The sequence below is a fragment of the Gemmatimonadota bacterium genome (genome assembly GCA_039715185.1).
In the GTDB taxonomy this organism is placed as follows: domain Bacteria; phylum Gemmatimonadota; class Gemmatimonadetes; order Longimicrobiales; family RSA9; genus DATHRK01.
Genome location: JBDLIA010000005.1, coordinates 1 through 87,740 on the forward strand (window position 1 = coordinate 1; position 87,740 = coordinate 87,740).

At 69.3% G+C, this 87,740-nt stretch carries 67 protein-coding genes; 32 read left to right on the top strand and 35 right to left on the bottom strand.

Annotation, left to right across the window (positions count from 1 at the left end; genetic code table 11):
• Both ABFS34_01770 and ABFS34_01775 read right to left on the bottom strand, forming a co-directional pair.
• The coding region (locus tag ABFS34_01770; GenBank protein MEN8374155.1) for a chromate transporter at positions 1-582 on the bottom strand (582 nt) is incomplete at its 3' end.
• Positions 579-1,496, bottom strand: a complete 918-nt coding sequence (locus ABFS34_01775; GenBank protein MEN8374156.1) for a chromate resistance protein ChrB domain-containing protein — start codon at positions 1,494-1,496, stop codon at positions 579-581. The genes ABFS34_01775 and ABFS34_01770, both read right to left, overlap by 4 nt.
• A gap of 122 nt (positions 1,497-1,618) precedes the next feature.
• Here ABFS34_01775 and ABFS34_01780 point away from each other — a divergent pair, with 122 nt between their 5' ends.
• From ABFS34_01780 to ABFS34_01815, 8 genes are all read left to right on the top strand, one after another.
• Positions 1,619-2,665: an ornithine cyclodeaminase family protein gene (locus tag ABFS34_01780; GenBank protein MEN8374157.1), complete on the top strand. Its 1,047-nt coding sequence runs from the start codon at positions 1,619-1,621 to the stop codon at positions 2,663-2,665.
• 59 nt (positions 2,666-2,724) lie between these two features.
• Complete coding sequence (locus ABFS34_01785; GenBank protein MEN8374158.1) at positions 2,725-3,024, top strand: DUF1330 domain-containing protein; 300 nt, start codon at positions 2,725-2,727, stop codon at positions 3,022-3,024.
• 79 nt (positions 3,025-3,103) lie between these two features.
• On the top strand, positions 3,104-3,964 hold the full coding sequence (locus ABFS34_01790) for a succinate dehydrogenase (GenBank protein ID MEN8374159.1): 861 nt from the start codon (positions 3,104-3,106) through the stop codon (positions 3,962-3,964).
• A 31-nt stretch (positions 3,965-3,995) separates the two neighbouring features.
• On the top strand, positions 3,996-5,816 hold the full coding sequence (locus ABFS34_01795) for a fumarate reductase/succinate dehydrogenase flavoprotein subunit (protein MEN8374160.1): 1,821 nt from the start codon (positions 3,996-3,998) through the stop codon (positions 5,814-5,816).
• On the top strand, positions 5,816-6,571 hold the full coding sequence (locus tag ABFS34_01800) for a succinate dehydrogenase/fumarate reductase iron-sulfur subunit (GenBank protein ID MEN8374161.1): 756 nt from the start codon (positions 5,816-5,818) through the stop codon (positions 6,569-6,571). Before ABFS34_01795 ends, ABFS34_01800 begins: the two co-directional genes overlap by 1 nt.
• A gap of 2 nt (positions 6,572-6,573) precedes the next feature.
• The gene (locus ABFS34_01805) at positions 6,574-7,071 is read left to right on the top strand and encodes a hypothetical protein (GenBank protein ID MEN8374162.1); all 498 of its coding nucleotides are present in this window, start codon (positions 6,574-6,576) and stop codon (positions 7,069-7,071) included.
• Positions 7,072-7,192: 121 nt separating this feature from the next.
• The gene (locus tag ABFS34_01810; GenBank protein ID MEN8374163.1) at positions 7,193-7,627 is read left to right on the top strand and encodes a GntR family transcriptional regulator; all 435 of its coding nucleotides are present in this window, start codon (positions 7,193-7,195) and stop codon (positions 7,625-7,627) included.
• Complete coding sequence (locus ABFS34_01815) at positions 7,624-8,631, top strand: slipin family protein (protein ID MEN8374164.1); 1,008 nt, start codon at positions 7,624-7,626, stop codon at positions 8,629-8,631. Before ABFS34_01810 ends, ABFS34_01815 begins: the two co-directional genes overlap by 4 nt.
• A 41-nt stretch (positions 8,632-8,672) precedes the next feature.
• Here the strand turns inward: ABFS34_01815 and ABFS34_01820 are convergent, their stop codons facing one another.
• On the bottom strand, positions 8,673-9,491 hold the full coding sequence (locus ABFS34_01820; protein ID MEN8374165.1) for a hypothetical protein: 819 nt from the start codon (positions 9,489-9,491) through the stop codon (positions 8,673-8,675).
• Positions 9,492-9,628: 137 nt separating this feature from the next.
• On the opposite strand from ABFS34_01820, the gene ABFS34_01825 reads away from it, so the two are divergent.
• Positions 9,629-10,564 (top strand): LysR substrate-binding domain-containing protein, encoded by a 936-nt coding sequence (locus ABFS34_01825; GenBank protein ID MEN8374166.1) that lies wholly within the window; start codon positions 9,629-9,631, stop codon positions 10,562-10,564.
• On the top strand, positions 10,561-11,580 hold the full coding sequence (locus tag ABFS34_01830) for an NADPH:quinone oxidoreductase family protein (protein ID MEN8374167.1): 1,020 nt from the start codon (positions 10,561-10,563) through the stop codon (positions 11,578-11,580). Before ABFS34_01825 ends, ABFS34_01830 begins: the two co-directional genes overlap by 4 nt.
• 87 nt (positions 11,581-11,667) lie before the next feature.
• On the opposite strand, the gene ABFS34_01835 is transcribed toward ABFS34_01830, so the two are convergent.
• The 3 genes from ABFS34_01835 to pilB form a co-directional block, all read right to left on the bottom strand.
• Positions 11,668-12,879 (bottom strand): type II secretion system F family protein, encoded by a 1,212-nt coding sequence (locus tag ABFS34_01835; protein ID MEN8374168.1) that lies wholly within the window; start codon positions 12,877-12,879, stop codon positions 11,668-11,670.
• Between the two features lie 77 nt (positions 12,880-12,956).
• A complete protein-coding gene (locus tag ABFS34_01840) occupies positions 12,957-14,024 on the bottom strand; it encodes a type IV pilus twitching motility protein PilT (GenBank protein ID MEN8374169.1) in 1,068 nt (355 codons plus the stop codon).
• A 244-nt stretch (positions 14,025-14,268) separates the two neighbouring features.
• Positions 14,269-15,984, bottom strand: a complete 1,716-nt coding sequence (pilB, locus tag ABFS34_01845) for a type IV-A pilus assembly ATPase PilB (GenBank protein MEN8374170.1) — start codon at positions 15,982-15,984, stop codon at positions 14,269-14,271.
• Between the two features lie 305 nt (positions 15,985-16,289).
• Here pilB and ABFS34_01850 point away from each other — a divergent pair, with 305 nt between their 5' ends.
• A complete protein-coding gene (locus tag ABFS34_01850) occupies positions 16,290-17,003 on the top strand; it encodes a molybdopterin-guanine dinucleotide biosynthesis protein MobB (GenBank protein ID MEN8374171.1) in 714 nt (237 codons plus the stop codon).
• A 59-nt stretch (positions 17,004-17,062) separates the two neighbouring features.
• Here ABFS34_01850 and ABFS34_01855 read toward each other — a convergent pair whose 3' ends face one another.
• Positions 17,063-17,404 (bottom strand): carboxymuconolactone decarboxylase family protein, encoded by a 342-nt coding sequence (locus ABFS34_01855; protein ID MEN8374172.1) that lies wholly within the window; start codon positions 17,402-17,404, stop codon positions 17,063-17,065.
• A 124-nt stretch (positions 17,405-17,528) separates the two neighbouring features.
• On the opposite strand from ABFS34_01855, the gene ABFS34_01860 reads away from it, so the two are divergent.
• The 9 genes from ABFS34_01860 to ABFS34_01900 all read left to right on the top strand — a co-directional run bounded on the left by ABFS34_01860 (position 17,529) and on the right by ABFS34_01900 (position 29,883).
• The gene (locus ABFS34_01860) at positions 17,529-17,951 is read left to right on the top strand and encodes an Rrf2 family transcriptional regulator (GenBank protein ID MEN8374173.1); all 423 of its coding nucleotides are present in this window, start codon (positions 17,529-17,531) and stop codon (positions 17,949-17,951) included.
• Position 17,952: 1 nt separating this feature from the next.
• On the top strand, positions 17,953-18,834 hold the full coding sequence (locus ABFS34_01865; GenBank protein MEN8374174.1) for a c-type cytochrome: 882 nt from the start codon (positions 17,953-17,955) through the stop codon (positions 18,832-18,834).
• Entirely contained in the window at positions 18,831-22,442 is a 3,612-nt protein-coding gene (locus tag ABFS34_01870) for a nitrate reductase subunit alpha (protein ID MEN8374175.1), read from the top strand. The genes ABFS34_01865 and ABFS34_01870 overlap by 4 nt, the downstream gene beginning before the upstream one ends.
• Positions 22,443-22,473: 31 nt before the next feature.
• Positions 22,474-23,964, top strand: a complete 1,491-nt coding sequence (gene narH, locus ABFS34_01875; protein ID MEN8374176.1) for a nitrate reductase subunit beta — start codon at positions 22,474-22,476, stop codon at positions 23,962-23,964.
• A complete protein-coding gene (locus ABFS34_01880; GenBank protein MEN8374177.1) occupies positions 23,961-24,713 on the top strand; it encodes a molecular chaperone TorD family protein in 753 nt (250 codons plus the stop codon). Before narH ends, ABFS34_01880 begins: the two co-directional genes overlap by 4 nt.
• A 14-nt stretch (positions 24,714-24,727) precedes the next feature.
• Entirely contained in the window at positions 24,728-25,423 is a 696-nt protein-coding gene (gene narI / locus ABFS34_01885; GenBank protein MEN8374178.1) for a respiratory nitrate reductase subunit gamma, read from the top strand.
• 69 nt (positions 25,424-25,492) lie between these two features.
• Positions 25,493-26,950, top strand: a complete 1,458-nt coding sequence (locus ABFS34_01890; protein MEN8374179.1) for an MFS transporter — start codon at positions 25,493-25,495, stop codon at positions 26,948-26,950.
• Positions 26,951-26,989: 39 nt separating this feature from the next.
• Positions 26,990-28,579, top strand: coding sequence for an MFS transporter (locus ABFS34_01895; GenBank protein ID MEN8374180.1), 1,590 nt, complete (start codon positions 26,990-26,992; stop codon positions 28,577-28,579).
• Positions 28,573-29,883 carry an alginate export family protein gene (locus tag ABFS34_01900; GenBank protein MEN8374181.1) on the top strand — a complete coding sequence of 437 codons (1,311 nt, stop codon included), beginning with the start codon at positions 28,573-28,575 and terminating at the stop codon, positions 29,881-29,883. The genes ABFS34_01895 and ABFS34_01900 overlap by 7 nt, the downstream gene beginning before the upstream one ends.
• Positions 29,884-29,900: 17 nt before the next feature.
• Here the strand turns inward: ABFS34_01900 and ABFS34_01905 are convergent, their stop codons facing one another.
• From ABFS34_01905 to sprA, 3 genes are all read right to left on the bottom strand, one after another.
• Positions 29,901-30,512 carry a ComEA family DNA-binding protein gene (locus ABFS34_01905; GenBank protein MEN8374182.1) on the bottom strand — a complete coding sequence of 204 codons (612 nt, stop codon included), beginning with the start codon at positions 30,510-30,512 and terminating at the stop codon, positions 29,901-29,903.
• Positions 30,513-30,578: 66 nt separating this feature from the next.
• A complete protein-coding gene (locus tag ABFS34_01910) occupies positions 30,579-31,526 on the bottom strand; it encodes a M28 family peptidase (GenBank protein MEN8374183.1) in 948 nt (315 codons plus the stop codon).
• Complete coding sequence (gene sprA, locus ABFS34_01915) at positions 31,526-37,987, bottom strand: cell surface protein SprA (protein ID MEN8374184.1); 6,462 nt, start codon at positions 37,985-37,987, stop codon at positions 31,526-31,528. The genes ABFS34_01910 and sprA overlap by 1 nt, the downstream gene beginning before the upstream one ends.
• 236 nt (positions 37,988-38,223) lie before the next feature.
• Here sprA and ABFS34_01920 point away from each other — a divergent pair, with 236 nt between their 5' ends.
• A complete protein-coding gene (locus ABFS34_01920) occupies positions 38,224-39,954 on the top strand; it encodes an LptF/LptG family permease (protein MEN8374185.1) in 1,731 nt (576 codons plus the stop codon).
• The gene (locus ABFS34_01925) at positions 39,951-41,042 is read left to right on the top strand and encodes an LptF/LptG family permease (protein ID MEN8374186.1); all 1,092 of its coding nucleotides are present in this window, start codon (positions 39,951-39,953) and stop codon (positions 41,040-41,042) included. Before ABFS34_01920 ends, ABFS34_01925 begins: the two co-directional genes overlap by 4 nt.
• A 37-nt stretch (positions 41,043-41,079) precedes the next feature.
• Here ABFS34_01925 and dapF read toward each other — a convergent pair whose 3' ends face one another.
• The 8 genes from dapF to ABFS34_01965 all read right to left on the bottom strand — a co-directional run bounded on the left by dapF (position 41,080) and on the right by ABFS34_01965 (position 51,644).
• Positions 41,080-42,048: a diaminopimelate epimerase gene (gene dapF / locus ABFS34_01930; protein ID MEN8374187.1), complete on the bottom strand. Its 969-nt coding sequence runs from the start codon at positions 42,046-42,048 to the stop codon at positions 41,080-41,082.
• Positions 42,045-43,178: a hypothetical protein gene (locus ABFS34_01935; protein MEN8374188.1), complete on the bottom strand. Its 1,134-nt coding sequence runs from the start codon at positions 43,176-43,178 to the stop codon at positions 42,045-42,047. The genes dapF and ABFS34_01935 overlap by 4 nt, the downstream gene beginning before the upstream one ends.
• 7 nt (positions 43,179-43,185) lie before the next feature.
• Positions 43,186-44,781 carry a class I adenylate-forming enzyme family protein gene (locus tag ABFS34_01940; protein MEN8374189.1) on the bottom strand — a complete coding sequence of 532 codons (1,596 nt, stop codon included), beginning with the start codon at positions 44,779-44,781 and terminating at the stop codon, positions 43,186-43,188.
• A complete protein-coding gene (locus tag ABFS34_01945; GenBank protein ID MEN8374190.1) occupies positions 44,778-45,677 on the bottom strand; it encodes a 1,4-dihydroxy-2-naphthoate polyprenyltransferase in 900 nt (299 codons plus the stop codon). Before ABFS34_01945 ends, ABFS34_01940 begins: the two co-directional genes overlap by 4 nt.
• On the bottom strand, positions 45,674-46,507 hold the full coding sequence (gene menB, locus ABFS34_01950; protein MEN8374191.1) for a 1,4-dihydroxy-2-naphthoyl-CoA synthase: 834 nt from the start codon (positions 46,505-46,507) through the stop codon (positions 45,674-45,676). The genes ABFS34_01945 and menB overlap by 4 nt, the downstream gene beginning before the upstream one ends.
• 103 nt (positions 46,508-46,610) lie before the next feature.
• The gene (menD, locus tag ABFS34_01955) at positions 46,611-48,395 is read right to left on the bottom strand and encodes a 2-succinyl-5-enolpyruvyl-6-hydroxy-3-cyclohexene-1-carboxylic-acid synthase (GenBank protein ID MEN8374192.1); all 1,785 of its coding nucleotides are present in this window, start codon (positions 48,393-48,395) and stop codon (positions 46,611-46,613) included.
• Between the two features lie 13 nt (positions 48,396-48,408).
• Positions 48,409-49,692: an isochorismate synthase gene (locus ABFS34_01960; GenBank protein ID MEN8374193.1), complete on the bottom strand. Its 1,284-nt coding sequence runs from the start codon at positions 49,690-49,692 to the stop codon at positions 48,409-48,411.
• 143 nt (positions 49,693-49,835) lie between these two features.
• Positions 49,836-51,644 (bottom strand): amidohydrolase, encoded by a 1,809-nt coding sequence (locus tag ABFS34_01965; GenBank protein MEN8374194.1) that lies wholly within the window; start codon positions 51,642-51,644, stop codon positions 49,836-49,838.
• Between ABFS34_01965 and ABFS34_01970 the strand changes: the two genes are divergently transcribed.
• On the top strand, positions 51,643-52,143 hold the full coding sequence (locus ABFS34_01970) for a DinB family protein (GenBank protein ID MEN8374195.1): 501 nt from the start codon (positions 51,643-51,645) through the stop codon (positions 52,141-52,143). The genes ABFS34_01965 and ABFS34_01970 overlap by 2 nt on opposite strands.
• Before the next feature lie 180 nt (positions 52,144-52,323).
• Here ABFS34_01970 and ABFS34_01975 read toward each other — a convergent pair whose 3' ends face one another.
• Genes ABFS34_01975 through metH form a run of 4 tightly spaced genes read right to left on the bottom strand, consistent with a single transcriptional unit; the run spans position 52,324 to position 62,088 of the window.
• Complete coding sequence (locus ABFS34_01975; GenBank protein ID MEN8374196.1) at positions 52,324-54,786, bottom strand: hypothetical protein; 2,463 nt, start codon at positions 54,784-54,786, stop codon at positions 52,324-52,326.
• A gap of 56 nt (positions 54,787-54,842) precedes the next feature.
• On the bottom strand, positions 54,843-56,690 hold the full coding sequence (locus ABFS34_01980) for a bifunctional homocysteine S-methyltransferase/methylenetetrahydrofolate reductase (GenBank protein MEN8374197.1): 1,848 nt from the start codon (positions 56,688-56,690) through the stop codon (positions 54,843-54,845).
• Positions 56,687-58,564, bottom strand: coding sequence for an ABC transporter permease (locus ABFS34_01985; GenBank protein ID MEN8374198.1), 1,878 nt, complete (start codon positions 58,562-58,564; stop codon positions 56,687-56,689). The genes ABFS34_01980 and ABFS34_01985 overlap by 4 nt, the downstream gene beginning before the upstream one ends.
• Entirely contained in the window at positions 58,561-62,088 is a 3,528-nt protein-coding gene (gene metH, locus ABFS34_01990; GenBank protein ID MEN8374199.1) for a methionine synthase, read from the bottom strand. The genes ABFS34_01985 and metH overlap by 4 nt, the downstream gene beginning before the upstream one ends.
• Before the next feature lie 366 nt (positions 62,089-62,454).
• Between metH and ABFS34_01995 the strand changes: the two genes are divergently transcribed.
• Both ABFS34_01995 and ABFS34_02000 read left to right on the top strand, forming a co-directional pair.
• Positions 62,455-63,549, top strand: a complete 1,095-nt coding sequence (locus ABFS34_01995) for a hypothetical protein (GenBank protein ID MEN8374200.1) — start codon at positions 62,455-62,457, stop codon at positions 63,547-63,549.
• Positions 63,550-63,907: 358 nt separating this feature from the next.
• Positions 63,908-64,810 carry a hypothetical protein gene (locus tag ABFS34_02000; protein ID MEN8374201.1) on the top strand — a complete coding sequence of 301 codons (903 nt, stop codon included), beginning with the start codon at positions 63,908-63,910 and terminating at the stop codon, positions 64,808-64,810.
• On the opposite strand, the gene ABFS34_02005 is transcribed toward ABFS34_02000, so the two are convergent.
• Positions 64,807-65,067, bottom strand: coding sequence for a hypothetical protein (locus ABFS34_02005; protein ID MEN8374202.1), 261 nt, complete (start codon positions 65,065-65,067; stop codon positions 64,807-64,809). The two genes, ABFS34_02000 and ABFS34_02005, sit on opposite strands and share 4 nt — an antisense overlap.
• Before the next feature lie 86 nt (positions 65,068-65,153).
• On the opposite strand from ABFS34_02005, the gene ABFS34_02010 reads away from it, so the two are divergent.
• From ABFS34_02010 to ABFS34_02020, 3 genes are read left to right on the top strand one after another with little or no spacing between them, the layout of a single operon-like run.
• A complete protein-coding gene (locus tag ABFS34_02010) occupies positions 65,154-66,041 on the top strand; it encodes an MBL fold metallo-hydrolase (GenBank protein ID MEN8374203.1) in 888 nt (295 codons plus the stop codon).
• The gene (locus ABFS34_02015; GenBank protein ID MEN8374204.1) at positions 66,041-66,532 is read left to right on the top strand and encodes a GNAT family N-acetyltransferase; all 492 of its coding nucleotides are present in this window, start codon (positions 66,041-66,043) and stop codon (positions 66,530-66,532) included. Before ABFS34_02010 ends, ABFS34_02015 begins: the two co-directional genes overlap by 1 nt.
• On the top strand, positions 66,529-67,290 hold the full coding sequence (locus ABFS34_02020; protein MEN8374205.1) for an exodeoxyribonuclease III: 762 nt from the start codon (positions 66,529-66,531) through the stop codon (positions 67,288-67,290). The genes ABFS34_02015 and ABFS34_02020 overlap by 4 nt, the downstream gene beginning before the upstream one ends.
• A 6-nt stretch (positions 67,291-67,296) precedes the next feature.
• On the opposite strand, the gene ABFS34_02025 is transcribed toward ABFS34_02020, so the two are convergent.
• From ABFS34_02025 to ABFS34_02065, 9 genes are all read right to left on the bottom strand, one after another.
• A complete protein-coding gene (locus ABFS34_02025) occupies positions 67,297-68,682 on the bottom strand; it encodes a hypothetical protein (GenBank protein ID MEN8374206.1) in 1,386 nt (461 codons plus the stop codon).
• Between the two features lie 96 nt (positions 68,683-68,778).
• On the bottom strand, positions 68,779-69,591 hold the full coding sequence (locus ABFS34_02030; protein ID MEN8374207.1) for a hypothetical protein: 813 nt from the start codon (positions 69,589-69,591) through the stop codon (positions 68,779-68,781).
• Between the two features lie 163 nt (positions 69,592-69,754).
• Positions 69,755-73,336, bottom strand: coding sequence for an efflux RND transporter permease subunit (locus ABFS34_02035; GenBank protein MEN8374208.1), 3,582 nt, complete (start codon positions 73,334-73,336; stop codon positions 69,755-69,757).
• Positions 73,333-74,478, bottom strand: a complete 1,146-nt coding sequence (locus tag ABFS34_02040) for an efflux RND transporter periplasmic adaptor subunit (GenBank protein ID MEN8374209.1) — start codon at positions 74,476-74,478, stop codon at positions 73,333-73,335. The genes ABFS34_02035 and ABFS34_02040 overlap by 4 nt, the downstream gene beginning before the upstream one ends.
• 3 nt (positions 74,479-74,481) lie before the next feature.
• Positions 74,482-75,906 carry a TolC family protein gene (locus tag ABFS34_02045; GenBank protein ID MEN8374210.1) on the bottom strand — a complete coding sequence of 475 codons (1,425 nt, stop codon included), beginning with the start codon at positions 75,904-75,906 and terminating at the stop codon, positions 74,482-74,484.
• A 182-nt stretch (positions 75,907-76,088) separates the two neighbouring features.
• Positions 76,089-76,784, bottom strand: a complete 696-nt coding sequence (locus ABFS34_02050; GenBank protein ID MEN8374211.1) for a TetR/AcrR family transcriptional regulator — start codon at positions 76,782-76,784, stop codon at positions 76,089-76,091.
• A gap of 161 nt (positions 76,785-76,945) precedes the next feature.
• A complete protein-coding gene (locus tag ABFS34_02055) occupies positions 76,946-77,269 on the bottom strand; it encodes a hypothetical protein (protein MEN8374212.1) in 324 nt (107 codons plus the stop codon).
• Between the two features lie 107 nt (positions 77,270-77,376).
• Complete coding sequence (locus ABFS34_02060; protein MEN8374213.1) at positions 77,377-78,717, bottom strand: aminopeptidase P N-terminal domain-containing protein; 1,341 nt, start codon at positions 78,715-78,717, stop codon at positions 77,377-77,379.
• Between the two features lie 196 nt (positions 78,718-78,913).
• Positions 78,914-81,526, bottom strand: coding sequence for a DUF5916 domain-containing protein (locus ABFS34_02065; protein ID MEN8374214.1), 2,613 nt, complete (start codon positions 81,524-81,526; stop codon positions 78,914-78,916).
• Between the two features lie 311 nt (positions 81,527-81,837).
• Between ABFS34_02065 and ABFS34_02070 the strand changes: the two genes are divergently transcribed.
• Positions 81,838-82,488, top strand: coding sequence for a hypothetical protein (locus tag ABFS34_02070; GenBank protein MEN8374215.1), 651 nt, complete (start codon positions 81,838-81,840; stop codon positions 82,486-82,488).
• Between the two features lie 14 nt (positions 82,489-82,502).
• On the opposite strand, the gene ABFS34_02075 is transcribed toward ABFS34_02070, so the two are convergent.
• Genes ABFS34_02075 through ABFS34_02085 form a run of 3 tightly spaced genes read right to left on the bottom strand, consistent with a single transcriptional unit; the run spans position 82,503 to position 85,087 of the window.
• Entirely contained in the window at positions 82,503-82,727 is a 225-nt protein-coding gene (locus ABFS34_02075; GenBank protein ID MEN8374216.1) for a hypothetical protein, read from the bottom strand.
• The gene (locus tag ABFS34_02080; protein ID MEN8374217.1) at positions 82,724-83,884 is read right to left on the bottom strand and encodes a hypothetical protein; all 1,161 of its coding nucleotides are present in this window, start codon (positions 83,882-83,884) and stop codon (positions 82,724-82,726) included. Before ABFS34_02080 ends, ABFS34_02075 begins: the two co-directional genes overlap by 4 nt.
• A gap of 3 nt (positions 83,885-83,887) precedes the next feature.
• Positions 83,888-85,087: a threonine synthase gene (locus ABFS34_02085; protein MEN8374218.1), complete on the bottom strand. Its 1,200-nt coding sequence runs from the start codon at positions 85,085-85,087 to the stop codon at positions 83,888-83,890.
• Between the two features lie 140 nt (positions 85,088-85,227).
• On the opposite strand from ABFS34_02085, the gene ABFS34_02090 reads away from it, so the two are divergent.
• The 3 genes from ABFS34_02090 to ABFS34_02100 are packed head-to-tail and all read left to right on the top strand — an operon-like array spanning position 85,228 to position 87,648.
• Entirely contained in the window at positions 85,228-85,818 is a 591-nt protein-coding gene (locus tag ABFS34_02090; GenBank protein ID MEN8374219.1) for a sigma-70 family RNA polymerase sigma factor, read from the top strand.
• The gene (locus ABFS34_02095; protein ID MEN8374220.1) at positions 85,802-86,479 is read left to right on the top strand and encodes a hypothetical protein; all 678 of its coding nucleotides are present in this window, start codon (positions 85,802-85,804) and stop codon (positions 86,477-86,479) included. Before ABFS34_02090 ends, ABFS34_02095 begins: the two co-directional genes overlap by 17 nt.
• A complete protein-coding gene (locus ABFS34_02100; protein MEN8374221.1) occupies positions 86,470-87,648 on the top strand; it encodes a PDZ domain-containing protein in 1,179 nt (392 codons plus the stop codon). The genes ABFS34_02095 and ABFS34_02100 overlap by 10 nt, the downstream gene beginning before the upstream one ends.
• Positions 87,649-87,740 lie beyond the last annotated feature (92 nt).

The window sequence follows — 87,740 nt, forward strand, 5'->3', positions numbered from 1 at the left end:
CCGGCGCGCGGGGGGGACGGCCTCGCCCGCCGCCGCGGGGGCCGCCTCGGCACGATCGAGTCCGAGCGCGCCCAGCACCGCCGCGCTCAGGATCACCAGCGGAAAGGGCACCGCGAAGGCGGCCATGGCGACGAAGGCCCCGCCCGCGATGAGCAGCGACGGCCGGTCCCGCAAGGCGCGCGTTCGCAGGCGCCAGACGGCCTGCAGCACGATCGCCAGCACCGCCGGCTTGAGCCCATAGAACAGCGCGGTCAGCGCGGGGGCGTCGCCGAAGCGCGCGTAAGTCAGGCTCAACGCCAGGATCGACAGGAAACCCGGCAGGATGAACAGACCGCCCGCGACCAGGCCGCCGCGAACGCCGTGCAGCTTCCAGCCGACGTAGGTGGCGAGCTGCTGCGCCTCCGGCCCCGGCAGCAGCATGCAGTACCCCAGGGCCTGCAGGAAGCCGTCCTCCTTCACCCAACCCTTCTCCTCCACGGCGATCCGGTGGATGACGGCGATCTGACCCGCGGGTCCGCCGAAGCTCTGGGCCGCGACCCGCACCCACGCGCGGGTGGCGTCGCGAAAAGGCGGTTGGCTCAATCCGGAGCGGCCGTGAAACGAGCGAACAGCCCGTCGAAGAGATGGGAAGCGGACGCGAGACGATCTTCGTCGCGCTCGTGCTCGGCGCCGATCCCGCGCACCACGGTAGCGATACCGGGTGCCTCGGGCCGACCGAACCGGTCGTCCTTGCAGTCGATGTCGTGGACGATCTCGGAGAGCGGCATCAGGCCAACGTCACGCAGGCCGAAGCGAGCCACGAGCGTCTCGAACGTGCAGCGCTCGCCTTCGTGCGTGTATTCGCCCTCGAACATGTCGAAGCGGAGCTCGCCCTCGGCGTGCTCATAGGCGTCGGGGTCTACGAAGCGAAAACGCGCACCCGGGTCGATGAACCGCCGGATGAGCCATGCGCTGGCCAGCCGGTCGATGAACGCGCCGCGCCTGGTGACCCAGGTCGCGCCGTCCGGTTTTTCTTGCACGTCACCTCCAACGTGTACGCCGCCGCCCGACTGGTCTTGCTCCAGCATCCGTAGCGCGTGCTCGGCGGCCGCGCGGCCGGCGGCGTCGAAGTGGTCCCGCGCGATGACGGCGTCCAGACGACGCCGCAACTTGCCGACACCGGTGCGGTCCGGATCCTCCTTGACGGCCTGCGCGATTTCCGCGTACTCCCGGTCCCGCTCTTCCCTGAACAGCGCCTCCAGTTGCCCGCGCGGCACGCCCTCGAGGAAGCGAGCCACCGACAGCGTGGCGTCTCCGCCTCCGTCGATCACTTCGCGCCGGATCCAGTGCAGGTCCTCGCGCGTGTCCGGCGTGTCGGGCAACAGGTAAACGGAGTTCTTGAGCGCCACCGCGCCGACGGCCTTCAGGCGGCGCAGGATTCGGAGCCGCAGCGACGCCGGCTCCGCCGGCAGTTGGTGGATGAGGACCAACCAGTCACGCGCCTTCTCGTCCGCCACGCTCCCCCCTCCGCCACGTTACCGTCCCCGCCCGACACGCCTCTTGCGGCAATGTCACATCTGTTGCATTAAGTGTCACAACTGTATCATCACAACGAATCGAGCGCAACGTTGGAGGAGACTTGAGTTCGCCACGCGATACCCTGCTGTTGGGCGCCGAGGATGTGGCGGCGCTGCTGGATTACCCGGCCTGCATCGACGCCGTCGAAGCGGCGTTCCGAACGCGCGGCGAGGGCCGGATGCCGCGCGCGGCCATCTGCGGCGTGCACGTGGACGGGGGCGGCTTTCACGTGAAGGCCGCGGCGCTGCCGTCCGCGCCGCCCTACTTCGCGTCCAAGACGAACGCCAATTTCCCGGCCAATCCCGCGGCCCACGGCTTGCCCACCATCCAGGGCCTGCTGCTGCTCTTCGACGCGGAGCGGGGCGTACCGCTCGCGATCATGGACTCGGCGGAGATCACCCTCCGACGGACCGCGGCGGCAACGGCGGTCGCGGCGAAGCACCTGGCCAGGCCGGAGTCGAGGGTGCTGACGATCATCGGGTGCGGGGCGCAGGGACGGGCCAGCGTCGCGGCGCTGTCCGCGGTGCTTCCCCTGGAGCGCGTGTACGCGCTCGACTCGGATCCGCGCGCGGCGTCGTCGTTCGCCGCGGACACGGCCGCGGCCTACGGCGTGCAGGTGCTACCGGTTCAACGCCTCGGGGACGACACCCGGGCCAGCGACGTGTTCGTCACGTGCACCCCTTCGCTCGAGTTCGTCCTGGGACCCGAGGATGTGGGCGAGGGCGCGTTCGTGGCAGGGGTGGGAGCGGACAACGGAATCAAGCGAGAGCTCTCGCCCGCGCTCCTCGCGACGGGGCGGCTCATCCCCGACGTGTTGGAGCAGGCCGCCGAAATCGGCGATCTGCACCACGCGCTGGAGTCGGGCGAGCTGGAGCTGGGCGCGGTCGCGGCCGACCTGGGCCAGGTCGTGGCGGGCACGAAGCCCGGGCGGACCTCCCCCGAGGAGATCACGATCTTCGATTCGACGGGCACGGCGATCCAGGACGTGGCCTCGGCCGCGCTGGTCTACGAGCGCGCGATCACCGCGGGCAGGGGCGCATCCTTCCGGTTCTTCGGCGGGAGCCGGGTGCCGGCGTTGGTCAGCCCTCGCTTCGTGCCCAAGTTGTAGGCGGAGCGGCGCGCCGCGAGAGGCGCGCCGCACGAACGCTTCGCCGCGAGGCTTGCCCGATGGCACACGAGATCCTGGTCGCTCTGGATGTGACCGACGAGGAGGAATACCGCACCTACCGGCTGCGCATGACGCCCATCCTGGAGTCGTACGGGGGACGGTTCGCCTACGACTTTCGCGTGTCCGAGGTGCTGAAGTCCGACTCGGAGGAACCGATCAACCGCGTCTTCACGATTCGCTTCCCCGACCCCGACGCGCGCCGGCGCTTCTTCGCGGACCCCGAATACCTGAAGGTCCGGGAAGAGCACTTCGTCCCCTCGGCGGGAGGCGCGCGGGTGATCGGAGAGTGGCAGACCTAGCCGCGGTGGCCCCCTCCCTGACATAATTCCGCGCCGTTCGCGTCAGCTACATCGTCCGACACCCCGCGAGGAGTGCTGAATGAGCTCTGGGACGTCCACGCCCGCCCGCCCCACGGTACGTACCCTGCCCGCCTCGCCGCCTCCCCTGTCGCGACCGCTGCCCGCGAGGCGTTTCGCGGAGACCTCCCGCACCGACGCGTGGTGGAGCAAACCTGGCGTCGTCTTCCTCGCACTCACCGGCTTCATCGTGTATTCCACCTGGGCGGCGTTCCAGGGCGCGCATTACACGTTCGGACCCTACCTGTCGCCGTTCTACTCGCCGGAGCTGTTCGGCGCATCGGGGCACGCCTGGTTCGGGGCCAAGCCGGCGTGGTATCCGGGCTGGATGCCGTGGTCGCCCGCGTTCCTGATCCTGTGGGCGCCCGCCGGCTTTCGACTTACCTGCTACTACTACCGCGGCGCGTACTACAAGTCGCACTGGGCGGACCCGCCGGCGTGCGCGGTTGGCGAGCCCCGCAAGACGTATCTGGGCGAGCGGCACTTCCCGCTGCTGCTCCAGAACGCGCACCGCTACTTCCTGTATCTGGCGCTCGCCTTCCTGCTGATCCTGGGCTACGACGTGTGGCGGGCGCTCTGGTTCACCGACCCCGCGACGGGCGCGACCGAGTTCGGCATCGGGGTGGGCACGCTGGTGCTGGCGCTCAACGTGACCCTGCTCGGCGGCTACACCTTCGGCTGTCACTCGCTGCGACACCTGGTGGGCGGAAAGCTCACCCAGATCTCGAAGAGGCCGCTGCGGCAGAAGGCGTACTCGTGCGCGAGCCGTTTCAACCGCCGGCACATGACCTGGGCCTGGTTCAGCCTGTTCTGGGTGGCGTTCTCCGACGTCTACGTACGGCTGTGCTCGATGGGCATCTGGGTCGACTGGAAGATCCTGTGACGGCGGCCCGGCGAGGGGGGCGGGTCGGCCGATGAGCTATGAGACGATCGAGCACGACGTGCTCATCATCGGCGCCGGCGGAGCCGGCCTCAGGGCCGCCATCGAGGCGTCCGCCGCCGGGGTCTCGGTGGGGGTCGTATGCAAATCGCTCCTGGGCAAGGCGCACACGGTCATGGCGGAGGGGGGCATCGCGGCGTCCCTGGCCAACGTGGACGAGCGCGACGGCTGGCGCGTCCACTTCGCCGATACCATGCGCGGCGGCGCCTACCTCAACAACTGGCGCATGGCGGAGCTGCACGCCCGCGAAGCACCCGAGCGCGTGCATGAATTGGAGTCGTGGGGAGCGCTGTTCGACCGCACGGCCGACGGCCGCATCCTGCAGCGCAACTTCGGCGGCCACGCCTATCCCCGCCTTGCTCACGTGGGTGATCGCACGGGCCTGGAGATGATCCGCACGCTTCAGGATCACGGGATCCACCGCGGCATCGACGTGCACATGGAGGTCTCCGTCGTGCGGCTGCTGAAGGACGGCGGCCGGATTACCGGGGCGGTGGCGTACGAGCGCGAACGCGGGCGCTTTCTGGTGTTCCGGGCGGGCGCCGTCGTGCTCGCGACCGGAGGCACGGGCCGGGCCTACCTGATCACCAGCAACAGCTGGGAATGCACCGGCGACGGCCACACGCTGGCCTACGACGCGGGCGCCGAGCTCACCGACATGGAGTTCGTGCAGTTCCACCCGACGGGCATGGTGTGGCCGCCCAGCGTGCGCGGGATCCTGGTGACCGAGGGGGTGCGCGGGGAGGGCGGCGTCCTCAAGAACAGCGAGGGGCGTCGCTTCATGTTCGACGACATCCCGCCGCTGTATACGGATCAGACCGCGGACAATCCCGAAGAAGGGTGGCGCTACACGCAGGGCGACCGCGAGGCTCGCCGCCCGCCGGAGTTGCTCACGCGCGATCACGTGGCTCGCTGCATCGTGCGCGAGGTCCGCGAGGGGCGCGGCAGCCCGCACGGGGGGGTGTTCCTGGACATCGCCTGGATCGGGGAAAAGCTCCCCCAGGCCGAGGCCCACATCAAGCGCAAGCTCCCCAGCATGTACCACCAGTTCAGGCAGCTCGCCAACATCGACATCACCCGGCAGCCGATGGAGGTAGGCCCGACCACGCACTACTCGATGGGCGGGATCCGCGTGCACGCCGAAACGCAGATGTCCGGCGTGCCGGGACTCTTCGCCGCGGGCGAGTGCGCGGGCGGGCTGCACGGCGCGAACCGGCTCGGGGGCAACTCGCTGTCCGATCTGCTGGTCTTCGGCAAACGCGCCGGCGAGCACGCCTCGGCGTTCGCGCGGGAAAACCCCGCCGCCGCGATCGACGAGTCCGCTGTCAGGGAGGCAACCGGGACGATGCTCGCGCCTTTCGACGAAGTTTCCGGAGCCGCCACGGACGTAGGACCCTATCGCCTGCAGGGCGAGCTCCAGGAAGTGATGCAGGGCGGCGTGGGGATCGTCCGTTCGGCCGAGAGCATCCAGGCTGCGCTCGACGAGATCGGCGCCCTGCGGGAGAGGGCGGCGCGCATCCGGGTGCCCGGCAATCGCGAGTACAACCCGGGCTGGCATACCGCTCTCGACCTTCACAACCTGCTCACGGTGGCGGAGGCGATCGCGCGCGCTGCGCTCGAGCGCACGGAGAGCCGCGGCGCGCACACGCGGGCCGATCATCCGGACAAGGACGCCGCCTGGGGGGACGCCAACCTGGTGGTGAAGAAGGCACCCGACGGGGACATGATCGTGTCGCGCTCGCCGATTCCCGACATCCCCGAGGGGCTGCGTCGAATCATCGAGGAGATGGGCTGATGGCGACGGCTACCTTCCGCATCTGGCGCGGCGACGAGGCGGGCGAGTTCCGGGACTACGACGCCGAGATCCACGAAGGCATGGTGGTGCTCGACGCGGTGCGCCGGATCCAGGCCGACCAGGCGCAGGACCTGGGCGTGCGCTGGAACTGCAAGGCGGGCAAGTGCGGGTCCTGCTCGGCGGAGGTGAACGGCACGCCTCGCCTGATGTGCATGACGCGCCTGAACGAGCTGCCGATCGACCGGCCTATCACCGTGGAGCCGATGAAGTCGTTCCCGCTCGTCCGGGACCTCGTGACGGACGTGTCGTGGAACTACGAGGTAAAGCGGCGCATCGCCCCGTTCAGGCCGCGCCCCCCCGACGCCGCGGACGGCACCTGGCGGATGAACCAGTCGGACGTCGACCGGGTCATGGAGTTCCGCAAGTGCATCGAGTGCTTCCTGTGTCAGGACGTCTGTCACGTGCTGCGGGACCATCGCCTGCACGACCGCTTCATAGGTCCTCGTTTTCTCGTGCACGTGGCTGCTCTGGAGATGCATCCGCTCGACGCGGACGACCGTCGGGAGGAGCTGCGCAAGGCGCAGGGGGTGGGCTACTGCAACATCACCAAGTGCTGCACTGGCGTCTGCCCCGAAGAGATTCAGATTACCGACAACGCCATCATCCCGCTCAAGGAGCGCGTGGCGGACGTCGCATACGATCCGCTCTCGAAACTGGTACAGTTGGTTCGGGGCCGGCCCCGCGCGAAGGAGTAACGATGTTCGAGCTCAAGCGACTTTCCGAGGCGGGTATCGCCGGCGCGCTGGACAAGGCGGAGCGCTACCGACTGCTCAACGAGCCCCGCGAGGCAGAGAGCATTTGCCGCGACGTGCTGAGCGTGGACCCCGGGAATCAACGCGCCCGCGTCGATCTCGTATTATCGCTCTCCGACCAGTTTGGCGCCGAAGGTGGGCCCTCCCGCGCCGACGTGCTTTCGCATATCGGCTCGCTCGAGGGAGAATACGAGCAAGCCTACTACACCGGCATTATCCACGAACGCGTGGCGAAAGCGCGCCACACGCGGGGCTTTCCGGGCTCCGAGCACGTGGCCTACGACGCCTTCCGGCAAGCGATGGAGTGCTTCGAAACGGCGCAGGCGTTGAGCCCTCCGGGAGACGACGCGGCGCTGCTGCGCTGGAACACCTGCGCGCGGCTCCTCAACGAGCACCGCGCCCTGGCGCCGGCCCCGGAAACCGGACCGACGCTGCTGGAATAGTCGTCGCCGTCCCGCCGGGCCGCGGCGGTCGACGCCCGGACCGCGCTCGTGCTCTCCTGCGCGTGCCCGCTTGTCTCACTATTCTTCGTCATCGACGCGTATGTCGCGCGGGGAGCTCCCAATGATGACGACCGACCGCATCTCAAGGCGCCTGGCCTCGAGGATCGCCGAGCACGCCGGGCAGCCGGTGGCCCACGTCATCGTCCAGGACGTCTGGCTGTCGGTGGTCGAAGGCAGCCTGCGCACGGGTCAGCGCCTGCCCACGGCGCGGGAGCTGGCGGTTACGCTGGGCGTGAGCCCGCGCATAGTGGAGGGCGCGTACGGCCAGCTCGAGCGGCTGGGCGTAACCACCACGCGCAGAGGAGAGGGCACCTTCGTGGGCCTCTCCCCTCCTTCCGAAGAGGAACGCGCTCGCTACCGTAGCCTGCACGAGACCTGCCGCGAGGCGGTGGAGCGCGTCGAGGCGCTGGGCTTCGACGTGGTCGACCTGCTCGAGGCGATCGGCGAGTACCGCGACGCCGACCGCGGCTCCCTCAGCCGGGGATCCAGCGCATGAAAGACAACAGCATATTCGGGCGCATCGAACGTTCGACCGCGCTCGCCAAGCGAACCGACGTGAACACCTCACCCAACGACACGCGCTATCCCGTGCCGGCTCTGACCGCCGGCCTGCTGGGCGCGGGTGGACTCCTGGGCGGCCTCGCCCTCGCGGGCCTCGCGTTGCCGATCGCGGGTGCCGTCGCGGGCGTCGCCGCGCTCGTGATCGGCTCCAGCATCAAGTTCTCCGACCAGTGGGAGCGCGCAGTGGTGCTGCGCTTCGGGCGCTACCGCGGCCTACGCGGCCCCGGTTTTTTTGCGATCGTGCCCATCCTCGACCGCATCGGTTACCACATCGACCAGCGCATCCGCACCACCGCATTCGGCGCCGAGTCGTGCCTGACCAAGGACACGGTGCCGGTGGACGTGGACGCGATAGCGTTCTGGGTCGTCTACGACGCCGAGCGCGCCGCGCTCGAGGTGCAGGACTACCAGGAGGCGGTGATCCTGGCGGCGCAGACCGCGCTGCGGGACGCCATCGGCAAGCATGACCTGGCCGAGCTGATCCAGGCCCGTAAGGAGCTCGGTCGCGGGCTCCAGGAATCGCTCGACCGCAAGATGCACGACTGGGGCATCCAGGTGCAGTCGGTGGAGATCCGCGACGTGGTGATCCCCGAGGCGCTGGAGGAGGCCATGTCGCGCCAGGCGCAGGCCGAGCGGGAGCGGCAGGCGCGCATCATCCTGGGCACCGCCGAGACCGAGATCGCCTCCAAGTTCGTGGAAGCCGCCGACCGCTACACCGACAGCCCCGTGGCGCTCAAGCTGCGCGCCATGAACATGCTCTACGAGAGCATCGTCAAGCGCGGCTCGCTCATGGTCGTGCCCTCGGGCCTCGCAGACTCGCTCAACCTGCCGGGCATCATGGGCATGGCCGGTGCGGCCGGCATGGAGGCTCCGGAGGCGGCGGAGGCCGGCGCGGCGGAGCCCCGTGCTTTGCAGAGGCGGCGAGAAGGCGTGGATTAGATCGCCCGTTCCCGGGGCCCGGCTCGGCGCTTCTCTTTCCGCTAGCCCACCGTCCCCGGCAGCGACAGGTCGCCGGAGGCGACGTCGAACACCTCGCTGACGCACAGCAGCGGGTTGTGCACGCTTTCGTTGACGCGCAGCGCCGCCGTCACCCCGTCGTAGGAAAAATCGGCCGGGAAACCCAACTCCTTCAGGGGCACGGGTACTCTGATCTCCGCACCGGAGATATCCGGCTCGTAGCCCGGGCTGTCGATGAAGAGCGGCAAGCCCGGCCACGTGGCCGGCAATCTGGGCTCGGCCCCCTCGGGGATGTCCCGCACCTTGAGCGAGCCGGCGCCGCACTCCGGGTCCGGCGTGAGCACGACCCAGTGGCTGTGCCAGAGCCGGCCATCGTTGCCGTTGTCTCCGTCGCCGTCCTCATCGTACAGCGGCGTGTCGTCGAAGTCGGGGTGCGACGTGGCCGCAAGCGCCAGGGTACCGGTCCCTTCCTCGAACTCCACCACGGAGGGGTCCAGGCTGGTGGGCCACACGTAGCTGAACACTTCGGCTCCGGCGAGCTTGCCAGCCGGCGTGGGGACGGTGACCCCCGCCCTGCCGCTCACACGCTCGACGAACACGAGTTCGTCGCCCTCCCTGCGCACCGCCGTGAACACCAGGTCGAAGGCGGAGTCTTCCGTGCTCCCGGGGTGCGACGCGAATCCCGCTTTCGGCGTGCTCTCTGCGTGGACGGCTGAGCCCACTTCCGCCGAAGCGTTCGCCTCTTCACCTCGGGCGGCCGGCTGGCATCCGGCCACTGCGCCCACGATCAGCCCCGCTGCTCCCGCGACCGCACGGACGACCCCGCTCCTGACGTGCATCATCTCTCCCTTTCCCGGTCCCCTGTGTCCCGCGCGCGAACGGGGAGCACGGCGACTTGATTCTGCAGTGGGGCGAACGTACCGTGGCCGGAGTGATTCGTACAAATATCCAATCGTGATCCCGGTAATCCGTGCCGCTTATGAACATCCGCCAGTTGCGTTACTTTCTAGCGGTCGCCGAGCACCGCCACTTCACGCGCGCGGCCGAGGCGAGTTACGTGTCCCAGCCGGCGCTTTCGCAGCAGATCCAGTCGCTCGAGCGGGAACTCGACGCGCCGCTGTTCGACCGCCTTTCCACCGGCGTGCGGCTGACCACCGCCGGGCGTGCCCTGCGCGGCTACGCGGAGCGGGTCCTGAAGGACGTGGAGAACGCGCGGGTGGCGGTAGAGGAGGCGGTCGGCGCGGTCAGGGGCGAGCTGACGGTGGCGGCTGTGCACACCGCCAACCTCTCGCTCGTCGTCCGTGCCCTCGCGCGGTTTCGCGATGAGCACCCCGACGTCACGGTACGCGTGCGTGAGGAATCGTCGGCGGCCGTGGTCGACTCCGTGAGCGCCGGCAGGGTCAACTTGGGGATCTGCTACCTCCCCGGGACCGGCGAGTCGATCCAGGCCACGCCGCTCTACGTGGAGGAGTTGGTGCTGGTGGTCCCGCTGGGGCACGCGCTGTCCGGGGGACCGGTGCCGCTATCCTCACTGGCCGAACTTCCGCTCATCGTGCCACCCGATGGCCTGTGCCTGCGCCTGGGCATCGACGAGGCGCTCGGCAGCAACGGCTCCGCGGCGCGAATCGTGGCCGAGATATCCGCGCCGGAGAGCATCTGCGCGGCCGTACGCGCGGGCCTGGGCGTGACCTTGCTGCCGTCGTGTTACGCGGGTGACAGCGCGTCGATGGCGGGGCTGAGGGCGATACCCATCGACCCCGCCCCTCAGCGCTCGATGTACGCGATCCGGCACGCGGATCGGCACCTCTGCCTGGCGTCTCGGGCGTTCATGGCCACGCTGCAAGCCTGCTTGGGTGAGGGCGCGGCGGATCCCGAGTTGCAACCGCGAGTCGCTGCGGCACGCAGCACAGCGTGAGCTCCCAAGCCTATGTCCTGACCCGCCACGGCGCTCCCGACGTGCTGCGACCCACCACGCGCAGCGAGCCACGGCCCGGCCCCGGCCAGGTGCGCGTGCGCGTAGAGGCCATCGGCCTCAACTACGCGGAGATCCTCTCCCGCAAGGGTCTCTACGGCTGGGCGCCGAAGCTACCGTACGTGCTCGGCATGGAGGCCGCGGGCAACATCGACGACGTGGGCGAGGGCGTGGGGAGGAGCCCCGGAGAGGCCGTGGTGGTCGGCACCCAGCACGGCGCATACGCCACCTCGCTAGTGGTGGAGGAGGCGGCGGCGCTTCCGGCGATCGAGGGCTTCTCCGCGGAGGAGAACGCTGCCTTCCCGGTGAATTACCTCACCGCGTGGGTAGGTCTGGTGGAATCGGGTCGTGTCCACCCGGGCGACCGGGTCCTGATCTCCCCGGCGGGGGGAGGTGTGGGCACTGCCGCCGTGCAGATTGCGAATCGGCTAGGCTGCACTGTGATCGCCGCCGCCGGCTCCGATCGGAAGCTGCAACGGGTGCGCGAACTGGGCGCCGACGCGACAGTCAATTACCGCTCCGACCGATGGGAAGATCGCCTGCGCGAAGTAGCTGGTGACCGCGGGATAGATGTCGCGCTGGAGATGGTGGGCGGCGAGGTGTTCGATGCGGCCAAGAACTCGCTGGCGCCTTTCGGGCGCGTCGTGGTAGCGGGCTACGCGTCGCTGGACTATACGCTCTGGAGCCCCCTATCACTGTGGCGCGCGTGGCGGGGCCGTCCGCGCATGCCCCTGCGCGAGATGCTCACCCGTTCGATAGGCATGTCGTCGAGCCACGTTGGGTACCTGGTACCGCACACCGGCCTGCTGCGGAGGATCTGGGGGGACCTGGTCGGGTTCGTGCATAAGCACGGCGTCCGCCCGCAGGTGGGCCATGTGCTCGCCTTTGGGGACGCGGCCGAGGCCCACCGCCTCATTGAGTCGCGGGAAAGCTACGGCAAGGTTGTGCTGCGCGTGTGAACGCGCCCCCGGGCGTGGCCGAGGGCGCGACGTTGGTGTAGCGGGATTTCCCGCGGGCGGGAAGGCGTCCTCGTCTCGCGGCGGCGCCTACCCCTGCACCGCGTTGATCATGTCGAAAATCGGCAGGTACATGGCCACGATCATGCCGCCGACCACGGTACCGAGCACCACGATCATGATCGGCTCCATCGCGCTCAGCAGGGCCTCCACCGCCGCGTCCACCTCTTCGTCGTAGAAGTCGGCGATCTTGGTGAGCATCTCGTCCAGGCCGCCCGTCTGCTCGCCCACGTTGATCATCTGCACGACCATGGGCGGGAAGACAGCGGTTTGCTTGAGCGGCTCGGCGATGGTCTCTCCGCCCGCGATGCTGGTCCGCGAACGCATCACGGCGTCGTGGATGACCCGGTTGCCCGCCGTCCGCGCCGTGATCTCCAACCCATCCAGGATGGAAACGCCCGAAGCCACCAGCGTACCCAACGTGCGCGTGAAGCGCGCCACCGCGCCCTTGCGCAGCAGGTTCCCCAGGATGGGCATCTTCAGCAGGAATTTGTCGATGGCGAGCTCGCCGCCGTCGGTCTTGTAGGTCATGCGAATGGCCACGACGGTGGCCGCCATGCCAAGCAAGACAGCCCACCAATAGGCTTGCAGGAACGCGCTCATGCCGATCACGATCTGAGTCGGCACGGGCAACGGCACTCCCGCGCTCTCGAACATCGTCTGGAACGTGGGGATCACGAAGATCAGCAGGATCGCCACCGCCGACACCGCCACTCCCAGGATCACGCCCGGGTAGATCATTGCGCCTTTGATCTTGCGCTTGAGGGCGTCCGCCTTCTCCAGGAACGTGGCGAGTCGCAGCAGGATCACGTCCAGGATGCCGCCCGCCTCACCGGCGGCGACCATGTTCACGTACAGGTCGGTGAACACCTTGGAGTGCTTGCGCATGGAGTCGGCCAGCGTGTTGCCGGACTCCACGTCGTGGAGCACGTGCCCGATCACCTCGGCCAGGTACTTGTTCTCGGTTTGCTTGGCCAGGATGTCCAGGCTCTGCACGAGCGGCAGGCCCGCGTTGATCATCGTCGCGAACTGGCGGGTGAAGATGACGATGTCGCGGGTCTTGATGCCCGTCCCGATCTTGATCTCGAATTGGCCGAGGGACTTCTTCTTCTCCTCGACCTTTACCGGGATGAGCTTCTGCTTGCGCAGGTAGCCCACGACGTCGTCGCGAGATCGGAGATCGATCTCGCCGTTGGTGAGTTCGCCGGCCAGCGTGCGGGCGGCGTAGCTGAACATCGGCATATCGCGTCCCTTCCCCTCTCTTCGTCATCCCCCACCGCGCGGCCCTCCTCGCCGCGCGGCCCGCGTATCCTTCGGTCCTAAACGGCTGCGCCGTCTCCTCCCACCATGCGCTGCAACTCGTTCGGGTCGCCCGACCTCTTGAGCGCATCCTCGAGCCGCACCTCGTCCATGATCACGAGCTGGTACAGCGCGTCGTTCATTGTCTGCATGCCGTGCTTCTTCCCGGCCTGCATGATCGAATAGATCTGGTGCACCTTGTCGTCGCGGATGCTCGCGCGCACGGCGGGCGTGCACACCAGCACCTCCGCCGCGGCCACCCGTCCGGTCCCCTGTGCCCGCTGCAGGAGCGTTTGTGTGACCACTCCCTCCAGCGAGAAGGAGAGTTGCGCTCGCACCTGCGGCTGCTGATTGGCCGGGAACACGTCGATGATGCGGTTGACCGCCTCGGCCGCCGAGTTGGTGTGCAGCGTACCGAACGCGAGATGCCCCGTCTCCGCGATGGTCAGCGCCGCCTCGATCGTCTCGCGGTCCCGCATCTCGCCGATCAGCACCACGTCCGGGTCCTGGCGCAGCGCGTACTTGAGCGCGTCACCGAAGGACTGCGTGTCGGTGCCGATCTCGCGCTGGTTCACCATGCAGCCCTGGTGCCGGTGCACGAACTCGATCGGGTCCTCGATGGTGAGGATGTGGCCCTTCTCTTCGCGGTTGATCTTGTCGATCATGGCCGCCAGCGTGGTCGACTTGCCGGAGCCCGTCGGGCCGGTGACCAGCACCAGTCCGCGCGGCCGCTCGGCGAGCTGCTTCACCGTGGGCGGCAGCCCCAGTTCGTCGAACGTCTTGATGTCGTAAGGAATCAACCGGATGGCGAGCGCCACGCTGCCGCGCTGCTTGTACACGTTGCCGCGGAAGCGCGCCAGTTTCTGCACGCCGAAGCTGAAGTCCAGCTCGTCCTCGGTCTCGAAGCGCTTCTTCTGGTTCTCCGTGAGAATCGAGTAGGCGAGCGCCATGGTCTCGCGCGGCATCAACCGCTCGGTCCCGGGAATCTCCGTCAGCTCGCCGTCGATGCGCAGCTTGGGTGTCTGCCCGGTGGTGATGTGCAAGTCGCTCGCGCCCTTCGTGAGCATCTGCTCCAGAAGGTCACGCATGTTGAGCGCCTTCTCGCCGGGCGTACCGTTGCCCCCCGCGCCCGCTGCGGTCGCACCCGCGCCACCCGTGGCCGCCCCCCCCTGCCCCGCCGCGCCCGGAGGCGCCTGCGGGATCCCGCTCGCGATGGTGCTCACCTGTTAGACTCCTCGAGTTAGCTCCGGGGAGAGCCACTTTGTGGGGCGCCGCCGGCGGGTGGCCCCGCCCCGGCCGACCCGTACTTCCAGCCGGCCCCGGTCTAGACGACTACGCCGCCGTTTCCTTCACGACCTCCTCGAGCGTGGTGATGCCGCGCTCGACCTTCTTCATGCCGTCCATGCGCAGCGTCAGCATGCCCTCGCTGACCGCCTGCTGGCGCAACTCGTCGGTGCCCGCTTCGCCCATGATCAGCTTGCGCAGGGTCGGCGACATGGCCATGACCTCGTAGATGCCCTGCCTGCCCTTGTAGCCGGAACCGTCGCACTCCTCGCAACCCTCGCCCTTGTAGAACGTGAGCTCGCGGTGCTCGGACGTGAGCTTGGCGGCGTCGAGATAGTCGTCGGAGTACGTCGCCTGCGCCTTGCAGCTCGAGCAGATGCGCCGTAGCAGCCGCTGGGCGCTCACCAGATTGAGCGCGGCCGCGACGTTGAACGGCTCCAGCCCCATGTCGATCAGACGCGTCACGGTCGCCGGCGCGTCGTTCGTGTGCAGGGTCGACAGCACCAGGTGACCCGTAAGCGATGCCTTGATGGCTATGCTGCCGGTTTCCAGGTCCCGGATCTCACCGACCATGATGATGTTCGGATCCTGACGCAGGAACGCCTTCAGCGCCGCGGCGAAGTTCATGCCGACATCGGGGCGCACCAATACCTGGTTGATACCGTGCAGGTTGTACTCGACCGGGTCCTCGGCCGTCATGATGTTGACGTCGTCGTTGTTGATCTTGGAAAGCGCCGAGTACAGAGTCGTCGTCTTTCCGGAGCCCGTCGGCCCGGTGACGAGCACCATCCCGTACGGGTTCATGATGGCAGCCATGAAGTCCTTCTCGGCCTTCGGCTCCAGCCCGAACTTTTCCAGGTCCAGGGTCAGGTTGCTCTTGTCCAGGATGCGAAGCACGATCTTCTCGCCGAAGATCACGGGCAGCGTCGAGACGCGGAAGTCGACCACCTTCTTCTTGACGCGCATCTTGATGCGACCGTCCTGGGGCACGCGCCGCTCGGCGATGTTCAGATCCGACAGGATCTTCAGCCGAGAGGTGAGCGCGGCCTTCATCCTGAACGGCGGCTTCATGACCTCCTGCAGCGCGCCGTCGATGCGGTAGCGGACGCGGATCTCCTTCTCGTAGGGCTCGATGTGGATGTCGCTGACGCCCTTGAGCACCGCGTCCGTGAGGATGCCGTTGATCAGCTTGACGACGGGCGCCTCGTCCACCTGCGCTTGGAGCGCCGCGATGCTGACGTCCTCGTCTTCCTCCTCCATCACCTCGACGTCGTCGTCCCCGAATTCGTCCAGGATCTCCTTCAGCCGCTCGTCCTGAACCTCGTAGTACTTCTCGAGGTGCTTGCGCAGCGTGTACTCGCCCACGACGACCGGCTCGATGTCGTGGCTGGTGACGAACTTCAGGTTGTCGATGGCGGTCCCGTCGGTGGGATTGGCCATCGCCACGACGAGGGTGCGCCCGTTGCGGCGCAACGGCAGGATCTGGTGTGTGAGCGCCAACTCGCCCGGCACGAGGCGCAGGATGCGCTCGTCCACCTCGACGCGCTCGAGGTCGACCGCCGGTACCAGGTACTGCTTGGCAAGCATGCGCGTCAGCGCCTCCTCGGCGATGAAGCCCAGCTTGATCAGCGAGTAGCCGATCCGGGTGCCGTGCTGTTGGGCGTCGGCCAGCGCCGTCCGGAGCTGCTCCGCCGTGATGAATTCCTCACGGACGAGCCTGTCCCCCAGGCGCTCGCCGCTCGCGGGTGCAAGCGTCGTTGCCATCTCGTCTATGTAGTTTTCGGGAATCTAAGAGGAGAGTGACGCCAATGTTGCCCACGCGCGTGGGGGCGTCAAGGCTCTTGTCGCGCGGGTGCCGCAACGTAGGGCAGCCGGCGGATCGGCCGATAGGCTCCTCGCGCGGTCGCCGCGCTGCTTGACGTCTGCCCTAGACGGCCGCGATTTGCGAGCCTCGGGTCGGGCGAAATGCAACGGCCGAAGCGCCGAAGGGCAGCGCGCGGATGCAACTCACCGGCGCACAGGATCCACCTCCTCGCCCTCTCTGTCGGCGCACCGGCTGAACGGGTAGCATGAAGCCGCCGCCCGGTCCAGCGAATCTCCGGGTCGCGGAAACCGGAAGTTCCGAAGACGGTCCCAACAGAGGAGACTGGCCCCCTTTGAGACTGCTGTGCGTAGCCGGCGCGTCCGGCACTGGCAAAACCACACTCTTGGAGCGGCTGTTGGAAAGCCTTCCCATCGATCGCGGCCGCGTGGCGTTGATCAAGCACACGCACCACGAGCTGAGCTGGCACCCCCCTGCGAAGGACTCAACCCGGTTCGCCCAGGCGGGCGCGGGAGCGGTCGTCGTCATCGATCCGGCTCAGATCGCCAGCTTTACGCGCGCGCGACGGAGCCCGGCGCGGGACATGCCGACCAACCCCGGCGAAAGCTCGGAGGGCCTGGACAGAACGCGCCGTCTCTTGGACGCGTGTGCGACGCTGCCCGAGTCGATCGAACTCGTCCTGGCGGAAGGTTGGATGATGTCCCTCGTGCCGAAGGTGTTGATCACCGACGACAGCAAGGAATTGCCGCCCCTGGATCGGATACCGGAGGTTCGCGCGCTCATCGCCGTCGAGAGCGAAACACTCGACGGAACGTCCCCGGGCCCGAAGGAACGTGCGCCCGGCGTTGGCTCGCTGCCGGTGTACGCGCGGGACGATGTGGCGGAACTCGCTGCCAGGATCTGGCAATGGGCCGAGCCGGTGAGCGCTCTGCGAGAGGCCGCCGGCGCCCGGCAACCCTGAGGCCTGAAGCATGACGCGGTAGGCGGCTGGCTCACCCAGCGCCACCGACAGGTCACCCTTCAGGCGTCTGGCGCTCCCGCCGTCTCCCTCGCCTCCAGCACCTCTTCGATCCACTTGAGCGCGGCCACGCTGCTCGGGAATCCGACCGTGGTGGCCGCCAGCAGCGCGACCTGTTCGATCTCCTCGCTCGTGGCTCCCGCCTGCAGCGACTGGCGGACTTGCGACTGCACCGCACCCCTGTAGCGGGCCCCGATCGCCACCCCGAGCTTGGCCAGGTGCCGTGATTTTCGGTCCAGCGGGCCGGCAGCGTGACAGGCGCCTGCCAGCGCCTCGTGCCGGTCGAACACGTCGGGGTAGCGGCCACGCAACTTCTGGAAGAACGGGGGCAGGTACTCGGACAAGCGTCACCTCCTCGGGCTGGGTTGGGCCGATCGCAACCTAACTCCTTGACGGTCCCGCGATGGGCGCTTATTTCCTAATATAGGACTAAACGGGTCCGCTTACTCCTTTGATTGGCGAATCCCTGTGCAGTTGACGCGCGAAAGCGAACACGCCATTCGGGGCCTCGGTTTTCTGGCCACCCTACCGCGTGACCGGCACATCCCCTTGTCGGAGATCGCCCTCGCACGGGACCTGCCCCCCTCCTTCCTGGCCAAGACCTTCCAGAAGCTGGCGAGGCACGGACTCGTCGAATCGGCGCGCGGGCGCGGGAAGGGCTACGCGCTCGCCAAGCCGGCAGGCGAAATCAACGTCCTGGACATCGTCGTCGCGGTGGAGGGGTCGATCCTGCTGACCCGTTGCCTCCTGTGGGCGGCGCGTTGCCACGACCACGACCCCTGTCCTCTGCACCACCTGCTCAAGGATCGGGTTCGCCTACTCGAGGCAAGCCTTAGGGAGATCACGCTGTCCGATGTTGCCGAATCTGGACTCGACTCCGGAGGCGAGTGAGATGATGAGGTACGCGACCGGTCGCCGCCGGTGCTGGCCCCGTTTCGCGGGCAAGGCTCTGGCGCTGGTGCTCGCCGGGACCCTGTCGTTGGCGGTTTCGCCGGCCGCTGCGATGCAGGCCCCGTCCGCGGCCGTCACCGCCCAGGCGGACGCGAGCCAGGGACAGATGCTTTACGAGACGAAGTGCGCAGCGTGCCACAGCCTCGGCGCCGACCGGCTCGTGGGCCCGGGCCTGGCCGACGTCACGACGCGCCGGGAAACCGCCTGGCTGGACGCCTTCATCACCGATCCGGCGCCGATGCTCGCCGGCGGCGATTCGATAGCCGTCGCGCTGCTGGCCGAGTACCAGCTGCCCATGCCCGCGCTGGGTCTCACGGACGACGAAGTCGACGCCATACTCGCCTTCCTCGAAGCGCCCACGCCGGTGTCTGGTGGGGCGACGTCCGAAGCGGCCGACGGCGACGCTACCACCGGGAGGGCGCTCTTCACCGGGGAGAAGCGCCTGGCCAACGGCGGCCCGGCTTGCCTCTCCTGCCACTCGGCCGTTGAAGTCGGGCTGGCCGGCGGCGGCAACCTCGCGGTGGACCTGTCGCCGGCTTCGGCCAAGTACGGAGCTGCGCTCCCAGGCGTGCTCGGGACCGCGCCGTTTCCGGTCATGCAGGATGTCTTTGCGGACCATCCGCTGACGGGCGAGGAGATAGCCGATCTCGCCGCGTTCCTTGGAGCTCGATCGGACGAAGTCCGCGCCACCGCAGCGTCGTCGGCGCTCGCCTTCCCCATGACCGGACTGGGAGGCGCGGTCGCGCTGCTGCTGCTGGCCGGGGTGCTGTGGAGAGGACGTCTGAGGGGCGTCCGCAAGCCGTTGATCGGAGGCCACCGATGAGTTGGATCAAGGACGTCACGGACCCGAAGTTTCGGGTCTGGGAGGAGTTCTACCGCAATCGGTGGCAGTACGACCGGAAGGTGCGTAGCACGCACGGCGTCAACTGCACGGGCGGCTGCAGTTGGGAAATCTTCGTCAAGGACGGGATCGTCACCTGGGAAATGCAGGCCACCGATTACCCCAAGCTGGAAAACGGCCTCCCGCCCTACGAGCCACGCGGCTGTCAACGCGGAATCTCGTTCTCATGGTACCTGTACAGCCCGATCCGCGTGAAGCACCCCTACATCCGTGGAGTACTCGCCGACCTGTGGGCCGAGGCCAAGGATCGGCACGCGGATCCGGTCGAGGCCTGGACTTCGATCGTGGAGAACCCCGACGCGCGCGCGAGCTTCCACCGGGCGCGGGGCAAGGGCGGCTTCCGTCGGGCCTCGTGGGACGACGTCCTGGAGATCCAGGCCGCGGCCAACATCTACACCATCAAGAAGTACGGCCCGGACAGGGTGATCGGCTTCTCGCCGATTCCCGCCATGTCGATGCTCAGCTACGCGGGCGGATCCCGCCTCCTGCAGCTCATGGGAGGGGTCAACCTCAGCTTCTACGACTGGTACAGCGATCTCCCGCCCGCCTCGCCCGAAGTGTGGGGCGAGCAGACCGACGTTTGCGAGAGCGCGAGCTGGTACAACGCCAAGTACATCGTGGTGATGGGGTCGAACCTGAACATGACCCGCACCCCGGACGTGCACTTCGTGGCGGAAGCCAGGCACAACGGCTCCAAGCTGGTGGTGTTCTCGCCGGACCTCAGCCAGGTGTCGCGCTACGCCGACTGGTGGGTGCCGGTGCACGCCGGCCAGGACGGGGCGTTCTGGATGGCGGCCAACCACGTGATCCTCAAGGAGTTCCACGCCGACCGGCAGGTACCCTACTTCACGGACTATCTGAAGCGGTACAGCGACGGGCCCTTCCTGGTCACCCTCGAGCCCACGGAAGAGGGGTGGCAGCCCTCGCGTCTGCTCCGGGCGAGCGACCTGGAGCGGTACGCCGACGTCGACAACCCGGACTTCAAGTTCACGGTATTCGACGAACGAGCCGGCGCGCCCCGGCTGCCGACAGGCAGCCTCGGATTCCGCTGGGAGAAGCCCGGCGGCAAGTGGAACCTGCAGATGAAGGACGGCGTCGACGGCTCGGAAATCGCGCCGGCGCTTTCGTTCCTGGAGGCTCACGACGAGGTGGCGCTGGTGAAGTTCTCGGACTTCGCCGAAGACGTGGTGCGTGGGCGCGGCGTGCCGATCCGCTACGTCGACACAAAGCGCGGCCGCGTCGCGGTTGCCACCAGCTTCGACCTGCTCATGGCGCAGTTCGGCGTTTCGCGCGGGCTGGACGGCGACTACCCCGCCGGGTACGACGACCCCACCAGCCCTTACACGCCGGCCTGGCAGGAGCGCTACACCGGGATTTCCGCCGACACGGTCACCAAGTTCGCGCGCGAGTTCGCCAAGAACGCGGAGGCGACCCGCGGCAAGAACACCGTGATCATCGGCGCCGGCATCAACCACTGGTACCACAACAACCTCATATACCGGGGCCCGATCACGGGCCTCATGCTGACCGGTTCGGTCGGCGTGGACGGAGGCGGGCTGGCGCACTACGTGGGGCAGGAGAAGCTCGCGCCCGCGGCGCCGTGGGGGACCATCGCCTTCGCCAAGGACTGGCTCAAGCCGCCCAGGCTACAGAACGCGCCCTCGTTCCACTACGTGCACACCGACCAGTGGCGCTACGAGACCGGCTTCAGGGAATACGACGCGCTGCACGGCGACGACCTGACCAGGGGCCACACGATAGACCAGCAGGTGCGAGCGGTGCGGCTCGGCTGGCTTCCGTTCTACCCGCAGTTCCCCCGCAACAGCCTGGACCTGGTGCGAGACGCCCGGGACGCCGGTGCGGGGAGCGACCAGGAGGTCGTGGACTGGGTGGCCGAGCGCATCCGGACGCGCGAGCTGAAGTTCTCCGTCGAAGACCCCGACGCCCCCGAGAACTGGCCCCGGGTCTGGTACATCTGGCGCGGCAACGCGCTGATGTCGAGCGCGAAGGGACACGAGTACTTCCTGCGCCATTACCTGGGTACGCACGACAACGCAATCGCCGACGAGAAGGCCGCCGGCACCACCAGCGAGGTGGAGTACGTGGACGAGCTTCCGCGCGGGAAGTTCGACCTGATCGTGGACCTCAACTTCCGCATGGACACGTCCGCGCTGTATTCGGACATTGTCCTGCCGGCGGCCACCTGGTACGAAAAGGACGACCTCAACACGACCGACCTGCACTCGTTCATCCACCCCCTGACGCAGGCGGTACCACCGTGCTGGGAGTCGCGCAGCGACTGGGACATCTTCAAGTCCATCGCGAAGGCCACGGCCGAACTGGCGCGCGTCCACCTGCCCGATCCGGTCAAGGACATCGTGGCGGTGCCTCTCCAGCACGACTCCCCGGACGAGATGGCTCAGAGCTCGGTGCGAGACTGGCTCACGGGCGAGTGCGAGTACGTGCCGGGCAAGACCGGCCCCAAGCTGATGGTCGTCGAGCGGGATTACGCGCGCCTGCACGAACGCTTCATCAGCTTCGGACCGGCGGCTCGCGACGGCATCGGCGCGCACGGCACCAGTTGGGGCATCGAGGATCAGTACGATGAACTGGTCCGAAGCGGGCCCACGGTGTCGGTGAACGGGGATCGGCACCCGTCGCTCGAAGACGCGGTGGAAGCCGCCAACGTGATCCTGGCGCTCGCCCCCGAAACCAACGGGGAATCCGCGTACCGCGCGTTCAAGGCACACGAGGAGAAGGTGGGGCTTCCGCTGGCGGACCTGGCGGAGCCGTACCGCGGCGTGCGCATGACCTTCGAGGACATCATAGCGCAGCCGCGCCGTCTCCTCACGAGCCCCATCTGGTCCGGACTCAGCAACGACGGCAGGCCGTACTCCCCGTTCACGTACAACGTGGAGCGGCTCGTGCCATGGCGTACGCTTACCGGCCGGCAGCATTTCTACCTGGACCACCCGGGCTACATCGACTTCGGCGAGCACCTGCCCACCTACAAGCCCAAGTGCGACGCGGTGGCGTACGGGGATCTTCGCAAGAGCGAGGGGGACGAGAACAGCCTGCTGCTCAACTACCTGACGCCGCACGGCAAGTGGCACATCCACTCGACCTATTACGACAACCACCGCATGCTCACGCTGTCGCGCGGGATTGAGCCGTTCTGGCTCAACGACCAGGAGGCGGAGTCGGTCGGCATCGCCGACAACGACTGGGTGGAGGTCCACAACGACCACGGCGTGGTGGTCACGCGGGCCGTGGTCAGCTCACGCATACCTCCGGGTGTTTGCATCTTCTACCACTCGCCCGAAAGGACGATTTCCGTCCCCAAGTCGCCCATTCGCGGCAACCGCCGGGCCGGGGGGCACAACAGCCTCACCCGCACTCGCCTCAAGCCCGTCCTCATGATGGGCGGCTACGGCCAGTTCACTTACCACTTCAACTACTGGGGACCGACGGGCGTGAACCGGGACACACACGTCTTGGTGCGAAAGCTCGCAGGCAAGCCGCGCTGGTAGGTCGAACGAACGCGACCCGAGAGGACTCCGAATGGACGTGCGTGCACAGGTATCGATGGTCTTCCACCTGGACAAGTGCATCGGCTGCCACACCTGCAGCGTCGCCTGCAAGAACGTGTGGACGGACCGCGAAGGCACCGAGTACATGTGGTGGAACAACGTGGAGACCAAGCCGGGCACGGGCTATCCCACGCTGTGGGAGGACCAGGACAAGTACCGGGGCGGCTGGGAGTTGAAGAACGGCAAGCCCAAGCTGCGCATCCAGGGCAAGGCGGCCAGCCTGGGCAACATCTTCCACAACCGGAAGCTGCCGGTCCTGGACGACTACTACGAGCCTTTCACGTACCGGTACCAGGATCTCTTCGACGCGCCGGCTTCGGACGACCAGCCCACGGCCCGCCCCATTTCCATGGTCACGGGCAAGGATATGGACATCGAGGCCGGTCCCAACTGGGACGACGACCTGGGTGGATCCCCGGTCTACGCCGAGAACGACTTCAATCTGCGCGAGCTGAGCGAGCACGAGCGCAAGGCGCTGTTCGAGACCGAGCGCATGATCCACTTCTATCTGCCGCGCATCTGCAACCACTGCTTGAACGCGGGCTGCGTGGCGGCCTGTCCGGCGGGAGCGATCTACAAGAGGGGCGAGGACGGCGTGGTGCTGGTCAACCAGAACAAATGCCGCGCCTGGCGCATGTGCATCTCCGGTTGTCCGTACAAGAAGGTCTACTACAACTGGGGCTCGGGGAAGTCGGAGAAGTGCATCCTCTGCTTCCCGCGCCTCGAGACGGGGCAGGCGCCAGCCTGCTTCCATTCGTGCGTGGGACGGATCCGCTACCTCGGGCTGCTCCTGTACGACGCAGACCGCATCCCCGAGGCGGTCGGCGCCCCGGATGAGGACCTGGTGGAGGCGCAGCGCGACATCATTCTGGACCCGTTCGATCCGGAGGTGATCGCCGAGGCACGACGCAGTGGAATCGACCCTTTGTGGATCGAGTCCGCCCAGAAGTCGCCGGTCTACAAGTACGTGAAGGAGTGGAAGCTCGCGCTGCCCCTGCACCCGGAGGCGCGCACGCTGCCCATGCTCTTCTACGTGCCGCCCCTCCTTCCCGTAATGGCCTCCATGAACGGGGGCAACTACGAAATCGACGGGGCGGACTACTTCGGCTCGCTGGAGCAGGCGCGAGTCCCGCTGCGCTACCTGGCGCGCCTGTTCGCCGCCGGCAACGAGGGCATCCTGCGCACGGTCATCGAAAAGTTGATCGCGGTGCGGCTCATGCGCAGACAGGAAACCGTGGGCGATGATGTCGGGTCGGACGTTGACGCCGTTCTGGCGGCGACTGGCCTCACGCGGGAGGTGGCCGATGCGATCTACCGGCTGACGTCGCTACCCACGTTCGAGGAGCGGTTCGTGGTGCCGCCGTACCACCGCGAGATGGCGATAGAGATGATGGAGGACCCGCTCGGCCATAAGGGTGCGGCGGGGGTCGGCGCACGCGTGCCGGCGAAGCGGGGGCCATGAGCACGGCGGAAGCGCTGGGCACGGCGGCGGCCGCGGGCGGCGCGAAGGTGGAGGTGGAGGGCGCGAGCACCCCCCCGAGCGGGCCGACGTTACTGCTTCTGGCGCGAACCCTGGACTACCCGGGGGCGACCACCGCGGCGGCCCGCGCCGAGTTGCAGCGGCTACTGGCCGCCGCCCGGCCCGCCGCTGCGCGGTCACTCGAGGCGCATCGGGAAGCGGTGGACGTGCTGTCCCTACACGCGCAACAGGAACTCTACGCCGCGACGTTCGACACAAACCCCTCGGTGTGCCTGTACGTCGGTTACCACCTGTTCGGCGACAGCTACCAGCGGGGCGCGTTCATGGCGCACCTCAACGGCACCTACGGCGAGTCCGGCTTCGAGACCGGGCAGGAGTTGCCGGACCACCTCAGCGTGGTGCTCCGCTTCCTGGCCCACAGCGAAGTCCTCGAGGAGCCCGCCCCGGGCCTGGAGGGGGGACGGGACGCGTGGGTGGCGGAGCTGATCGACGAAGCGATCGTGCCGGCCACTCGAGCGATCGTGCGCTCCTTCGAGGGCACCGAGAATCCGTACGCGGCGCTGCTGGCGGCCGTTCTGGAAACGGTCAGGCGGCCCGGCGACGAAGGCGGCGGGCGAAACGATCGGACCAGGGCGCGTTCGCTGCCGGTCATGCAGACACACGGGCCACCCGAGACACGCCCGCCCGGAGCGGCGGGCGGCTGGATCGCGCGGCGGCCCGAACACATGTAATCCGGGGACGAACCATGTCGCTCAACGCGGACCTGATCCTGTTCGTCGTGCTCCCCTACGTGGCCGTGGCGCTCGCGGTGATCGTGAGCGTCAGGCGCTACTTTTCGGACGGCTTCTCGTTCTCCTCGCTTTCCTCCCAGTTCCTGGAGAGCGGGCGCCTGTTCTGGGGATCGGTGGCTTTCCACTACGGTCTGCTCGTGGTCCTCGCGGGCCACCTCATCGCCCTCCTGGTACCGAGCGGAGTGATCGCCTTCAGCCGAGTGCCGGTGCGCCTGTTCCTGCTCGAGGCCACGGGGCTGGCTTTCGGGCTGCTGGCGCTCGTGGGCGTGGTCCTCCTCTCCTACCGCCGCGCTTCCGTGTCCAGGGTGCGGGCGGTGACCTCGCGCTGGGACGTCATCCTGCTGCTGCTCTTGCTGTCCCAGATCGCGACCGGCGTGTTCACGGCGATATTCCATAGGTGGGGTGCGGCGTGGTCCGTTCACACGGCGATCCCCTACCTGTGGTCGCTGGCCGCGTTGTCGCCCAGGCCGGAGTTGGTTGCGGCCCTACCCCTCATGGCGAGGCTGCACATCATCAACGCCTTCGCCCTGATCGCGATCATCCCGTTTACCCGGCTCGTGCACTTCCTGGTCGTTCCCGTCTGGTACCTGTGGAGGCCGTACCAGGTGGTCGTCTGGAATCGAAAGAGGACGGCGAGTCCCGGCGGATGACCAAACGGCCGCAGGCCAAGGCCAGCCCTACTGGACTGTAACGCTGTTACAGTCCACTAGCACGGAGGCATGATGCCGGAATCGGGTCGCGCCAAGCTGACGCTCACGCTGAACACGATCGCGTTCACCGTCTGTTTTGCGGCGTGGATGCTGAACGGCGTGCTCGTGACGTTCCTCATCGACAACCAGGTCTTCGATTGGAACGCCCGGCAGATGGGGTGGCTGATCGGCATACCCGTGCTGACCGGCGCGCTCACTCGCCTGCCGGTCGGCTTGCTGACGGACAAGTTCGGCGGACGACCGGTGTACGCCCTGCTGATGCTCGCGTCGGCCATCCCCATGTACCTGCTGAGCCGCGCGGACAGCTACGGCGAGTTCCTCCTCGCGAGCCTGGGCTTCGGCCTCACGGGAGCTTCCTTCGCCGTCGGGATCGCCTTCACATCCGTGTGGTTCACGCCGAAGCACCAGGGCACGGCGCTGGGCATCTTCGGCGCCGGGAACGCGGGCGCCGCGCTGACGACGCTGGGAGCGCCCTCCCTGCTCCAGTCGCTCACGGCGGGGGGCACGTCGCTCGAAGGCTGGCGGACGTTGCCGCAGCTTTACGCGGCCGGGCTGGTAGCCATGGCCGTGATCTTCTTCCTGGGCACCCGCAACCGGAAGGCCCACGGCGCCGCGGACAAGACGCTGCGCGGCATGCTCGAGCCGCTCAGGCACATGCGCGTGTGGCGCTTCGGGCTCTACTACTTCCTCGTGTTCGGCGGCTTCGTGGCGCTCGCGCAGTGGCTGGTCCCGTACTACGTCAACGTCTACTCGATGACGATCGTCACGGCGGGATTGATGACGTCGATCTTCTCGCTTCCATCCGGTGTCATCCGCGCTCTCGGGGGCTGGATGTCCGATGTCTTCGGGCCGCGACGCGTGTTGTATTGGGTGCTCGGCGTCACCGCGATCTGCTGCTTCCTGCTGGTCTTCCCGAGGATGGACCTGGAGTCGCCGGGCAAGGGCGTCATGGCGCAGCGCGCGGGAACCGTGACCGCCGTTTCGCCCGCGGAGATCAGCGTCGATGAACGCTCGTATGCGCTGGTGGAAGCGCCGAGCGCGGCGATCTTCACCGACGAGGGGACCCTCATCCTGCCGGTCGCGCGCACCTGGCAGGAGCCGGCCGTGGACGTGGGACAGGCCGTCGCCAAGAGGGAGCTGCTGGCGCGCGGGGTAACCCACATCTACTTCCAGGCCAACGTCTGGATCTTCACCGCCCTGGTGTTCCTCATCGGCATCGCCATGGGCATCGGCAAGGCCGCCGTCTACAAGTACATCCCCGATTACTTCCCCGACGACGTGGGCGTGGTCGGGGGCATGGTGGGCGTGCTCGGCGGCCTGGGCGGCTTCGTGTGCCCGATTCTCTTCGGGGCCCTGCTGGACTCCATGGGCCTGTGGACCACCACCTGGATGTTCCTGTTCGGCGTCTCCGTGGCGTGCCTCGTCTGGCTGACCGTGGTCGTCCGCCAGATGTCCAGGCAGATCTGATGACCGGCCTCGGCGCACGCCGAGCGAAAGGCACCTGAAATGGCGGAAGGAAGTGAATTCGGCTCGGACCCGGATCTAGGCGTCCCCGGCCACGGAATCGCGGCCTGGGAGGTGGAAGACGAGGCGTTCTGGGCGAGCACGGGCCGGCGGGTGGCGATCCGGAATCTCCTGATCTCGATACCGTGCCTGCTGGTGGCGTTCGCGGTCTGGCTCGCGTGGTCGATCATCATCGTCCAGATGGAGACCCTCGGGTTCCCGTTTTCGAAGGTCGAGCTTTACACGCTGCCGGCCATCGCGGGCCTGTCCGGGGCCACGCTACGGATCCCGAACTCGTTCATGATCGCCATCTCGGGCGGCCGCAACGTGATCGGGGTTACCACCGCGCTGCTTCTCCTGCCCACGGCCGGCCTCGGGTTCGCGCTGCAAGATCCGAGTACCGGCTACGCCGGATTCGTCGTCCTGGCTGCGCTTTCAGGCATCGGCGGGGGCGCGTTCGCCTCCTCCATGTCAAACATCAGCTTCTTCTTCCCCAAGCGCATGCAGGGACTGTCGCTGGGACTGAACGCCGGTCTCGGAAATCTGGGGGTCAGCGTCATGCAGCTCCTGTTGCCCGCGGTCGCCACCTTGGCGCTGTTCGGAGCCGTGGGAGGAGCCGGAAGAGCCGGGCCGGACGGCGGCGAGGTGTGGATCCAGAACAGCGGGCTCGTCTGGGTGCCGATCCTTCTGCTGCTGGTCGTCCTCGCCTTCCTGTTCATGGACAACCTCCCGCTGCACCGCGTCGGATCGACCGCCGGCGCCATCTGGAGGATGTTGTCGCTCGAGTTCCTGGGGCTCGCCGGAGCGGCGCTGGGAATCGGGCTCCTTCTCGGCTTCGACCTTGGCCTACCGGACCTGGTCAGGATTCTGCTCGTCCTGGCGCTTAGCGTGTCCGCGACGCTGCTTCTGATGCGGTACGCCGCGCCGGCCGCGGTGCGCCAGAGCCTGGCGACTCAGTTCGCCATCTTCCGCGAGAAGCACAACTGGGTGATGACCTGGCTGTACACGATGACGTTCGGCTCCTTCATCGGGTACTCGGCCGCCTTCCCCAAGCTCATTCAGGACGTGTTCGGCAGTCTGCCGGACGGCTCGCCGGCGCTGAACGCGCCGAACCCGCTGCACTACGCCTGGCTCGGACCGCTGGTCGGGTCGCTCATCCGTCCCGTCGGCGGCTGGCTGGCCGACAAGCTGGGCGGCGCGCGGGTCACCCATTGGGACACGCTACTCATGATCGGATCGGCGATCGGCGTTGCGATCACGGTCCGGCTGGCGGGGGCGGCTGACAGCCCCGACGCCTACTGGTGGCCCTTCTTCGCCCTCTTCATGGTTCTGTTCGTGGCGACCGGGATCGGCAACGGCTCCACCTTCCGCATGGTGCCGATCATCTTCAGACCCGAACTCGCCGGGCCCGTGCTGGGCTGGACTTCGGCCATCGCGGCCTACGGCGCGTTCATCATTCCGCGCATCTTCGGAGGGCAGATCGAGGCCGGTACGCCCGAGTACGCGTTGTACGGTTTCGCCGGCTACTATGTGAGCTGCCTGGCGGTAAACTGGTGGTTCTACGCGCGCAAGGGCGCCGAGATTCCGTGCTGACCTGGGGAGGAGGACACGGGTCGACCCGGCTGCGGTCGCGCGTGTGGCGCCTTGGTCGATCGGCCTCGCGCCTGGTGGCTGTGGCTCTCGTGGGGTTCGGTTTGGCCACCCAGGCCGCCGCTCAGGCCGATAGCACCGAATTCAAGTTGTCGGCGGACGTCCGCGTGCGTAGCGAGATGGACGCGCGTACGTCCGGGGCGGCCTCCGATCACGCGACGCTGCTGCGCTCACGCCTGGCCGTGACGGCGCGGCGCGGCAGCCTGAGCGCGCTCGTCCAGATCTCCGACTCGCGCGCGTTCGGAGAGGAGACGAACACGCTGGCCGACGCGACCGCCGACCGCATGGACGTGCCGCAGGCGTACCTGGCCTGGACGCCGCGCGACGAGCTCCGTTTCGTGATCGGCCGCCAGGAGCTGGCTTTCGCCGACCAGCGGCTCGTCGGGTCCGTGCAGTGGACGAACGTGAACCGCTCTTTCGACGGCGCCCGCCTCACGTTGCTCCACGCGGATTGGGTGATCGACGGCTTCGCGGCCGTGCTCGACGAACGCGCCGCGCTCATGGCCACGGGGCTCGATCCCAGGATCAACGGCGACTCGTCGGGCGACCGCTCCCTGTTCGGGCTCTGGGCTGCCAACGCCAGCGTGGACCTGTTCGCGCTGGCGGATCGAAACGCCACCAACGGGGCGACCCGGACGGACATCGATCGGGTCACGCTCGGCGCGCGAGGGCGTGAGCAGTTGGGCCCCGTGGCGGTCGAGGCGACCGCGGCGGCCCAATTCGGACATCAGACGCAGGGTGTCGCATCCCGCCAGGATATCGGCGCATACATGGTCACGGCCGCGGGCACCTACGGCTTCCGCGGACCGCTCGGTGGACGACTCGGCCTGCAGGTCGACTACCTGTCTGGAGACGACACTCCGCTGGACGGAACCTTCCGGGGCTTCAACACGCTCTACGCGACGAATCACAAATTCTACGGCTTCATGGACATGTTCCTGAACATGCGCGCTCATGTTGCCGACCTCGGCCTCGTGGACGGCGTCGTCCGCGGCGTGATCCGGCCGGCCGGCTGGACGGTCAAGGCGGACCTGCACCGATTCTGGCTCGCGCGCGCCTCGCCGGTCGGGGAGAGAGGGCTGGGCTACGAGCTCGACCTGACGGCGTCGGGGACCCTCGATCACGGACTGGGAGTCCAGGCCGGATACAGCCTGTTCGTGGCGTCCTCCGCCGGCGAGTCGGCACCTATCGGGCTTGGAGACGAAGTCTTGCACTGGGCGTACGTTCAACTGCTGGCACGCTTCTGAGCGCGCCGGTCTCCCCCTTACCGCACCAGCACCCGCCCGCGCATTCGCTCGAGAGTAGCGGGGCCGATCCCGCGTACCGCCAGCAGTTCCTCCAGGGAGCGAAACGGCCCGGCGCTGTCCCGGTGGGCGATGATGCGGCCGGCCAGGGCGGGCCCGATCCCGGGCAAGGTCTCCAGCTCCGCCGGTGCTGCCCGGTTCACGTCTACCGCGCGCGCTAATCCTCGGTCTGTGGCCGGCGGCCTGACGAATCCCAGGTCGATGAAGGGGCGGATTTTCTCCAGCGTGGCCGGACCCACGCCGCGCACCCGCAGCAGGTCGCCCGGGGTCGCGAACGGCGCGGTGTCCCGGGTGGCCACGATGCGGTCGGCCGTCTGCGGACCGATGCCCGGCAGACGATCCAGCTGGGCCGCCGTGGCGCGGTTGGGATCCAGCGTCTCCCCGTCGGCGAGCGGGCGCGAGCGGGCGCGGCCGTCCTCCAGCGCCTCCCCGCTTTCCGTCTCGAGCGCCTGGAGGTCCACGTCTTCGGCCAGGAGCGCCGCGTCGCCGGGTCCGGTCACCAGCCGAATGCCACCCGACAGGGTCAGCAGAAAAGCGATGAACGCCAGCGCCCGGGCCTCGTCGCGTGTCACCTCCCCTCCCTTCCACCGCGGTCGGCCTCCGCCGGGGCTCGGCGGCGACCACGGGAGGGGTCCCGCCTACCCGCCCGAGAGAATCAACTGGGTGAGCACCTCGCCCACCGCCTCCAGCCCCTCCGGAGACGTGTTCTCGAGCACGTCGCCCGTGGTATGCCAGTACGGGTAGTTGAAGTCGATGATGTCGATCGTCCGAAAACCCGCCTGGTTCAGCGGAATGTGATCGTCTTCTATGGACAGCCCGACGACCCGCGGGAAGTACCGCGCCATGCCGATCTCTTCGGCGGTCCGGTAAACCAGGTCAACGACCTCCGGCGCCAGGCTCTGAGACTGCCCCTCGATCGGGAAGGAGGGCGATTTGTCACCCACCATGTCGATCAGGATCCCGTACAGCGGCCGGTAGCCGGGCGGCGGGTTCGCCGCGAAGTGCTTTGCCCCCAGGTACATCTCGCCGACGCCGAAGTCCTCGCCGTCGGTGAACAGTAGGTCCACTCCCAGGGGCGGAGAATGGCTGGATAGGACGCGCGCCAGCTCCATCAGCACCGCCACCCCGCTGCCGCCGTCGTTGGCGCCGAGGATCGGCTCGCCTCGGCGCGCGGAATCCGGATCCTGATCCGCCATGGGGCGCGTGTCCCAATGCGCTACCAGCAACACACGGTGGACCTCCGCCGGCCGGAAGCGCGCGAACACGTTGGTCATCGAGACGGAATCGCCCGAGAGGGCGCCGTGCACGAAGGGCCGCACCTCCACGGTGTCCGCCAGGGCTCGCAGGTGCTCCAGCATCCACTCCAGCTGAGCGGCGTGTCCGGGGCCGCCGGGGAAGCGCGGTCCGAATGAGACCTGATGGGCTATGAGCGCGTGCGCCGAGTCCGCGTCGAAGTCGACCGGAACGAGCACGCGCGCGCGCGAAGACCGGTCCTGTCCTGGCGCCGCATCGCAGCCCGCTGCCAGAACGAGGCCGAGCGCGATCGGCAGCGCGGCCAGGCGTCGCCTCCGGCTCGTGTGCGCCATCACCTGCGCAACCCCACCGCGCTCGGGAAGCGGCCGAACTGGAAGTCGAACTGGCCGAACAGGGTGAACAGGACCTGACGATTGCCTTCGCGGATCCCGGTGGAACTCTGGCGATCCGTGTAGGACAGGTTCGCGCCCAGGTTGATGCGGTTCAGCACGGTGTCCAACTGGACGGACAGGGTCTGGGTCACGAAATCCGATGTCGCGGTGCACGTGTCTGCCTCTTCCGTCTGGCCCGCGAAGCGGGTCCGGCAGGAAAACTGCGAGTCTCGCCGGTAGCCGAGCGTCGCGTGGATTGGCTGGGAGAAGGACTCCCAAGCCTCGGGGGCGTCCAGCGATCCGCGCATCTCCACGTTGTGGCGGTCGTTGCGACGTTGGGTCTCGCCGGTCGGGTCCTTGCTCACCCCCTCGGACAGGCTGCCGTTGTAGTTGACCGACATTCCGTTCAGCAGCGACATGCTGAAGCGCAGCGGCACCGACGTATCCTCGCTCGTGCGCGACTGCGTGGTGCTACCGAAACGATTCTGCCGCTCGGTCACCCGGAAGCCCGCGCTCAAGTTCATGCTGCCCACCTTGCCGCGCAGGAAGCCCGGTACCGGCACGCGGCTCCAGCGCCAGTTTACATCGGGCCAGGTTCGCGACTCGGTATCTTGGTCGCCGCCCCGATCCGCGAGCGCGCGCGAGTCACCGGTCTGGTAGCCGACGGAAAGCGCGCTGCCGAGCGGCAGGTCGAAGCCCCCGTCGACGCTGAAGCTGCCCGTCTCGCGAACCGTGCGCGCCACCGACCCTCCCACGGTCCGGAAGTCCTCGAGGTCACCGAAGCCGAACTGATAGCCCACCTCGGGTGACGCGAGGTTGCGATCGAACTGTGAAGAAAGCCCGTCCTGCCACCGCAGGTCGATATCATCCAGGCGACTTATGAGCCCGACCAGGCCGCGGCGCAGCAATCCCGCGTCTTCGCCCGCCGTGCCGAGCAGAACCGCGCCGAGCACGCTCGGACTGAAGCTGAACTGGCGTCCGAGCGCCCGCTGCCCACGGAATTGTCTCTGCAGACGCGCGACGCTGTCTTCGTCCTGCACCTCGAAGGCCACGAAACTCGGGTTCCTGTCGGCCGAGTACTGGGTATTCCAGCTCAGGCCCGGGCGGAGCCACTCGAACAACTCCGGGTTGAAGTTGAAACCGGTGCTCATGCTCCGGTTCCGCTCCCAGCCCACGCCCAGCCCCAGGAACTCGCCTCGCTCCTGCTCGAGCGCGGCCTGAACCGCGCCCGACTGCGTCGCGAGGAAGGGTTCCAACAGATCGCGATTGCTGGTGATGGCGAAGGTCGCGTCCATGCTGCGGAACGGCTGGAGGCCGATGCGGGCCTGCGAGCGAAGGGACCTGGCCGGCGAGCTGGTCGGCGCGAACAGGGTATCGTCCGGCAGCTCCAGAATCTTGTCGAACCGGAAAGTGCGCGCTTCGGTGTCCTGGAAGGTGGTCTGCAGCGTGAGCGCGGATGGACTCCAGCGGAATCGCGCCTCCGTGAAATTACGGAAAATCGTGCTCCGCTCGACGAACCCCGGCAGAACCCAGCGCAGCGCGTCTTCGAGAAACGTGGGCGTGGGGTCGAATTCGCGAGCCCCTGGGCGCCGGTTGTAACCGGCCCCGGCGGTGAAGCCGCTCGCCTCCGAACGGGTGGTGGAGGCCGACGACTCCGACGATCGCCAGTTGGCGTTCAGCGACAAGCCGTCCACCACCGCGCTGACCCACGGGTTGGCGGTGGGCGTCGCCTTGCGCAAGCTCACGCCCACGTTTGTGGTGCGGGAGCCGATCTCACGCAGCCCCTCCAGTCCGCGCGCCGTAATGTCGCTTCGGTTCAGGAAGAACGGATCCGTGTCCGTGCGCGCGTGCGCGACCTGGACGGGCAGGTCCAGCCCCCAGGACGACGGCGCGAAGTTGCCGAGCTGCATCCTCGAGTTCACCGACAGCGTGCGGTCCGCCTCGAAATCCGGGCGGCTGTCCAGGCCACGCTGGAAGCGCTCGCTCTCGCTGCTGAAGCTCACGTTGGCGCTCATGAAGTCGGCGGCGTTGATGGCCAGATTCACGTCGGTGGCCACGCCCGAGCGGGTGTCGGGCTGGTCCAGGCGCAGCTCGTTGAACCACACCTCCCCCGAGGACGGAAAATCGCCGCCGTTGAATACGGCCAGGGACAGCTCCCGGATGGACGCGAGGTTCGGCGCACGCGCCCGGTCTTGAAGCACCACCGCGTAGGTGCTGTCCGCGTTCCAGATCTCGATACGCCCGTCGCCCGCCGCGGTGCCCGGGTCGGGCACGATGTCGCCGGACCCCACCACGATCGGCCCGTTCGGATCGGGCGGAGCCACCCGACGAATCAACGAGTCCTCCGCCATCACGCGCAGGTCTTTCCACTCCTGGAAGTCCATCGGCACGTCCACCCAGTCGCCCCGGCCGAGGGCGTCGCTGGTCACTGGCTCGCTCAGGCGCGTACGCCGCAGGTAGTAGTTGCTCCCGTCGGTGCCGAACTTGATCAGCAGCGACTGGTCACCGCCGTCGCCGAAGTTGCCGGCCCGCGGCAACGCCCACATGCGCACGCGCTGGTACTCGAGCAGGTCGCGCGGACGATTCAGGTAGCGGAAGAAGACCTCACCGCGCTCGCCGGGCCCCACGTCCTGATAGGTCAGTCTCAAGCCCTTCTCGTTGATCTCCTGGCGACTCGTGCCCACGCCGGCCGTTACGTCCTGGGCCCGGTCGCTGGTATTGGGCGGAGAAACGTACGCCGGCTCGTTGACGCGACTGACGGGGGCGACGCTCACGGCCGCGCTGCCGGAGGACGCTCCCTCGCCAGCGCCGGTGAGGCCGTCGATCAGGCCGTGTCCCTCTCGCTTCGGCCAGCGGCCGCCCAGCAGCTTCGGCCTCGCCAGGGTGATCACCGGCGCCGACTGATTGGGGTCGTCGACCGAGACCGTGAGCCGTACGTGCCGGATGAAACGCCACGTGGACTCGTTGGCGCCGCCCACGGCCTCGGCGAGGCCCGCGCGCAGCGGCACCCGGTACAGCTCGAAGTTGGTCCCCGTCTGGCTGCGATCGCGCACCAGGAAGGGCGACTCTTCGCCCAGCGGCACCGTGAAGCGGAAGTGCGCACCGTCCGAGGACAGCAGCGCCCCGTTTCCGTCCAGGTCCTCGGAATCGTTCAGGCCGTTGCCGCGCGTGCAGTTGGCCCCGAGCGAGCCGATGGCGAACACCGACTGCCGATCGCCCTCGCATTCCTGGTTCCACAGCCCACGGGCGTCCAGCGAGTCGCCCCACACGGCGAAGCCCAGCTCGGCCTCCTGATCCAGGATGCCCTGTCCCCACGGCTCCCCGTCGGGGTACGCGCCGCTCAGGTTGCCGAGCCCATCGAACACGAAGGCGTCCTCGCTGACCGTGCCGATGTCCCAGATGAAGGCGAAGTCGACGCCGTCGTCGCGGCGCACGTAGAACTCCAGGAACTCGCTCTGCGTCAGATCCCGGCCGCTGGTGGACAGCACGGTCGTGATCGACCTCCAGGAGCGCTGGCCGAAGGGGAGCGTGTCCGTGATCACCATGAACATCGCGGGCTCGCCCGTGTCGGTGCCTATCACGTTGAGACTGCGGTCTATGTCCACGGACCGGATGCGGCCTCCCACCTGGCCGGTCGCGGGGTCGAGGATCTGGCTCTGCCAGGTCAGCGAGCCGGCGTTGTCGGTCCCCAGGCTCGTCGGCAGGAACGTCCCGGCGCCAGGCGTCCAGGACGGCGCCGATCCCCACCGCCAGGAGTTGCTGATGGTCGACAACAAAGCCTCGTTGGTGGCCTCGAAGTCATCCAGGAACGTGTCGCCCTGGCTGTTCGGGTTGGGCGTGGACATGGCCACTTCCCCGGTCAGCCGGATCGCCGACCTGCCCGCGGTCCGCAGCCCGGGAATCGCCCCCATCGCCCGATCCAGAAACGAGCTCGGCAAATCCAGGTCGCCGGTCACGCCACCCACGAACAGCGCCCCCGCCTCCAGCCCGAGCTGCGGGCGGTTCACCAGCGAGCGCTCCGACTGGAAGATGCCCAGCACGTTGATCTGGCCGAGCTGCCCCGCCTGGTAGCGCGCGTTCATGCCGAAGACGCTCTTGGGCGCGATCTGGAACAGCGGCTGCTGCTCCCAGGTGGCGCGGAGCTGGGCGTTGGGACTGCCGCCGAAGATGGCGTCCGGGTTGACCAGATTGAGGGTGCCCACCTCGTAGTCGATGGTGTAATCCTCGCCGGCGATCAGGCGCTGGCTGCCCACGAAGATGCGCTCGCTACCCTCGCGGATCCCGATCGCGCCCAGATTGAACGACGACTTGGTGCCGCCCGCGGAGCGAACCCGGTAGGTGAAGTTCAGCCGGAAGCGGGAACCGTTGGCGCGGTCGATGGGGTCCGGGTCGTCGTAGATGACGAGGTTGGCGTTCTGGCCCAGCAGCGACGCGGCGTCGTCCGCTCCAAGTCCCAGGCTGACCACCGGCCCGGGGCGCGCGAAGGGCTCCAGGGTGGGGAACATCACGAAGACGCCGCTGACCTTGGCGTCCTGCCCGAACAGCTCCTGCGGCCGGAACAGCTGCGCCTCGTCCACCTCGTCCACGGGGTTGTCTTCGTCCAGGCCGAAGAAGCGAAGGTAGGTGGCGCGGGTGCCGTCGTTGGTGGTGATGAACGTAGCCCCCGCCGACTCCTCGCCGAGGGAAATGGTCAGCGCGACGCTACCCCTCTCGACCTCGTTGGAGGAATCGACGCGGTAGACGTTGTGCATCTCCTGCCGCCAGGTCGGGCGACCCGGCTGGTGGATGTCCTCCGGCCCGCGCAGCAGGAGCAGCTCCGGAGTGGTGCCTTGAGCGGACACGGTCTCGGCGTTGAGCGTGCCGATGGTGTCGCCCGTCTCGGTCACGTAGGCGATCGCCAGCGCTTCGGCCGCCGTGAGGCGCGAGCGAAGCACGATCCACAGGCCGCTGGAGTGTATTTCGAAGTCCTCGGTCGGCTCGAGTTGGCGAAACAGGCCCGCGTGCTCCACCCTGTCGGCGCCTTCGCCGGCCACCGCCAGGGCCCTGAAAAGGTTCTGATCCGCCTGCTGGGCCGCCGTGAGGTTGCCCGCGCCCTCCGCGCGATACACCTGGATCCCGAACGCTCCGCTGGGGCGGACGACGGCGGGCACGTCCAGGGGCTGGAGGGCCAGCGCGTCGACGTGGGGGGCTCCCGCGAGGCTGTCGGGCGGCACGAGGTAGAAGAAGAGTCCCGACAGGAAGGTCTCGTCGTCCCAGACCACGGTCTGGTCCAGCACGACATCGTCGCCCGTGCCCCCGCCGCCGAAGACGAACTCGCGCTCGGTGATGTCGCCCTTCTGCTGCGCCCACACCGCCTGGAAATCGATGGGGCCCAGTTGGCCCTCCGCCTTGAAGCCGAAGTTGCCGGCGGGAACGCCCTGGGTCATGTAGCGCGACCGCGGCAGACGCAGGTTCACGTCGCCCACCTCCACGCGCCGCAGAACTTCGTCCTCGAACCCCTGATAAAAGACGTTGATGTTGTTGGTCGCGTCGAATTCCCGCGCCTGGTCGAAATCGACGTCGACGTGGACGCGCTCGGAGATGGTGCCGCCGACCTGTAGCTGGAACTGGACGTCCGGACTCAGGCGAGGCACGAGCCCGGACTCACACTTGAGAGCGACGAAGATGTTGCAGGGCTCGATCTTGTTCCACTCCCCCTTCATGTCGGTTCGGCCACGCAGCCGAATACCCAGGTTGCGCAGCTCCCCCAGCGCTCCCGGTAGCTGCGGCCCGACGGAAGTCGTGTCGGCCTCGATGACTGGCTCGCGAACGAGGTACACGACGCTGTCACCGGGAAGAGTGTCGCCGGGCGCCACGGTGGGCCCGGGCGTCTGCGGCGCCGGGCGGGCCCCGATCGGAGGGGGCGCCGGCGGCTGGTCCACTTCCACGTCCCCGTCGCGGCGCCCCGCCCTGCGGGAGTCCTCGTTGGCGCGGTCGTCCACGTCCGCCTCGCGCTGAGCGCGCCGGGCGGCAGCAGCCGCCCGGGCGGCAGCGGTGTCGGCGGCCGCGTCCGCGGCGGAGTCGGGCGCGACCGCGGCTCCCCGCGCTCCCGCGTCGGGCACGGACACGGGCGCCGCTCCACCGGCCCGAGCCATCCGCTCGCCCGCGCGCGGTCCGTCTCCCAGCCGCGGCACCCGCGGCTGCGGCAGGCGCGCTTCGGCCAACCGCCTCCATGCGGTCGCCCAGTCCGCGAAGCGGGGCCAGAGATCGGGCCTGGTCCAGCCGGGCACGGCGGGCACCGTCACGACGAACGGCGTCTCGAGTGTCGCCAGTCCCAGCCTGGGGCCCTGCGGAGCCTCACCGAGCGCCGGGTGTAGGAGTCGCGGCAGCCGGACCGTATCGCCCGCTACACGCACGTCCTGGGCGGAGGAGGAGGAGGGCACCCCGATGGACACGAGCGCCAGCAGGACACACGTCCACGGGACGCGCGTGCGCGCGCGCTCATGCGCCTGGGTGGCGGCCGGGGAGCGTCTCGGTGAAATCTTCAGACCTGCGGCGGCTCTGGGAGTCGCTTGTCGCTCGGAGAAGCCCGGAATATGCTAAGGTTCATCGCTCCCTTCAACGCCCCTCCCGTGTGGCGCGGAAGCGCTCCGGAATACGACCATCAAACGCGTCTGCCATGTCGATTCTGACGCGCTACATATTGAGGGCGCACGTCGCTCCGTTCTTCTTCGCGCTCTCCGTGCTGACGACCATCATCTTCGTCAACACGGTGGCCAAGCGCATCGAGAATGAACTGGCCGGCAAAGGCTTGGACCCGGATGTGATCCTCGAGGTCCTCGCCCTGTCGCTTCCGCACGTCGTGGCGCTCACCCTGCCGATGGCGGTGCTGGTCGCGGTACTCTACGCATTCAGCGCGCTCGCCGCCGACAACGAGATGGCCGCGCTCAAGGCGAGCGGCGTCGACCTGCGCCGTCTGCTCGGGCCGCCGCTCGCGGCAGCGACGCTGGTGTGCGCCGGCATGATCGTGTTCAATGACAGCATTCTGCCCGCCACGAATCACCGACTCGCGGGGCTCATTCAGGACATCAACCGCAAGAGCCCCACGCTCATGCTGCGCGAGCAGGTTCTGAACGAAATAAAGGCCGGCGATTTTGGCGCGAGTACGTACTACTTGAAGGCGGGCCGCATCGAGCAGGGCACCAACCGCCTGTGGGACGTAGTCATCTACGATCTCGCCGAGCCGAACCGCCGCCGCACGATCTACGCCGACAGCGGCAAGATGGCTTTTAACCGGGAGCTGACGGATCTGTTCCTGACGCTGGAGGATGGCGTGATGTACGAATCGGAGCGCCTATCGCCGCAGCGCCTCCAGCGGGCGGACTTCACCAGACAACTCGTGCGCATTGAGGGGGTCGGTACGCAGTTCGAGCGCCAGGACGACCGCAGCTTCAAGTCCGACCGCGAGATGAACCTGGATGAGTTGGCCGAGGTAGTCGCGGAGAGCCGCGTCGAATACGAGAAGGCCCGCGGTCAAGCCCTGGCCAAGGCGCGCGCGTCGCTGGAGGCGGCGCTCACCGGCGCGGCCTCGCTGGACGCCGGCGCGGGGCCAGGAGCGAGCGACGCCCCGCGCATAACGGAGCCCGGCGCCGGGGCCCGGCGAACGGGGGCACCGCTCGACTCACGGCTGCGCGAGCCCGGCTCCGAGCCGGTGCGAGGGGATCCGGGGCAGATCGCGCTGCGGGATCCGAGCGCCGGCGCCGCGATACCGGGCGACGCCTTCGAAACCGGACCGCTCTCGAGGTTGCGCGCGCGCGCGGCCGCCGGTGATGTCGCCGACCCCGCCACCTCCGGCCAACCAGCGGCCTCCCAGGCCACGCGGGAGCGACCTGCACAGGACGCTCGCCGCGACCTGGAGCGAGTGCGCACCGTACGGCCCACCCCCGAAACCGACGCGGTCGTGCGGGAGGCGACGTCGCGGCTGATGCAGTGGTCGGCGACCGCCGATACGCACCTGGCGCGGGTGCGCCAGTACGAAGTGGAGTTCTGGAAGAAGTTCGCGATCCCCGCGGCTTGCATCGTGTTCGTGCTCATCGGCGCCCCCATCGGCGTCCGCTTTCCGCGCGGAGGGGTGGGTATGGTCGTGCTGGTCTCGCTCGCGGTGTTCGCGGTCTACTACGCCGGCCTGATAGGCGGCGAATCGCTCGCCGACGAGGGCATCCTGTCGCCCGCGTGGGCGATGTGGAGCGCCAACCTGATCTTCTTCGTGATCGGGCTCTGGGCGGTCTCGCGCATCGGCAGGGAGTCGGCCACCTCGCGGGGCGGCGGCTGGGACGACCTGGCGAACGCGCTCAAGCAGGTCGTCGCTTGGCCCCTCGGCGTAGCCCGCACGCGGGGAGGTCGCGCGTGATCGGGCCGTTCCGCGTGCTCGTCCTGGACCGCTACGTCGTGCGGCAGTTCCTGCGGCTCTTTCTGACCTTCGCCCTTGCCGCTCCGCTGCTGTTCATCGTCTTCGACCTGACCGACAACCTGGACCGCATGCTGGACCGCGGCCTGGGCGCGGGCGAGGTCGCGCTGTCTTACGTCTACCAGTACCCGCAGTTCGTGCTGTGGGCGTTCCCCATCGCCGCGCTGATGGCGACCGTCTTCACGGTCAACGGCATGGCGCGGCATTTCGAGGTAACCGCCGCCAAGGCGGGTGGCATGAGCTTCCGGCGGCTATTCGTCACGCTGCCGCTGCTGGGCATCCTGCTGACCGGAGCCGGGCTCGCGCTGGGCGAACTCGTGCCGCGCACCACCCGCCTACGAGCCGAGGTGCTGGGACAACGCCCGCGCCTGGTGGGCGGACGCACCAACTTCGTCTGGGAAGGCGACTGGACCGGTACGCTCGTCGTGCCGCGACTGGACGCCGAGAACGGACGGCTCCACAACCCCAGCATAGAGCGCGAGGGCGACGGTGAGCGCTCTCCCACGATACAAGTGGTGGCAGAGGCCGCCACGTATCGCGTCTCGCGCGCCGATTGGGACGTGGAGAACGGCCGCATGCGCGTGCTGTGGAAGGACGGCGCGGAGCGCGCCTTCCGTTTCGACCGCTTGCGCTGGCGGGGGTTCACGCAGACCCCGGAGGAGTTGCTCGCGCGCGCCAAGGATCCCGAAGAGATGAGCTACCGTGAGCTGCAACGCTTCATCCAGGCCAGCGAGCGCGCGGGTGGCCAGCCGCGCAAACTGAAGGTCGAGTTGGGTGAGAAGCTGGCGATCCCGGTGACCACGCTGGTGATCATCCTGTTCGGAACCCCTCTGGCGACGGCCGCGCCACGCGCGGGGGCGGCGTTCGGGGTGGGCATCTCGCTGATCATCACGATCAGCTATCTCATGCTGTTCCGGCTCACCGGAGCCATGGGCGCGGCGGGCCAGATCCAGCCCGAGCTCGCGCCCTGGATCCCCAACGTCCTGTTCTTCGTGGCCGCGCTCGGCCTCACCGCCCGGGTGCGCACCTAGTGTACCGTTGCACACTAGTGGACTGTAACAGTCCACTCTAAGCGCCGCCCGAGGCGGGGTCGCGCCGTACCAGCCACCCGGCCAGAACCGCCCCCGGCACTTCCGCGTCGTAGACCAGCTGGGCGGGTCCGCGCAGCCGCAGGCGGAAGCTCCCATCCACGTCGACACGTACTTCTCCACCGGGCATGCGTACGCGCACCGAGCCCGGGTCCAGCATCCCCTTGCGCACCAGCGTGGCCGCCACCGCACACGCGCTCGACCCGGACGCCAGCGTCTCGCCGGCGCCGCGCTCCCAGATCCACGCTTCGGCCGTGTGCCGATCGACGGGGCGCGCGAACTGGACGTTCGTGCCCTCGCGGAAGGCACGGTGAACGGCCAGGGCGGGACCGCGCGCCTCGAAGTCGACGCGTTCAAAGGCGTCGATCAGGACCACGCAGTGAGGATTGCCCAGCGACACCGTGTTGATCAAGGCGGAGCCGGCGTCTCCCAGGTCCAGCGGCTCGTCGTCCACCGCGCCGACGCGCGTCTCGAAGCCGACCGAGCCGCCGCGAAAATCGGCCGCGCCCATGTCGACCTCGATATCCAGAGCGCCGGCGCCGGCCTTGCCGAGCACGCGCACTGTGACCGAGTCTTTCGGCAGGGCCACGTCGAACGGGTCCGAGCCCACCAGGCCCCGGCCGTGAAGCCAGGCGCAGAATATGCGCAGCCCGTTGCCGCTCTTTTCGGCGCCCGTGCCGTCGGGGTTCCAGATGCGCAGACCGAACGGGCGCCTGTCCGTCCAGGCGACGAGAACGCCGTCGCTGCCGAGGCCCGTGTGACGATCGCACAGGGCGCGCGCGAGGTCGACGCTCATGCCGCCATGGTCGCCCGCGCCGGAGCGTGGGTTCGCGTCGCCCACGCGACCCGACTCGGCGGCGCCCCCCAGCGCCGCGCGCAGCTCACCGGCGTCGATCACCAGGTAGTCGTTGCCCAGCGCCTGGCCCTTGGCGACTCGCAGCGGGCTCACTCGCCGCTTACGAGACGGCCGTACCAGGGGAACCCCCCGGAGCGCCAACCGGTCACGAACGCCTCCAGGGGCTGAGCGAGCTGGGTGCTGGCGTAGCCCGCCACCGACTCGGGGTGCGGTCTACCCCGATGGAAGTAGCTTCGTACGAGCACGCCGTCCGGCGCCGCCGGCAGCCCCGCCACGGACGCGGCGTAGCGGTCGAAGGTGCCCTGCTCGTACAGGTAGAACTCCACGTTGGAGGTATAGAAGGCTCCAACTTCAAGGCCCCGGCGGCGCAGCTCGCGGCCTATCTCCGGGAGCGCGTGCGGGCCCGAGAAATCGCCCACCGCGGGCACGATGCCGTCCCGCTCCTGGAGCGCCCTGACGAAGTGAAAGTCGGCGTCCGTCGCCAGGTAACTCGCGGGCTCGTCGCGTTCGTCGCGCTCCAGCAGGAGCTCACCGTACGTCGGGTAGTACCAGCGGGGAGCTCGTCCGTGGGACCGGAAGCGAAGCTCCGGGCCGGCCTCGATGAAGGCGCGGTGGAAGCCCCGGATCGTGGCGATGTCCTCCTGAGAGAGCTCCACCCCGAAGTCCACGATCCGCCTCTCCAGAGGCTCGGGCAGCGCCGCGCCCTCGACGGCCGGCGCGGCCCGAGCCCATTCCAGCATCGCCCCGAGGTCCGCGCCGGCCGCGCGCAACGGCGCGGGCGGCGGGGGGCGCCCGAACAGCGCCGCGAGGTAACTCGCCCGGTCGGGCGACGACTCCAGCAGCGCCTTGAGCAACAGATGGTGCAGCAGATTGTCCCGGCGGATGTCCAGGATGACGGCGAACTCCGGCCGGAGCGCCGCGATATAGGAGAAGTTCTGATCCGGGCCGACGCCGATGTAGGCAAGCCCGGGTCGGCGCAACGCTCGGAGGCGCGCCGCTACGTGCAGGTATGACGCCTCGTTGGAAATGAGGTTGTCGGTGTCGAAGTAGGCGCCTGCCCCGCTCAGGCGCCGAACGAGGGCCGCGAAAGTCGTATCGGCCGGGACTTCGCGGAGGGCCGGGCTCGACCCCGCCGGAGCCCCGGCGCTCGGCCCGAACGCGGCGACGGCCGCGACCCCGAAGGTCACCGCCGTCAAGCCGATCAGCGCGAGTCGGCGGCCCACGGGCTTACTAGAGGGAAGCCCCTGAGGGGCTCGGGCGGGAAGGCGTGGCCGCTCCGAAAAGGGCGCGCACGGCGGTGCGGTCCACCTTGCCGCTGGCGTTACGCGGGAGCTCGGCCACCAGGCGTACGAGGCGGGGCTTCATGGGACTCGACAGAGTCTCGTTCCAGCGCTCAATCAGTTCTTCCGGCTCGGGCGAGGGCGCGGGTCCCCGCGGCACCACGGCTGCGGCGACGAGCTGCCCCCACTCCTCATCGGGCACGCCCACCACGACGACCTCTTCCACCGCGGGATCCAGGGCGAGCCGCGCGGCCACCTCCGCTGGATCGACGTTGACCCCGCCCGTGACGATGCGGTCCGACAGCCGCCCCATCACCCACAGGTGACCGTCGCCGTCCACGTGACCCACGTCGCCGGTGGCCAGCCAGCCGCGACCATCGGCCATGGGGGCGTCGCCGGCGGCGTAACCGGCGGACACCGAGGGGCCACGCACGAGGATCTCGCCTGACGCCTCGTCGATGCGGACGTCGACCCCCTTCAGCGGCCAGCCCACCGTGCCCGGCTTCTCGCGCACGAGCGCCGGGGGGGCCGTGCACACCTGGGAAGCCGCCTCCGTCAAGCCGTACGTGAGCGCGATGGGATAGCGCAGGTCCAACGCCCTCTCCAGCAGCGCCCGCGGCACGGCGTCGCCGCCGACCAGCAGGCATCGGCAGTGCGGCGGCGCCAGCTGGTCGCCCCGCTCCCGCAACAAGCGGTGCAACATCGTGGGTACGAGGGAGGCGCTGGTCACCTCTCCGGCGTCCAGCAGCGCGGCGGCCTCGGTCGCGTCGAAGCGCTCCCGACTGACCAGCCTGAAACCGACCACCGCGGCGCGCACGAGCAACGCGAGCCCCCCCACGTGCGCCGGGTCCAGCGCAGCGAGCCAACGGTCGTCCGGAGCCAGGTCGAGGCGCAGCGCGCTACCTCCGGCGACCGCCATGAGGTTCGCGTGGGAGAGGCGAACGGCGCGCGGCCCGGCTCGGGTCCCGGACGTCCACAGCAGGAAGGCGTCGGCTTCGGGGCCCAGCGGAAGCCGGCCGGAGGCATCGGCGGGCGGGTAGACGCCGGCGTAGTGCGCCGCCTCGCGGGCGGTGTCGAGGGCGCGTCGTATCTCGGGGTCGCTCGGTCCCACGTCGGCCGGCTCGCAACGCGCGGGCACCGGCGGCATGGGCCCGCCGGCGACCAGCCGCTCGAGGTCCAGCACCGGGGCGCCCTGTGCGATGGCCCGGGCCATGTCTGCGGTCGTCGAGTCGTGTAGGATCGCGCACGGCTCCAGCGCGCCGACCGCGTCCACGAGCTCGGCCGGAGACCTGCGCCTGTGCAGGGGCGCGAGCCGGAGCCCGGCTCGGCCGGCGGCGAACACCAGCGCCGCCATCGCGGGGCCCATGGGCAGGACCGTCGCGACGGGCCCCGTGAGTCCCGCGGACCGGAGCAGGGCCGCGAGCCGATCGGCCACGGTGTCGGTGGCGCCGAACGTAGCCGGCCCCTTCTCGCTCTGGAGAAAGACTGCGTCAGGGGTTGCGCGCGCGCGCACTCGGAGCGCGTCGTCGAAGCGGCGCGCGCTCACGCGACCAGGCCCAGCGTGAACAGGATTCCAAACAACGCGACGAGCCTGGCGGTGGATCCGAGCGCGCGATTGAGGCGCGCCGGGTCGCGCCGGGCCATTACGGCGCGCACAGGCCCCAGCGCCAGCGGCGCCGTCGCCAGCGCGAAGAGCGTCGTAGAGGGCCAGCCGTACTCGACGACGCCCACGAGCGGGATCGCGAAGGCGACAGCGACCAGCAGAGCGAACTCGGCCCTCGTGCCGACCTCGCCCAGCAGCACGGCGAGCGTACGCTTGCCGGCCGCGGCGTCGGTGTCCATGTCGCGCAGGTTGTTCACTACCAGAATCGCCGTGATCAGCGCACCCATTGCGGCACCGGCGAGCAGCGCGTCCGGAGCCAGCGTGAGGGCTTGAACGTAGTACGTCCCCCCGACCGCGACGAGCCCGAAGAATACGAACACGAAAGGGTCCCCCAGCCCCACGTAGCCGATAGGTACCGGACCGCCTGTATACAGCACGCCCGCCGCGATCGACGCGAGCCCGATCACCACGACCGGCCAGCCTGCCACCGCGGTCAGATAGACGCCGCAGGCGGTCGCGCCGAGGAAGGCGCCCGCGCTGCCCGCGGCCACCGCGCGGGAGCCCAGCAGACCCGCGTGAACGGCGCGGACGGGGCCCACGCGCGCGTCGGTGTCCGCCCCTTTGTGGAAATCGAAATAGTCGTTGGCGAAGTTGGTGCCGACCTGGATCAGCAGCGCCCCCGCCATCGCGGCGAGGGCCGGGCCGCGCGCGAGCGCGCCGTGCGAGGCCGCGAGTCCGGTGCCGACCAGCACCGGTGCGACCGCGGCCGGCAGCGTCCTGGGGCGGGCCGCGAGGATCCAGGCGCCGGCCGAGTCAGCCGCCGGCGGAGAACGGCTCACGGCAGCCAGGGATACTGCTGGAAGTCGGGCGGGCGGCGGTCATTGTAAGCGTTGCGACCTTCCTGGCCCTGCTCGGTCATGTAGAACAGGAGGGTCGCGTTGCCCGCCAATTCCTGGAGTCCGGCCTGGCCGTCCACGTCGGCGTTGAAGGCCGACTTCAGGCAGCGGATGGCCAGCGGGCTCTTGGTGAGGATCTCACGCGCCCAATTCACGCCTTCCTGCTCCAACTCCGCCAGCGGCACTACCGCGTTCACGAGCCCCATGTCCAGCGCCTCCTGCGCGGAGTACTGACGACACAGGTACCAGATCTCGCGGGCCTTCTTCTGGCCGACCATGCGCGCGAGGTACGACGCGCCGAAACCGCCGTCGAAGCTGCCGACGATGGGCCCGGTCTGCCCGAAGACCGCTCCCTCGGCGGCGAGCGTCATGTCACACACGACGTGCAGCACGTGGCCGCCACCGATAGCGAATCCGGGAACGAGCGCGATTACCGGCTTGGGCATGGTGCGGATGACGCGCTGCAGCTCAAGCACGTTCAGCCGGGGCACGCCGTCGGAGCCTACGTAGCCGGCGTCCCCGCGTACGCGCTGATCACCCCCGCTACAGAAAGCCCACTTGCCGTCCTTGGGCGACGGTCCCTCCCCGGACAGCAGCACGACGCCGATGTCCGTGTCGTCCCACGCGTCGCGGAAGGCGTCGATCATCTCGTGAATCGTCTCCGGCCGAAAGGCGTTGCGCACCTCTGGTCGGTTGAAGGCGACGCGCGCGATTCCCTGGCCCTTGCGATAGGTGATGTCCTGGTATTCCTTGGCTGTCTTCAGAGAATCCATCGTTCTTCAGCGCGGTGTTCTGCGGGCCCGCGGCCGGGCTGTCGGAGCGCGGCGGCGGGCGATGACCCTGACGCCCGATCCTACGCCCACGAGCTTCCCGCCGCTACGTCGTGGGCATGGCGGACGTAACGGCGTCCACGATGCGCCTGGTAACCGCCTCGCGCGCGGTCCGGTTGGACTCCCGCTCGGTCCGTATCTCCAAGAGCGCGCTCCGCTCCGCGGCCACCGCCGCCGCCAGCCGTTCGGGGAGCGCGCCGAGGTTCGGCGCTTCCGAGTGGTCGAGTCCGTGAAAAGACGCCAGCAGCGACAGGTCGCGCCCGTGCGGGGTCGCGAAGTGCTCGGTGAATTCAGGCTCGAACTCGCGTATCGAGAGGAACTGGAAGATGCCGCCGCCGTCGTTGTTGACGACGACGAACACGCAGCGCGGTGCCGCGCCGGCCAGCGCGAGGCCGTTGGCATCGTGGAGCAGCGCCAGGTCGCCGATGAGCGCTATCACCGGACCCGCGGCGGGCGCTCCCGCCGACACCCCCAGCGCGGAGCTGACGACGCCATCGATGCCGCTCGCGCCGCGGTTGCCGAGGACCCGGAGCGCGGCGTCCCTGGGTGCCGCGAAAGCGTCGAGGTCGCGCACCGGCATGCTGCTGGACACGAACAGGGTGGCTCCGGCCGGCGCCGCCGCCGCCACCTCTCGCGCCACCGCGCCCTCGAACAGCGTGGCGGTGTCGGCGCTGGCGACGGCTGTGGTGGCGTCCCGCAGGGCTTCCTGCGCGGCCCCCTCCGCGCGCCGCCACAGGTCGGTCCAGGCCGCGCGCTCCGGGGACCGGCTCCTCTCCCCGGCCTCGCGCAGGGCCCGCAGGGTGCCCGCCTCGTCGGCGCGAACGTAGCTGGCGGCCAGCGCCTGATGGTCCTTCCACCGTCCGCCGCCGTCGACCACGATCTGTGGCGCCTCGCCCGCCTCCTCCAGGAGCGCCTGGACCGAGACCGACGTGGGCGTGGAGCCCACCCGCAGCACGACATCGGGAGCGAGTGCGCGGCGCACCGCGGGGTCGCTCAGAAAGCGGTCCGCGGCGCCGGCCGTGACCTCCGTCGCGCCGGGTCCGAAGCGCGCGCCCGACAAGGGATCGGCGAGCACCGGTGTGCCCGTCTCTCGCGCCAGCGCCAGGGCTTGCGCCCCGACCGAGGCGGAATCCGGCACGGCACCGCACACCAGCAGCGGTCGCTGGGCGGCCGCCAGCGTCCGCGCGACGTCCTCCACGGCGGCGGCAGGTGGCCCCGCGACCCCGACGTGGTGGCGCGGGACGCGCGCTGCCTCGAAAGGGGCGGCCACAGCCGTCACGGCGGCCTGGCGCTCCGGCTCGAGGGGCTTGGCGAACGGCACGTTCAGGTGCGCGGGGCCAGCCGGCCGGCCTCGCGCGGCCGCCACCGCGCGCGCGACCTTGGCCGCGAGCACGCGCAGGGCCGCGGGGTCTTCGCTGGGCTCGCCGACGTCGATGGCGAACCTCGCGTACGCCCCGAAGATGCCCGCCTGGCCGATGGTCTGATTGGCGTCCGCGTCGCGCAGCCGGGCCGGGCGATCCGCCGTCAGAAGCAGGAGCGGGGCCTCGGATTGCGCGGCCTCGACCACGGCCGGAAACAAATTCGCCACCGCCGTGCCGGAGGTAGTGACCACCACCGCCGGCCCGCCACCCACGCGGCCCGCGCCGAGCGCGAAGTAGGCAGCCGAGCGCTCGTCCAGGCAGCTCACGAGGCGCAGATCGGGGACGCCGGCGAGCGCGAGCACGAGTGGCGTGGAGCGGGACCCCGGGGACACGCACGCCAGACGCACGCCGCTGCGGGCGAGAGCCAGGGCTACGGTGCGGCCCCAGAGCTCGTTGGCGAGGCGACTCACGCGCGCACGCGGCTCAACCGCACGCGCGCCGCAGCGCCGCCAGAACCGGCTCCAGCTTCACCGCGGTCTCGGCCCACTCCTTCTCCGGCTCCGACCCGTGCACTATCCCGGCTCCCGCGAACAACCGCCACCCCACCTCGCGGCTGTAGAGCGCGGACCGCAACGCCGGCGCGAAGCTGGCGTCGCCGCCGGGCTCGAACCACCCCACCGGCCCGGCGTACCAGCCGCGCCGGAAGCCCTCGGTGCGGCGGATGAAGTCCAGCGCCTCGCCGCGCGGCGCTCCTCCGACCGCGGGAGTGGGATGCAGGGCCTCCAGGATCCCCAGCGCGTCCACGTCCGCTTCGAGCCGCCCTCGCAGGACGGTTTCAAGGTGCTGGATGCGCGCGAAACGAATCAGATGGCGGCCCCGCTCTACGTCCAGGTCGCGCACGAGCGGCGCCAGACGCGCCGCGATGTCGCGCACGACGAGCGCCTGCTCGGCGCGGTCCTTGGCGCTGCCCAGCAAGGCCTCCGCGAGCGCGCGGTCCTCTGCCGGAGTAAACCCGCGGCGCGCCGACCCGGCTACGGCGGTGGTACGCAGCGCGCCGTCCCGGACGTCCGCCAACGACTCCGGCGCAGCGCCCAGAAAAGCCCTGCCCGGAATGGGTTCGAACAGGAAGACACGGGCGTCGGGCTCGTCCGAACGGAGCCCGACGGTCACGCCGACGGGATCGGCCATGACCGGCACGTCCATGGCGCGCGCCAGCACCACCTTCTCCAGCCGCCCCGAGCCGATCTCTTCCAGCGCCGCGCGCACGGTCGCGTTCCAGCCGCCGTGCGGCTCCCGCAGGCCATCCTCGGGAAGGTCAGCGCCGGACCCGGACGACGGCGGGGCGGTCTGCGCCCGTACCGACGCCGCCACCTCCTCGAGCAAGGCCCGGGCATCGCCGTTCCCCTGCGCCCGCACTCGCAGCCGCACGCCGTCCGCGTCCCCGCGCGCCTCGACCGCGGGCAGGACGAAGCGAGCCGCCGGAAAGCCCACCCACCGCGTCACCTCATCGCCAGCGTCGTGGAAGGCGAAACCACCGAAAAACCGTCCGCCGCCGCGCCCCGCGGCGTGTTCGGCGGCGGCGCGAATCTGGCCGAAGCGCCCCTCGCCGGAGGCGGTCAGGACCGTCGCTTCCCCGAACCAGGCGCACCAGCCGCGGGCGTCGCTCCAGAGGCCCCGGGGGCGTCCGTCGCCGGCGCGCAGAACCGCGGCGGGGTCGACCCCGTCCAGACGCGCCTCTGCCTCCGCGCGCGACTCCGCGGCTCCCACAGTTCCAGCCGCCAGTGAACTACCTCGTCTCGAAGATGGCCAGGGTACCGGCGAGGACGCCGGCGCGAGTCGGCCCGTCCAGGGCCCGATCGCCGACCATCCTACCTGCCGGCGCGTGATGGGTCCAGCGGCGCGACGCCGCTCTAGCGCGCGAACACCACCTCCCCGCCCACGAGCGTCAAATCGACTCTCGCGTCGGCGAGCGCGGCCGGATCCATCGCAAAGAGGTCGGCGGACAGCACCACCAGGTCGGCGGCGAAACCCGTCTCTACCCGCCCCAACTCGTCCTCCATGAAGCTCGCGTAGGCGGCGTCGGCGGTGTACGCGGTCAGCGCCTCCGCGAGGCCGATCTTCTGGCGCGGCACCCAACCGTCCGGGTGGGCGCCGTCCAACGTCCGCCGCGTGACCGCCGCGTATATCCCCTGCAGCGGGTCTATCGGCGCGACCGTCCAATCGGAGCCGAACGCCAGCCGCGCTCCGCTATCCAGCAGGTCCCGGAACGGGTAGGTGGTAAGGCTACGGCGCGGACCTATACGCCTCTCGGCCCAACGTCCGTCGTCGATCGCGTGATATGGCTGCACGGATGCGATCACGCGCTGATCCACGATGCGCCGCAAGGCGGGGGTCGTCAGGTGCTGCGCGTGCTCGATCCTGAAACGCCGATCGCGGGGACCGTTGGCTTCCTCGGCCGCCGCGAACGTTTCCAGAAGCCAGTCGTTGGCGGCGTCTCCGATCGCGTGCACCAGCAACTGCAGTCCGGCCGAATCGGCGCCCACGATCGCCTCACCCAGGCGCGCCGTGTCTTCCACCACGAGCCCTCGGTTATCGGGCTCGTCGCTGTACGGTTCGTGGAACCACGCGGTCCCCGACCCCAGGGAGCCGTCGACGAAGCCCTTGACCGCCCCCCAACGCAGGCGCTCCGTGCCGCGCCCGTCGTGGGTGACGAAGGTGGCGAGACGACCCCAATCCTCGATCTGAACGACCGCGTAGACGCGCAGCGGGAGCTCGCCCCGGGCCGCCACTCGGCGAAACGTCTGCAGGTCGTCCCACGTGCCCATGTGCGTAACCGCCGTGACGCCGTGCGCCAGCGCGTGCGCAGCCGCGGCCTCAAGGGCACGGTCCATCGCTTCCGGACCCGGCTCCGGGACGGCCGCCCACAGGAGACTCATCGCCTCGTCCTTGAGCACGCCGGTCGGGCGCCCGGCCTCGTCCCGCACTATGGTCCCCCCCGGGGGATCCGGCGTATCGACGTCGATCCCCGCGAGCTCGAGCGCGACGGAGTTGGCGAGGCCCATGTGCAGGTCGAGACGCTGCACGAACACGGGCGTACCCGGGGTGACGGAGTCGATCCAGGCCCTTTCGGGCAGGCGTCCACCCCACGCCTCGTGGTCCCATTGCCCGCCCATGATCCAGTCTTCGGGCGAGCGCCGGGCGCGCGCTCCGATGCGCGCCACGAACTCGTCGGGCGTGCCGGCGTCGCGCAGTTGCACGGCGGAGAGCTCGAATCCGCCGTCTATGAAGTGCGTGTGTGCATCGATGAAACCCGGGACCACCAGGCGGCCCTCCAGATCGATCCGGCGCGTGGCGGCGCTCGCCATCTCCAGAATCTCGGCGTCGGATCCGACGGCCGCGATGCGGCCCCCCTCGACCGCGACCGCCGTCGGCCAGCGGCCGGAATTCGCGTCCACCTCCGGGCCCACCCAAACGCGGCCTCCGGTCAGAACCAGGTCGGCGATCACGGCGCCGTCCTCCTCCGTGGAAACGTCGGTTTCGCATCCGGCGACGGCGGACGCGCCGATGCCGATCAGGGCGAATACGTAGGCCAGGCGCATGGTCGAGCGAAGATGCGCCACCGCGCACACTCCGGAAAGTCCGCCCTCTCCCGCCCGCCGGCGCAGCGCCATAACTTGCGAGTCGTTTTCCTCCTCATCCGCCGACTGGAGCACCCGCATGTCTCTGTCCGAAGCGATGGCCGCCGAATGGGCCCACGAAACTTCCACGACCCGCCGGGCGCTTGAGCGCGTTCCACCCGCGTCCCTGGATTGGCGGCCCCACGAGAAGTCCCGGACCATGGGCGAGCTGGCGAGCCACGTCGCCAATCTCCCCATGTTGGTCGGCGTGACGCTGCGCGGCGACGGCTTCGATCTGGCGGCCAGGGGCAGTCCGCTGGCGGCCTTCGACTCGGTGGAGGCAATGCTGGCCGCGTTCGACGGCCACGTAGCCGAGGCGCTGGCGACGATCCGGGACACGCCGCAGGAGGCGTGGATGGATACGTGGACGCTCCGCTACGGTGAAAAGGAGGTGTTCTCTGCCCACCGGGTGGCGGCGATGCGCGGCTTCATCATGAACCACGCCATCCACCACCGCGGACAGTTGACGGTCTACCTGCGGCTGGCGGGTGCTGCGGTGCCGCAGATCTACGGCCCCAGCGCCGACGAGCCGGACTTCTAGTGGTGGACGGTAGCAGATGATAGTTAAGCACCGAGAGGGGCGAGGCGCCCGATCCGGGGAGGCGGGAGGACGAGTAATAGCAGCGCTATTGCGAGGAGTCCCAACGACCCCGGGCGGGATGCATCGCCCCTCGAATGCTAAGTACTCACCTGTTACAGTCCACTAGTGTACCGTTGCACACTAGGGGGCGGTGGGGGCGCTCGCGTCGAGGGAGTCGAGCGCGCGGCGTGCGTCCTCGACCAGCGGCTGCAGCTCGGGATCTGCGTTCGACCACAGGTCCAGGAAGCGGACGTAGTGTTCCCGCGCCCGCTCGTCTCGACCCAGGCGCGCGTGCGCCTGCGCCTGACGCAGCTCCGCCATCGGATAGTAGAGCAGCTCGAAGGGGCCCAGCTCCACCAGGTGCTCGTACCAGGGCAGCGCCTCCTCGAGTCGGCCCAGCTCGAACAGCAGCTCCGCCTGCACGAAGCGTTCGCGCGCCTGCGCGAAGTAAGGCGACGCCATGGTCTGGCCGTACCACACCTCGCGCCGCGCGCCGTCCAGTCTCGACAGCGCCGGCAGGGGCTCGCCTGCCAGCCATTCGCGCTCCGCCTCGACCGCCGCCGCCAGGTCGAGGTTGAGCGAGCCGGCGCCCCGCGGCACGGCCGCCTCCCGAAGCCTGGCGGCCGCGGAGTCGACGGCCGGCCCATCTCCTAGGCGCGCTCCGGCCAGCCCGTCGAGGTAGGCTACGATCACGTGGTGGAGCCCGTCGAGCGCGCTGAACACGATCGACGGACTGCCCGACGGTGGGATCGCCTCGACGTCCAGCGCCGTCAGCCGGGCGCGCGCCGCCTCGAGGGCCCCGTCCGGCGCGACCGCGAACGGAGCCAGCGCCAAGAGCAGCTCGAACTCGGCCGCGACGCCCGGGTTCTCCGACGACAGCGAATCCAACTCCGCCCTCGCGTCGCGCAGCCGCCCACGCGCCGCCAGCACGTGCGCCAGCCACGAGTGACCCAGGGTGTGCCCGCCCAGCGATCGTCCGGGGGACGTGAGCAACCGGCTGATCCGCTCGGCGCCGTCCAGGTTGCGGGCGTACGTAGCGACGTCCCAGGCCGCGAGCGCGATGCTCAACTCGGAGGTCTCCGGTTGCGCCAGCGCGGCGAGGCTGCGCTCCTGCGCGAGCGAGTCTCCGCGCGCGAACGCCCTCAACGTGGCGATCTCGAGCGCGCGATCGCCGGTGGGGTTGATGCGCAGGAAGCGATCGCCGAGCGAGTCCAGCTCCGCCAGCTTCCCCTCGGCCGCCGCGACTCGGGCGAGGTGCAGCAGCGACGTGGAGTGCTCGGGGTCCATGGAGAGCACCTGCTCGAACGCCTCCCGCGACGCCGCGAACGATCCTCCCCGCAGGGGCGCCGCGTGGATCAGGATCTCGGCCAGGTCGATGAGCGCTTCGCGCTCCTCGGGGTAGAGCGAGAGGATGGACCTGTACAACCGGGCCGCACGCTCGTTGTCGCCGGTGCGGCGTACCTGTAGCGCCTCGAGCAACTCCCGCTCGCGGTCGGCGAGCCGGTCCAGGGACCGGACCGCGCGGTCAGCCGCCCAGTCGGCCAGGTCGCCCCGCAGGTTCCACTCCGCGAGCAGGCTGAGGCGGTAGTAGGCGAGCGCGAACGCGGTGTCGATGGAGACCGCCCGCTGGAACGCCTCGGTGGATTCGTCGAAGCGTCCTCGCCGATACAGGCGCTCCCCCTCCAGGAATGCCTTGAGCGCATCGATCGAGTCCGTGGTGACGGCGGCGATGCGCTGCACCCGCGCGGTGGGCCCGCCGCCCATCTCGGCGAGAAGGCCGGCGGCCATCCGGTCGACCAGGTCCAGGACCTCCTCGGCCGGGCCCTCCACCGTGCTCCTGCTCAAGGGCTCGTCGTCTCCACGCCGGTACACGGCCGCGCTGAGCTCCAGCCGGCCGCCGGCCGCGAAGATGTCGCCCGTGACCCACGTACCGGCGTTGAAGCGGCGTGCCGCCGCCATTCCGGGCTCGACCTCCGGCGCCTCGCGACCGTCGAGGAAATCGAGGACCGAGCGGTCGTCCACGGTGCGCAGGTCCCCGGCGCCGTCCAGCTTCCTGGTCAGCAGGTTGACCATCGCGTCGCCCAGGTAGGCGTACTCGGCGCCGCCCCGGACCGTGAACGGAACCACCGCCACCTTGTCCGGGTCGGCGTCGGCTGCGACGTCGACCAACGCGGCGCCCGCCCTGGGGCCCCCCGAGAACGCCACCCAGGCGGCCGCGAATACGCCCCACGCGGCGAACGCCAGGATGCCCACGCCGATGGCATTCTTCCAGGTGAGCAGCTTTCCGACGGAGGCGGGGAAGAGCGGGCGGGGCGGAGATGACGCCGGCTGGGTGGCCTCCGCACCGGCCCGAGCGGGGGAAATACCCGGCTCTGCTCTGGAAGAAAGCGAGCGCGCCTGGGCGATCGCCGTGGCGAGCACGATGGGCAGGCCGACGACCAGCATGCCCAGGCCCACCGCCGGAAACCAGTCGGGCAATCGCAGGACGGAGGTGAGCACGTCGATGGCCTCCAGAGCCACCCAGCCAGCCGCCAGGTAGATGGCCAGCACGCGCCACACGTCGCCGTGCTTGAGTCTTTCCAGGAGTCGTTTGCCGAAGGACACTCAGGCCTCGATCCGCAGGGGTCGCGCGGGCAAGATCGGAGGCCGGCGCGGGTGTATCAAGAAGCGACGCCGTCCAGCACGCTCAACGCCACCTCGACGCGCCCGAACGGCGCGCTCACCTGCACGCCCTGGATCACGCCGCGGACCGCCGCCAGGCATTCGCGGGCGATCGCGAGGCCCTCCTCCAGCGCGTCCTCTTTGCCGCGCGCGCTGGCCGCGCGCATGCGCTCGATGACCGGGTCCGGCACGCTGATCCCCGGCACCTCGTTGGCCAGGAACTCGGCGTTGCGTGCCGACACCAGCGGCCATATGCCGGCCACAACCGGAATGCTCATGTCCCGCTCCTGGGCGCTGCGCACGAAGTCCAGCAGTTGGGCGGGGTCGAAGACCGGCTGCGTGACGCAGAACTCGGCACCCGCGTCGACCTTCCAGTGGAAGCGCTCGAGCTCGTGTTCGGCGTCCACTGCGCTGGGATTGGCGGCCACCCCGATCGCGAACTCCGTCGGCTCGCCGATGGCGTTGTTCCCGGGGTCCAGCCCGTGGTTGAGCCGCGACACCAGGTTGGTGAGGCCGATGGAGTCGATATCGAAGACCGCGGTGGCGTCCGGGTACGGGCCCATCTTGGGCGGGTCCCCCGTGACGATCAGCAGGTTGCGAACCCCCAGCGCGTGCGCGCCCAGCAGGTCCGACAGCATGCCCAGCAGGTTGCGGTCCCTACAGCTGTAGTGGACGATCGGCTCGATGCCGCCTTCCCGCTGGATCAATGCGGACGTGGCCAGCGCGCTCATGCGCATCTGCGCGCGAGGGCCGTCCGGTACGTTGACGCCGTCGACGCCGGCTTCGCGCAGGGTCCGCACGCCCCCGAGCATGCGCGCCGGGTCGATCCCCTTGGGGGGAACGATCTCCACCGAGGTCACGAATTCACCACGGGCGAGCTTCGCGCCGATGGAGGAGCGGTCTGCCAGCGGTACCGGCTCGCGCGGAGCGGGGCCGCCGACGGGCATTTCTCCCACGGACACGGTGACGCGGGGGGATCGCATCCGCACCACATCGGCCATGCGCCGCACGTGCTCCGGCGTGGTGCCACAGCAGCCGCCGACGAACCGCACGCCCGCGTCGAGCAGTCGCCGCGTGTACTTGGCGAAATACTCCGGCGAAGCCATGTACATCTGGCGGCCGTGCACCTCGCGCGGCAGTCCCGCGTTGGGCTGCGCGGACAGCGGCACGCCAACCACGGGGGCCATCCGATCAACGGCCTGGAGCACTCCGTGGGGACCGACCGAGCAGTTCAGCCCGACCACGTCGGCGCCCCACTCCGACAACCTCGCCCCGCACACCTCCGGGGCGGTGCCGTACGCGGTACTCCCGTCCTCGCCGATGGCCATCTGCGCGAACACCGGCAGGTCGGTCAACTCGCGAACCGCCTCCAGCGCCTGCCTGATCTCCTCCAGGAACGAGAAGGTCTCGAGCACGAAGCCGTCGACCCCTCCCTCCAGCAGTCCTTCCACCTGTTCCCGGAAGAACGTCCGTGCCTCGTCGACGGAGGTGGGACCGTAGGGTTCGATCCGTATCCCCAGCGGACCTATGGAGCCGCCGACGGCCACGTCCTCGGCGACGGCCCGACGCGCGATCTCCGCGGCGCGCGCGTTGATCTCGCGCACCCTGTCTCCGAGGCCGTGCTGGGTCAGCTTGACGCGATTGGCTCCGAAGGTATTGGTCTCGACGATCTCCGCGCCCGCGCGCGCATAGGCCTTGTGAATGTCGCCCACGATCGCCGGCTCGGTGACGTTGAGCTCGTCGTAGCAGCGATTGATGAACACGCCGCCCGAGTACAACATCGTGCCCATTCCGCCATCGAATAGGTGCGGGCGGCCGTCTTCGATGAGCGCGCGGATGTCGCTCACGCGTCGCGCCGCGCCAGCGCCAGCCCCGGGTCCGACCGGCTCACGCGCCGGGCCGGGCCGATCGAGGCGCCTACGCTGATCACCATCACCGCCAGCGCGAGCGACCCCATGAGCCCCGCTCCCACGCCGCCTAGCGCGGGCAGCCGGTCGGCCAGGGTCTGGTTCACGGCCATCAACATCAGCAGACCCGCGACCAGGCCGCGAGCGCCGACCCCGGCGCCGCGCAGGACGATAGATCGGGCGAGCGAGCGCGGGCTCGCGCCCAGCGCCGCGCGGATGCCGAATTCCCAGGAGCGCGCACGCACGTCCTCGCGCATGGTGGTTACCATGCCGATGAGGGACAGGATCAGCGCCGGCAAGGCGGCAGCCGCAAGCAGCAGCGCGAGCCAGCGCGGCGCCGCCGCGGTCTCGGCCAGGAGAGCTACCAAGGGCCGCGCTTCAGATACCCGGACGCGCGCGCTCGCTGGCAACCCGGCCGCGAGCGCCTCCGCCAGGACGGCATCAACCTCGGCCGGCTCCTCGACGCCCTGAAGCGCGACGTCGAACCGAGACGGCAGCGCCTGGGCCGCGGGCAGGTAAATCGAGGGCACCGGATCGCCGGCGGCGGCGAAGCCCCCTTCCGGCAGATCCGGCACGACCCCCACGATGGTGGACCAGGCCGGCTCCCGGGCGCTCGCCATGACGCGCTTGCCGATCGCGACGCCGTCGACGAATCGGCGCGCGTATGACTCGCTGACGAGCACCACGCCCGGAGCGTCCGGAGCGTCCTCCGTACCGAAGGAACGCCCCTCCAGCGCGGCCTGGCCGTGCGCCTCGAAGAACCCCGCGCTCACCGCGGCCCTGCGGGCGTCGACGCTGATGATGTCGACCACCATCCCTCCGGCCGGGCACGCCCCGCAGTACGTCGTCACGTAGTCGCGTGCGCCTTGTCCCGTCAGCGTTCCAGGGCTGGAGATGGACACCGCGCTCGCTCCCGTGGCCGTCGACAGCGACTCGCGGATTCCAACGTGCAGCAGCGCGAGAGCCTCCTCGCCCACGCCCCCAAGCTCCACACGCGCCACAGCCGTGTCACCGACCTCGAACCCCGTCCAAGCGTCCCGCTGAGGGGATAGGACCGCCCAGCCCAGGACGAACACGGTGCCGACGACAGTCACCAAAGCGGCGATCTGGACGCTCGCCATGGAGCGCCGGAAGAACCCCACCGCCGGATCCTCGGTGACGCGAGCGCCAATACTCAGCAAGGCCGGCAGGCGCCGGCGGCCCAAACTCGTGGACAGCAGGCCCAGCAGCGCCGCGCCCAGCGCGAGCAGGGCGCCGGTGAGCGCCGCGGCGGGCGCCGACGGGGTCGCGCCGACGCGCGCGAGCGATTCCGGAAGCGTGGCCAGCAGCCCCACCGATACGGCCCAGCCCGGTCCGCCGCCCAGAAGCGCGCCCGTGCCGGTAATCAACACTAGCGGGCCGACGGATCGGCGCAGGCGCACCCACCGGGGTTCTCCCAGAGACCGGCGGGTCGCGCTGGCGCTCCGCCGGGCGAGACCGTGCTGCGCCCAGCCGGCGAGTGCGTTGGTGCAGGTGGCCAGGACGGCCGCGCAGAACACCCCCGCGAAGAGCGTTAGGAGAGCCTCGAGCCCCTCGGCCTGAAGGGAGTCCACGGAGCGGGCGAAGGCCGTCCGACCGAACACACCGCCGTCGGCGGGCACGGACTCGGGCCGCAAGCCCCAACCCAGCCCCGCGCTCGAGCCGGCGCCGCCGGCGAGCACCGTCCGCCCGAGCTCGAACAGGGCCACCGCGGCCGCCGCGCTGACGAGCAAGCTCGCGGTTCTCAGAGGGGAGGCCAAGAACGGACGCAGCGCGGCCGGCGTGCGGGACTTCATCGATCGTCCTCCGCGCTGAAATATTTCGCGTCGGGGTGGTGCACGACCAGGGCGGCGGTGGACAGCTCCGGCACCAACGCCCCGGCTTCGGTCAGGTCGAGCCCCAGCCGCTCGCGCGCCGGCAGCAAGTCGAACAATCGGAAGTGCTGTTTGTGGTCGGGGCACGCCGGGTACCCCCACGAGTAACGCAACCCGCGTTCGGGCGCGATGCCCAACTCCCGACGCATGCGCCGGTGTACCCACTCGGCGGCGGCCTCGGCCAGGCGCACGCCGAAACCGTGCAGGAAGAACCCCTCGGAGTATTCGCCCCCCTTCATCAGCGCTTCGGAGCGCTCGAGCAGGGCGTCGCCCACGGTCACGACCTGGAAGCCGACCACGTCCGTCGGGGCGCCATCCCGGGGGCGGAAATAGTCCGCCAGACACAGCCGCTCACGGCCCGGCTGGCGTGGAAACTCGAAGCGCGTCGACTCCGCGAGCGGGTCTTGCGGGTCGAACACCACGAGCGCGTCACTCTCGGACGCCGCCGGGAAGAACCCGTACGCGGCGCGCGTGCGCAGCCACCCGCCGGAGATCGCGTCCTGCTCGTAGCGCCGCAGCCGAGGCTCGTACTCCTCGCCCACGAGTTGCTCCCACTCCTCGCCCTTGGCGTTCTTGGCGCCCCAGTGCAGCCGGTAGAGCGTGTTCAGGTCGATCAGTTCGAACAGCTCGGAGGGCGGGATGCGGTCGATGACCTTCACGCCGGCAAACGCGGGCGTGGGAACCTCGATGTCAGCCGCGGGCCGTGCGTCGACAACGGCGGGCGCCAACTCCGCCGCCCGCGCCTTGAGCTCCTCCCGGCGCGCGGCACCTTCGCGGATGTCGCGCAGACGCTCCGTGCGGAAAGCGTCGCGGCGCGTCGGATCGACCAGCGCGTCCACCGCCTCCAGGCCCGCAAACGCGTCCTTGCAGTACCAGATGCCCGCCTCGTACACAGCCGCAGTCCCGGGCTCCACCGCCCCGGTCTCGGGGTCCAGGAACGCCGCCCGACGCACGAACGACGGGTTGATCGCGGCGCCTCCGCAGAGCAGCGGATAGCCTAGCCCGCGCGCGGACAGCTCCTGCACGCACGCCGGCATCTGGCGCGAAGTGGATACCAGCAGAGCGGACAGTCCGATGGCGTCCGCGCCCACCTCCTCGGCCTTGGCGATGATGTCGTTCACGGGCACCTGCTTGCCCAGGTCGTGCACGGCGTAGCCGTTGTTGGCCAGGATGGTGTGGACCAGGTTCTTGCCGATGTCGTGGACGTCGCCGAAAACGGTCGCCAACACCACGATCCCTTTGGCCTGCCCGTCCAGCCGCTCCAGATAAGTCTCCAGCCTTGCCACGGCGCGCTTCATCACCTCGGCGGACTGCAGCACGAAGGGCAGGATCAGCTCGCCCGAGCCGAACTTGTCGCCCACTTCCTTCATGGCGGGCAGCAGCACGTCGTTCAGCGTGGCGACCGCGGCCGCGTCTTCCTTGGTACCCGACAAGTCCTCCGGCGAAACCCCCGCGCGACCCGCGATGGCGGCGTCCACCAGCTGCTCGATCCCGTCCTTCTTGCGGTGCAGGATCTTCCAGTGAATGGCCTCGTCGGGGGCCATCTGGACGGTGGGGTCGGCGGCCTCTTCGGCGGTAGCCTCGACGCCCTCGAAGTGCGCGATGAAGCGCGCCAGCGCGTCCGGACGGCGGTCGAGGATCAGGTCGTCGGCGAGCTCCCGCTCCTCGTCGTCGACCTCGGCGTAGGGGGTGACGTGCGCGGGGTTCACGATCGCCATGTCCAGCCCCGCCTCCACGCAGTGGTGCAGGAAGGCGGAGTTGAGCGCGCCGCGCGCATGCGGCTGGAGGCCGAACGACACGTTGGAGACGCCCAGGCTCGTGAAAACGCCGGGAAGCTCGGCCTTGATGGCGCGGATGCCCTCGATGGTCTCGACGGCCGAGCGGCGGAATTCTTCCTCTCCGGTCGCCAGGGTAAACGTGAGCGCGTCGAAGATCAGGTCCTCGGCCGCGAGGCCGTGCTCGTCCACGGCGATTCCCGCGATCCGGCGCGCGACCTCCAGCTTGCGCTCGGCGGTCTTGGCCATGCCGACCTCGTCGATGGTCAGCGCCACCACCGCCGCGCCGTGCTCGCGCGCAACGGGCAGCACCGCGTCCGCCTTGGCGCGCCCCGCCTCCAGGTTGATCGAGTTGACGGTAGCGCGGCCGGGATACTGCTCGAGCGCCGCCCCCATCACGTCGACCTCGGTGGTGTCGACGACGAGCGGCGTTTCCACCGCCTGTGCGAGCCGCTTGACCAGCTCGCGCATCTGGTCCGCCTCGTCGGCGCGCTCGGTGAGCGCCACGCACACGTCCAGCAGGTGGGCGCCGCCCTCCACCTGCCCGCGCGCGATCTCCAGCACGCCGTCCAGATCGTCGGCCAGCAGCAACCGCTTGACCGCCCGCGATCCCTGCGTATTCACCCGCTCCCCGATCAACGTGGGCGCCGGGATCTGCTTCATGTCGAACGCTGTCATCGCGCTGGCCAGGCGCGGCGGCGGCGCGGGCGAGCGGGGCGCGGGCTTCGCGCCGCCCACGCGCTCCACGACCTGGCGGATGTGCTCTGGCGTGGTGCCGCAGCAGCCGCCGACTACGTTGACGCCGAACTTCACGACGAACTCCTCGTGCGCGTCGGCCAGCGCTTCCGCGGTGAGCGGATAGACCGCCTCCCCGGCCTCGTTGTGCGGGATGCCGGCGTTGGGGATGACGCTGATAGGCAGCGGCGCGTTCTCGCACAGCCAACGCACCGCCTGCCGCATGTGCTCCGGCCCGGTGGAGCAGTTCAGGCCGATCGCGTCCACGCGCAGCGCGCGGAGCACGGTGGCGGCGGCGGCGATGTCGGTCCCCAGCAGCATGCGGCCCGAGGTGTCCAGCGTGACCTGCGCCTGGATCGGCACCGTGCGGCCCGACTCCGCGAAGTAGCGGCGGATCCCCGCGACCTGCGCCTTGACCTCGAGCATGTCCTGGCTGGTCTCGATGAGCAGGACGTCCGCGCCGCTCTCGACCAGCCCGCGCGCTTGCTCGGCGAAGACCTCGGCGAGCTCGGCGTAGGTCACGTCGCCCAGGCCGGGCTCCGACGTGCTGGGCAGGAAGCCGCTCGGGCCGATGCTGCCGGCGACGAAGCGCGGTCGGTCCGGCGTGGAGAACCGATCCGCGACGCTGCGGGCGAGCGCAGCGGCCGCGGCGTTGATCTCCACGATCCGGTCCTCGAGCCCGTACTCCTTCATGGTCAGCCGGTTGGAGCGGAACGTGTCGGTCTCGATCACGTCGCAGCCCACCTCCAGAAAGGAGGCGTGGACCCGCTCGATGGCATCCGGGCGCGAGATCACCAGGTAGTCGTTGCAGCCGACGAGCGCGTCGCCTCCGAAGTCGGCCGCGCCGAGCCCGAGCGTCTGGATGCTCGTGCCCATCGCCCCGTCGTAGACCAGGACGCGATCGGCCAGGCTCGTGATGTAGCGCGACTCGCTCATCGACTCCCCATAGAAAACCCCCGCGACCACTCCTGTGGTGCGGGGATCGGTACGGGTCCTCGTCCGCTCTGTCCCGGCACTTTAGGCGTTTGGTTCGGGCGGGCAAACCGCCCCGGGGGTCTCAAGCGGCCGCAAATGTCTCCCCCGGCCCAGCGAGGCGCGGCGTCGCTGACCTGCCCGACGACGCACCGACTGTGGTTCAAAGCTAGGCAAGGGGGATCGCCGGTCAAGGGAATCCTGGGAGAACGTGGCGAGGTGGCGGCGATGGAAAACTCCGCGGGCGAGCGATGCGTTACTATGTAGACCTGGATTGATCCTGCAGACACAGCCCGCACCGGCGCCGCCCTTCAGACCAAACGGCTCTCGATGAATCGCTCCTCCGCCGCGCGCGGGCCCCGAAACCGAACCAGACGCCGTCCGGGCGGGACGATCCTGCTCCCGCTGCTCGCGGCGTCGCTCATCGGCAGCGCGTGCGGGGACGGCGGCGGCGACCCCCTGGAGCCGAAACCGCCCCCTGGGCCCGTGATCGGATTCTTCGGGGGGGATACCACGCTCGCGCTCTCGAAGGCGGCCGGTGCGGCCATCGCGCTCGCCGCGGCGTCGCGCGGCTTCGCCTTCTTCGACAACTTTCTCCCCTGCCCCCCACGTGGCCTCATCGACTACGCGGATCGGGGCAGCACGACTATCGCGGCAGCGCATTCCTGCAACCTGGGGGACGGAGTCGTGCTCGACGGAGAGCTGGAAGTCGTGTCCGCCACCGACTCCCTTGGCGTGATCGTGGGCGTGGAAGTGACCGGCAGCGCGACGCTCAGGACCGCGGAGGGACTGATCGCGCTACCCGACATGAGGGTTGACGGCATCGATGTCGCGGCGGGCGCTGGGCGCGCCGCCGCGATCGAGCCCGACTCCGCGACGATCGACGCGCTGGGCAAGACCGTGGCCTATGACGCGCGCGGTGCGCCTGTCGCTGTCTTCAGCGCCTCGCCCTCCATCGACATCCCGAACCCCGGTAACGAGCTCGCCGCGCTCTCCGATGACGACGTACGCCGCGTGGTGTTCGACCCGCTCCTGGCGCTGTCGGGGATCCTCTTTGGCGAGCAGCTGGAGTTCGGCCGCGGGCCGCACGAGCACACCTTCGATTGCGGTTCGTTCGCTGTTCTGCCCGACACGCTGTCGGGGCTGACGGGGATCACGGCCTCGTTCACGGACTGCCCGCTCACCTCGGGCACGCGCTTGAGCGGGGACTTCTCGGTGCGCTGGACCGCGTTCGCCGAGCCGCTCCTGACGATGGCGATGGAGGGCGCCCTGACCATCACCGGCGGCTTGCCGAGCATCCGGCTCAACGCATTCGAATGGAACGTCGAGGATGCCGGTCAGTTCGACACCGCGTCGTTCCGTGGACGCCTGGTGGTCGATACGGTCGGTCGCGATTACGCCTTCCAGGTGCCCATCAGCGATTGAGGTCGAGGGCGGCACTAGCAGGTCGCTGAAAAAGGGGAGTGCGGCCTGCTCCCTTCGGGTTGGGGCGGCACGGGGCCGTCTGACGTCGTTAGCGCTCCTCCCCGATACGCAGCGGTATCGCCTCGTCGCGCTGCCTTGCATCCGACCCCGTGGCGCTCCCAACGCGGCTCGCTACCCTTCTTCAGCGACCTGCTAGGCGGTGGGGTCGATGCGGCGCCGCCCGGAGCCTCGAAGGTGAACGTACGGCCCACCACGCCCTCGTTGCGGGCCGGACCGGCCAGGTCTAGGCTGTCGGACCATGTCCTCTCGCCTACCCGATTCGAGCCCACCCGGACGCCCCAATGCGCGTGCGACCGCGGTGGCAGTAACCGTCCTGGCGGTGTTCATCGCCGCGCTGACAGGAGGGTACCTGTACTCGGCGAGTAGGGACGCGCCACGCACCACACCCACGTCTACCGCGTCCGCCAAATCGCGAGCGGAGGAGCCTCTCGAGAGGGCGCGGGACGTGCCCGGCGCGGTGCACGCGCGCTTGGCCGCGCGCGGCGCCTGGGGCCTCGCGCTGGACGCGATCGAGTCCCCGCCTCTCGAACGGTACCGGTGGGCGGTCATCGGCTATTGGATGGGGGCGCTCGACCGGGAGGTGATGGATCGCGCCCGCGCCGGAATGGAAGACGGCGCAGCGGGGAATGAAGACGAGGGCGCCGAGCTGGAGTGGCTGGACGGCATCGCCGCCGCCGTAGCGGGCGACAGCGATGCGATGGACCGCGCCCGCCTGAGCCTGACCGAATCGCCGGCGCCGGCATCGACCGACCTGGAGAGATCGCTGCGCGCGTTTCAACTGGCCCTGGACGACGAAGAGCTGCGCGCGGCGAGGCTCCTTCGCAGGCTGGAGGAGGACCGGCAAGGCAGACCTATCCCGGTGCCAGCAGAGGACTCCGCCCACCCCTTCCTGACCCCTGTCGACAGGCTCGCCGCCGCCCACTGGTTCATCCGGCACGGCAAGGCGAACGACGCGCTGCCGCTGCTGGGATGGTGGGAGCGCCCGGGCGCCTCGCGCCCGGAAGCGGCGGCGGCCGACCTCGCGCTGTCGTCCTTGGACTACCTGCAGCGCGCCCGCGCGCTGCGTGAGATGGGAGACGAGGCCGCCGCCGCGCGCTACTTCGACGCCTTCGTCCGCAGCTACGACCTGCCGGTCGACGCCCACCGGCGGTGGGTCGAAGACGCACGAGAGGCGGCCGCTGCCGCAGGCCGAGATCCCTAGCCGGCCCCCCCGGGCACGACCCACCCCAGCGCCTGCGCAGTCTCCAACAGGACCAGGATCGCCGCCATGGTAGCGATCAGCGCCGCCGACGACCACGCCACCTCCCGCCACTGTGCGCGCGTGTTTTCGCTCGGCCGGAGGTTGAACGACGGCCTCGGCCCGCGGCGCGCGGCGAGCGCTCGGGCGATCGGCCAGGTCACCCAGTAGAGGATCGCCCCCGCCACCAGGAGAGCGACCGGAAACCACAGGTCCGACATCGCTGATTCCCCTTTCAGTTCCCTTGTCGTCGCCGGCGGTGCCCGGCATCTTGACGGCCCTCTACCCCCGGAACCAGGAGGATCCCGTGGCACGCGCTACGCTCAGAACCGGCCTGCTCAACGTCTCGATGGCGGCGCTCCTGACGATCCCGGCGCTCGTCCCGGAGTCGGCGTCCGCGCAGGATGCCCCGAGCTTCGAGACGACCCGCATCGACGACGGCATCTACGCCTTCCGCTGGAACTTCCACAACGCCTTCTTCGTGGTGGCGCCGGAGGGCGTGGTTGTGGTCGATCCGATTTCGGAGGACGCCGCCCGGCAACTAGCCGAGGAGATCCGCGCCGTGGCTCCCGACGCCGCCCTGCGCGCAATCGTCTACAGCCACGATCACGCCGACCACGCCACCGGCGCGAACGCCCTGCGGGCGGCGCTGGACAGCGACGCGCCGATCATAGCGCACGAGGCCGCGGCCCCCAAGCTGGCCGCTCGCAACGACCCGGCGCTTCCGGTGCCCGACATCACCTACCGCGAGATCCTGACTCTTGGCTCGGCCGAACGATCCGTCGAGCTCCACTTCCTGGGCAGGAGCCACAGCGACAACATGACCATCGTGCTCGTCCCCGAGCAGCGCGTCGCGTTCGCCGTCGACTTCGTGTCGCACGACCGCGTCGGCTTCCGCGAGCTTCCGGACTATCACTTCCCGGAGTTTTTCGAGACGCTGGGGCGACTCCCCGACCTGGAGTTCGATACCGTCGTGTTTGGCCACGGTCCCGCCGGAGACCGCTCCAGCATCGAGCGGCAGATAGCCTATTACGGAGACTTGCGGGAAGCCGTCGAAGCGGCTGTCGAAGAGGGCCTGAGCGAGGACGAAACGGCGGCGCGAGTCCGGCTCGAGGCGTACGCGGACTGGGGCCAGTTCGAGGACTGGGGACCGCTCAACGTGCGCGCGCTTCATCGGTGGGCGAGCAGCCGCTAGTGCGCCTGCGCGACGCCTCCCTGGAGGACCTGCGCGTGCTCACGGCGATCAACAACGCCAACGCGCAGGAGTTGAGCTACGAGACGGTGGCCGGCGTGCGTTGGTACCTGTCCGCCGCGCCCTACTTTCGCGTGGCGGTCGATGACGACGGGGCGCTCGGCGGAATGCTGATCGGCTTTCGCCGCGGAGACGACTACCACAGCGAGAACCTGGCCTGGTTCGAGGCGCGGGACGAGGAGGACTTCGCGTACGTCGACCGAGTCGTAGTCTCGCCGGACCACAGGGGACGCGGGCTGGGCCGGCGCTTCTACGAGGACTTCGAGGGTTGGGCGCGGCAGAGGGGTATCCCGCGCCTGACCTGCGAGGTCAACACGGAGCCGCTCAACGAGGGCTCGCTGGCGTTTCACGAGAGAATGGGTTGGCGGGGGCTGGAGGAACGCCTGACCGGCTACGGCCCGCGGGTCCTCATGATGGAGAAGCGTCTGACGTGAGCCGGCTGAGTGTCGCCACCTGGAACGTCAACGGCGTGCGTGCGCGCGAGGTCCAGTTCCACGCGTGGCTGGACGTCGCCTCTCCGGACGTCGTTTGCCTCCAGGAGATCAAGGCGGCGCCCTCGGTGCTCTCCGAGCGGCTTCGTGATCTGGACGGCTACTGGAACGTGTGGCACGGTACGGGCGGCTACTCGGGCGTGTCTCTGCACCTGCGCAAGGAGCGCTTTCCGGACCGCCCCGAGTTCTCCCACCCCGCGTTCGACATCGAGACGCGCATCGCCACCGCCAGCGCGGGCGGGATCGAGTTCGCGTCGATCTACGTGCCCAACGGCGGCAAGGACTTCGAGGCCAAGCTGTGGTTCCTGGGCGCGCTGAGGGAGTACGCGGCCGCGCTGCGAGACGAGGGCCGTTCAGCGCTCCTGTGCGGCGACCTCAACGTGGCGCTCACGGACGCCGACCTGCACCCCAAGGAGCAGCGCAAGAAGGACCAGATCGGCACCCGCCCGGAGGAAAGGGACCTGCTCGGCTCGGTGATCGAGCAGGGGTTGGTGGACGTGGGCCGCTCGCTGGACCCCGACAACGACCGGCTCTACACCTGGTGGGCTCCGTGGCGGAGCCTGCGTGAGCGCAACATCGGCTGGCGCATCGACTACGTGCTCGCCAGCGAGGCGCTGTACGAGCGCGTCGTGGGCTGCGAGGTCCAGGCGGACGTGGGCACCAGCGACCACGCTCCCGTGCTCGCTACGTTCGAGGTGTAGGCCGGTCTAGAAATCCGGACGCAGCGCCCGCAAGCCGTTGTTCAGGTCCATCACCCATATGTTATCGCCCACGATCTGAGGCGCGAACGTGCAGGTGGAAGCCCCGTCGAAGCAGTTGGCGGCACCGCCATCGTAGCGGAGCGACGTTATGATGCGGCCTCCGAGCCGCAGATCCCCGGCGAGCTGGCCGCTCACGTCCACGGCCACCAGCCCTTCACCGTACCAGCCGATGTAGAGGATCTCCCGCGCCTCGTCGAGCCAGAAGTTGTGGGGTGTCTGCCCGGGGAACGTGATGGTGGCGGCCAGCTCGGGCGCCGTCGGGTCGCTCGCGTCCACGATGCGCACGATGCCGGGCCTCTGGAAATCCTCCTCGCCGACGAAGACATAGCCCGTCGCGGGCCAGTACCAAGCGTTGTGCGTATTGCCGTCGAGGTCGATGCGGCTCAGCTCCACGGGCGCGGTCGGCGCCCCGCCGGCGCCGCCTCCGCCTACGTCCAGGATGACGAGTCCTTCATCCCAGTAGGACAGAAAGGCCAGCCCGTCGCGCACGTAGATGTCGTGCAGCGGGCCATCGGCGCTCGGGATTTCGAACCCGCCGACCACGGCGGGCACCCCCAGGCTCGCGTCCACGATGCGCATGCCGCTCGGTGATCCGGTCGCGTCGGTGGCGACGTATACGATGTCGCCCTCGATCCAGACGTTGTGGACTCCGGCGGCCATGGCCTGATCCGTCAGGAAGAACTGGTGCGTCGGATGCGCGGGATCGGCGAGGCCGATGAAGTCGATGCCACCCTCGTCGACCACCTCGCGCGTGCCGACCGCGAAGGCGCCGTCGGCGCGGATCTTTACGTCGTTCAGCCGCAGCGCCGGGATGATCACGGAGTCCGTCACGAACGGCGCCGCCGGGGTCGACACATCCCACGCCAGGATGACGGCGTCGGTCCTGGATCCGTCGATGAAGCGCGTACCGGAGAGCGCGTGGCTGCCGACGATCCAGAAATCCAGGTTGTCGCCGTCGGTGCGGTCGGCGCCGCCCACGATGGTGAAGGACCCTGACAGGCCCCGCGCGGTGACCGAAATGGCCGCGGTATCGGCCAGGCCGTCGGCGGTCGCGATCACGGACACCGTGCCGGCCTGGTAGGCCACGAGCCGCCCGATATCCGAAAGGAGCCCCGCGCCCGCCGGGGACAAGCTCCAGGTAATCGCCCTCGCTACGGCGTCCCCGTTGCCGTCCAGGACCGAGGCCTGGAGAGCCACGACGTCGCCCTGCACCAGGGCGGCGGATGCTCCGGTGATCGAGACCTCGACGGGAACCCCCGGCTCGGGGCCGGGGTCCACCGGGTCGTCGCCGCAGGCAGCTAGAAGCACTGCGGAGAAGAGGGCGAATCGCATGGCAGCGGTCACTTTGGCAGCTCCGGAATGGGTCGTGTTTCCCCCGGAGAACGCCCGACCAATGGGCGATGTGACCGACGCTGTCACAGTAGGCGATCAGGCCGGATCGCGTCCGATGCTGTCCCGCGCGTCCGCCAGGCTGCCGCCGCTCGCTTCCCGCTTGGCTGCGACCGCGGAGATGGTACGCCCGGAGCGGGCGAGCTCGCGCGCGTGCGTCGACTTCTGGCCCGCGCTCATGCGCTCGAAGTCGTGCGCGTCGACGACGACTTCTTCGCGGACCTCGACGATATCCTCGAGCAACGCCGCCACCGCCGCCGGCCGCGCCGTCTCCAGCAGGAGGGTACCCGCGGGAGAGACGCTAAGCGGTTGATGGTTGGTGCGGGCGCCGCGCGAGTCCCGCCTCTTGCTCTCGGCGACGATCGCCTCGCTCAGCTCCCGGGGCGCCGGACCCGCAGCCAGGCCGATCTCCACGTGCTTCACCCGCAGCGTACTCGTCCAACCACCCTCCGCGCCCGGCTCCTGCAGCGTCCGCACGAGCGGCCGAGCCCACGCCAATTCCTGCGCCGCGAACGCCGCGACGGTTGGCGTGCCGGGGTCAAAGCGGCGGTTGTGGAAGGACCGGAAGCGCAGGTAGGTCCGGTCTCCCGCCCTGCGCACGAGCCAGGCGCGGGAATCTCGGCTCGCGGCGAAGGAGCCGATGCCGACGCGGCCGACCAGCAGGAGCGAGGCGGCGATGACGACGAGCGGCGCCAGGGCGAAGAAGGAGCGCGCCTCCTGGACGAATACCGGGAGGGCCGCCGCGCCGAGTCCGAGCGCCGTCAGCAGGACACCGAAGAACAGGTGCGAGCGCGCACTTTCGCGGCGCTCCACCCGCGCGTTCGGAACCTGATCGTCTCTGAGCAGCTCCATGGCATGTACCGAAGAGGGACCGGCTGCAACCTTGGGATCCGCTGGTACTACGACTGACGGTCGCGTGTGCTTCGCGCCACTCATCGACGCCGCTTGGTCGGTGATCCCGGGAAACCGACCAGCGGACGACATCGATAGATCGGCGTCGCCCGCCGGCGCCAGTCTACGCCTCTCCTGGTCGCAGCTGCGTCCTCGCCAGCACCGGAACCTGCTCGGCCTCGGGCTCGCGCTCGCCCGCAGGCCGACGATCGTACTCCTCGTCGGCCTGGCCGCCGCTTCCGCCCGTCCCGGTGGCGTCCACTTCGTCGGCGTAGGTGTAGTGGCCCCGGAACCAGTCGGCGAGGTCGTCGGTGATGGAGTACATCACGGGTACCAAGACCAGCGTCAGGAACGTGGCGAACAGGATCCCCACGATCACCGCGACCGCCATCGGACCCCACCACTTGGCCTGGATGCCGCCCCAGTACATCTCGGGACTGAGCGAACCGTACAGGCCGAAGAAGTCGAAGTTCAGCCCTATCGCCAGCGGCACCAGTCCGAGCGCCGTGGTGATCGCCGTCAGCACCACCGGCCGGAAGCGGGTCTTGCCGCCCACCACCAGCGCCTCGCGCCGGTCCATGCCCTCGCGCTCGCGCAGGATGTCGATGTAGTCGATCAGGATGATCGCGTTGTTGACGACGATGCCCGCGAGCGAGATCACTCCGACGCCGGTCATTATGATCCCGAACGGCATGCGGAAGATCATGAGGCCCACCAGCACTCCGACCGTCGACATGATGACCGAGGTCAGGATGATGAAAGGCTTGATCACCGAGTTGAACTGCGAGATCAGGATCAGCGCGATCAACGCCAGCGCGAAGAAGAACGCGGTCGTCAGGAACGCGGACGCCTCCGCCTGGTCCTCGGACTGGCCGCCGAAACGCAGCGAGTACCCCGCCGGCAGGTCCGCCGAGAAGTCGCTCACCACGCCGCGCACCTCCGCCAGCACGGCGTTGGTGTTCTGGCCCGCGGCGACGTCCGAGTTGATTGAAGCCACGCGGTCCAGGTCCTTGCGCAAGACAGCGCCGTAGCCGTCCTGCACCGACCAGGTGGCCAACGAGGTCAGGGGGATCTGCTGTCCGTCGGCGTCTACGGTCAGGTTGCGCAGCGACTCGAGGTCGGCCCGGTCCTCCTCGGCGAGTCGCACGACGATGTCGTACTCGTCGTCCGGCGTGCGGAACTTCGACGCCTCGATTCCCTGCACCGCCATGCGGATCGCGTTGCCGACCTCGCCGGTGGACAGGCCGTACAGCCCCGCGCGCGCGCGATCTATCTCCACGCGCAGCTCCGGCCGCGACTGGTCCAGATCGTTCTCCAGCCCCTGTAGCTTGACCGCTACCGGCGATGCTTCGATGAGCGCCATGGCGTCGTCGGCCAACCGCTCGAGCACCTCCGGGTCGGGGCCGACGATCTCCAGTGAAATGGGCTTGCCGCCGGTGCTGGGCCCGTTCTGCGGCTTGGTGACCGTGACGTCGGCGCCGGCGATGCCCCGCACGAGCGCCGCCTCCAGCTGACTCATCGTCTCGAACGCGTCGTACTCGCGATCCTGGTAGTCGATCAGGCTTACGCGGATGGTGCCGGCGTCCTGCCCACCGCCGCCGCGGCCGCCGCCACCGATCGTGGAGACCACGGATTCCTCGTCCACGGTGACGCCCGGGACGTCCCGCAGCCTGCCCTCCAGGCGCTCGGCCACGGAATTGGTGAAGCCGGCCGCGGTGCCCGTGGGAGCGTCCACCTGAACGATGATCTGATCGGGCGGAATGTCCTCGGGGAAATAGACCACGCCGGCGCTGAACGCACGGAAGGCAACCAGGGTCACGACGAAGACGCCCATCGTGCCGAGCACGATCTTCACCCGGTGGTCCAATGCCCAGCGCAACCTGTCTTCGTACCACTCGACCAGCAGCGGCAGAGCGTGCTCCTGGAACCAGCGCGTGGCGTGCTTGAGGAATGCGTGGTGAAGCAGGAACAGCCCAGCGACTGTGGACGCGAGCAGCACCGCGGCAATCGGATTCACCAAGAAGACGATCGCGGCGAAGAGCGCACCTGCCCCGATCAACGTCCAGCGCGCCGCCGGGCGCAGGGGCCGCACCTCCCGCGGACTGTGGTCGTGGACCGCGTCCACTCGCAGGAACAGCGCGCACAGCACCGGGATGATCACCAGCGCCACGAACAGCGAGCTCGACAAGGTGATGATCAGCGTCCGGGGCAGGAAGCCCATGAATTCGCCCACAATGCCCGGCCAGAAAAGCAGCGGCGCGAACGCGGCTACCGTCGTCGCGGTCGCTGCGATCACGGGTACCGCGACCTCGCCGACCGCCTTGCGGGCGGCGACGCTGCGCTCCCAGCCCTGCTCCATGTAGCGGTAGATGTTCTCCACCACGACGATCGCGTTGTCCACCAGCATCCCCAGCGCGAGGATGAGCGAGAACAGCACGACCATGTTCAGCGTCTGCCCCATCGCCCGCAGCAGGATGAAGGACAGGAACATGGACAGCGGGATGGATATGCCGACGAAGAACGACGTGCGCATCCCCAGGAAGAACAGCAGCACCCCGACGATCAGGATGAGCCCGGAGATGATGTTGTTCTCCAGGCTGCTCACCATCATGTGGATGTCCTCGGATGCGTCCGAGGTCACCTTGATGCTGGTGCTCGCCGGGAAAGCGGGCAGCATCTCGTCGATCGCGATCTTGACCGCGTCCGACGTCTGGATGATGTTCTCGCCGGTCCGCTTGATGACGTCCAGCGTGACCACCGACGCGCCGTCCAGGCGCGCGTAGCTGTCGCGCTCCTTGTAGTCGAACTCCACTGTGGCGATGTCGCGCAGGTAGATCGGCTGCCCGGCCCTCTCCAGCACGACGATGTCAGACAGGCCCGCGGGGTCGTCGAACTCCCCGTCCACGCGCACGAGGTACTTCATGGGGCCGACATCCACGCTGCCGCCCGGGATGTTCACGTTCTCGGAGCGAATCGCGTCGATCACGTCCTGGAAGGCTACGTCGTAGGCCTTGAGCTTGGCCAGGTCGATGTCGACCGACACCTCCCGTTCGAGGTCGCCTCGCAGCACCACCTCGAGAATGGAAGGGATCTGCTCCAGCTTGTCCTGCAGCGCCTCGCCCACATTCCGCAGCTGCGCCGCGCCGTACTGGCCCGACACGTTCACCTGCATGATCGGCTGCTCGGACAGGTTGAACTCGACGACGGCCGGCTCCTCCGCGTCGTCCGGCAGATCGGGCCGCGCCAGATCCACCTTTTCGCGCACCTGCGCGAGCGCGTCCTCGACGTCCAGGTCCGCGTCGAATTCGGCGGTGATGCTCGAGTAGCCCTCGATGGACGTGGACGTGAGCTCCTTGATGTCCGCGATCGTGTTGAGGTCCTCCTCGATCACGCGCGTGACGAGCTGCTCCACGTCGGAGGGCGACGCGCCCGTGTAGATCGTGTTGACGGCGATGAACGGGATCGTGATGTCCGGGTTGGACTCGCGCGGCAGCGCCCTGTACGAAAGCAGACCCAACACGCCGATGATCACCAGGAGCACGAGCGCGCTCGTCCGATGCCGGAGCGCCACGCTCGTCAGGAAGAACTCCTTGAACCTGGACAGCCGCTCCGGATCGTCCGGCTGACCGCCCAGAGCGTGCGCGTGCTGCTCGGACGGCTCGGGCCCACCGTGCCCGTTCGCCTTGTCGTTTCGCCTGAAGATCATTCGATCACCTCCGGGACCGATTCGGCCTCGGCCGACTCCTCGCCCCGATCCTCCACGATGGTCACGCGATCGCCGTCGGAAACGCGGTGCTGTCCGAGCACGATCACCAGGTCGCCCGCCTGCAGGCCGCTCTCGACCATGACCCGATCGGCCTCCGCCGCGCCGGTTTCGACCGGGCGCACCTCGGCCACCCAGCCCTCCGCACCGTCGGGCACTGCGACGTACACGACGAAGCCTTCCTCGTCGCGGATGAGCGCGTCCTGCGGCACCACGACCGCGGCGTCGAAGCTCCGCACGGGGAGCCTGATGTTGGCGCTCATCTCCGGCTTGTACGTGCCGGCCGGGTTCTCGACGCGCACCTCGATGGGGAACGTCCGACTACGGTCGTCCACCGCCGATCCCACGAAGGACACGACCCCGTCCACCTGGGTGCCAAGCACCTCGAAGAGGATCAACACTTCGCGTCCATTGGCCACGTCCGCGGCGAACCGCTCGGGCACACCGCCCACCACCTTGACGGGCGTCGTGTCCACGATCCTCGCGACCGGCGTTCCCGGCGCGACGTTGCTGCCGATCTCGATCATGCGGTCCTCCAGGAACCCCGCGAACGGGGCCCGCACGACGGTGCGCGCGAGTCGTTCTTCGAGCGTCGTCAGGTTGGCCGCGGCCTGCTCGGCCGCCGAACGCGCCTCCAGGTAGGCGATCTCCGAGCCGATCTTCTCCTCCTCCCAGAGCACCTTGCGGCGCTCATGGGTGGTCTGCGCCAGGTCCGCCGCCGCGCGCGCCTGCCGTACCTGAGCCGTGAGGACGCGATCGTCGATCTTGGCTATGGCCCGGCCGGCGCCGACGTGGGCGCCGCGATCCAGGTAGACCTGGCGAATCACGCCGGCTTCCTCGGCGGCGACGACCACGTCGCGGTTCGCCTCCACCTCGCCCGTCACCGTCACGTACTCCGTGAACGACTCGGCCAGCATCGGCAGGACGGCCACGTTGACGGCGCGTACGAACTCGGCTGCATCGACCGCGCCACCCGCGGAGCCGGTAGCGGCCTCTGCGTCGTCGGCCCCACCTCCACAGCCGGCGAGCGCGAAGGCGCCGCCGAGCACGAGGACCCCCGCAATCCTTCTATCTATGAACGACATCGCTTATCGCCTCCCCAGTCGGGTCGGAGGCAGCTCCAGAGGCTCCTCCGTGTCAACCAGCGGCACCACTCCCACCGCCTGGTCCAGTCGCGCACGGGCCACGAGGTAGTCGTAGGCCGCCTGCGCGTAGTTGAATTCGCTCTGCCGCAGGGCGAGCTCCGAGTCCGTTACCTCGAGTTGCCCGCTGATGCCCTCGCGGAATTGCGCCCGGGCGATCGAGAACCCCCGCTGCGCCTCCTGCACGGCTTCCCCCTGCGCCTGCGCTCGCTCGCGCGATTCGATCACCCGATCGTAGAGCGTGCGCACGTCGTTCTCGGCCTGGTCATAGGCCAGGTCATACGAGGTCTCCGCCAGCCTCAGCGCCGAGCGCTTCTGGTCGATGCGCGCCAGCCGCTGCGTGCCCTGGAAGATCGGCCACGAGACCTCCAGCCCGATCGCCGCGGTCTCCGCCCGCTGCCGCTCGCTCTCGCCGAAGAACGACAGCCCGCCGTCCTCCTGGGCACGCACGGAGTAGTTGCCGAACACCTTGATCCTGGGCAGGTATCCCACCTGCTCCACGCGCATCTCCGCTTTGCGGAGGTCGCGCGTCATCTCCAGGCGCTGCAGGTCCGCCCGCTGGCGACGCATGATGTCCAGCAGATCCTCCACCGGACGCGCCTCCGGCTGCTCGATGCCCGCCACCGACAGAGGCCCGCCGGCCGTGACGGCCGACACCGCTACGGTACCCGCCGGCCCGGCGTCCGCGCGCGCCAGCAGTCCGGGGTCGATCAGCGACCCGGCCACCTCGAGCGAATCGATCGCGTCCATGCCCATCTCGACAGCGAGCGTGCGCTTGGCGGCCGCCAGCGCGTCCTGGGCGCGGCGCACGTCGGGCTCGACGTTGTTGCGCTCGACGCGCAGCCGAAGCGCGTCGTATTCGGACGCGAGCCCCGCCTCGAAGAGCGCTTCGGTCTCCCTCAGCGTCTGCTCGATCCTGGCGAGGCTGTTGGCGCTCAGGCGTTCGGCCTCGCTGGCCAGCAATACGTCGAAGTAGGCGATCCGGGTGCGGGTCGCGACGTCGTGAGCGCGCACGCGCACGCCCATGTTCTGGACCTCGCGAAAGGTGCCGGCGGCGCCGGCTCCCACGATGACTTCGGGCTGAAAGAGGTTCTGCTCGGCGAGGGCGGTGAACGACCACTCGTTCTGCGAGCCGAACGGCACCGGGATGACCTCGTTCGGGTCGGCGTCCGGATTGAAGATGATCGCCGGCAGGAAGCCCTGCTGCCGGAGCACGTTTCTCGTGTAGCCGCTCGTCAACTCCAGGGTCGGGAGGAACGCCCCGTACGCCTCTCGCACCAGTCCTTCCGCGCTGCGCAGCTCGAGCCGCGCGGTCTTCAGGTCGCGATTGCTCTCGAGCGCGATCGCGATCGCCTCTTCAAGCGTAAGCACGCTTTTTTCTGGGGGAGCGCCGTCGTCCGTCGCTCCTGGGGCGCTCTGCCCCGGGGAACCGCGCCGAACGGTGGCGTCGGGCCGGAGCTGCGAGGGCGCGGCGCTCTGGGCGCTGGCGCCTGGGGCGTACGCCGTTATCAGCAGCGCGACGACGGAGGCCCGCCCCGCGCTTAGTAACTTGGTCATGAGGATGAAGTTCTCTTCTGAAGGAAGGAGGCGGCGGATTGCCGCGCGGCCCCATCCCGTGGCAACCAGCCTCGGTACAGGGAATCGATCGCCGCGTCCGCCAGCCGCTGAAACGCCTCCGCGTTTTCGACATCGTGGGACAGGTGCCCGGACAGGTACAGCGAAATCAGCCCGTGCAGGAGGCCCCAGGCTACCAGTGCCCCGTGTCGCGGCTCGGGGATCTCGAGCTCACCGACGGCCACCGCGCGCCGCAGCAGCTCGGTGATGAAATCAAAGGACTCGTGGTCCGGCATGGCCTCGTGTTCGGGCTCCGGACAGTCCACCATCCGAGCGACCCCGGGGATCTCGAACACCACCCTGAAGTGTGCGGTGTTCTCCATCGCCCAGCGCACATAGGCGTAGCCCGTGGCGCGGTGTTGCTCCGCGGGGGTCGCCTCCGGTCCCGCCTCCGCGAGTGCCCGCCGCATGTACTTGAGCAGCAGGTTCATCGCCTCCGACACCAGGTTCCGGATCAGATCGTCCTTGTCCCGGAAGTACAGGTAGATGGTGCCCGGCGAATACTCGATCTTCTTGGCGATGGATCGCATCGAAAGCGCGTCCAGCCCGCCCTCGGAAAGCAGGTCGCGCGCCGCCTCCAGGATGGTCGTCCGGAGGCTCTCGCGCTCGCGCTCCCGTCGTTCCGCAATGCCCATAAACGTCGTTCCCGTGTTAAACGTAGACCAACAACTTAACACCGTTCAGCAACGGCGCAAAGCTATACTCCCCGAAAGGAGCGGCCTACGTTCGATCGTCCCTATTCCGTGCGGAGATCCGCCCTGCACGACGATGCGCGACGACGGACCCTCGAGACGAACTACGGGTTTGACCCGCCCAGTGTTTCAATCGTTGTATTTCGGTGTTTCTTCGGCCTGGCCAGGAGAGCCGGCCTGGCGAGTTCCTCGTAGAAGGCCAGCCGCTCCTCGAGGATGGCGATCCTGGCCTCCGCGGAGCCCAACCGCTTGCGCGATAGTTGCAGGTGTTCGGACACCAGCTCCTTGAGAACCGCTACGGTGACCGCGCCGTCCCCCAGGCGCGGTCCGAGCGCGGAAATGAGCGGCCGGCACACGATCGCTCCGGCGAGACCCACGATCGCCCCAGCGACGAGAAACTCGGCAAGGAAAAGCGAAAAGAATTGCATGATTCTACTTTACTACACAAAGTACTTGTGTCAAGCGTGTTCTTTTCTAGCCTTGCAGAGGTCGTGCCGGAGCTAGTGTACCGTTGCAGAAGTCCGCGCCGGCACGCCTAGTCGCCGCCCGCCGCCCTGTCCAACGCGGCCGTCAGCACATCGGCGCCCGCCTCGGTGATGAGCGCGTCGTCCTCGATGCGTACGCCCACGCCCCTCAACTCGGGGGGCGCCGTTGGATGGTCCAGCGGAACGTACAAGCCGGGCTCCACGGTCAGCACCATCCCCGGCTCGAGCGGCACGGGGCCGCTCGGCGTCGCGTAGTCGCCCACGTCGTGAACTTCCAGCCCCAGCCAGTGAGAGGTGCGGTGCGGGATGATGTCACGGTGCTCCGCCGCGTCGCCCCCGGTGGCCCGCTCTTCGGGCAGCAACCCGAGCGCCGCGGCACCCTCGAGCAGCACGGCCAGGGCGGCGTCGTGCACGGACTGCTCGCTCTCCCCCGGCCGGCACGCGGTTATGGCCGCCCGCTGCGCGCGAACCACGATCTCGTGCATCTCGGCCGCCGCTCCGCCGAGCGCTCCGCCGACCGCCCAGGTGCGCGTCACGTCCGCCGCGTACAGGTCCAACTGCGCCCCGGCGTCGATCAGCACGAACTCGCCGTCGGCGAGGCGCGCGGAGTTGCGCGTGTAGTGCAGCACGACCGCGTTCGCCCCGCCCGCGACTATCGTCTCGAACGCCGGGCCGGCCGCACCGCGCGACCGGAACCCGGCCTCGAGCGGCGCCTGTACCTGCCACTCTCCGGCGCCGGGCCGGATCGCCAGTCGGGCCTCCTCGAACGCCTCGGCGGTCACCCGCGCGGCGCGGCGGATTCGCTCGACCTCGCGGACCGATTTCACCCGTCGCAGGGGGTCCAGGAGATGGCCCGGGTCCGCCACCGCCCGCAGGCCGACGCCGCCCCGCTGACGGGCCTTGCGGTTGCGCGCGAGACCGGCCAGAACGGCCCGGTCGGTACCTTCTCCGACGCCCATGCGGTAGTACGCCCGGTCCAGCCGTCCGAACGCCTTGGCGAGGTGCGACTCGAGCTCGTCCAACGGCAGGGTGGCGTCGGCGCCGAAGACGCCGCCCGCCTCTTCCGGGCCAACGCCGGGCCCGTGCCAGCGCTCGACTTCCGGATCGCGCGGGGCCACGAAGAGTCGGTACGGCGCCTCGCTGTCGGTCGGGTCGATCACCGCAACGGCGCCCGCGTCTCGCCAGCCCGTCAGGTAGTACAGCTCAGGGTCGGGCCGATAGCGCAACTCGCCGTCGCGGCCGAAGCGCAACTGCGGAGCCGCGGGCAGGATCAGCGCGGCGCGATCGCCCAGGGCTCCCGAGATCCGCTCGCGACGGTCCAGGAACTCCGCGAGGTCGTCGCCGTCGGGGGCCGGGCTGGCGGGAGAAAGGTTCTTGTCCACGCTTTTCATGTCGTCGCCGGCCGAAGGTCACCGGTGGCCGAAGGGGCGCGGGCACGCCGCCGACCTTTTCGCGTGAGGATAGGTCGGGGCCCTGATGAGGGGAAGCCCGGGGGGAGACAGGGAATCCGGGAGGAGATCCCTGCCGCCCGCACCGGGCCGGTCGCGTGAAGCTGAAGGAGGGCGGTTCCCGTACTACCTCGGACGCTTACATCGGGAGCCAGTATGTCAGTTTCACGGCGAGGACGTTCTCTCCTTCCGCCCGCACGGCGTCTCCGAGTTCACCAAAGCCGACGGCGGATCCGGCATCACTGTCAGCGGACCGGTTCTGCTGCCACACCACGAACAGCGTGCTTCCAGGTCGCCACTCCCAGCGAAGAACGGCATTGCTGCGGAAGGAGAGTATGTTGAAGTCGGGGTTGTCGAGCGTGAACTCGTCCGCCCCGTCCTGAATGAGTAGGGAGCCGTCCTCCTGCTCCACGGCGGCAATGTCGTCCCCGTAGAACAGCAGGTCGGAGGTGCGCGGCGCGGACAGCTCGCCGGGCCGCAGAAAATCGCCCGACGCCGCGAACGGCTCGGCGTACAACTCGACGCTCAGATCCGGCGACAGGCCTACGTTGGCTCTCAGCTGAGCCGCTATCTCATCCTGCTGGACCGCGCTGAAGACGTACCGACTGCCGAAGGTCTCGGCGCGGCCGCCCTCGAAGGTGTCCACGAACTGCCGCGAGTTCTCCCACGAAGCGAAGCGCGGATTCACCTGCACCTCGAGGCGATCGGACAGCCTGCTCCTGAACCGTAGCCCGATGCGGTAGCCGCCGCCGCCCAATTCGTCGCCGAAGGTCCGGACGCCCAGCCCGTAGCGGGTGTCGTGGTTGAAGTTGCTGTCGAAGGACGTGTCCAGGGTCCAATTGCGCGGCCGCAGCATGAGGGGTCCGCCCCGGGTCTGCGTGTCGCTCTGCGAGTCGAGATTGGTCGAGTACTGCACGCGGCTGAACCAGAAGTTGCTCCACTGCGCCCACGCGCTCGCCATCATCCAGGTCTGGATGCGCTCGCCGCCGAAATTCCAGCCGTTGTTGACGCCCGTTTCCAGCTCCCACTGGCGGAAGAGCTTGCCCGGGTCGGTGCTCCGGTAGCGGACGAAGGCCCACTGCCAGACCCGATCGGGATCCGTGAGCCGGCCCAGGTCGTTGATCTCGAAGGAGGGCGAGTTGACCCACACGCCGCCGTTGTAGCGGAGGCGGCCGCTCTCCTTGTTGCCCCTCAGCGCGGCGGACCAGCCCGACATGGACGTGGCCAGCGGGTCTACCTCGACGTGGTCCTGATCCGGGCGCTGGAACGCGTGTATCCGGTTGGTCTGGATGTTGTTGATCGTCGCGGCGTCGCCGGACACGTGGCTGAAGTTGAAATGGCCCCACATGTTGTACGCGCCGCCCGAGAATCGGCGATTGAAGTCGACGCCCCCGGTGTACGCACGCTCGGGCGTCGCGCCGTAGAGAGGGTCTTCCTCGTCCAGCTCGCCCAGGTCGCGGCTCACCGCCGTGAGCATCATGCCAACCGTCGACGCGTCCTCGCCGAGCTGCTGATTCAGGCGCAGAACGCCCACGGCCGTACGTGGCTCTACCCGGAATTCGCTCGTCTCGCCGGTGCCGGAGTCGAACACCGACGCCATTTCCTGGTCGGTCACCGCGGCGAGGGCGCCCACGGTCAGGCCGGACTCGAGCCGGCCGGTCAGCTTCGCGGCGCCCAGGATGCTGGTCGTGCTCGGGACGTCCGTGAAGTCGCCGTCGACGCTGCCGCTGGGCGGCTCGCCGATGCGCCGCGAGAAGTAGAGACTCGACCCCTCGGTATCGAAGTTCTGCGCGCCCTCGATGAAGAACTGGCGGCGCTCGTCGAAGAAGGTCTCAAAGCCCGATAGGTTGACCACCGCCGGATCCGCCTCGACCTGGCCGAAGTCGGGGTTCAGCGTCGCGTCGAGGGTCAGGTTCGGGCCGAGCCCCATCTTCACGTCGACGCCCACGCGGCCGGTCGCATCGTTTGCATCGACGAAGGGGTTGGCGGCGTCGAACGCGCCGTCGCTCCTGAAAGTCGCCTCGCTGGCTGCGTAAGGCAGGATCTCCAATCTGCGCGACGGCTCCAGCCCGTCGATTCCTTCCAGATTGCCCATGCGCGACGACCAGCCGGTCTCCTCGCGATCGACGAGCACCCAGTACAGGTCCTCGTTGGTCTCCGGGATGAACCGGTTGATGTTCAGGCCCCAGGACTGCCGATCGCCCGCGTTGAAGCGCAACTGGGAGATCGGAATGCGCATCTCCACCGTCCAGCCGAACTCCGGATCCAGCGCGGTGCGAGCCTGCCACACGGGGTCGAACGTCCGATCGCGGCTGAACTCGTTGTCGCTGGGGTGATACCAGTCGAGGCGCACCCCCGCGGCGGTAACCGCGAACGTGTACGCGGTACGATCGTCCTGGTACGTATCGAGCGAGAACATCACCCGCTCGACGTTGCCACCCTCATCGCGACGCGTGAGGCGGCGCCCGAGCGCCGTCGGGTCCTGGACCTGCATGCGCGCGCCTATCCACAGCGCGTCGTCGTCATACAGGAAGGCGACCTCGGTACGGACCGAGGGCTCGGCGCCCTGGACGGGCTCCTTCTGGACGAAATCGTCGAACCAACGAGCGGCGGCCCACGCGTCTTCGGACAGGCCTCCGTCCAAGTCGATCTCGCCTCCGACGCGAACCGCATGGGCCTGCTTGAGTCGATCATCCAGGCCGCCGTCCCCGCCACCCGGCGACTGCGCCGCGGCCAAGGCCGGCAGGAGCAAGACCGTAAGGACACCGAGGGCGCCCCGCGCGGTCGACGAAAGCCGAACCGCGGCGCGCGGGAAGGGAGATCGGGATCGTTCTTCCGTGTCTACCATTCGCGTCAGTTTCCGGGGTCTCTCCTGCGTGACGACTTCACGGTACGAGCTGGGGCGTGAAGGGCGGTCCAGATCCAGCCATGGTTGTGTATGGGAGTTGTCAGGGCTTTGTGGACCCGGCGGGGGGCGTGGCACCGAGGCGAGTCCGGGCGTAGACTGCGGCGGGCGTGGCACGGCCTTTTTCAAAGGCGCCGATTCGAAGCCGGGGAGAGCATATGGTGGAGCGCACGAAGGCGCGGCTCGAGGTTGGGGTGGTGGCGGTGCTGTTCGGATTGTTGGTGGGCGCGTGCGGTGGCGATGATGGAGGCTTCGATCCGCCTCCGCCGGCGGCTGGAGACGGCGTGGCGTTCAACTACTCCGGCGACCGCGCGGGGACGTTCGAGGCCGCCGGGAATCCGGCCATCGCGAACGGTCAGATCGCGCCCGGCACGTGGGCGGCCGCGCTGAGCACGGACACCGGCTTCGTCCTCGTCGGCTCGCGCTCCGCGAGCCTGCCGTTGGTCGACCTCTTCTTCCTGACCGTGCCCTCTCCCGTCCTTGGCGGCTCGACGGACTTTGGCGGGGTCGCGGGAGGCGTTGGGGTCGTGGCGTTCGACTTCGACGCGAGCGTGGGGCTGGATCCCGACTCGATTCTGGCCGCGATCAACCCGACGGACGTGTACGTCATGTCGGAGGGAGTCCTGACGCTCAATACGCTGTCGTCCAGCCGAGCCACCGGGACCGTCGTGGCGTCGGGCCCGCGCTTTGACGCAGGGCCGCGCCTGTTCGTGGAGAGCGGGTCGTTCGACGTGCCCGTCGTAGACGGCGCGGTGCTCGGCGTGGTGGCGGCCAGGCTGGCCCTGGAGGCCCGCGACAGAGTGCAATAGGGCTGGTAGGCCCCTCAGAGAGCGTCGGGGTCTTCCCAATCCCAGGTCTGCTCGAAGTGCCTCCGCTCGGCATCGGCGATCTCCTCGAGATCGAGCGGGCCGGGCGCGTCAATCTCCTCTCCCCTCTCCATGGCGGCGATCTGGGCATCGGTCAGCCCTCGGGAGACACGCCTTCGGCGCAACGAAGCGACGCCGGCGCCGATCACGATGATCGCCAACGTCGGCCACAGAAGGCTCACGGCACGCGGCCCTCGGCTGGAGGGGTGAGCGAATCCGGCGGCGGTCGTCTGCGAGCCCTCCGCGCGGCCTCCTCGGCGCGCCGCGCCGCCTGAGCTTGGACCTGGGTTCGCAGGATCGCGCGCCGGCGCTCCGAATCGAGCGCCGAGGGGAGGGGCAGCGACAGCACCCGGCTGGCCTCGAACCGGCCATCGCCGTCGGCGTCCCACACCTCGCGCTCGATGACGTCGTTTCCGTCCAGGTCTTCCAGTCTGGTGCGCACCGCCTGGCCTACGCTCACGAGGTAGGCGCGCCCGCCGTCGTCCGAAAGCAGAAAGCGCACCAGCACGGCGTGCTCCCGACGTCCGTCCGCGCACGTCGAGAGATACTCGGCCCGAGGCACCAGACGCGCGGAATCGGGCAGCCCGAAACCCGAGACCCGGGTACTCACCGGCCCCATCACCGCTTCTACGTGGTCTACGCCCCGCGACGGGTCCGGGGCCACGACCAGGCGCAGCACGCCGGTGTATTCCGCGTCCCCCTCCGACGTGAGGCGGTAGAACAGGCGCAGGTCGCGCGGGTTTGAGGCCGGCGGCCACGCGGGCCTGAAACGGGGCACCGAGTCGGGATCCAGGGCGCACTCCACCCGCAATCGGACCGGCTCCAGCCACAGCGTGTCCGCCGCGGTTACGCGTATCGGCGCTGCGCCCGCGCGGACCTCGACCGGGCGTATCGCGACGTCTCGAAGGACGAGAGCCGCGTCGCCTTCCGACTCGACGCTCAGGGTTCGTGCGGGCGCCGAATCGGCTCGCTCCGCCCTTCCCGCGCCGATGTCATGCAAGCGGTACGAGGCCGGAACGCCGAGGCGCAATCCGGAAACGCGCGTGGCGCGGCCCCCGGTCGAACGAACCGCCAACATCAGCGGGACCCTGGGCGGCCCGGGCGGCGCCGTCGAGTCGGGGGTCTCGATCGTGTCCGGGCGCTCGCGGAACGCGGCGGCGTCCAGCCGCACCTCCCGCGAGGCGGTGCCATCGGCGCCGGCGATCACGAGCTCGAGCGCGGCGTCGGGGCCGCCCGCACCGGGCGCGACCACGAAGGTTATGGCCACGAGCGCGCCCACGGCGGCGACGAGGACGACGGAGCGGCGGCTCGGCGGCCGCTGGCGGCGGGGAGCTGGCATCGATCAGGCCGCCACGTACTTCAAGCCGGACCCGGTATTGAACAGGACGATCTCGGATGCGGGCGACAGGACATGGGCGGCGACCAGGGCGCGCGCGGCCGCCCACGTGGCGCCCCCCTCCGGGCATGCGAACACGCCCGTCGCGGACCCTATCTCGAGCACCCCTCGCTCCATGTCTGCGTCCGACACCGCAACGGCGCGCCCGCCCGAGTCGCGCAGCGCGCGCAGGATCAGGAAGTCCCCCACCGCGCGGGGCACGCGCAGTCCGTTGGCGCGCGTGGTCGCCTCACCGGTCCACGGCTCGGCGACCTCGAGGCCCGCGTCGAACGCGCGCACGATGGGCGCGCACGTCTCCGACTGCACGGATATCATCATGGGCCGTCGGCGATCGATCCAGCCCAGGGATTCCATCTCGTCGAACGCCTTCCACATGCCCACCAGGCCGGTACCGCCGCCGGTCGGATACACGATCGCGTCGGGCAGACGGCCGCCGAGCTGCTCGAAGAGCTCGTAGCCCATGGTCTTCTTGCCCTCTACCCGGTACGGCTCTTTCAGCGTGGAAAGGTCGAACCAGCCGTTTGCGGCGACTCCATCGGCCACGACCGCCGCGGCGTCAGTTATCAGACCGGGTACCAGCCGCAGATCGGCCCCCAGGGCCTGGATCTCCTGCAGAATGGGCGTGGGCGTGTCCTCGGGGACGACGACGTGTGCCTCCAGCCCCGCAGCCGCCGCGTAGGCCGCCGTGGCCGACCCTGCGTTCCCCGCGGACGGAATGGCCAGCGCGCTCACGCCGAGCTCCAGCGCCCGCGACACCGCCAGCGAGAGCCCGCGCGCCTTGAACGAACCGGTGGGATTCTGCCCCTCGTCCTTGACCCACACCCGGCCCAGGCCGAGGGCGGAGGCCAGCCCCCCGGCGTCTATCAGCGGCGTGAATCCCTCCCCCAGGGTGATGCGACACGCTGGGCTCCGCACCGGCAGCACCTCCGCGTAACGCCACAGGTCGGGACCGCGCCCCACCAGGTCCGCGGGGCTCATCAGCCCGGGTTCGAGGCGATACCGCGGGTAGAGCGGTTTGGCGCAACACCGGGACAACCCCTGGAGCTGCTCCGTCGGGTACTCGCGCCCGCAAAGCGTGCACTCGAGAGCCGCGGCCCCGGCGGCGGCGGAGTCGGCGGCGAGGTCGGTGTGTAGGGAAGCTGTCACGGTCTCTCGTTCGCTGTGGCGTCGTTTGCAGGATCCCGACGGACGTACGATGGTACTTTTTGAAGCGCGGGGCGTAGTCCCCGGGCGAAGATAGAGCCTCGGCAACCATCCGGCCTCCCCGGCGCATCGCATGGGCGCTAATGAGGAGGTCCCCAGACTCCGACGGCATGGAAGACGGACAGCTCATAGAGCTCGCGAAGGCGGGCGATGACCTGGCGATGACGGATCTGTATCATCGCTACTCGGCGCACGTGTACGCCGTGGTGCGCCGCATCGCCGGTGAGGACGCGCTCGCCGAGGATTGGTCGCAGGAGGCGTGGGTACGCGTGTTCCGCGCGCTGCCGGGCTTCCGCGGGCAGTCGAAGTTCAGCACCTGGCTGCATCGCATCGCCGTCAACAGCGCCCTGCAAGGGCGCCGCAAGGTGATGCGGCACGTGGATCGGGAGGTCCAGTTGCAGCCGGTGCTGGCGGCGTCGGATTCGCCGCGTCAGCACGTATTCCTCCGCGCACGGCTGGAGCGCGCCATCGAGCGGCTGCCCGACCGGATGCGTCAGGTGCTGGTGCTGCACGACATCGAGGGCTATACGCACGAGGAAATCGGCGACCTGCTCGGCGTGACGTCGGGCACGAGCAAGAGTCAGTTGTTCAAAGCGCGCGCGCGCATGCGCGAAGTACTGCGGCCCGTGCGCGAGGAGAGCAATGGAGTGGAAGCATATGCAACATTTGACTGACGAGGTACTAGCACGCCTGGTCGACGAAACGGCCTCTCCGGCGGAGTCGGATCACCTGGAGGGTTGCGACCGGTGCTCGCAGGTTCTTGCGGAGCTGCGGCGACAGACGGCCGCGTTGGCCGCGCTTCCGCCGCTCGATCCGCCGGCGGACGAATGGAGCCGCGTCCAGGCGCGCCTGGGGACGGAGGGGCTCATCCGCACCGAAACGCCAGCGCGCGCCGTGCGTGCCCCGTGGGCGAGTGGGATCGCCGCCGCCGCGGCTCTGGTCGCCTTCCTTCTGGGCGGACTCGGCGGCTTCGCCGTGCGCGGCGCGGACTCCGAGCCCGAGGGACAGTCGGCGCTACCTCGCGTCACCACCGTACGGCCGAGCGGCACGCTCACACCCGTCAGCCTGGACGAGGCCGCGGGCGACGTCCAGATCGCCGAGGCGCAATACCTGAGCGCGCTGGACAGGTACAATGAGCTGGCCGGGGCCCAGGTCGAGACGGGCGATCCGCTGGCGCGGCTCGCGGCCCTGGAGTCGATCGTCGCCTCCTCCCGCGCGGCCTTGAACGAGGCGCCGTACGACCCGGTGTTCAACGGCTGGTACCTGAACGCCACGTCGCAGCGCAACGCGATGTTCAGGCAGATGTCCACCCAGGACGCGGACCCGTGGTACTGAGCACGCCTTCCTCGTATCGCGGTCACGCCCGACTCCTGGGGCGTATCGCGAGCGCGGTCGCGGCGCTGGTTCTGGCCGCGGCGCAGGGCGTCGTGGCGCAACGCTCGGGCGACGTGGTCGTGCGCATCCCTGCCGCGCAGGATTCCCGCGGCTGGTTCGGTTTCTCGTTCAGCGTGGAGAGGACCGACGCACCGGGCACCCGGGCCGAGAGTATGGTCGCCGTCGAATCGGTCGTGCAGGGCTCGCCCGCGGCGCGCGGTGGCCTGCGCGGAGGCGACATCCTGCTGCTGCTCGCGGGCCGGCCGGTAAGCCGGGACTGGATGGACGGAGTAGCGCGCGGCGTGCGCGCGGGCGACACGCTGCACGTGCGCGTGCGCCGGGATGGTGGCGTGAGGGATCTCGCGCTCGTGGCGGCGCGCCGGCCGCACGCCGTCTACATGGTCCGGGACCAGGGCGTGCTGCGACCCTACCTGCCCGACTCGCTCCAGCTGCGCGTGCGCATGACCTTCGATTCCATCCGCGCGAACCTGGGAGAGGTGCGGCTTTCCGTCGGCGACCGTGCGCCGGGAGCAACCGCAGAGCTGATCATACGCGACGCGGTGGGCGAGGAGCGCCGCATTCGGGTTCCGCGCGCCGAGGCCGAGGTCGTCATGCGCAACCTGCGCGCGGCCTTGAACCGCCAGCGAGCCCTCGCTCCCACCGAAGTGAGAATCGAGAACCTCCGTCAGGGCGCGGAGGAACTACGATGGGTGCTGGAGGACCTCGAGCGCGTGCGGCAGGAGAGCCGTCCGGACACCTCGCGGATCTGGATACGGCGCGGATCCGACTCGGCCTTCGCTTTCAGAGCGGCGCCACCCGCGCGACGCGGGTTGTCCGTCATGGTCAACGCCGGACTCGGCGTCGCCGGGGCGGAGTTCGTGCTGCTCAAGCCCGAGATGAGCCCCTATTTCGGAGTCGACACCGGGCTGCTGGTCGTACGCGTGGGCGTGGGCACGCCCGCCCACCGGGCCGGCCTCCAGGCCGGCGATGTCGTGATCTCCGCGGCCGGACGCAGGCCCGGATCGGTCGCCGACCTCTCGGCCGCGTTGGCCGCGGCGAGCGGAGATGGCCTCCCGGTGGAGGTGATTCGCAAGCAAACGCGACGCCGTCTCCGCATACCCGGGCCCTAGTGTGCCGGCGCGGAAGTCCCGTGTGCACCGAGGCGCGTGATGCGCCCGCGGGGCAAGGCGGAACGACGCGCCGTAGCCGTCGCTACGGCAAG

Bases quoted from the DNA above. Each gene is read 5' to 3' on its own strand.
- ABFS34_01785 (MEN8374158.1), top strand. From the start codon at position 2,725: ATGGCACACGAGATCCTGGTCGCTCTGGATGTGACCGACGAGGAGGAA.
- ABFS34_01790 (MEN8374159.1), top strand. From the start codon at position 3,104: ATGAGCTCTGGGACGTCCACGCCCGCCCGCCCCACGGTACGTACCCTG.
- ABFS34_01795 (MEN8374160.1), top strand. From the start codon at position 3,996: ATGAGCTATGAGACGATCGAGCACGACGTGCTCATCATCGGCGCCGGC.
- ABFS34_01800 (MEN8374161.1), top strand. From the start codon at position 5,816: ATGGCGACGGCTACCTTCCGCATCTGGCGCGGCGACGAGGCGGGCGAG.
- ABFS34_01805 (MEN8374162.1), top strand. From the start codon at position 6,574: ATGTTCGAGCTCAAGCGACTTTCCGAGGCGGGTATCGCCGGCGCGCTG.
- ABFS34_01810 (MEN8374163.1), top strand. From the start codon at position 7,193: ATGATGACGACCGACCGCATCTCAAGGCGCCTGGCCTCGAGGATCGCC.
- ABFS34_01815 (MEN8374164.1), top strand. From the start codon at position 7,624: ATGAAAGACAACAGCATATTCGGGCGCATCGAACGTTCGACCGCGCTC.
- ABFS34_01820 (MEN8374165.1), bottom strand. From the start codon at position 9,491: ATGATGCACGTCAGGAGCGGGGTCGTCCGTGCGGTCGCGGGAGCAGCG.
- ABFS34_01825 (MEN8374166.1), top strand. From the start codon at position 9,629: ATGAACATCCGCCAGTTGCGTTACTTTCTAGCGGTCGCCGAGCACCGC.
- ABFS34_01835 (MEN8374168.1), bottom strand. From the start codon at position 12,879: ATGCCGATGTTCAGCTACGCCGCCCGCACGCTGGCCGGCGAACTCACC.
- ABFS34_01840 (MEN8374169.1), bottom strand. From the start codon at position 14,024: ATGCGTGACCTTCTGGAGCAGATGCTCACGAAGGGCGCGAGCGACTTG.
- pilB (MEN8374170.1), bottom strand. From the start codon at position 15,984: ATGGCAACGACGCTTGCACCCGCGAGCGGCGAGCGCCTGGGGGACAGG.
- ABFS34_01850 (MEN8374171.1), top strand. From the start codon at position 16,290: ATGAAGCCGCCGCCCGGTCCAGCGAATCTCCGGGTCGCGGAAACCGGA.
- ABFS34_01865 (MEN8374174.1), top strand. From the start codon at position 17,953: ATGATGAGGTACGCGACCGGTCGCCGCCGGTGCTGGCCCCGTTTCGCG.
- ABFS34_01870 (MEN8374175.1), top strand. From the start codon at position 18,831: ATGAGTTGGATCAAGGACGTCACGGACCCGAAGTTTCGGGTCTGGGAG.
- narH (MEN8374176.1), top strand. From the start codon at position 22,474: ATGGACGTGCGTGCACAGGTATCGATGGTCTTCCACCTGGACAAGTGC.
- ABFS34_01880 (MEN8374177.1), top strand. From the start codon at position 23,961: ATGAGCACGGCGGAAGCGCTGGGCACGGCGGCGGCCGCGGGCGGCGCG.
- narI (MEN8374178.1), top strand. From the start codon at position 24,728: ATGTCGCTCAACGCGGACCTGATCCTGTTCGTCGTGCTCCCCTACGTG.
- ABFS34_01890 (MEN8374179.1), top strand. From the start codon at position 25,493: ATGATGCCGGAATCGGGTCGCGCCAAGCTGACGCTCACGCTGAACACG.
- ABFS34_01895 (MEN8374180.1), top strand. From the start codon at position 26,990: ATGGCGGAAGGAAGTGAATTCGGCTCGGACCCGGATCTAGGCGTCCCC.
- ABFS34_01910 (MEN8374183.1), bottom strand. From the start codon at position 31,526: ATGGCGCACACGAGCCGGAGGCGACGCCTGGCCGCGCTGCCGATCGCG.
- ABFS34_01920 (MEN8374185.1), top strand. From the start codon at position 38,224: ATGTCGATTCTGACGCGCTACATATTGAGGGCGCACGTCGCTCCGTTC.
- menB (MEN8374191.1), bottom strand. From the start codon at position 46,507: ATGGATTCTCTGAAGACAGCCAAGGAATACCAGGACATCACCTATCGC.
- ABFS34_01970 (MEN8374195.1), top strand. From the start codon at position 51,643: ATGTCTCTGTCCGAAGCGATGGCCGCCGAATGGGCCCACGAAACTTCC.
- ABFS34_01965 (MEN8374194.1), bottom strand. From the start codon at position 51,644: ATGCGGGTGCTCCAGTCGGCGGATGAGGAGGAAAACGACTCGCAAGTT.
- ABFS34_01985 (MEN8374198.1), bottom strand. From the start codon at position 58,564: ATGAAGTCCCGCACGCCGGCCGCGCTGCGTCCGTTCTTGGCCTCCCCT.
- metH (MEN8374199.1), bottom strand. From the start codon at position 62,088: ATGAGCGAGTCGCGCTACATCACGAGCCTGGCCGATCGCGTCCTGGTC.
- ABFS34_01995 (MEN8374200.1), top strand. From the start codon at position 62,455: ATGAATCGCTCCTCCGCCGCGCGCGGGCCCCGAAACCGAACCAGACGC.
- ABFS34_02005 (MEN8374202.1), bottom strand. From the start codon at position 65,067: ATGTCGGACCTGTGGTTTCCGGTCGCTCTCCTGGTGGCGGGGGCGATC.
- ABFS34_02025 (MEN8374206.1), bottom strand. From the start codon at position 68,682: ATGCGATTCGCCCTCTTCTCCGCAGTGCTTCTAGCTGCCTGCGGCGAC.
- ABFS34_02030 (MEN8374207.1), bottom strand. From the start codon at position 69,591: ATGGAGCTGCTCAGAGACGATCAGGTTCCGAACGCGCGGGTGGAGCGC.
- ABFS34_02035 (MEN8374208.1), bottom strand. From the start codon at position 73,336: ATGATCTTCAGGCGAAACGACAAGGCGAACGGGCACGGTGGGCCCGAG.
- ABFS34_02040 (MEN8374209.1), bottom strand. From the start codon at position 74,478: ATGTCGTTCATAGATAGAAGGATTGCGGGGGTCCTCGTGCTCGGCGGC.
- ABFS34_02050 (MEN8374211.1), bottom strand. From the start codon at position 76,784: ATGGGCATTGCGGAACGACGGGAGCGCGAGCGCGAGAGCCTCCGGACG.
- ABFS34_02055 (MEN8374212.1), bottom strand. From the start codon at position 77,269: ATGCAATTCTTTTCGCTTTTCCTTGCCGAGTTTCTCGTCGCTGGGGCG.
- ABFS34_02060 (MEN8374213.1), bottom strand. From the start codon at position 78,717: ATGAAAAGCGTGGACAAGAACCTTTCTCCCGCCAGCCCGGCCCCCGAC.
- ABFS34_02070 (MEN8374215.1), top strand. From the start codon at position 81,838: ATGGTGGAGCGCACGAAGGCGCGGCTCGAGGTTGGGGTGGTGGCGGTG.
- ABFS34_02080 (MEN8374217.1), bottom strand. From the start codon at position 83,884: ATGCCAGCTCCCCGCCGCCAGCGGCCGCCGAGCCGCCGCTCCGTCGTC.
- ABFS34_02090 (MEN8374219.1), top strand. From the start codon at position 85,228: ATGAGGAGGTCCCCAGACTCCGACGGCATGGAAGACGGACAGCTCATA.
- ABFS34_02095 (MEN8374220.1), top strand. From the start codon at position 85,802: ATGCAACATTTGACTGACGAGGTACTAGCACGCCTGGTCGACGAAACG.